Source organism: Luteibacter sp. P1_D3 (assembly GCF_056406135.1).
This window is the reverse complement of record NZ_JBFUAT010000008.1, coordinates 114,603-207,815: the sequence shown is the minus strand read 5'-3', so window position 1 is coordinate 207,815 and position 93,213 is coordinate 114,603. Positions and strand designations below refer to the sequence as shown.

Sequence of the window (93,213 nt, the reverse complement as noted above, 5' to 3'; positions counted from 1 at the left end):
CGATTACCACTCGGAAAACGTACGCGGACACCAGGACGACTGGGCAAAACTGCTTCGCTGGATAAAGCGCAGCACCTGAGCCGGATGGGGAACGCGTTGGTTGCACCACGCCACGTCAGTGGCATTGCGGAGGACGGTACCCATGCACGAACTCATCCTGTTGCGTCACGCCGAAGCCGAGGCCAGTAAGGACGGCAAGGACGACCGCGAGCGAAAGCTCACCGAACACGGCAAGAACGAAGCACGCGCCGCGGGCGAATGGCTCGCCAGCCACGGCATCAAGTACGACCGCATCCTGTGCTCCCCCGCCGAACGCACCAGGGAAACGGCGGCCCTGGCCCTCGGTCAGGTCGAGCCCTCCTATGAAACAAGCATCTACGACGCCACGCCCGGCGATCTGTACGACCTCCTCGACAAGCAGTCGGATGTCGAGCGCGTGGTCCTGGTCGGTCACAATCCCGGCATTGAACAGCTGGTAGCCTTCCTCGTCGAAGGCCGGTCCGAGGATTACCGCGGCATGCCGCCCGGTGGCATGGCCCGCCTCGTCTTCGATGGCCCCCTGGAACCTGGCAAAGCCAAGCTCGAGACGTTCTGGTCTCCTCCAAACTGAGTAGCTTTATGCGTCACCTGTTTGCGGCGATCGTGCTTCTCCTGTCGGCGGCGCCTCTGGCCGCCGCCGACCTGCGAATCGATCCCGTGCGTTCACGCGCCGAGTTCAGTGTCCGGTTGCTTTGGGTCAGCAACGTCTCTGGCGCGTTCGAAGGTATTCGTGGTGACGTTTCCATCGATCACGCCGCACAGACGGCCGTGGTCCGGGCCGACATCGACACCGAAAGTATCCGTATGGAATCGGCCAGGCTCCGGCGCTGGGTGCTCGCGCCGGAGTTCTTCGACGCCGTCCACTACCCCACCATTCATTTCGAATCCCTGCCGACGCCCTTGATGCTGCTGACCCACGGCGGGGACGTCGTCGGCAAGCTCACCCTGCGCGGCATCACCCAACCGGTCACCTTCCACCTGCAGGGCAACCGTTGCCCGACGGAGTCGCTGGCTGGCTGCGTCCTTCAGCTGCAGGGCATGATCGACCGTACCGATTTCGAGATGCGGGGTCGCCGTGGCGCCCTCTCCGATCGCGTGAATCTCGGCATGGCTATCGTCCTCGAAGCGCCCTGACAAGCCCTGCGCCGACCCAAGCTCACCTGGCGTTGTCGCCCGTCGCCTATCATCAGCGGCATGCGCCGCCTCTTACCGATCCTGCTCCTCGCCGCCACGCTCCTTGCCGGCGGCTGCTCGCTGTCGCGCACGCGCATCCGTGAGGCCGACGCCGTGGTCACCCTCACAGTGGACCGCCAGCTCACCTGTCACCAGGCCGACCGATGTGCCACGCCCTCCCCGCTCGTCGATGCGGCGAAGGAAGCCAACACGGCATCGACCGCAGACAAGCCGGTCCATGTGGCCACGCTGCTCGAAGATGGCGAGCAGGCCATGGCGGCGCGGATCAACCTCATCCGTGCCGCCACCCAGACCATCGACGTACAGACCTACATCTGGGAGCAGGACGATGCCGGCAAGCTGGTCCTGGATGAGCTGATCCAGGCCGCGCGCCGCGGCGTGCACGTGCGCATCCTCGCCGACCAGCTGTTTTCCTTCGGCGATCCGGGCCTGCTCGCCACCCTGGCCCGCGCCAGCGACAACCTCGAGGTCCGGCTCTACAACCCCACCTTTCACAGCGCGCGTACACCGCCGCTGGAGTTCGCTGCCGGCATCCTCTGTTGCTTCTACAAGTTCAACCAGCGGATGCATAACAAGCTGATCGTGGTCGACGACCTGATCGGCATCACCGGCGGGCGCAACTATGAAGACCGCTACTTCGACTGGGATGGCAGCTTCGACTACATCGACCGCGACGTGATGGTCGGTGGCCCGGCGGCGAAGACCATGGGCGCCAGCTTCGACCAGTTCTGGACGCACAAGCGCTCGGTGGCCCTGACCCACCTGCATGACGTGAATCGGGAACTCCTCGCCGATACCGACGATCCCCGCCACTGGCTGCCACCGACTTACGATCATCCCGAGCGGGTCGCCCAGATCATCAGCGACGCCGAGGACGCCGACTGGCTCGAGGACCGGATCATGCGGTCGACGCTACGGATGAACCGCATCGAGTACCTGTCGGACCTGCCCGGCAAGACCGACGAGCCCAAGCGCCGCGAGGCAAGGACGCTGACCCGCCACATCATGGGCCTGGTGCGTAATGCGAAGAGCGAGATCGTCCTGCAGACGCCCTACCTCGTCATGAGCAAGCCGGCGCAGAAGATCTTCGATCGCCTGCACGCGCAGCCGACACCGCCGCGCATCGTCGTGTCGACCAACTCGCTGGCCTCGACGGACGCGTTCGCGGTGTACGCACTGTCGTACAAGCACCGCAAACGCTACCTCACGGACTACGGCTTCGAGATCTACGAGCTGAAGCCGCATCCCGCGAATGCCGACATCGACGCGCTCGAGAACCCGTCGACCGCACTGGCCACACCGCCCCTGGCCGCGACCGGCTCGGGTAGCGGGCGCAGCCGGCGGACGTCGGGAGGACGCGCGTCGTATGGCGCCGTGCAGCCGTCGGAGTCATCGGGTTTCCTCAGCGCGGGCAGTCATTCCCGGCGCGGGGCGCGGCATCGTCCTGCGCCACTGAGCACGGAAGGCGTCCGCTTCGGCTTGCACGCCAAATCGATCGTCGTCGACGACACTTTTGCCATGGTCGGCACGCACAACTTCGATCCTCGCTCGGATCACTACAACACCGAGTCCGGCGTGATCATCTACGACAAGCGCTTTTCGGACCGCCTGCGCGATTCGATCATGCAGGACACCCAGCCCGGCAACGCCTGGGTGATCGGCCCGCGTGAAAAAAAGATTCCCGTGCTGTCGTCAGTGAACGAGTTCATCGGCGATGTATCCGAGCGCCTGCCCTTCTTCGACCTGTGGCCGTTCCGTTATGCCACCAGCTATGAACTCAAGCCCGGTTGCATTCCGATGCGCTGGACCGATCCCCGCTTCTTCGAGTGCTACGAACCGGTGGGTGACTTTCCCGAAGTGGACGTCTCGCTGAAGCTGATCTACACGCGCATGATCACCGCGTTCGGCTCATCGGCCGCCGGCATTCTCTAGACCGTCGTTCTCTCAGAGACGCGTGAGTTCGAAGCGAATCGGCAGGTCGGCGGTGTAACGGGACGGCCGGTTGTCCGCCGCCGCGAAGCGCCAGCCGCGGACGGCGTCCGTCGCGGCATGATCCAGGTCCAGATCGCCGCTGCTGCGGCCGACGCTGACGTCGGTCACGTCGCCGTCCTGGGTGACGGTGACATTGAGGATGACCTGACCTTCGCGTTGCGCACGTATCGCCGTCATGGGGTAGCGCGGTGAGGGCATGTACACGGGAACGAGGGGCTCGGGCTTCGGCGCGCTCGCAACACGCGGCGCGGCGACCGGGCGATCGACCGACACATGCGCGCGCGGCCGCCCCGCCGTTTCCGCGGTGGCCGGCGCGGAAGCCAGCGACAACGGCAGCGGATGCGCCTTGACCGGTTTCGGCAGCCGGGTCGGCATCACCACTTCGGCCAGGGGACGCGTGGCAGGCGCGCGCTCGTACGTGAGCGCCGTGAGCCAGCTCGTTCCGGCGATGCCGATGACGAGCCCGAGCGCGCTGAGCGAGGTACTGGTGCGAAGTGCGAGCATGCGGGTGGTGTCGTAGACGTGGATCAGGGACGTTCGAGGATCGCCGTGACGCCCATGCCGCCCGCAGTGCAAATGGAGATCAGGCCACGGCCCGAACCCTTCTGCTCGAGCATCTTYGCCAGCGTGGCGACGATGCGCGCACCGGTCGCCGCGAAGGGGTGACCCGCCGCGAGACTGGAGCCGTAGACGTTGAGCTTCGACGGATCGATCGATCCCAGCGGGCCATCGAGACCCAACCGGTTGCGGCAATAGTCGTCGGATTCCCATGCACGCAGCGTGCACAGCACCTGGGCGGCAAAGGCTTCGTGGATCTCGTAGAAGTCGAAATCCTGCAAGGTCAGGCCGGCCTGCTTCAGCATGCGTGGCACGGCCACGGTCGGCGCCATCAGCAGGCCTTCGCCATGGACGAAGTCGACCGCGGAAATCTGCGCGTGCGTGAGGTAGGCCTGGATCGACAGGCCACGATTGCTCGCCCACTCGTCGCTGGCCAGAAGGACGGCGGCGGCGCCATCGGACAGGCCGGTGGAGTTGCCTGCGGTGAGCGTGCCCTGACCGGTGGTCTTGTCGAACGCCGGCTTCAGCGAGGACAGCTTCTCCAGCGTGGAATCGCCACGCAGGAAGCCGTCGCGCTTGAGACCGCGGAACGGCACGACCAGATCGTCGAAGAAGCCGGTCTCATAAGCGGCGGCCAGCTTCTTGTGGCTGGAGAGCGCGAGCTCATCCTGCTCGAGGCGGCCGACCTTCCATTCCTTCGCCATCAGCTCGCAATGGTCACCCATGGACTTGCCCGTGCGGGGCTCGGCCACGCCAGGGAAGGAAGGCTTCAATTCCTTCAGGGAGAAGCCACGCGTCGCGACGGTGAACTTCTCCTTGAGCGTCTTCGCGCGATTCAGCGCGAGCAGGCGCTTGCGCAGCTTCTGCCCGTAGACGATGGGCACGTCGCTGGTGGTGTCCGACCCGCCGGCGATGCCAGCCTCGATCTGACCGGCGGCGATCTTGTTGGCGATGACGATCGCATTGTCGAGCGAGGTGCCGCAGGCACGCGCCGTGGTGATGCCCGGTGTCGTCGGCGCAAGGCCCGACGAAAGCAGGGCCTCGCGGGCCAGGTTCCAGTCGGAGGAGTGGCGAATGACGGCGCCCATGGCGACCTCACCCAGCTCCGTGCCATGCAGGCCGAATTTCTCGACCAGCGATCCCAGCACCTTGACCGACATACCGAAATTGCCGACATCGGCATAGGCGGTGTTGTTGCGGCAGAAGGGAATGCGGACGCCGCCGACCACACCCACGCGCTTTTGCGTCTTTTCCATGCTCTTAAAAGGACAATCCAGGATCGAATGAGGGTGCCGGGGCGCAAGCCCGTTTGCAGGCGAAGGGATCGCGGACGCCGACGATCGCCGACGAACGCGTATCGGCAAGGCTAACCCGCATCCCCTCCCGGCGAAAGCCCGGGATGCACGGATGGTAGAATCGCGTTCCTTTGCCGTTCGGAAAACCCCCGCCGTGAACGAGTCGCTGATCGCCTGCCCCGCCCTCCTGGCGCTGGAACTGGCCGAGGGCGAGATGCCCGGCCGGCTCGAGCTGACGCGCGACGAAGCGCAGACGCTGGCCGGTCTGGTGGCCGACGACCTGCGCGCACTGCTCCCGGGTGTCGAAGCCTCGCGCTTCGCCCTGGTCGGCGCCCTGTTCGACGGCGTGGAGTTGCTGCGCCCCGGGTTTCCGGTCTTCGCCACCCTCGAGGAACTCGCCCGGCGCGTGCCTCGCGTGACCACGGCCGGTGGCGTGGTCGCCTTCGGCACCCATGAGGGCCACATGCCGGCGCAACCGCTCGTGCCGGATCCGCGCTATGTAGGCGGCCCCATGCGCCTGGTTCCCTGGATGCTGCTGGCCCCGGCCGAGCTCGCCGAGGAACTGACGGCAACGATGGAAGTGGAGCTGGTGGGTCGCGGTGAAGCCGGCGCCGCGACGGCGGATTTTCTCATGCGGACCCTGGGCGTACGCCTCGAACACGCGCGCTACCTCAGCCGCGACGACCTGCTCGCGCTCACCTGCGTGCAGTACGAACACGTGAACCTGGCCCCCCTGTGGACCATGCTCGAGACCGCCCTGCTCACACCCTATAAGGAAGAGACGGCGCTCGGCTCGCGTGGCCTGCCGCTGCGCTACGCCGAAGGCCGCGTGGGCATCCCCGGCATCGCCGGCTGGTTCGCCCGTGCGGGTGCGCAGCGGGACAACCCGGCCCATGAATTCGCCGGCACCATCTTCGAGCTGCGCCAGTACGCCGCCTTGCTCGCTGCGCATCACGTGCCCCTGCATCTCGAAGGCGAGCCCGCGCAGACTGCGGGTTATCTCATCGAAGCCATGGCCGAGGCCGACCCCACCCTGCCGCAGCCGATGCTTTACGCCCACGAAGCCGCCGGTCTCGGCATGGCCGCCGTCACGGTCGCCCAGCCGTCGCCGGGCAAGGCGCGGATCCTCGCCCATGGCTATCCGCTCGCCCCCGATGCGCTTGGCCCGTTGCTGGACACGCTGGCGGAACGCTATGACACGGCCACGGAGGTTCACGCGCTCGGCAAGGTCCTGCTGGATGCCAACGGCGTGCTTTCCGCGCCAGCCCCCTCATTACACTGACGGATTTTCACGAATCCTTCGATATACGCCGCCGCAGGGACGCATTAGAGTTGGGTCATCGTGTCTTCGGCGACCGCATGCGCCTTACCGCACCACCCGCTAACGACTCTCCGACCGACTGGGCGGCCTACTTGCTGGAGCGAGCGCCGGCGATGATGGCTTACGTCGACACGTCGTTACGCTACCGCTTCGCCAGTCCCGCGTATGCCGCCTGGATGGGCATCGAGCGAGACGGACTCGTCGGGCGCCGTCTCGATGAAGTCATCGCGCCAGCCGTGTACGCCCGCATCGAACCCGGTGTGACCGCCGCGCTTGCCGGCGATCCGGTCATCGCCGATCGCGAAGTACGCCGGGACGACGGCAAGTGCTATGCCCAGGCCACGTTCACCCCGGATATCGACGACGACGGCGCGATTCGCGGTGTGTCCATCCTTCTCGCCGACATCTCCGGCCGGCATGTCCTCGAAGCGCGTCTGAAGGAAAGCGAACGGCGCTTCTCGCAGGCCTTCCGCCATGCGGCGATCGGCATGGCCCTTGTCCTGCCCAACGGCCGCTGGCTGCAGGTGAACGAAGCGCTCTGCACCATGCTCGGCTACACCGATCAGGAACTGCTCACCGCCGCCTACCAGGACATCACGCACCCGGACGACCTGGCGACCGATCTCGCGCTCGTGCAGAAGATACTTCAGGGCGAACGCGCCTCGTATCACCTGGAGAAGCGCTATATCCGTCGCGACGGGCAGTTGGTGCATGCACTGCTCACCGTGTCCCTGGTGCGCGACGAAAACGGCGAGCCGCTGTACTTCATCTCGCAGGTCGTGGACATCAGCGAACGCAAGGCCTTCGAGGACGCGCTGTTCCGCGAGCGCGAGCTGGCCGAGGTCACCCTCAAGTCCATCGGCGACGCCGTGATCACGACGGACCCGTACCTCATCGTCACCTCGCTCAACCCCATCGCCGAAGCGATGACCGGCTGGACCAGCCACGAAGCCGTGGGCCGGCCCATGGACGACATCTTCCAGCTGCGCGACCCGCTCACGCGCCGGCCGATCCCGAACCCGCTACTCACCGCCGTGACCAAGAACACGATCATCGGCCTGACCACCGATGCCATCCTCGTGCATCGCAACGGCTTCGACAGCCCGATCGAGGATTCCGCGGCGCCGATCCACGATCACGCCGGCAATGTCGTCGGCGGCGTCGTGGTGTTCCACGACGTGAGCGAGACACGTGCGCTTGCGCTGAAGATGGCGCACCTCGCGCACCACGATACGCTCACCGGCCTGCCCAACCGCGCGCTGCTGCAGTCGCGCATGGAGTTCGCCGTAACCGTCGCGGCACGGCGCAACCAGCGCGCGGCCCTGCTCTTCGTCGACATCGATCACTTCAAGCAGATCAACGACTCCATGGGCCACGCGGCAGGCGATGCCTTGCTGCAGGAAGTGGCGCGACGTATCCGCGCCGCCGTGCGTCCCGACGACACCGTCAGCCGCCTGGGCGGCGACGAGTTCGTCGCCCTGCTGCCCCATGTGGACGGCGCCGCCGATGCGGCCACCGTCGCCGAGCGCGTTCTCGAAGCCTGCAGCGAAGCCGTAGGCGTGGATGCGTCGGCACTCGCCATCAGCTTCAGTATCGGCATCAGCGTGTATCCGGACGATGCCTTCGATGCGGAGTCGCTGCTGCGCAACGCCGACACCGCCATGTACGAAGCGAAGATGCAGGGCCGCAACGGCTATCGCTTCTTCAACCCGAGCATGAACGAACGAAACACCGCGCGCGTCCGCATCGAAGTGGAATTACGCAAGGCGCTCGCACGCAACGAACTCAGCCTGCACTACCAGCCCAAGGTCGACGTGAACCTGGGCACGGTAGTTGGCGCCGAGGCACTGCTGCGCTGGCAAGTGGATGGCGAAGACGTCTACACACCCGAGCAGTTCATCCCCGTGGCCGAGGATTGCGGCCTCATCGTGCCGATCGGCGAATGGGCGCTGCGCGAAGCCTGTCGCCAGGCGGAAATCTGGGCACGTCTTTACCGCCCCTTGTCCGTCTCCGTGAATGTGTCCGCCCTGCAGTTCCAGCACACGCGCTTCTTCGAATCGCTGCGTGCCGTCCTCGCCGAGACCAGCCTGCACCCCACCCTGCTCGAACTGGAACTCACCGAACGCACCGTGATGGAAGGCGGCGACCACATCGCCGACCTGCTGCACCGGATCAAGTCGCTGGGCGTGTCACTCAGCCTGGATGACTTCGGCACCGGCTATTGCAGCCTGTCGTACCTGAAGCACTTTCCCATCGACACCTTGAAGATCGATCGCACCTTCATTCGCGATGTCGCCTGGGACAACGACAGTGCCGCCATCGTCAGCGCCATCATCGCGATGGGCGCCGGCATGAACAAGCAGGTCCTCGCTGAAGGCGTGGAGAGCGTTGAGCAGGCCAACTTCCTCAGCTCCGCCGGCTGCCCGCAAATGCAAGGCTTCCTCTTCGGCAAGGCCGTACCCGCCCGGGAGTTCGAAGAACGCATCGCCGCCGTCGACACCGGCGACCCGCGCGTCCCCCAACTCTAGCCGCAACACGGTAGGAGCCGATTCATCGGCGATCCCGCGGCAGCGGGCCAGGTCTCCGCGGATCAGGCCCCCAACATCGCCTCATACATATAGTAATGACACCGCTCCATCCCGAGCCCCGCATACGTCGCCTGCGCCCGCTCGTTCTCCGTCTCGACATACAAACGCACGCCCACGGCGCCAGCGCCACCGGCCATCGCCTTCACGTGCGCATAGAGCCCGCGAAACACGCCAGCTCGCCGTGCCTCGAGCGCCACATAAACACTCTGCACCCACCAGAAATCGCCGCAGCGCCAGTCGCTCCACTCGTAGGTGACCAGCAGGCAGCCGACCGCGACGCCATTGAGCTCCGCGATCAAATAGAACCCGCGTCGCGGCTCATCGAAGACAGCGCGCACGCCGCGACCGATGGTCGCCGGATCGAGCGCCTTGTTCTCGGTCTCCCAGGCCATGGCGATATTCCAGCCGGCGATCGCGTCGGCGTCGTCAATGCCCGCGCGGCGTATGTAGAGACTCATGCGTTTATCCGTTCGAAGGGCGTCGCTTACGCGAGGCGCCGAGTTTGCGTGTGAGGGTATTGCGGCCGACGCCGAGAGCGGCCGCAGCGTGTTGGCGATGCCCGTCGTTGGCGACGAGTGCCGCCTGCAACAAGGTCTTGTCCAGCGCATCGCGGGCGCGCGCATGCACGTCCACCTCGCCTTGCGCCAGGGCATCCTGCGCCCAGATGCGCAGAGCGTCGGTCCATTCGCTGCTGCGTGTTTCCCGCGCGGGCAAGACACCCAGGTCACCGGCGAGAATCTCCGCGCCGGGCGCAATCACGGCGAGGCGCCTGCACAGGTTCTCGAGTTCGCGCACGTTGCCGGGATAATCGCGCTGTTCGACCAGTTTCATCGCACCGCGCGAGAAACGCTTTGGTGGCAGTTTCAGTTCGGCGGCGGCCTGCGCGAGGAAGTGTCGCGCCAGTACGGGGATATCGCCACGACGCTGGCGCAGCGACGGCAAGGCGATACGCACGACATCGAGGCGATGCTTCAGGTCGGCGCGAAAGAGCCCCGCCGCAACGCGTGCATCCAGATCCTGATGCGTGGCCGCGATGATGCGCACATTCCCGCGCATCAGCTCACGACCGCCGACGCGGTAGAACTCACCGCCGGCGAGCACGCGCAACAGGCGGGTCTGCAAGGCGATCGGCATATCGCCGATTTCGTCGAGGAAGAGCGTGCCACCTTCCGCCTGCTCGAAACGACCGGCGTGGCGTCGCTGCGCACCCGTGAAGGCGCCGGCTTCGTGACCGAACAGTTCGCTTTCGAGCAGTTCGGCGGGGATAGCCGCGGTGTTCAAGGCGACGTACGGCTTGCCGCTGCGCGCGCTTTCTTCATGCAGCGCACGCGCAACCAGCTCCTTACCCGTGCCTGTCTCACCCGTGATCAAGACATTGAGGTCACTCGCCGACACACGGCCGATCAAGCGGAACACCTCGCGCATCGCGGGGCTTTCGCCCAGCAATGAATGCGCATCCACACGACCAACAGGCACGATCACTTCTTCGTGCGCCGCGGCCAGCGTGCGCTCCACCGCTTCCACCGCCATGTCGAGATCGAACGGCTTAGCCAGATAGTCGGCGGCCCCGGCGCGATACGCCGCTGCCGTCGTCGCAACATCGGTATAGGCACTCATGACGATCACCGGACCGATGTTGCGCCGGGTGAGGTCTTCCAGCAGACGCAGTCCATCTTCGCCCGGCATGCGCACATCGGTCACCAGCAGGCCCGGCCGGCCTTCGGCCAGCGCGGCACGCACCGCGTCACCCGCGCTGAATTCGCGCACCGTATGCCCCGCATCGCGCAGGGCTTCGGCGAGCACGAAGCGCACGCCGCGATCGTCGTCGGCGATCCAGATTTCACTCATGGTGCCGCTCCATCGGAAGGTACAGGGAGAACACCGTTTCACCGGGGCGACTGGTAAAGCGCAGGTCACCGCCATGTTCGAGCGCGATCTCCCGCGACAGCGCCAGGCCGAGGCCCGTGCCATCGGGACGGCCCGAAACCAGCGGCTGGAAAAGCGAATCGCGAAGCTCGTCGGGCACACCCGGGCCGTCGTCGATCACGTCGATACGGAGGGCGGCACGCACGGTGCGCTCGCCCAGGCGCGCGCCGTGCTCGACACGAGTGCGCAGCGTGATCGTCGTCGCGCTGGCTTCGCTGGCATTGCGCGTGAGGTTGAGTAGTACCTGGAGCAGGCGATCGGTGTCGCCGACGCTGTCCGGCAGGCTGGGGTCGTAATCGTGGCGGACGCGCAAGGCGTCGGCTTCGGCGCCGACCAGGCCTTCGAGGCGTTCCAGCAGCTCATGGACATTGACCGGCCCCAGGCGGGCGGCGCCGCGATGCCGCAGCAGGCCATCGGCGAGTGCGGCGAGACGATCCGCTTCAGCGATCACCATGCCGGCCAGCTGGCGGAGATCGTTATCGCCGACCCGGCGTTCGAGGAGCTGGGCCGCACCGCGCAGGCCGGCCAGCGGGTTCTTCACCTCATGGGCGAAACCGCGAAGCGTGGCCGAAAGCGGCGTGCCCGTGGCGGCGCTGAGTTCCGGCGCCAGCGGATGCACCTCGACCAGCAGCCGGCCGTCGTCCAGAGGTTGCATGGACAGGTCGGCGGTGATTTCGCGGCCTCGTGCCACGCCGAAGGTGACGCCCCGGAGGTTGAAGGGTCGGCGCTCGAGTAGGCACCGCTCCAACTGCGCGGCCAGTGATGCCTCCCTCATCAGGGCGTGCAGGGGCTGGCCGACGGCTGTCCGGGGGCCTACGTCGAGTACCTCGCCCAGGGCGGGGTTGAGCCAGTTGACGCGTAGGTCTGCGTCGACCACGGCGAGGCCGGTGCCGAGGAGGGTTAGAAGGTCAGCCTGATCTGGTGCGTGCATTGCACCAATGTAGGGAGGTTGGGTGGGGGCTGCAACCGGACAGATTCCGAGGCCGCATGGACGGAGGCAATCTTTGCAGATTGCGCACACTTTGCTAAATGGTGCGAAATCGATGACTTCAGAATGGCGCCGTGGCTGGATCGACCCCAAAAGCCTCCGAATTTTTCCTAGATGGGTTGGCGGATTTCCACCCATCCATTTAGCTAAGTGTGTACAGGCCCGAGGGCAGTTCGTGGAAAGTCGGCAAAATCTGGATTATCTGCCTTTCGCGCTGACCGTGGGCACTGATCCTGAGCTCACACCAGTGCTCCGGCACCGTCGCTCCCTGTTTGTCAACGCAAGTAATTGCTTTGTCCGTGGAACGTACGCTTTACGGACAAGCTCAGCATCGGCTTAGCGCCAATATGTACACGCCGACCAAGCCGCCAGAAGCTGGTGTTTGTTCCTCCGACGCTCACGCCCTTTGGTGGCGCGAGGCGGTACCATTAAGAATAAACCGGTACTCGTACCGAACAGTCAGGCCAAGATCGGGGATCTTTCCAAAACCAGCAGGAAGCTGCTGCAGCACTTCCTGCACTCCATCCATGTCTTTAGGCAGAGCGCCTGAATCGTTGTCGAAGACGAAGTGAGTTATGGGTTCATAGACCGGCGTGAGGTAATCAGCGACATCCTCCCGAATAACAAGCGGGTAGATCTTAAGCCTTTGCTTACTCACTTCAAGCAGCTTGCCTTGCTTGAACCTTCCCTTGCGCCTGCCACTGGGAACGTCGGTGAAGAACACCTCGACCATTTGATTCCCGAACTCGTTGCGCCCCTTTCTTAAAATGAAGTAAGGGCCGCCATCGCTTCGCGGCGGATAGTAGATTGTCGAACGCGTGACCATCCCAGATGCCCCCTAAATCCTTGAAGCCCGGCGGCTTTGTGTAGCCTGACAGATCAGTGTCGCATCCATAATAGCGGGCTACGTCATACTTCGCTTGACGCTGGGTCAAGGCCCAGAAGCAAGGGTTCGCGCATGGAAACCTGTCAGCGGAGCAACAGCGGAACTCTGTTCAATCGGAAATTCATGCCGGCCGCACAGATACTCCAGGCGCGGGCACATTGCGAGCACTCGGACCACAGTCCCTAGTCCTCTTCCGCAGCCGCCTCACGCCCCTGCTGCCGAATCAACGCCTCTTCCCGAGCATCATTAATCGACTGCCGAATGCTATCGAGGTCGACCTCAGACTCATCCGGCTCGAAATGCCCCGTCAGTTCCGTATCGGCACGCAGTTCACCGGCCTGGAACAGCGCCCACATCTCCTCGCCATACCACGTGTCCAGCAACTCAGGTGCTGAACGTCCAAGGTAAGCAGTGAGATTGTTCACGTCACGCAGCAGCATCGTGCGCGCCGCATTGTTTCCCGCCGCACTGACGACCTGCGGAAAATCGATCACGACCGGGCCATCCGGCCCGATAAGAACGTTGTAGGCAGAAAGATCGCCGTGAATCAGTCCCGCACACAGCATCAGCACGACCTGCCGCACGAGAATCGCGTGGTATGCCCGAGCGTCTTCGGGGCTGACATCGACCTCGCCCAGGCGGGGTGCGGAGAGGCCATCGGCGTCCGTGACCAGTTCCATCACCAGCACGCCGTGGAAATAGCCGAACGGCTCTGGCACGCGGACGCCGGCGTCGCGCAGCAGATAGAGCGCGTCGACCTCAGCGTTCTTCCAGGCGACTTCCTGCTGCTTGCGGCCGTACTTGCTGCCCTTGCCGATCGCACGGGCCTCGCGGCTGCTGCCGACCTTGCGGCCTTCCTGGTACTGGACGCGCTGCTGGAAGCTACGGTGCGCCATGTCCTTGTAGACCTTGGCGCAGCGGACATCGCCGCCGCTGCGGACGACGTAGACAGCCGCCTCCTTGCCGCTCTTCAGGGGCCGGAGCACGTCATCGATGATGCCGTCGTCGATCAACGGCTGCAGGCCTTGGGGCGTCTTCAATTGATTCAGGGGGTCAGTGGCATGGCGAGAGTGGCCATCGACCGACAATTTTCACATTTTCCGCGACTTAGCGCCAATTCCACCCTGAACCGGCCGTCTGGCCCTACACAAACCTCTCAAAAATGCTGTCGATCTCGACAGGGATCCCCATTGGCAGGGAGGACACGCCGATCGCACTCCGCGCGGGCAGCAACTCAGCCCCGAAGAGGTCACGAAGCAGGCCACTCGCCCCATCGGCGACCTTGGGGTGGGCGGTGAACGAGGCTTCGGACCGCACATACACCGTCAGGCGAAGGCAGCGCTTGATGTTATCGAGGCCATAGCTCTTCTCGAGACTGGCAAGGATCAGGAGCATCGTCATCCTTGCGGCGTCCTGGGCATCGCTCAGGCTCATGTCGCCGCCGACGAGGCCCGTCACGGGCTCGCCATCCTTGATCGGTCCCAGTCCCGAGACGTACACCTGGTTACCGGACGCCGTGACCACGTTGTACGAGCCAAGCGCAGGGAGTGGCGGGGGGAGTACAAACCCCAGCTGTTTGAGTCGATCCATGCAGCGCATAAACAGATGTCTCCTGAGGTTCCAGCACCGCGACATGGTATGCCGTGGTGCTGGAACCGATCGTTACTTGGCGGCCTGCTCGATCAACGCAGCGACCTCAGCCGGATGCGATACCGGCGAGGCATGGCTGGACGGAATCGTCACCGTCGTCGCCTTCATGCGCTGCGCGAAGAGTGTCTCCGCCTGCGGCGGAATCATCATGTCGTTGCCGGAAATCGCATAGTAGGTCGGCTTGCTGTGCCATGCAGCGATTGAGGCCGGCGTCCCGAAGGCCGTCGCGCTGATCGGCATCTGCGCCTTGGCGAGGGCCGCGCCTTCCGCAGCGGGCACGTCGCCCACGAAGACACGGGGGAACGCAGCGGGATCGATCGAAAGAAAACCCTTTGCGTCCGGATGCACTTCTTTCTGCCCTTCCGTCGGCGGACCGTTACTGGAAAGCGCCTGCACGCTCTCGCCCTTGTCGGGAGCAAACGCGGCGATGTAGACCAGCGCCTTCACCTTCGGATTGTCGCCGGCTTCGCCGATCACCACGCCGCCCCACGAGTGTCCCACCAAGACCGTCGGACCCTTCTGCGATTCCAGCACGTCACGCGTCGCGGCCACATCGGCTTCCAGCGACGTCATCGGGATAGCCACCTCGCTGACCGTGAACCCCTTCTTACGAAGGATCACGGCCACCTTGTCCCAGCTTGAAGGACCGGCGAACGCACCATGCACCAGCACGACATTCTTGGCCGTGGCAGCGCTCGCTGCGACGGGAGCGGCCGGGGCCATGGCGACGGCAAGGGCCGCCGCCGAGTAAAAGAGTTTCATCAAGAGATCCTGTTTGGCGTGATAGTTTTTGCGCGCCGCACAGATATACCTTCCGACGAGAAAGCGAACCATGACAGGGCATCCGAAAGACTTGACGATTCATCCGGACGACGAGGCAGGCACCTCGCCGTCGGCGGATCTGCTCTCTCACGTGCTCGCCCAACTTCGCCTCACCGGAGACAAGGTGACGTCGAAGCCGCTGCCGACACATCATGTCGTCTCTCTGGACCCGGCGATGGCGCACGTCATCGTGATCGAGGAAGGAGAACTCGCGGTCCACGCGGAAGGCGAGGCGACCATGCAGGTGCGCGCGAACGAGCTTCTACTGTTACCCCACGGTCCCGGGGACGTACGTCTCGAGACGATGGGAACGCCGGCGGCGATCATCGACTGCAGCTTCTGGTTCGATCCCGACAGTCGCCATGGCACGGCTCTGGCACTACCGCCCCGGATCCATGTCCGCGAGGAGGACTGCGGGGCGTGGCTCAGGCCCATCGTTGGCTTCATGTTGGCGGAGGCCGCCGACCATCAGGCGGGCGCCGCTTTGATGGTTTCCCGGCTGATCGACCTGGTGGTGATACGCACGCTTCGCAGCTGGGTCCACCAGGGCAACACGACCGGCTGGCTCGGCGGATTGATCGATGCGCGCATCGCCCGTGCGATCAAGGCGATCCACGAGAGCCCACGCGAACGCTGGAGCATCGACGCCCTCGCTGACGTCGCGGGCATGTCGCGATCGAGCTTCTACGAGCGCTTCACCGCGCTGGTCGGGCAGTCACCGCAACGCTATTCGAGCGAGTGGCGCCTGGCGCTCGCCCGGGAGCTGTTGGGCAAGGGCGATGCGCGGGTGGGCCAGGTGGGGCTGAGCGTGGGCTACCGGTCCGAAGCGGCGTTCAGTCGGGCTTACAAAGCTCTTTACGGGCACCCGCCCAGGGTCGAGAAAGGCAAATGACCGACACCCTCCGTGGTGCCGGTCATTTGCATCGCTCAGGGAACCAGCAACCAGCTCACCTGCTGGACACGTGGCGGTGGTGGCAGCCACCCACCCGATGCCGGGTAACCGTATTCATAGGTCACGGTGTCCTGCATGGCGAAGGAGTGCATCGGCTGGGCCTGGCAGACCACATCCCTGACCGGCATGACACCGGAGCTCAGGTATGCAAATTCCGTGCTGCGGGTGCAGGCGTTGTCGTCATACATGACGCCGTGCGTCGTCGCGTTGTTGACCAGCACCATCCGCGACGCGTTACCGCTATCCAACCGATCCTTCAGCGCTTCCGAATACGGCGTGGACGGATCGAACTCGTCCTGCAACATCAGGGCATGCACCGTCGTGCGCGCTTCCAGCACGCGATCGAGCACAGGCTGCCACGGCCAGTTCTCGCAGTTGTCGATCAGCGTCGATGCACCGATGGCCCAGTAGGTACGCACGTCCGCGATCTTCTGGTTGATGCTGCGTGGATCGGTGGAACCGGAGTCGTTGCACTGCAGGGCGAACTGCATCGGATTGAAACTGGGCAGCAAGCGCAGGTCGGCATAGGTGGCCGCCGCCATCTGCTCGGCGGCCGCGATATGCGCCGGATCGCCATCCAGCGCCTGTGACATCGCGCCCAGCGACGGCGAGACGAGCAAGTCCCAGAACACCCACATGCCCGTGCCATCCAGCGCACCGAGTGCCTGGTCCGGCGTGACGCTGCCCATGCGGTGCTGCGAGGTCGCCTGGTAAATCTGCTGGAACGTCGTCAACACCTTCTGCGGCGTCGTGCCCATGTGGAACTGGTCGTCATGGCGCGAGATGAAGGGGATGAAGGCCTGCTGGATATTCAGCTGGTCCATGGCGATGCGCTTCAACGATTGCCGTTCCCAGTCCAGGTGCACCCAGTTCATGTTGCTGTCGAGCACCACGCGATCGAAGGTGTCGGGGAACATGCGGTCGGCATAAGCCATGAGGCTGCTCCCGCTCGAGATGCCCATCAGGTCGGCACGACCAAAGCCCAGCACGGCTCGCACGAGGTTCAGGTCACGAACGTGATTGGGTGTGCTGATGCCTTTCAGGAAGGCGGCATGTTGCTGCAGGCAGGAGTGCATCGACCGGTTCCACCAGGTCTGCTGTGCCCGCAAGCTGGCCGCGGTCGGGTTGCGGCTGTCGCCGTCCATGAAATTCTCGGCGCCGGTGCGCGGCGCGTAATCACAGCTGACCTGGGTGCCGGTGCCGTCGGTGATGCCACGCAGATCGACGCCGACGACGAGGTGATCGACCATGACCTGGGGCTGCAACTGCTCCAGCATCTCGGCCTGCGACGCGCTGGAGTTGTCCGGGCCACCGGCGTTCACCAGCAGCAGGCGGGTATACGGCTGCGGGTTGAGCGGCCTGGAAATTCCGATGGTGATATCGCCCTGGCGCGGGTCGGCCCAGTCGATGGGCACCGTGACCAGAGCGCACTGGATCGTGCTGCCATCGGTGAACAGCGAGGGCGGGCACCCGCCCCAGTTGACCTGCTGGTGGTAGTACCTGGCGTAGGCCGGATCACTGCTGTGATCGTCGATCCCGTGGGCACTCGCCAGTCCCGGACACGCCATGCAACCGATCAGCGCCAGCAGCTTGGGCGCGGTCAACAAAAAGCGCTTCATTTTGATGCATCCTTGGTCAGTTCAGCCTGCGTAGACGCGATGATGTTCAGGGCGAGGAGAGCCGTAAATGACCGGTGGCGAGCTTTTCCGATGTGACCACTTCGGACTGTCACAAGGGACCCGAATGCCGGGACGGGGGAAAGCCGACGATCCGATGTACGTCCAGGTCGCCGAGTCGATCGGAAGGGATATCGATTCGGGACGCTTTCAGGTCGGCGCACGCCTGCCCGGAAGCCGCTCGATGGCCGTGGCCCTGGGCGTTTCCCGCACCGTGGTGCTGATGGCTTACGACCAGTTGGAGAGCGAGGGCTACCTGGACTCGCGCTCGGGCAGCGGCACGTACGTGAGCGCCCGCCCCGCCGCCACGTCGGCACGCGAGGTGCTCGCGGAGCAGCACGGCGAGGTGCCAGGAGAGGTGCGCTTGTCCCGCCTGGCCCGGCGGGCCGACCTGCCTGCCGCGCCCGTGATGGAAACGCCCGTCCCCGACGGCCACGTGATCGATCTCGCGCAACCTCGCGTAGCGTCCGACCCACGCAGCCTCAAGGCATGGGTGCAGAACCTGACGGCATTGCTGCGCCGGCGCCACACACCGGACTTTCCCGAGCTGCAAGGTGCCATCGATCTTCGCCGCGCCGTCGCCGGCTACTTGAGCGTCGAGCGTGCGATCGAGGTGGATCCCGACGATGTCCTCATCGTCAGCGGCGCGCAGCAGGCACGCGACCTCATCGCGCGTGTCCTGCTCGACGAAGGTGACAGCGTCGGCGTGGAAGAACCCTGCCACTGGAGCGTCCGTCATACCTATGAAGCCATGGGAACGCGGATCGTGCCTTGCGAGGTCGGTCCGGACGGCATGGACATCGATCGCCACGCGGCGGCGTTACACGGCGTGCGCCTGATCAACGTCGCCCCCTCGTTTCAGTTCCCGACCGGCGTCGTCATGACCGAGGATCGGCGCCGGGCACTTCTGCAATGGGCCTACGCGAACGACGCGTGCCTGGTGGAGGACGACTTCGATTGCGAGCACCGTTTCGGCGTACGTACGTCACCGTCGTTGTGGTCACTGGATCGCCACGGCCGGGTGATCCACGTCAGCAGCTTTGCGCGCTCCATGTTCCCCGCCTTGCAGCTTGGTTACATGCTGGTGCCGCGCGCGCTGCGCGAACGCTTCCTGGCGGTGAAGTGGCTGGCCGATCGAGGCAGCATATCGATGCAACAGCACGTGCTCGCCGCATGCATCGGCAGCGGCCAGTACTTGCGCGACCTTCGACGTATCGCACACGGCCTCGCTCCACGTCACCGGGTCTTGCATGGCACGCTGCAGAGCCGTCTCGGTGACGCCATGACCGTGACCGGCTCGGTGGCCGGTGGATCGCTCTTCATCCACTTTCACGGCTTGCCGCGTTCTGCCACCGACGCGCTGTTGGCCGAGGCACTGAACCGCGGCGTACGCATCCGTTCCGCCGAACGCTTCCACCGGGCGCCGCCCGATCACGTCACCTTGGTGCTCAGCTACGCCGGGGTATCGGAGGCGAACCTCAAGCGAGCCGGGGTCCGGCTTGCCGAGTCCTATCTGGCGGTTGCCGGTTCCTAGCCCGGGAAGAAAAGGTACACCGCGCTATAAGGCACGCGAACTTCCGCGTCGGCATGACCGGCATCGCAACCCGTCGCAGGTGCCACGCCGCCCTCCGTGCGCGTGCGCACCACGTACGCAACCTTGCTCAGCACGCCACTGCCCGTCGTCGACTTCGCATGAATGACGAGCCAGGGAATGGCGCCAGCATCCGGTGACGGCGACGCGTTCAACGCCTCACCGACGACCGTGCTGCCATCGTTCGCCTGCCAGCTCGGCCCCGCGAAGTGCTTGCCGATGACGTTGCCTTTGACGTCGCTCAACGTCGCCTCGGGTGCTTTCAGCGTCCAGGCGTAATTCGTTGCGACCGCCTTACAGGTGTAGATCTGTACGCCCTTGCCGAAGGCTTCGATGGCGGGCGGCTTCGTCGGAGCGCCCTGGGCGCTGGCGATACTTGCACTGCTCATGACGGCGAGAACGCAAGTCTGCAAGATCGTACGAAAGGCGAGCGATGTTTTCATGGGCGAATCCCGGATTGCGCGAGGCCCCGACTATATCGGGTCTCACTGCATCGACGCAGCCACGGCCTTCCCGATTTCCGCGAACCATGCATCGGCCTGCTTCGGTTTCGCGGGCGAATCGCTCAGGAAGACGGCGACGATCATGCGACGACCATCGGGGGCCGTGACGATACCCATGTCGTTCCATGCGCCCAGGCGGTCGTTGTAAGTTCCGGCAGTGCCCGTCTTGTCGGCCAGTTGGAAGCCGGCGGGCAGACCTGCACGAACGCGGTTCGGAATGACCTGCGCCGTCATCATGCCGAGCAACATGTTTGTCGAGGATGGCGACACCAGTGCGCCGGACTGGAGTTTGTCGAGAAAGGTCGCGGCGCCATCGAGGGTTGTCGAGTCGACCTTGCTGGCGAGCACCGCCTGGAAGCCCTTCTTCACACGCGCGTCGGCTGCCTCGTCGGACTCGCCGGCGACGGGCTTCTCGCCGGGCTTCCGCCCGTTCAACATCAGGCTCAGCTCGCGCTCGCCCATGTCGATGCGCATGCCGTGAACACCCTTGCTCTCGAGGAACCCCGTAGCGGCATGACCGCCGCCAAGCAGTCTGAGCAACGCATCGACGGCGGTGTTGTCGCTCTGGGTCACCGCGGCACGAAGCACTTCTTCAACGGACACATCCAGTGCACCCGCCTCGAGCCGCTTGCCGAGCGACGGCACGGCCGAGCCGGGGACGATGTCCGCCGGGACCAGGTGAACCTTTTGATCGAGTTTCAGTTCGCCGCTATCGACGCGCGCCAGCACCGCGGCGGCGATGGGCGCCTTGAACGCGCTCATCATCAGGTAGCTGCGGTCGTCGTTCACCTTGATCGACTTTCCGGTTGCCGGATCCATGACGACGATGCCGAGGGTGCCCGGGCGCGCTTCGCTGGCAATGCGGTCGAGGGATGCCTGCAACCCCGTATCGACGGGGGCGGCAAAGACCGAGCCGGCCACCAGCGAAAGCGTCACGGCACGAAGCATCTGCATCAACATCGGTAAGCCATTCATAGGAAACGGGCGCTCATCGTTGCAATAAATCGGGGTCGGACAACGACGAGAATGTGGCAATTGAGTGGCGGAGGGTGTCATGAACGCTAACGCTGGTGTGGACATGAAACTAGAGATCGTCGTGATCCCCGTGGCCGACGTCGATCGTGCCAAGCGCTTCTACGGCGATCTGGGATGGCGACTGGATGCCGATTACCCTTCCGACGACGGCTACTTCCGCGTCATCCAGTTCACGCCACCGGGTTCCGCTTGTTCCGTGATCTTCGGCAAGAACGTCACCGCCGCCGCTCCTGGTTCGGCGCAAGGCCTCTACCTGATCGTTTCCGATATCGAAGCGGCTCGTCAGGAGCTGCTCGATCGCGGCGTACCGATCAGCGACGTGTTCCACGATGCCGCTGGCGTATATGCCGGGACTGACGAGCCCTATCTCTTCGGGCGGGTACGGATTGGCGGCATCGATCCGGCACGTAGCAGCTATCGCTCCTTTGCCTCGTTCCAGGATCCGGACGGCAATGGCTGGTTGTTCCAGGAAATCACGCAGCGTGCGCCCGGCCGGGTAGAGGCCGCCACGACGTTCCGTTCATCGCAAGACCTCGCAGCGGCGTTGCGGCGGGCGGGTGCCGCACACGGTGAGCACGAGAAGCGCACGGGCGGCAAACACGACGAGAACTGGCCGGACTGGTACGCGGAGTACATCGTCCGTGAACAGGCCGGCGAGGAACTGCCCCTTTAGCGGACAGTTCCGCCGCCACACCCGCGTTAGGCGCGTGCGAGCACCGCCGCCGTCTCCAGATGCGGCGCCATGAACGTCTCCCGATCGGCGCCGAAGTTGAGCGCCATGGTCCCGTTCACGGTGAGCAGGGTGGCATCCGTCACCCCGAGAAAGCCGAACATGGTCTGCAAATAGGGGCCGACGAAGTTGTATTCGTCCCTCTGCGGGCCACCGGTGCCGACGATGAAGGTGGCCTTCTTGCCCGTGAGCAGGCCTGCCGGCGTCGTGCCGTCGCCGTACGAGAACGTGCGCTGGGCGCGCACTACCTGGTCGATCCAGAGCTTGAAGATCGCGGGTACCCCGAAGTTATGCATCGGCACGGCGAACACGTATTCGTTGGCTTCTTCCAGTTCGGCGATCAGCGCATCCGAGATGCGCCAGCGTCTGGGCCTGCGCGTCCGACCGCTGGTCGGCCGGCGTGCGCACGGCATTGACCCAGGACGCATCGATGGGGGGAATCGCCGTGGCATAGAGATCACGCGTCAACACACGGCCGCCGGGGTTGGCGGCGACCCACTGGTCCACGAACGCCGCGGACAGCTGCCGGGTGACTGAATTTTCGAGCATCGGGCTGGAATCGATGTGCAGTAGCTTGGACATGGCTTGGTTCCTAATAGACAAATGACGTTTACACAGCATATGTCTGCCAACGGTAATAGACAAGTGTCGTTTAGACGTCGGGTGCCTATGCCGGTATCCTTGAGCCCAATGACGCCTTCCGTGCCCGCCAGCCTGCCCGCCGTGCAGAAGATCGACCCGCGCATCCTGCGCAGTCGTCGCATGCTCATCGATGCGCTTGCCCGGTTGTTGACCCAGAAGTCGTTTGAAGAGATCTCGGTCCAGGACATCGCCGACGAGGCGACGCTGAATCGCGCCACGTTCTATCTGCACTATCCGGACAAGAGCAGCCTGCTGCAGGCCATGGCGGCAGCGCGCTTCCGCGACCTGGTCGAGCGGCGCGGACTGTCGTTCAACAGCTGCGAGGGTGGACTCCGGGCTATCGCGCTCGGTGTATGCGACTACCTGGCGGCGTCACCGGGGTGTCCGGGCGGGCTCGGCAAGATGCCGCTGGAAGATTCCATCATTGCGGTGGTGGAAGACATCTTCCGCGAAGGATCCGGCCAGCATCAGGTCGTGCCAGGCGTCGACCCGGAACTGGTGTTCACCACGGCGGCGTGGGCCATCTTCGGCGCGGCCCGCCTCTGGCTGACGATGCGCGATCGCGTATCGGCCGAGGAGATGGCGGACAGGATCGAAGCGATCGTCCTGCCCATGTTGATGCACGCCACCGAGCGATAACGCGTCAGCCGTCGGTCGATCGCGTCAGGCTCTCCCACGTGTCGATATCAGCCTTCATGGCGGCCAGCTTTTCGCGTACGAGAGTCAACGCATCGCTGCCGAGCAGAAGATGCGCCGGCGGCTCGGGCAGGCTGACCAGGGTCAGGATGGCCTCGGCAGCCTTCGCCGGATCACCGAGCTGCTTGCCGTTCTTTTCTTCCCGCGCCTTGCGGATCGGATCGAAGGTGGCGTCGTAGTCGGCGATGCTTCGCGGCGAGCGCTGCATCGACCGGCCCGCCCAGTCCGTGCGGAAGCTGCCGGGTGCGACGGCGGTGACATGCACACCAAACGGTTTCAATTCCTTGCCGAGCACTTCGCTGATGCCTTCGAGAGCGAACTTGCTGCCGCAGTAATACGCGATCCCGGGCATCGTGATGAAGCCGCCCATCGAGGTGATAGTGACGATGTGTCCGCGGCGACGCTCACGGAATCGCGGCACGAAGGCCTGGGTGACCGCCACGGCGCCGAACACGTTCACCTCGAACTGGCGACGCATCTCGTCGAGCGGCGACTCCTCGAAGATGCCTTCGTGACCGTATCCCGCGTTGTTCACGAGCACGTCGACCGGACCGAAGCGCGATTCCGCATCGGCAACCGCGGCGGGAATCGCATCAATCTCGGTGACGTCCAGCAGGATGGCGTGCGCGTGATCGTCGTGCAGCGCCTCGAAGGCACGGCGCGCTTCCTCGTTGCGAACGGTGCCGATCACTCGATGGCCGACGGACAAGGCCTCCCGGGACAATGCCCGGCCGAAGCCACTGCTGACGCCGGTGATGAAAAGGGTCTTGCTGCTAATGGATAGCCTCCTGGTCTGGACAGGTGGCCATCGTAGGCTTCCGGTGCGTTGGGCCCCATGGCCTGTCATATGGCGTGATTGCCTGATCCTATGAGTGGCGCTTGCGGAGACGTGCCTGAAGCCGGAGAGTGGGCGCATGGATACACTCGTCCGCCGTCGCATGATCGGCCTCCTCCGCGCCCTCGCGTCGGCGGAGGGCTACACCCTGACGCCGTTGCCGGACGTGCGCTTACTTCGTGCCGACCGACCGTTGAGTCGTACGCCTGTGCTCTATGAGCCCGGCATCGTCATCGTCGTGCAGGGACGCAAACGCGGCCTCCTGGGCGACGAGGTCTTCGTCTACGACGAGCAGCACTATCTGGTGGTGTCCGTACCTGTCCCCTTCACCATGGAGACAGACGCCACCGCAGCGGAGCCGTTGCTGGCGATCTATTTCCGTCTCGATCATGCGATGGCCGCCGAACTCTGCCTGCAGATCGACGAGCACCACGGCGCATCGGCGGCGGCACCGCGCGGACTGTATGCGTCGCCCATGGAAGACGCGCTGGCGGCATCGGTGCTGCGCCTGCTCGAGGCACTGGCGAGCCCACCGGAAGGCGAACTGCTCGGCGCGGCACTCGTACGAGAGATCTATTACCGGATCCTCTCCGGTGCACAGGGTGGGTCGTTACGCGCGGCGTTGGCACAGCAAGGCAAGTTCGGGATGGTCGCGCGCGCGATCCGGATGATCCATAGCCGCTACGGCGAATCGCTGAGCATCGACGAACTGGCCAGTGAAGCGGCGATGAGCGCACCCACCTTCCACGCGCATTTCCGCGCGATGACCGGCACCTCGCCGATGCGCTACGTGCAATCGACTCGCCTGCACCAGGCGCGATTGATGATGCTTCGCCAGCACACCACCGCCGCCGCGGCAGCCGCTGCCGTCGGCTACGAGAGCGCGTCGCAATTCAGCCGGGAATTCGGGCGTTTGTTCGGAAGACCCCCGGTGGAAGAGGTGGAACGCATGAAGCGGAACTTCGCCATGCCGGCGGCGCTGACGCCCTCGCCGTTCGTTTCGTCGCACTGAAGACGGGGCTATGTCACTGCTTTTATTGCTATTTYCAAGAGGGGCGGGCGGGAGATCGGAGCCGGAGTGAGGCATCCCTCAATACCCGGCCGGCCCAGTTCATCCTGCCGCAAGGAATTGAAAGGCACACTCGATCCAGCAATAACCCCGGCCTCGTGCCTCGTACGGAGATAGACCCATGCGCCATTCCGCCCTGCTGCTGGCCGGTTCCCTCGGCCTGATCCTGGCCTCGAACGCCTTCGCATCCGACCGACCCGACCCGGGCAAGCTGACCACCCGCTGCCTGGATGCCGCGGCGAAGAAGTACGACGTCAAGAACGACTACATCCAACTCCAGCCGATCCAGGCTGCGGACTCAGGCTCCGGTTACTCCATCGCCGGTGTCGCTGACGCAGGCATGGACGGCAAGAAGAACTTCACCTGCCAGTTCGACAAGAAGGGCAAGCTCGCTAACCTCGTTCCCGAAGGTAAGTAAGCGGGGAGATGGGTGGCCGCGCGCAGGGCGCGGTCACCTCCGCCCGGTAACAGGGCCGTACTGTTCATAGCACCGATGAGAACGCGAGAATCGAAGCATTGGCTCACCGCGATACTCAGCAGGAAGCTTCCGTCGATTTGACGAACGCCAGCTGCATTGCAAGAAATTCGGGGAACGGCAGATCGGCCGGTGAAATTCCTGCCTTCTGGCAGCTAACAGGAAGCGCTTTCTGAAAGCGCTGAAGATCGGCAATGATCCGCTTGGGGCCAGGAAGGTCCTGCCCTGTTTCCGTGCGTAGCCAGTTCCGCACTCTCAAAATCATTCGCTCAACGTCGCCATCGTGCGCCTGAAGGTCTTGGCCTGAGATATCCGAAAGGTACTTCTGATAGCTATATTTCTCTCTTTCGAGGATCAGCACCTTGTGCTTCGAGTGGCTGTCACCAGCGGCTCTGATCCCCAAAGTGAGGCCAAGCTCGAAGGGCATGTTAAAGCGCGGAAGGTGATTGGCTGCATCTAGCTCGACGGCAGAAAGATCGTGGATGCTGAGTGGCGATGCCTTGATGAGGCGAGCAATCTTGTCCATGCGAACTTCACCACCATCTCCGCTCTCGAGTGCAGACCTTGGTTGAAATCCGCAGGCCACAACGGCGAAGACCATGGCATCGAAGAGATCGCTATAGTCTTCTGTAAATGGGCAGTTGATGAAGACGTTTGTAAGTGACGTCCCGATCCCTTCATCCATGGCTACGGCTGGTTAGGCGCTTCGGTTATCCGAGGTCTCGGATACTTTTTGGCATCAAGAGGACCCTCAGCAGCGATCAACGCCAATGCCTCCTTCATGGCAGCGGAGCGCTGAGCATCTGTGAGAAGCGCACCAGGGGTGGGGAAGCCCTGAACAGGGTAGTTCTTCTTTTTAGCAGGCATGGTCATTCATCTCGCTTCGTATGTTGGAATACGGTGTACAACAATTGCCCTTGAGTCAGCGTTTCTTGGCTGTCCTGGATGCCACTTTGAGCACCAAGCGGTCCGTAAAACGCCAACCGACGAGCAGGCCCTCGACTGCCATCGACGCCAGCGCCGCATCCATCACAGCCGCGCGCTTAGCTCGTGAAAGCAGGGTCCCGCGGGTGGGATAGGGGATGTTCTCGATGGGATATTTCATTCGCTTTGCCATCCGCAAATGATATCCCTTTCGCTGACGACAACTTCGTCATCAAACGCTTGTACTCGCAGGTTTTGTCGCCCGAATTTTCGTAGGCAATCACTCAACCACTTCGTCCAAAGATGACGCGCAAGAAATACGCGCACCACACCTACAGACAACACGAAGTTGTTTTGCTACGTTCCTAACCGTTGCCCGCGTCGTCGACACAAACGCCTCGCAGACAACCATCGCCTCATGCGGTGAAGAAGCGCGAGCCAGAGGTGCAACGAACACCTCTGACCCGCTGACCAAAACCAACTTACGAGAGTTGATATGGCTGATACCAATCATACGGCACGCGCTCGCCCGCCGAATCCCCCAGGCGGCACACCCACCGGTTACCGAGGCGTCTGCTTTCGTCGCAGACACGGTTGACGAGTCGCGGCGCCAGCCCTTTTTCTAAGAAGTTTCTTGGCCGTCTTACCCGGCGCGTAGCCGCGTGGACCGCTGAAGCACGCTGACGCCGCAATCTACATCGTCAACGCACACCGTCCGTCGCCCGGTCACGGGCCGCCGGTGAACCCGCGAGTCCGTTTGGGCCGCGGCACGTCGTGTACTGCATGGCGTGCCGCACCCGGATTCGCAGCGACTATCGCAAGGAGAGACGCAGTGACTACATCCCGCAGCGACAGCATGGATGGCCGGCTTATGTATCACGTTGACCCGGAGGCGTCGGCACACGAACTGATGAACGCAGCCACGGAGTGGCTTCAATACGCGCGCGGCATCACGGGGCTGCTGGCCGATCTCGTTCATGAAGCCGAGGTGGTCGATTGCCAACGCATGGCTCTCGGTCTGGAAGCCATCGGTGCACTGACGCTGATGGGCGTTCAATGCACGGCACAGGCGCACGTTCGGCTCTGTTGGGAGCAGACGCAAACGCCCCTCACTCCATAAGCGCGGGCCACGAGGGTCGGTGTAACCGGTAGCGCCGTTGTCGCGAACTACCCCGCATGAACCGAACCTCGCTTTCCCGACTCACCACCGCGCCATGGCCCTTACCGGGCGGTTGGCACGCCGTGCCCCTTCGACTGATCGTCGGCCTTGGCTTCCTGGAACACGGCTACGCAAAGCTCGCCCGCGGCCCCGATGCCTTCATCGCGATCCTCCACGCGATGGGGATGCCGTTCGCGGATGTGCTCGGCTGGGCCACGATAGGTATCGAGGTCGTCGGCGGATTGTTGGTCCTGCTGGGCGCGTTCATTCCGGTGGCGGCGTTGCCGATGCTCGTGGTGCTGCTGGTCGCGACGGTGACGGCGCATCTGCCGAACGGCTTCAGCTCCATCAAGTTGCTGTCCTATGACGCGGCGGGAGCGCACTTCGGTCAGCCGGGCTATGAGACGGACTTGCTCTACGCGGCAGGGATACTTGCCTTGTGCCTCGGCGGGGCGGGCCCATGGGCGATCGATACCTACCGGATCGCTCGGCAGGCGAGAACGCGCCCCCAAGACTGAGGCACGGCCCGCGATCACCCACTGGCATCACCCCCGCGGACAAACCCGTTCAGCCGACGGCCGAAGCGCCCGTCGCTTGCGCCAGCTGGGCAGCAAAAGCCCGCTGGTACGCCGGCCGCGCCTCGCCACGTGCAACGTAGGCGGCCAGGTTCGGAAACTCATCCAGAATGCCGGACATCCGCAACCGGAGCAGCACGGACACCATGATCAGGTCGCCTGCGCTGAACTCGCCATCGAGCCACTCCGCATCACCCAAGCGGGCAGAAAGCGGACGAAGTCGCTGGCGGATGCGATCGAAGACCAGGGGCATCCGCTCTTTCGACCAGGGCTTGTCGCCTTCCGCAAACTTGACGACGACGATTTCAAGAATCGATGGCTCGACGGAATTGAGCGCGGCGAACATCCACATGATCGCCCGCGCGCGCGCATTCGCATCGCTCGGCAACAGCCCCGCGTAGTGTTCCGCGATGTGGAAGACGATGGCGCCGCTTTCGAACAGGCACAGATCGCCCTCCTCGTAGGTCGGGATCTGCCCGAAGGGATTCATGCACAGATGCGTGGACTGCTTCAGCGCTTCGAACGAGAGGGGGCGCACGTTGTACGGCTGGCCCACTTCTTCCAGCGCCCAACGCACGCGCGTGTCGCGCGAGAGCCCCTTGCCACCGTCGGGTGAGTGTTCGAATGCGGTGATCGTGATCGTCATGGCGTACGTCTCCTGAATCGGCCTTCGGGCGAGCGGGTTGCCTTGCCTTACCTATCCCGTCGAACGAGCGGCGTGTCGTTCGACATCTCACACATAAGGTGTCCCCGCGAGGGCGGCATCGACGCCTTTGAAACCCTGCGCCATCACTCTCTCAAACGCCGCCACCGGATCCTGCCCCTCCCGAAAGGCACGAAGCGCATCGCCGTAAGCCACCACGAGGGTGGAAACCAGCATGCACGCGGCGAGGCGCGCGTCGGGATCGGTGGGAGGCCTGCCCAGCGCATCGGCAAGCATCGCGGCAAGATCGTCGCCAAGCGTCACCTGCAACTCGCGCGCATAGGTCGTGAGCGAAGGACTCGCCCCGACGGTACGCCAGAACTGAATCGGCCGGGCGGACATCTGAAAGATCGGATGGCCTGTGTCCACGAGGGCCCGCATGGCAGCTTCGAACGCACGAACCGGGGACTTCGCTCCACGGTCCGTGATCGCATCGCGCACCAGGGCTCGAACCTCCTCCTCCCGATCGAAGATCAGATCCTCCTTGCGCAGGAAGTAGTTGAACACCGTCTTCCGGGCCACCCCGGCCTCACGCGCCACCTCGGCCACCGAGACGTTTTCAAAGCCGCGCTCGATGAACAGGCGTGTCGCGACATGGGATATCGCCTGTCGCGTCTCCGCCTTTTTCTTGTTCCGAAGCCCGTCCGGTTTTGACATCTGGCCCTGTGCCCTGTAGAAACTTACACCCAGTGTAACTATTTAGAGGGCGGCGTGCCTGCCGCCCACCTGAGGATATCGCCTTGATCTACGACGTTGTGGTGGCCGGCGCGGGCCCGGTCGGCCTGTTCCTGGCCTGCGAACTGCGCCTGGCTGGGCTGTCGGTACTGGTGCTGGAAGCGCAGGCCGATCCGCGGTCTCCCCTGAAGCGCCTGCCCTTCGGCATGCGCGGCCTTTCCGCGCCCTCGATCGACGGCTTCGACCGTCGCGGCATGCTGGATGAGATCGCGGCACGCCAGCCGGGGCGAGACGGCGTCGGTCCCGGCGCGGCGGGCGCCGCCCATTGGATGGACCAGACTCGACGCCCGGCCGGCCATTTCGCCGGCATCCAGTTCTACGAGGACAAGGTCGATCGCTCAGCCTGGCCTTGGCGCCAGCCGAGTCCGGCCGCCACCAGCATGATGGTCACCATGGAGTCTCTGGAGCTCACGCTCGAGGCGCGGGCCGTGGCGATGGGCGCGGATATCCGGCGCGGTGCTGGCGTCGATGGTCTCGACCAGGACGACGAGGGCGTGCGCGTCACCGCGGCGAATGAAGTGTTTCGCGGCCGTTGGCTCGTCGGTTGCGATGGTGGCCGCAGCACAGTGCGCAAGGCTGGTGGCTTCGACTTCGTCGGCACCGATCCGAAATTCACCGGCTACTCCGTGGATGTCGAGCTGGCCGAGCCGCATGCGCTTCGGCCCGGCCGCCACTACACGCCGACGGGGATGTACACGTACGGCGCACCCGGAACGGTTGCCATGGTCGAGTTCGATGGCGGCGCCTGTCACCGGATGCAGCCGATCTCGCTCGAGCACGTGCAGGGAGTGCTCCGACGCGTCTCGGGAACGGACGTGACGGTGACGGCACTTCGGCTGGCGACGACGTGGACCGATCGCGCCTTCCAGGCGACGTCGTATCGCCGTGGACGCGTGTTGCTCGCCGGCGACGCCGCGCACATTCACTCTCCCTTGGGCGGTCAGGGCCTGAACCTCGGGCTCGGCGATGCCATGAATCTCGGCTGGAAGCTGGCCGCGACCCTTCGGGGCGATGCACCCGAGGGATTGCTGGATACCTACACGACCGAGCGCCATCCGGTCGGTGCCAGCGTGCTCGACTGGTCACGCGCGCAGGTGGCGCTGATGCGGCCCAGCCGGAGTTCGCGTGCACTCGAGGCTATCGTCCGAGACCTGATCGACACGCGTGATGGGGCGACGTATTTCGCGGGGCGCGTCTCGGGTGTGACGCTCCGCTACGACCTGGGATCGGATCATCCGCTGGTGGGGCGTAGCGTCCCCGATTTTGAGCTGGCGGACGGAACACGACTAGGCGAACGCCTCAGAAGCGGCAAGGGTCTTCTGCTCGAATTCGATCCGTGCGCGCCGCTGCAGGACTTTGCAAACTTCGGCGATCGCGTCGAGTACATCGGCGGCAACACGAGCAACGGCAATGATCAACTGGGTTCGCGCGCCCTGCTCGTGCGGCCCGACGGCATCGTCGCGTGGGCGACCGAGGAAGAAGCGGCTCTTAATGACGTGATTTGTAACGTGTCGCGATGGTTCGGCGAGGCATAATCGGCGATTGCAGATAGAAGGGCGTGTGTCATGGCAGTCGAAGATTCGCAGCGTATCGTCATCGCCGGCGGCGGTATCGCCGGCCTCGCCACCTGGCGCGCCTTGAAGCAACGCGACATCGCGTCCCTCGTGGTCGAGCGCCGGCCCGTGGCGGCCGATGGCGGCCTTGCCATCAATCTTCCAGGGAATGCCATCGCGGCACTCGAGCAACTCGGCCTCAGCGCCGACATCGCGCGGCTGGGACACCCGGTGCGCAAGCGTGAGTACCGTTCGCGCGATGATCGCCTGCTTGCCGCGATCGACGAAGACAGCTTCTGGGGCGAGGCGCACCGCCCGCGCGCGGTGCGTCGCGCCGACCTGATGGCGATGCTCGGCAACGGCATGGAGGCTTCCGAACTCCGGTCGGATCGCGCCATCGCCTCCGTCCAGCAAGATCCTTCGACCGTCCATGTCCGCCTGGACAACGATGAGCAACTCGCCACACGCCTGCTGGTCGGCGCCGATGGCGTGCGCTCCACCGTGCGCCAGGCGGTCATGGGGGCGTCGCAGCCGTCCGCCGCGCATATCGCCTCGGCTAGCTGGCGTTTCATGGCGCCCAATCCCGGCGTCGATGGCTGGACGGTGTGGACGGGCGAGCACGGCACGATCCTGCTGCTTCCCATCGACGATGCGACGGTCTATGGCTGGGTCGCGGTGAGTTCCTCGGATGTCGCGGGCGACGACCTGAAGCAGTTGGACCGGGCCTTTCGCGACTTCCCCGAGCGCGTGCGCAAAGCGCTCGCCTGGGCGCTCGCTCATCCGGCGTCGCTCTACCATTCGCCCATCGAGGAAGTGCGCCTGAGCCGCTGGAGCGAAGGTCGGGTCGTCCTTCTCGGTGACGCGGCGCACGCCACGGCACCGGTGTGGGCCGAAGGTGCGGCGCTGGCGATGGAAGATGCGCTCGCACTCGCCGGCATCGTCTCGGACACCGGCGACATGGCCGCGGTCGGCCGGCGTTTCGAGCAGGCGCGCCAGCCTCGCGTGGCGCATGTGCAGGCCATGACGGATCGTCTGTCGAAGTCGGCGCGACTGCCTTATGGGCTGCGCCGTTTCATCATGCCGTTTGTCGTCCCGCGCAGTTATCGGGCCACATACACGTTACTCAAGCAGGCCTGATGCCGGCGCCACGGCCGTGGCGCAAATGACCCCAAAGTTGGCACTCGCGGCGATACCGTCCGCGAGTGCCAGCCGCCAGACTTGTCCTCGTCCCCATCGCGGTGCCTACGAGGCCAGTCCCATGACGCTTTCGCCCGAACTCCACACGCTGGCCCTCGTTTGCGCGGCCACCGCCCTGATGTGGATTCCCTATATGACGGCGCGCATCCTGACGCGCGGCACCGTCAAGGCACTGGCCAATCCCGATCCTTCCTTTACGCCCGATCCTGCGTGGGCGGAACGGGCGCGGCGTGCCCATGCCAACGCGGTCGAGAACCTCGCCGTGTTCGCTCCGCTGGTGATCGTGGCCTCGCTGATGAGCGTCTCCACCCCAGCGACCGTGCTTGCCGCCAAGGTCTATCTCTGGGCCCGTCTCATCCACTATGTCGTTTATTCGGCGGGTATTCCCGTGGTGCGGACGCTTGCCTTCGTGGTGGGGTGCGGCGCAACGCTGGTCATCGCCGCGGCTGTGCTGCTCTGATCGACGATCAGGTCGCCTTTACTTCGCCACCGTCCATCCGGATCGTCGAACCCGTCATCCACTTCGCGCCTGGCGACACGAGGAAAGCCATGAGTTCGGCAATCTCCTCCGGCTCACCGTAGCGGGCGATGCCCGCCTCGCGAGGGAACGCCGTGGTGGCTTCTTCCACCGTCATGCTGTGTGACGGTGCCCAATGCTCGAGATAGGAACGACGGCGGCCCGTCATGACGGGACCCGGCAAGACACTGTTGACCTGCACGCCATCCGCGATCCCACGATCTGAAAAGGCCTTGGCGAGTGCGACGATCGCCGCGTTGATCGTGGCGACGGCTGCATAGGGGGCCTTCGGCGTCTCGGCGGAATTTCCCGAGATGAGGACGACCGAACCGTGAGTCGCCTTCAGCGCCGGCCACGCTTCGATCGTCAGGCGACGCGCCCCGTGGAGCTTGAGCGCCATGCCTGCGTCCCATTGTTCGTCGGTCATCGCGAACAGATCGATCTGCGGTACCGCGCCGGCGATGTTGAGCAGGGCGTCGATGCGACCGAAGGTTGCCAGCGTCTGCTCGACCACGGCTTTCGCCGAGGCTGGTGCACCGAGATCCATGTCGATGACGAGTGCTTCCGCACCCTCCCGACGAATGTCGGAGGCCGTCGACTCCAGGGCTTCCTTGTTGCGCGCGACTAGCACGATCGCGCCGAAATCCCGCGCAAGGCGTAGTGCCGTGGATCGACCGATACCCTGACTTGCTCCCGTGACAATGGCGACTGTCTTTGACATGGCGATGCTCCGGCTCTCAGTGAATGACGCCGCGAACGGCTTCGAGGATCACGCTGACAACGGCATCGGGTGCCGTGACGCTCGGCGTATGGTCGACAGGTAAGGCGTGGACACGAGCACCCATGCGTTCAGCCATGAAGCGCTGGGTTTTCTCGACAATCATGCGGTCCTCCTCGGCCAGCAGGTACCACGCAGGGATGTCCTTCCACAGTGGACGCCCGACCGGCACCGTGATGCACGCAGGCGTGATCGGACGCTGGGTCGCCATCGCTAACGCCTGATCTTCGGGCGAAGCGTCCTGTGCGAATGCCGATGCGAATGCGTCACGCGGCAGCCAGATCAGACCGTGACTGTCGGGCGCGAGCGTCGGCGCAAGAGGATGCGGCTCGTTTCGGTAGAAGACATCCGCGACCGTCTCAGCTTCATCGGGTGCAAGAGCCGCGACATAGACCAGCGCCCGCACCTGGGGATGGCGAGCTTCGCCGATCACCGCACCTGCATACGCGTGGCCTACGAGAACGACCGGCCCAGCGACGCGGTCGAGGGTGCGCTCCAGCGCCTGGACGTCATCGGCCAGGCTCGTCAGCGGGATCGGTGCCGAGACCGCCTCGATGCCGTCGTTTCGGAGAAGGACGATCACCTTCGACCAGCTGGAGCCATCGGCCCAGGCGCCGGGGACAAGGACAACTTGGACGGTCTGCTCGGACATCGCTCGAAGCTCCACTGAGGGAATGTTGGGGAGGCGGCCCGCGCGATCTAGCGAGCACGGCCTAAGTAACCATCCAACGTACGTCAACAAGGTTATTTGCGTCCTTGTAACTTGTCAACTCCGTTTTAGGCGGTTACTTTGTTGTCATCACCTAAGGACGACCATGCCTTCCCCTACCCCCGCCATGTTCATCGCCGACTCGGCCGGCCTCGATTTCCTCAACTCCATCGCGACGCCGGCGAACGTCACGATCGACTGGATCGACAACGGCGATGGGTTGATCGACTGGCTCGGACAGGCCCACCTGGTGCCGGCGGACGTCCTGGTCGCCATGCGTGGCGGCGCCATGCCGGGTGAGCTCGATCGGCTCGCTGAGCAGGTTCGGGATCTGCGGGAGTGGTTCCGGGGATTCGTTCGGGAGCACAAGGGCAAGCCGCTCACATCGGCGAGCCTGCGTGAGCTCGACCCGCTGAATCGCTTGCTCGCGCGCGACGAAGGCTACGGCCGTGTGGTCGCGCTCGACTCGGGCACCATGGGCTTCGAGCGAGTGCGCCGGTGGACGTCACCCGAGTCGCTGCTCCTTCCGGTCGCCGAAGCCATGGCGACGCTGGTCGCCGAGGAAGACTTCTCTTACGTAAAGGCCTGCGAAGGTCCGACCTGCACCCTGTTGTTCGCCGATCACACGCGCGGTCACGTCCGTCGCTGGTGCAGCATGTCCGCCTGTGGCAACCGGGCGAAGCAGCTTGCGCATCGACAGCGAGTCGGTGCACGACCTTGAGGCCTCACCGCACGCCGGCCACCACAAGATACAAACCGACGATCACGCCTGTAGCAAGACTATTGGCGACCACCGCAGTGCCCATGGCTCGCCACCACGAAAGTTTCAGGAGCCGCGCGTAGATCGCAATCTGCGCCCACGCGTACCAGAGGCAGCTGAGGATCAGCAACGCTGCGCCCACGAGTATCCAGTCGCCCTTCGCGAAGCTGATGATGGTCGACGCTATCGCCAGTCCGAGCGCGAACGGGGCGAGCAGGTAGCAGTGGATGTAGAACGGATGGCGCAGCGACTCCCTGTTCGTCGGCTGTCGCTGGAGCCTTAGCATGGCCATCGCACCGAACAAGCCAAAGAAGCAGAAAACGACACTGCGCGTCGCGATGACCATCTGTTCGGAAGAGAACAGCTCCCTGCCCAGGACGGTGTCGATCGTTGGCGTGCCGTGACGCGTACCCAACTCGATAAGATGCGCCAGCACGATCGTCAGGATCAGCATCAGCGGCGGGCTGACCATCTCGGTGAACTGCTCCTCGCGCGACTGCTTCAGTTGCTCGCCCGTGTAGACGGCGACGGCCACCGGATGCCAGAGCGTTCTCCATAGGGCCCGGGGGTAAAACACCAACCAGCCCATGATCTCGTAGAGGAACTCTTCGAGCGACTGCAGGATACGCATGAAGTCCATCGAGCATCCTCACCTGGCTGGTCGGAGCGACAGCTCGGACTGTACTGCCACGCGCGTTGACTCCCAACCCGGCGTCCGTCACGTGGAGGATGGTGCTCGGCAAGCCCGTTCCGATATAGAGTCCGCACAGACGGCCCGGGCGCTGGCTATCGCGCCTGTGGGGTGCGAACGATCGGATCGTCAGCCAGCGCGGCTGGGATGATCCAAGCTACGGCACGCCGAACGTCCTGACCTGCGAAGTGCCCGATGCCGGCCACTTCCCGTGGATCGAAAACCCGCGTGTCGTCGGTGAGGCATTCCGCGAGCTGTCACGGCGGCTCCTGGCGAGGTAGTCGCGGCGATTGTTGCCGCGATGGAACCATTCCCGTGCCGTCGCCGGACCTACTGCCCACCTTTACGCGTCCGTAGCATCAAGCCGCATGCCGGCTTCTTCGGCATCCGCCCGATGCGAACGCGAGGTAGGTATGAATATCCTGGTCATGGGTGGCCACGGCCTCGTCGGCCGGAACGTCGTGGCGCGGCTTCGGGCAGCGGGGCACGAGACCACGGCCGCCTCTCGGTCAACAGGCGTCGATGTCACGACCGGCAAGGGGCTGAGGCAGGCACTGGTCGGCATCGACGTGGTGGTCGACGTCAGCAACTCGCCTTCGTTCGACGACGTCTCCGCCTTCGAGTTCTTCAAGGCCGCGAGCGAACACCTCCTAGCGGCCGAGACCGAAGCCGGCGTTCGTCACCACGTTTCGCTTTCGGTCGTCGGCACCGGCCTGCTCGACGATAGCCACTACCTCCGGGGCAAGGCCTTGCAGGAAGTCCTCATCCGTCACTCGGGCATCCCGTTTACGGTGGTGCACGCGACGCAGTTCTATGAGTTCCTCGTCGACATTGTCAGCTCGGCCGTACGCGACCAGACGGTGCGGCTGTCATCGGCCTTCATCCAGCCCGTCGCCTCCGACGATGTCGCGGCAGTGGTCGCCGAGGCGGCGGTATCGATGCCGGTCAACGGCTCGATCCAGGTTGCCGGGCCAACGCGCGAGCGCCTGTTCGACATCGTCCAGCGCTTCCTGATCGACATCGAAGCGCCCTGCGACGTCATCCTCGACGCCGACGCACTGTACTTCGGCGCCATTCTGGACGAGGACGTTCTGCTGCCCCGTGCGGACGCAACGCTTGGCGCGCGGGGGTTCCAGGAGTGGCTGGAGCAGTCGGAGTACGCGCGCGTCGGGTGGTAGAGCGGCTCGCAGGGAGGAAGCTGCCTGGAACGTGATCTTCGACAGCAGCAAGCCGACGGATTAAGCTTAATCGGTGGACGTTTATTGCTAAACGGGTGACCGACATGGTCGAGCCAATCAAGCTTGAGAATCTGCGCGACCTGATCTCGATGGGTGCCGTGAAGACGGCGACCATCCGTGGTCAGAAAGGTGGGTTCGCTGTCCTGGCTAAGGCCGGCGTGACGGAGCGCATCCTCGCCAACAAGGTTGGCCAGGTGAGGATGTTCGCGACGACGGACACCGCGGTGAAGGAGCTTGCGAGACTTGGCCTGTCTTTGTTCGTCGTCGACATTTCCCAGTACGAGAAGGGGCTGCTCCGCGCGCCACGAACCGACGTGACCGAACGCGCCCGGCGGGCGGCCGCCGCACTGGAACACGAGCAATGGTTCCGTGCTCAGGTCGATGAAGCCCTACAGCAGGAAGAATCCGGCGTTGCTACCGTGCACGATCACGACGACGTGTGGGCGGAAGTGAAGAAGGCGACTGCGGCTGCACTCGCCAGGAAGAACCTAGAGCCAGCGCCCTCAACTACGGCCACACCGGCGCGGGAGCGAAAGAAAAGATCGTAAGCGTGGCGTTGATTTATCTCGGCTTGGCCGTGAAGGATCTGATTGGAATCGCAGGAAACTAGGCCTTGGCGCCGAGCTCCGCCACGATGAAGTCTACAAAGGTCCGCGCTGCCATACGCGTGGCACGTCCCAGTGGAAAGTACGCGTGCACGGGAAGGTCCGCCATCTTCCACTCCGGTATGAGCTGGACGAGCGCACCGCTTTCGAACTCCCGGCGACATGCCCACGACGTGGTCGAAGTGAGGCCAAGGCCGGCAACCGCTGCCGCCAATGCCCCTTCCGTATCGTTGGTGGACACGTTCGGCTGGACATCGATCGATGTCGACTCGCCATCGCGCTCGAACTGCCATGAGGTCGCGGTCATCCCTGCAGGGCCGCGGACGATGCGATGACCGACGAGGTCCTCTGGTCGCAGCGGTGTGCCACAACGGTCGAGGTATCCAGGCGAGGCGACAACGACGCGGTGCATCTTGCCGATCAGACGGGCCGTGCCGCCCGAGTCCGGCAGGGGCCCGACCCGAATGCCGACATCGACCGCCTCGCGGACCATGTCCTGGCGTTTGTCGTCGAGCAACAGTTCGACCTGGAGCGAAGGATGGCGCTCGGTGAAGGTCGACAGCCGGGGGATCACCACGCGGATCGCCAGGGTGGACGGCATGCCGACGCGAAGCACACCGCGGAGCTCGCCCGTCTCCCGCACGCTGTTCTCGGCGTCTTCGATAGCCGCGAGGATCGGCTCCATGCGCGCAAGAAATTCCAGCCCCGCTTCCGTCGGCAGCACGGCGCGTGTGGTCCGCGACAGCAACCGCGCGCCAAGGCTGGCTTCCAGCTCGGCCACCATGCGCGACACCTGGGACTGCGCCAGGCCGCTCTCGCGGGCGGCCGCGGAAAAGCTGCCGAGACGCGCGACGCGGGTGTAGAGCCGGAACGTAAGAATGTCCTTCAACTTCCCCCCGGCATTTATGCGTAGCCAGCATGGATGCTAGCTCGGTGGTGTGGATGGCGCCACACGCTGCCCTCGCAAACATGCAATTTCGGCAAGTAGACCTGCGGCAGGATGGCCATAAACGATGGACGCCCGAGCGTGCTTCCGTCGCGGAACTTCGCCTACTATCACGCGATGAACACACCTCTCGTAGCGCCTCCCAAAAACACGCGCCAGGGCAGCATCGCCATCGTCGGCATGGGCATGACCCTGGGCTCCCACCTGACCCCGCTGTCACGCAGCCATATCGAACAGGCTGACGTGATCTTTGCCGGGCTTTCCGACAACATCGTCGAGCAGTGGCTCCAGCGCATGAACGCCGATGTGCGCAGCCTTCAGCCTTATTACAAGGAAGGCAAGTCGCGCCGGAAGACGTATGAGGAATGGGTCGAACTGATGATGATCGAGGTCCGGGCGGGCAAGCGCGTCTGCGGCGTCTTCTACGGCCACCCGGGCATCTTCGCCTGGTCGCCGCACAAGGTCATCGAGGTGGCCCGTGCCGAGGGCTTTCAGGCCCACATGGAGCCCGGCGTCTCCGCCGAGGACTGCCTTTACGCGGACCTGGGTATCGATCCAGGCAACGTCGGCTGCCAGCACTACGAAGCCGGCCAGCTTCTTTTCTACGAGCGCCGCATCGATCCCAGCAGCTACCTCATCCTGTGGCAGGTCGGCCTGGTCGGCGATCGCTCTCTCGCCCGCTTCACCACCGGCGGCGCATACCGTCAGGTGCTGGTCGACGTACTGGCCAAGGACTACCCGCTAGACCACGAGATCATCATCTACCGCGCCGTGACCCTGCCGATCCAGAAGCCGCGCATCCGCCGTATCGCCTTGCGCGACCTGCCGTTCGTCGACGTGCCCACGGAGGAGACCGTCGTCATACCGCCTGCCGTTGCGCTCAAGCCCAACCACGAGATCCGTGAGCGCCTCGCCGCGCTGGACAAGCTGGAGCAGGAAGCCTCGCTTGCCTGAGGACGTGATTTACATGCCATCGAGCCAGATCGCCCTGTCGAATGCGTTACAGCACAAATAAAGAGGGAGTCACTATGGACACGATCGAAATACTGGAAACCATCGGACGCGATGCGTCGCTTCGTCATGCCTCGCAGCACGATCTCAGCGTGGCCCTTGAACGCGTGCACGCCTCAGCAGCCCTGACCGCCGCTGTCGCCACGGGCGATAGCTCCCGGTTGGGGGTTGAGCTTGGATATAAGCTCATGCACGTGCCACAGGTCTCGCAGTTCTTCTTCGGGCCCGCTGCCTAAGGCCCGGTTTAACGGCATACTGCCACGCGCAGGCCGGATATCGACAAGCGGACACATCGCCCCGTCTGGGTTGCACCGGGCGGCCGAGGTGCTGCCTTGGACGTCTCAAGAAATCCGACAAGCTGCCGTCATCATGCTTCATGCAACCACGCAAACAGGGGACCACATGTCAGACACGATTGAATTACTCGAAGCTATCGGCCGCGACGCATCGCTGCGCCACGCTTCTTCGGACGAACTGACTCGCGTCCTTCAGGATGCGAAAGCGTCCGACGTCCTGAGGACCGCCGTATCGCTGGGTGACAGCACAGTGTTGGCTGCCGAGTTTGGCCAGAACACCAACCAGCAGCCCCAGGCGAGCCAGACCCCGGGCTATGACGAAGACAAGCCGGATCAGGAAGAGAGCGACACATCGGACGCGCCCTCGAAATCCGACAGCGGAAAGTCGCCGGCTGACCAGCCGACCAAGTAAGGATGGCAGAACTGCCGAGCCGGACGAGGTCATGGGTCGCCACGGTGGCCCTGGCCTTTTGCGTGCTCGCGCAGTCGCCCTACGTCATGGCGGGCGACGACCAGGCACAATTCCTCGCCGACACCGAGAACCTGCGGACCAAAGACCACCCTCAGTTCGTCCAGCGCCTCGCCGAGATCCGCCGTGAGACAAGCAACCTGACCAAAGCTGAGGAGTGGCATTTACGCTATCTCGATGCATGGGAATCGTTGTTCGAAGGCTCGTATACGAGATCCGAGGCGCAGCTCACGGACGTTATCGAGCATTCCGGCGATGCCACGCTCGTAACAAAGGCGTCGGCGCTCCTGCTGAGCAACCTGGCGTTCAATCGACGCTACGAAGAAGCGTTTGCCTTGGCTAATCGCCTTGCGACTACGCTGCCTACAGTATCGGACCCGCTGGCGAGGTCCATGCTCATCTCGAATTTATCGCAGATGATGACGTTTGCGGGCCAGTCCGACCTTGCGATCAAGTATGCCGACATGGCTGAGAGCACGGTCCCTGCGGGCGAAAGCGGGTGCCAAGCGGCTTGGCAGAAAGCGGTGGCGCTCTACGGCGGAAAGCGCCTGACCTCATCCAGTCCCGAGCTGAAGCGAGCGGTCGACGCGTGCGTTGCCGCTCGGGAGAAAGTGGTCGCCAATAGTGCGCTCCTTCTCACGGGGAGCGTGTACCTCGACGAAAATCAGCCATTGAAAGTGCTTGCGCTCCTCGAGCGCATCGGCGCCAGCGTTCGCATCAACAAGTACTTCCCCCATGAGGAACTGGCGCAACTTCAATGGGCCGAGGCGTACCTGAAGCTGGGTCGCGACGATGAAGCCAGGACAGCGGCTCTGGCCGTCATTTCCATGAATAGCCCGGATGCTATCAGCGACTGGGTGAGGGAAGCCTACGAAGTCCTCTACCGAGTCGAGAAACGCAAGGGAAATGCAGCTGGCGCCCTCGCCTACTACGAGAAGTTCGTGGTCCAGGACAAGGGCTATCTCAACGATCTGGGGGTTAGAAGCCTCGCCTACCAAGTAAGCCAGCAACACCAAATGGTAGAAACGTTATCGACAGACGGCTTGAGCAAGCAGAATCGCATTCTGCTTTTGCAGCAGTCGCTGGACGCCAATACCGTAGCTACCGGCCGGCTGTACATCACGCTCCTCCTGGTCGTCGTGGCATCCATCGCCCTCCTGCTGTTCCGCGTGAAGCGCTCCCAGCTCCGCTTCAAACGCATGTCCACGCTCGATGGTCTCACGGGCATCCTCAACCACCAGCATTTCATGAGCGAGGCCGAGCGGATCCTGCGCATCCAGGAAAAGAAGCTCGGTAGCGCATGCCTTGTCTCCATCGACATCGATCATTTCAAGCAGGTCAACGACACCCACGGCCACGCCATGGGCGACATCGTTCTCCAGCACACGGTTGCGGTCTTACAGGAAGATCTCCGGCCGATCGATCTCTTCGCCCGCCTTGGTGGTGAGGAGTTCGGCATCCTGCTCGTGGGCTGCACGAGCAGCCAGGCGATGGCAACAGCACAGCGACTCCGCATCGCTATTGAGTCAGCGCCGGTCGAAGACAACGGGCGGGTGATTTCGCTATCGGTAAGCGTCGGCGTCGCGTCGACGGATCGTTGCGGTTACCAGCTCTCGCGCCTGTTCCGGGAATCCGATGCCGCCCTCTACCGAGCCAAGCGCGCCGGCCGCAACCGCGTGATGGCCGACTTCGAGAACGACAGCCTCAGCGCCGCCTGAATCGCGCTACAGCACCATCCGCCAAAAACGCGTCGAACCCTGCTATCCGGGCCCCTGCCCGCATCTGACACTCAGGCTGCCGTTGCATCCTCGCCACGGCCCGCAGTGGGGGAAAAGCAACATGCCTGGCATACGACTGATCTATCCGGTGGCCTGCGCCCTGCTCCTGGCCGCCTGCAGCGGACACGGTGCCGCGCCCGCGGCGGGCCCGGCCGAGGTCGACGTGGCCACGGTGGTCTACAAGCCGGTCACCGACTGGCAGAGCTACTCCGGCCGCCTACAGGCGATCGATCATGTGGACATTCGCGCCCAGGTGCCGGGCACGATCATGGCCGTCTATTTCAAGGACGGCCAGATGGTGAAAAAGGGCGACCCGCTCTTCCTGATCGACCCACGTACCTATGCAGCAGCCGTGGACCGCGCCGCCGCGCAGCTCGCCGCCGCACACGCGCATGAGAAGTTCACCTCGGCCGATTCCCAACGCGCGCAGAAACTCCTGCAGGGCAACGCGATCTCCCGCCGCGACTTCGACGACCGTTCCAACGCCGCCCTGGTGGCGACCGCGGACGTCAAGGCCGCCGAGGCCGCGCTCGAGGACGCCAGGGTCAATCTCGGCTACACGAAGATCGTCGCACCGGTCGACGGACGCATGTCGCGTGCCGAGCAGACCGTCGGCAACATCGTCGCGGCAGGCTTCAGCTCGCCGGCACTGACCACCCTCGTTTCGATGAATCCCATCTACGCCGGCTTCGACGTAGACGAACAGACCTACCTCAAGTACCTGAGCCAGGCTGCGAATCACGACGTTGCCGTGAGACTCGGCCTCGCCAACGAAGCCGGGTTCTCGCGTACAGGCAAGATCGCCTCGGTCGACAACCAGCTCAACAGCACCACCGGCACGATCCGCGTACGCGCCTCCTTCGACAACGCCGATGGCGTGCTGCTACCCGGCATGTTCGCCCGCGTCGCCGTGGGCGGCGGCACGGCGCATCCGGCCGTCCTGATCGACGACCGGGCAATCTCCACGGACCAGGCGAAGAAGTACGTCCTGGTGCTCGACGACAAGGACCATGCGCAGTACCGCGAGGTCTTTCCCGGGCTGATGGTCGATGGATTACGCGTGGTCGATTCCGGGCTCAAGCCCGGCGAGCGCATCGTGGTGAACGGCCTCCAGCGCGTGCATCCGGGTGACCCGGTACACGCCAAGGTCGTCCCGATGGCCGGCGAGGACACCGTGGCGAGTAGCCCCTGATGAATATCTCCCGCTTCTTCATCGACCGGCCCATCTTTGCCGGGGTGCTATCGACGCTGATCCTCCTGGCCGGCGTGATCGCCATGTTCCAGCTGCCGATTTCCGAGTATCCGGAAGTGGTGCCGCCGTCGGTCGTCGTTTACGCGTCGTACCCAGGCGCCAACCCCAAGGTCATCGCCGATACCGTCGCCGCGCCGCTGGAAGAACAGATCAACGGCGTGGAGGGCATGCTCTACATGCAGTCCCAGGCCAGCAGCGACGGCAACATGGCGCTGACGGTCACCTTCCGCCTCGGCATCGATCCGGACAAGGCCCAGCAGCTGGTGCAGAACCGCGTGTCGCAGGCGCTCCCGCGCCTGCCGCCGGATGTGCAGCTGCTCGGCGTGACCACGATCAAGTCCTCGCCCACGCTGACCCTCGTGGTGCATCTGATCTCGCCCGACGCGCGCTACGACCAGACCTACCTGCGCAACTACGCCCTGATCAACGTAAAGGAGCGCCTGGAGCGTCTGAGCGGTATCGGCCAGGTGGTGCTCAAGGGATCGGGCGACTACGCCATGCGCATCTGGCTGGACCCGAAGAAGCTCGCCGAACGAAGTCTCACCGCCTCCGACGTCGTCGCCGCGATTCGGGAACAGAACGTGCAGGTCGCCGCCGGTGTCATCGGTGGATCGCCCATGGTCGGTGCCGTACCGCTGCAACTGAGCATCAACGCCAAGGGACGCCTGCAGACCGAGCAGGAGTTCGGTGACATCGTGCTCAAGAGTGCAAACGGTGCGCTGACCCATATACGCGATGTGGCGCGCGTGGAGCTCGGCGCGGCGGAGTTCGGCTCGCGCGCCCTGCTCGACAACAAGCAAGCCGTGGCGATGTGGATCTTCCAGCTGCCCGGCGCGAACTCGCTGCAGTTGTCCGAGGACGTGCGCGCGGCGATGAAGGACCTGCAGAAGGACATGCCGCCGGGCGTCGAGCACAGCATCGTCTACGATCCGACCACCTTCGTCCGTTCCAGTATCGAGGCGGTGATCCACACGCTGATCGAAGCGATCTGCCTTGTCGTGCTGGTGGTGATCCTGTTCCTGCAAACATGGCGTGCGTCGCTCATTCCCCTGCTCGCCGTACCTGTCTCGATCGTCGGCACGTTTTCGCTGCTGTTGTTATTGGGTTACTCGATCAACGCCTTGTCCCTGTTCGGCATGGTGCTGGCGATCGGTATCGTGGTCGACGATGCGATCGTCGTGGTGGAGAACGTCGAACGAAACATCGAGTCCGGCTTGTCGGCACGCGAGGCGACCTACCAGGCGATGAGCGAGGTGAGTGGACCGATCATCGCGATCGCCCTCACCCTGGTCGCCGTGTTCGTGCCACTGGCCTTCATGTCCGGCCTCACCGGTCAGTTCTACAAGCAGTTCGCGATGACCATCGCGATCTCGACGGTGATCTCGGCATTCAATTCGCTGACGCTTTCGCCGGCGCTGGCGGCCCTGCTGCTGAAAGGTCACGACGAGCCGAAGGACTGGCTGGCTCGCGTGATGGATCGCGGGCTGGGCGGCTTCTTCCGCGTGTTCAACAAGGGCTTCCACCGCGCGTCGGAGGGTTACGGTCACGGCGTAACCCGGGTTATCGCGCACAAGGGCAGCATGCTCATTCTTTACGTGGTGCTGCTCGGTGGCGCGGTGTTGATGGGTCGCATCGTGCCCGGCGGCTTCGTGCCGGCACAGGACAAGGAATACGTCATCGCCATCGCGCAGCTGCCCAACGGTGCCTCGCTGGATCGTTCCGAAGCGATCACTCGCCAGATGGGCGAGATCGGCATGAAGCAGCCCGGCGTGGACCACGCGGTCCAGCATCCCGGCTTGTCGATCAACGGTTTCGTGAACTCGTCCAGCTCGGTGGTGATGTTCCTCGCCCTGAAGCCCTTTGCCGATCGCCATGGTTCCGGTGAATCCGCGGGGGCCATCGCCATGGCCTTGAACCAGAAGTACGCCGCCATCAAGGGCGCGTACATCGCGGTGTTCCCACCGCCGCCCGTGCTCGGTCTCGGCACGCTGGGCGGCTTCAAGTTCCAGATCGAGGATCGTGGCGCGCAAGGCTATACAGCGCTCAACGATGCGGTGAAGGCCTTCCTGGCGAAGGCGGCGAAGGCGCCGGAGCTCGGGCCCACCTTCACCAATTACCAGATCGACGTGCCGCAGCTGAAGGTGGACCTGGATCGCGATAACGCCAAGCAACTCGGCGTCGCAGTGACCGACGTCTTCAACACCATGCAGGTCTTCCTCGGCTCGCAGTACGTCAACGACTTCAACCGTTTCGGTCGTGTGTTCCAGGTGCGTGTGCAGGCCGATGCACCGTTCCGTGCCCATCCCGACGATATCGGTCTGCTGAAGACACGCAACGCGGATGGCCAGATGATTCCGCTGGCGTCGCTGGTCAAGGTCTCGACGACGTTCGGCCCCGAGTCCGTGGTGCGTTACAACGGCTACACGGCGGCCGATATCAATGGCGGCCCTGCTCCGGGATTCTCGTCGGGTCAGGCCCAGGCCGCCGTCGAGCGCGTCGCTGCCGAGACGCTGCCGCGTGGCTTCAAGCTTGAGTGGACGGACCTCACCTACCAGCAGATCATCGCCGGCAATGCGTCGTTGGTGGTTTTCCCAGTGAGCCTGTTACTGGTCTACCTCACGCTGGCCGCGCTCTACGAGAGTCTGACGCTGCCGCTGGCGGTGATCCTGATCGTACCCATGAGCCTGCTCTGCGCGCTCATCGGTGTGTGGCTGGATAGCGGCGACAACAACATCTTTACCCAGGTAGGCCTGATGGTGCTGGTTGGCCTGGCGTCGAAGAATGCGATCCTGATCGTGGAGTTTGCCCGCGAGCTGGAAATACAGGGCCGATCGATCGTCGATGCCGCCATCGAGGCGAGTCGCCTGCGTCTACGCCCGATCCTGATGACGTCCATCGCTTTCATCATGGGCGTGCTGCCACTGGTGCTGTCGTCGGGTGCGGGCTCGGAGATGCGTCATGCCATGGGTATCGCCGTGTTCTTCGGCATGCTCGGCGTGACGTTGTTCGGCCTGATGCTGACGCCGGTGTTCTACGTGATCCTGCGCCATCTCTCGGGCGGTCATCGTCTCGAAGACAAGCATGGCAAGAACGGGCGCGTCATCGGCATCGAAGACGCCGGCCCGGGGAGTCCGACATGAAAACCATGCCAGGGTGGGTTTATTGCAGCCTGTTGGTCGTCGGTGTGAGCGGGTGCTCGCTTGCGCCCAAGTACAACGTACCGCCCGCCGCGGAATCAGCCGCCTTCAAAGAAACGCTGAGTCCCGCCGAGGCAGGGACCTGGCAGCCCGCCGTGCCCGCCGAGGATGCGGCGCGCGGGGAGTGGTGGAAGGTGTTCAAGGACAGCCAGCTGGATGACCTGGAGAACCAGGCACTGGCGGCCAACCAGAACCTTGCCGCGGCCGCGGCGCGTGTGCAGGAGGCGCGTGCGATCGAAGGTGTCACCGGTGCCGCACGCTTCCCGAACCTGTCCGCCGGTTTCGGTCCTTCGCGCCAGCAGAATTCCGCCGACTCGCTCGGCGTGCCTCCCGGTGGCCCACGCCCCGACGCGCAGACGGTGTGGCGGGCGCAGGCCAATATCTCCTACGAGGTGGACCTGTTCGGACGTGTCGCCTCGTCGGTCCACGCGGCCCATGCGGATACGCAGCAGAGCGAAGCCTTGTTCCGCTCCGTGCAGCTGGCCTTGCAGGCCGATGTCGCGCAGAACTATTTCAATTTTCGCGAGCTCGATGCCGAGCTCGCCGTCTACCACCGCGCCGTCGAGCTGCGTACCGAAGCCTTGACCTTCGTGCAGCACCGCGCGGACGCCGGTGAAGTGAGCGATCTCGAACTGGCCCAGGCTAAGGCGGAGCTGGCCTCGGCCACGTCGGATGCGATGACCGTGGAGCGCCAGCGTGCCGCGTCCGAACATGCCCTGGCCGTCCTGCTAGGCAAAGCGCCATCGGAGTTCTCGGTGGCGCCACGCCCGCTCGACCCGGTGGTGATCCACATTCCACCGGGCATGCCTTCCTCGCTGTTGGAGCGCCGGCCCGATATCGCTGCCGCCGAACGCGCCATGGCCGCCGAGAATGCACGCATCGGTATCGCGCGCGCGGCGTACTTTCCGTCGATCGTGCTCACCGGTACCGGTGGTTACGAGTCGTCCGCCTTCAGCGACTTGTTCAAGTGGTCGAGCCGTAGCTTCCTGCTCGGTCCGCTGGTCGGCACGGCGGCGACCCTGCCGATCTTCGACGGCGGCGTGCGCAAGGGCAACCTGGCCAACGCCAAGGCGCGCTACGAGGAGAACGTGGCGAAGTATCGCCAGCAAGTCCTCGTGGCTTTCCAGGAAGTCGAAGACAACCTGGCCAACCTGCGCATTCTCGAGAACCAGACGCGCGTACAGGGTGACGAGGTGGCCGCTTCGTCGCGCGCCGCCGAGCTGTCTAAGGTGCAGTACGAGGATGGCTCCGTGGCCTATCTCAACGTCATCGATACGGAGCGTGTGGTGCTCCAGGCGCGCCTGACCGCCGTCAGGTTGTGTGGCGTCCAGGCTACCTCGACCGTCAACTTGATTCGCGCCCTGGGCGGCGGCTGGGGTGACACCCCGGCAACCGCATCGCCCGCGACGGAATGATGCGACGCGGCATGCCGTTCACACCAATGACGTCCGTCCTATAATCAGGGCATCCGCTTCAGGAGACCGCGACCATGGCTGCAACGACGTTGGGTGCGATGCTTCGAATCACCGAGAGGTGCGCCAAGGCTGACTGCCTGCGCGATCTCGAGCAACAGGCGAACCTGCAGGGCCCGTGTGCAGAAAAGGACCTGCGCCTCGTGCAGGAATTCCTCGACATGGCGAAGACGCAGTTCACCACGCGCATCCTCGCCGGCGCCGAGGTGACGCCAGTACAGTTGGGCGCCGGCCAGAACACCACGGTGGCGTTGATCCTGCAGACCTTCCGCTGGGCACCGGACTACGACATCCGCAATCCCGCGCATCCGTACAACGCGGCGTGGAAGCCTTTCGTCACCTGGTGCGAAGAAAACGACCTCGAGCCCGTGCTGCGCAAGTATCACGACGCCAAGGGCAAGGAACACTGGTACACGCTCAGCGTGCGCTCTGCCCCAGAACACGTGGAACAGCAGGCATCGGCCGCCGCGTCCTGACGAGCCGCCTTTCGTTTCCGAAAAAACCGTGGGATTTCGAAAGGCATCCGTACGGCCGCCGGCCACCATGAGATGCACGGCGATCCGTCGGCGTTTCAGGGGGAACACCACCGATGTATGCGATCGTCGTCTCGCTGGTCGTGCTCGTGCTTGCCTGTGGCAGCCTTTACCTGGGTGGCTGGATATCCCGACGCATGCCGGAGGACCACCTCGTTTACGAGGCGCAGAAGGCGGCGCAGTTCGGCATCAGTATGATGGCGACGCTCGCGGCCCTGGTGCTGGGTTTCATGGTCACCTCGGCGCGGGCGACATTCGACCGCGCCAATGACGACATCGTCGGCGTCTCCACCTCGATCCTCCTGCTCGATCGCGCGCTGTCCGGCTACGGCCCGGAGACGGCGCAGATTCGTACGGACGTGCGCGCCTTCCTCGCCCATGCCACGGAACGTGTCTCCCCAAGCGGAGAGATGGAGAAGGTGGTGTTCCGCCTGCCGCATACGAGCTTGAGCCTGATCACTCAGTTGCAGGCCTCGATCCTCACCCTGAACCCGGACACGGAGGCGAAGTGGTGGTTCCAGCGGCGCGCCCTCGACATCACCGCCGATCTCGGCAAGGAACGCATCCTGACCTCCGAGCACGAGCGATCGTCGGAGCCCACCTTCCTGCTTATCGTGGTCACGGCGTGGATCGTGCTGATCTTCATCGGGATGGGTACGTTCGCCATGCACAACGCGTCCGTTCGCCTCGTGCTTTTCTGCGCTGCGCTGGCGTTTTCCGGCTCGATCTTCCTGATCATGGAAATGGAGGCGCCCTATACCGGTGTACTGCGCGTATCCGGCGAACCCCTGCTGCAGGCTGCCACGGAGCTCGCCCTGCCATGAAAGCCCTCTTGTCCGCCGCCTTCCTGCTCGTCGCGACAGGTGCCGCCTCGGATTCGTTCACCGTTCCACACGTGAAGTTCGGACCGCCTGTCGTGGCGACGTATCGTTGTCCCGCCGGCAAGCCGTTCACCGTGACCTACTGGAACGGCGACAACGGGCAGAGCTTCGCCCTGATGCCGATTGCCGGCAAGCCGACGTTACTGGTGAACACGCTATCCGCCGATGGCGTGCGTTATGCCGCAGGGTCGATCGTGTGGTGGACGAAGGGGAGTAGTGCGGATCTTTACGATGTTCGGGTGGATCAGGAGAAGCCGATGTTGGCGGGGTGTCGGTCGCGGTGAGGGACGGTTCCCGTGGGGGACTGGGGCTAGGACCCTATCGCCGCTGAAGCGGCTCCCACATTCACAGTGAGAGCTGGCTTTACTGTGGGAGCCGCTTCAGCGGCGATGCTTTACTCTTGGGTGATGAACATCACCCTCGACGAAATCCAGAACTTCATCGCCGTCGTCGATACCGGGTCGATCACCAAGGCGGCGCAGCAACTGGACCAGACCGTGTCCGCGGCGAGCCGCACGCTAGGCCGGCTGGAAGAGAAGCTGCAGACCACCCTCCTCCGCCGCACCACCCGGCGCATCGAGCTGACGGATGAGGGCGAGGCCTTCCTCGAACGTGCGCGCGATATCGTCGCCGCCGTCGAGAACGCCGAGGAGCAGATGGCCACGCGGCGCAGCCGGCCCGCCGGTCGCCTTCGCGTCGACGCCGCATCACCCTTCATGTTGCACGTAGTCGTCCCCCTGATCGCCGGCTACCGCGAACGCTTTCCCGACGTGGACCTCGAGCTACACAGCAGCGAGGGTTACATCGACCTGCTCGAACGGCGAACGGATGTCGCGCTACGCATCGGCCGGCTCAAGGATTCCACGCTCCACGCGCGTCCGATCGGCAGCAGTCGCCTCCGCTGCCTTGCCAGTCCCGCTTACCTGGAAGCACGCGGCACGCCTCGCAAAGTGGCCGAGCTGTCGAAGCATTCGCTGCTCGGTTTCACCGAGCCCGATACGCTCAACGACTGGCCGCTGATCGACGAGAAGAAGCAGCCCGTGCATATCAAGCCGACGATCGGCGCCTCCAGCGGTGAAACGCTGCGTCAACTGGCGTTGGAAGGTAACGGCATCGTTTGCCTGTCCGACTTCATGACGCGCGAGGATCGCGAGACAGGGCGACTGGTGCAGGTACTGCCCCGCCACACAGTCGAGTTCCGTCAGCCGATCAATGCCGTTTACTACCGCAACACGGCGATCTCCGCGCGCATCGCCTCACTGGTGACTTATCTGGTGGAAGCGATCGGTGAGAACGGCTTCGATCACTAAGTCGGTGCGTCGGCACCGCCACGCCGACGCATTGTCGGCGAACGACCGGTCACCCGCTTGAACGCGTGGCTGAAGGCACTTTCGGAGGCATAGCCCAGGGACTCGGCCAGTCTCGCCAGAGGAACGCGACCTTCGGCCAACGTGCGCTGGGCCAGGCGCATGCGCCACTCGGTGAGGTAGCGCATCGGCGCAATGCCCGCGACCTTGCTGAAATAAGCGGCGAAGCCCGCCCGCGACATGGACGAGGCCGATGCCAGTTCGTTGAGCGTCCACGCACGCGCGGGATCGGCGTGCATCATCCGCAGCACCGGTGCCAGTCGCGCATCGTTCAACGCGCGCAACCAGCCCGCCGGCATGCCTTCGGCGCTCGCCATGTATACGCGCAATACGTGCACGAACATCAGCTGGATCAGTTGCGCGGAGGCCGCCGACTGCCCTGGCCGTTGGTTTTCCCGCTCCTGGAGCAACTGCCCGAGCAGCCAGCGGATCGGTTCTGCCTCCGGTGAGTCACCACGCACATGCACGAAAGGGGGCAGCACGTCACGCAACAGCCGTTCGCTCTCCTGACCCAGTTCGACCATGCCACCAATGAGGAAGAAGTCGTCGCCCTCGCCGACGTGGGTCACTGCATCGCTGTTGGCGGCACGGACGTCAGCGAGCCAGACAGGTGGAACATCGACGTCGCTGCACAGGCGCGCGGGTCGCGGCGCGATACGTAACAGCACGTCGCCCTGCACGAGACGAAACGGCGCGGTGTCCTCATCGCTGACATGCCAACAGCTGCCACGCACGACGCCCCAGAACTTGATCTGTTCGGCACCGGGAAAGGCCACGGCCCAATCGCCGCCCGCCACCAGGCCGCCAGCGACGACAGCGCGAGCGTCAAGCAACTGGAGGAAATCGGAGAGAGGGTCGATGGTCACGCCTGGATTTTCACGCATGAATGATGGACCGACAAGCATTCATCGTCTTCGAATGTCGGATTAGTCTGGTCACCTACCTCACCGAGACCTCCACCATGCCCCAGCGCAACTGGCTTATCACCGGCGCCAACAGCGGCTTCGGCCGCCTCATGACCGAACAGCTTCTGGCGCAAGGCGACCGGATCGCCTGCACCGTGCGCGACCCCGCCAGCATGACCGAGCTGAAAGCGCGGCATGGCGACCACCTGTCGGTCCACCGTCTCGACCTCACCGACTTCGCAGCCATCCGGCCCGTTGTGGATGCCGCGTTCGCCGCGCTGGGACGCATCGACGTCGTCGTCAGTAACGCCGGCTACGGTCTGCTCGGCGCGGCGGAAGAAGCCACCGATGACCAGGTCATCCACCAATTGCAGACCAACCTCACCGGCTCGATCCAGCTGATTCGCAGCGCGCTTCCGCACCTGCGCAGGCAGCACGGCGGGCGCATTCTCCAGCTGTCCACCGTCGGAGGCCAGGCGGCGTTCCCGGGCGGCTCGATGTATCACGCAGGCAAGTGGGGCATCGAAGGTTTCGTCGATGCCGTGGCGCAGGAAGTCGCCGTGTTCGGCATTGGTTGCACGCTGGTCGAGCCGGGCGGCGCGAGGACCAACTTTCGCTATGTGAGCTCGCGCGTCGGACCGAAGATCGATGCCTACGATGCTTCGCCGTCGCGCCACGTCAATCGCATGCTCGAAGAGGGCACCGCAGTGGCGATCGGTGATCCCGCGAAGATGGTCGCGTGCATGATCGCGTCCGTCGACCAGGATCCGGCGCCTAAGCGCCTCGCCCTGGGTTCCGACGCGTATACGGTGATGCACAAACAGCTCAGCGAACGCCTTGCTTCCCTGGAAGCCCAACGGGACCTGGCGTTCTCGACAGACGGCTGATTCAAACCCCGGGCGGATTCGAATCGATCACCTGCACCTTGCCGCCCGTGGTCTCCGGTTGCACGCTTTCGTCGGTCGCCAACAGCACCGAACCCGGCGCCAGCAACGGCACGATCTTTTCCATGAACTCGCGCGGCACCGAGACGCGGTCGACCAGGGCTTCGTCCACGACTTTCCCGGCCTCGTCGCCGTGCCCGGGGATGCCGATGGTGATCCAGTTCGGCATTTGCAGACCGGCGCGTTGCGGCGCGTCGGGCATGTATCCGGAAGCGACGATGAAGGCGTGCGTGCCGACCAGCGGGTCCTTGACTTCTACACGACTGCGACCGATTTCGATGCCGTTGCGGAACACGATCACGCGGCTATCGGCGACGCTGAGCACCATCGAGATGGGCCCGGTGGGTGAAGCGTCCGGGTTCCAGCGATAGGGAACGCCATCGGCCAGCGGCGCAAGCGGCAGATCGCTGCCGTTGCGCGGATCGATCGGGATAACGGCGCTGGGATGGACGACGGTGACCGGCGCCGTCCCTTCTTCGGCGACGACCACGGTCATGCCCATGTTCGTCGCATCGAACAGCAGCCGTGCGAACTCGGTCGGCATGTGCACGCAGCCGTGCGATTCCGGATAGCCCGGCAGGCCGCCCGCATGCAGGGCCACGCCATCCCAGGTCAGGCGCTCCTGATAGGGCATCGGCGCATCGTCGTACTTCTTGGAGTGGTGGTCCTTGTCCTTTTGCAGGATGGTGAACACACCGGTCGGGGTCTCATGGCCCTTCTTCCCCGTGCTGACCGTGGTCACCCCGATGAGGATGCCGTTGCGATACGCATAGGCGCGCTGCTCGGTGATGCTGACGATCACCGCCATCGGGCCGGGTGAGGCGCCGCGACCACCCCATATCCACTGTCCGGGCTTCAGGTCGCCCGGGCGGGTGTCCGCGGGACTGGAGGTCTTCGCGCCCCAGACCGGAATGGGATTGGCGGCGAACGACGCCGTGGAGAGCGACACGAACAGTACGACGGCAGCGGCAACGCGTTTCATCCGGATCTCCGATGTTCCCCTTCGCGTAGAGCGTAAACCGGGAGCCGCCGCACGCGCGAGTATGGCGTTTGCGCATCCTACGGAGCGGGCAGCTCCTCCGCTTGCACGTCTTCGCCTTGCGGCTTGCGCCGGTGGCCCGCTTCGCCGGTGAGGATGCTCAGCATCGGTCCACGCGCGCCGGGTACTTTGCCCAGCGGCCCGAAGAACACATCGCGACACCAGCCGAGCAGGCTGCGATCTGACTGGAACAGGGGCGTCAGCCAACGGCTCATGCGCTGGTAGATGCGCACATGGTTGTGCCGTTCGCGCCGGTACGCCGCGAGGGCGTCGTCGAGTGCGTCGTGCTCGTCCAGGGCATCGGCGAGCGCAGCAGCGTCGAGCAGGGCCATGTTCACGCCCTGCCCCAGCTGAGGGCTCATGGCGTGGGCCGCGTCACCGATCACGACGAGTCGATCGTGATGCGGCTGGCGCAGCACGACGTCGCGATAACGTGCGCGATTGAGCTGCTCGGAATGTTCGAGATGGGCGATGTGCGGGGCCAGCTCCGGCCAGATGCCCGCCACCGTCGTCTTGATCGCCGCAACGGCGCAGTCGTCGAAGGTCTCGACTGCTTCGCCCGGCAGGCTGAAGTAGAACGTCACCCAGCGGCCTTCGTGGCCGGGCCGGGTGCCGACCGGCAGCATGCCGATCATGGCCCGCGTGCCCGCGTAACGCTGCAGCAGATGCGTGGGCGCGGCCCAGTCGTCGATGCGCAGCAGGCACCACACCGCGCCCCAGGGGTAGAGTTTTTCCCGGCTGACCTGGTTCTCGCAGCGGGAGCGCAACACCGAGTGCGCGCCGTCGGCGGCGATGGTCAGGTCGAACGGACCATGCGACGTGCCGTCGTGGTCGACGACCGAGCGGGTCGCCGCGTCGTAACCGGCGATGTACACGCCCGTGCGGACCTGCGCAGCGTCGTGGTGCGCCTCGCGCAGCAGCTCGAACAGGGCGCCACGGGTCATGCCCAGCCCGAAGCAATCGGCGCGGCGGTCGCCGTAACGCATGGCCATGACGGGTCGGCCACGGGGTGTCGCGCCGTGCAGCTCGTCGATCCGTTGGCCCAGGGCCAGGGCGCGCCCGGCAAGGCCAAGACGCTCCAGCACGGCGATGCCGGTGGGTTGCAACAGGAAACCCGCTCCGACCGGGCCCAGCGTCGGGCTTTTCTCGAAAACGGTAACGTCGTGTCCCTGTGCAGATAGCAGGATGGCACTTGCCTGTCCCGCCGTTCCGTAGCCTACGATGGCGACTTTCATCCGTGATCCTCCTCGTTGATGGAGGATAGCAAGACCGATCCAGCGGCGGCGTCCGCCGCGTGTCGAAATGCCCGCTTCCCGTTCGACGTCAAGAAGAAGCCCGTCTTCACGTTACCGATCGAGGTGCATGCGATGCCATTGAAGTTCTATGCCCATCCGTTCTCGTCGTACTGCCAGAAGGCCCTCATGGCCCTCTACGAAAACGGCACGCCCTTCGAGTGGAAGATGCTTTCGCCGGAGCAGCCGGAAAATTACGTCGAGTTCGCCGATCTCTGGCCGCTGCGACGGTTTCCCATCCTGGTCGACGGCGGGCGTACGATTACCGAGGCCAGCACCATCATCGAGTATCTCGGCCTCTACCACCCGGGCCCCGCCCCCATGCTGCCGGACGACCGCAAGGCAGCGCTGGAGGTACGCGCCATGGACCGTTTCTTCGACAACTACATCTCGACGCCCCAGCAACGGATCGTCTTCGATGTCATCCGGCCAGGCGGGCAACGCGACCCCTGCGGCGTGACCGAGTGCCGGCAGATGCTCGATACGGCGTACGCGTGGCTGGACAAGGTCATGGCGGACCGCGAATGGGCCGCCGGCGAGGACTTCAGCCTGGCCGATTGTGGCGCCGCCCCGTTCCTGTTCTACGCCGACTGGACCCACCCGATCCCCGATACGTTCACCCATGTGCACGCGTACCGGCGACGCCTGCTTGCGCGCCCCTCGTTCGCCCGCGCCGTCGACGAGGCTCGCCCCTACCGTTCGTTGTTTCCTCTCGGCGCACCCGACCGCGACTGATCCAGGAGAGCATGCATGAGCAGCCAACCGCTTACCCCCGCCAGCGAACTGGCGAGCCGTAACCCCGTCCGCATGCCGAACGAGAGCGCCGAGTACCGCTGCGCACGCAACGCGCTACTCGCCGAGGAGATCGAGCTGCGCCGGCATATCGAGCGTGTCGCCGCGTTGCGCCGTGCGCTGCCACCGGGCGGCGAAGTGCGTGGCGATTACCGCTTCGAAGGCGTCAACGGCTCGGTCGATCTCGCCGGCCTTTTCGGCGACAAGCAGACCTTGGTCGTCTACAGCTACATGTTTGGGCCGCAGCGCGAACGTCCCTGCCCGATGTGCACCTCGTTGCTCAGCGCATGGGACGGTGAGGCGCGCGATATCGAACAGAACGTGGCCCTCGCCGTGGTGGCGCGTTCGCCGCTGGCGAAGCTGCTGGCCTTCAAGAAGGAGCGCGGCTGGCAACACCTCTCGCTCTACACGGATCTCAACGGGAACTTCAGCCGCGATTACCACGCCATTGCCGACGACGGCAGCGACATTCCGGCGTTCAACGTGTTTACGCGCCGCGACGGAACGATCCGGTTGTTCTGGGCAGGCGAAATGGGCGGCGAGTCGGCGGATCCGGGACAGGATCCGCGGGGTGCTCCGGACCTGATGCCATTGTGGACCGTACTGGATTCCACACCGGAAGGGCGGAGAGCGAAGTGGTATCCGAGTCTGGATTACGCGAGGTGATCACTTGACCTGAAAGGTCGTCCAATCGGGTGCTATGACGTCACCGACCGTGTGCTTGATCAGTTCCAGCTCGTAGACGCGTCCATGGACAACGAACAGCGCCACGTCCATCGCCGCGCCGTCCGCATCTCTCACCAGGCCTTCCACAGGAAACCGATCCTTTCCGCGAAACGTCTCTTGCCCATGGTGCGGAGGGCGTTGGTAGCCATCGATGTGGAATCGCAGGATCGAGCCGTCCGGGTTAGCGCTCTCGACGAAACAGTGCTCGATATCCAGAAGCAGCTGCTGGCGCTCTTCGTCGGGGCCTACCTCCTCCGCCAGAGCCAGGAGGGCGGCGTACTCGCCTTGCGTTGGCCTTTTCATCCGATCGCGACGGAGTGCCTTCCCGATCATAGTCGTCATCATGATGGCGCATCCCACTGCCACGGTGGACGCGTAAGACACGTGGATCGGAATGGCGTGGCATATCAGCACCACCGCAACGGAGGTGACGACGGTTATCAGGACCCTGATCCCGGCACCCGGTGATCGCCCCCTGCGATCTACCCATCGATCGATCAGTCTCGAAACAGCCCAGCCCACGCACCCGAAGCCGACGAACGTTCCCGCCACGACAAAGGCGTCCGAGAGTGTAAAGGGCGGGCTCTGCGTCGCCACCACACGGAAGTGCACACCCTTCCCGCCCACGGGCAAGAGCAAAGGGAAAATGACCGCGACGCAAATGGACAGCGCGACGATGCCCACCATCCACGCCGCCCATTTCATCATGTCGAATCTCGAAACACCGTCCCTGCTCATGACATCCCCTATCGAAGGCCTGACCGACCTCGCGGACGGAACGATGCTCGACTCGCGGTGCCCTTGCAAGGGCACGCCGACAACAAGTCCATTCTGGACAATCCGTATCTCGACCGGGATGATCGGCTCATGGCCGACCTCCTTGCCCCCTACCTCCCCGTCGCCGATGCGATTGCCACCGTATTCAAGCCGCATGCCGAGGTCGTGATCCACGATCTCGGTACGGGCACGATCCGGCATATCGCCAATCGCCTCTCGCCACGGAAAGCCGGTGACGACTCGCTGGCTGATCTGAACGATCTGGGCTCGCTCGACGATGCCGTCATCGGCCCTTATCCGAAGACTAACGCGGACGGCCGCTCGCTCAAGTCCATCACGGCCGTCCTGCGCGATGGCCGTCGCAAGCCTATCGGCCTGCTTTGCATCAATGTCGACGTGAGCATGTTCGAAGCGATGCAGGCGATGTCGAAGGACTTCCTGCGTTTCGCCGACAACGCACCGCGCCCCGCCGCGTTGTTCCGCAACGACTGGCGCGAGGAGGTGAACGATATCGTCGGCCAGTTCCTCGGCGACCGCGGCACGACGCTCGCCAGCATGGGCGTCGTCGATCGCGAAGCGCTTGTCACCCTGCTCGAAGAACGCGGCCTGTTCGATGTACGCCATGCGGCGACCTACATCACGCAGCTACTCGGCCTCTCGCGCGCGACCTTGTACAAGACGCTCAAGGCCGTGCGCGAGGCGGGCTAGCCGCCCCGTCAGGCGGCCTCACCCTCCAACACGAAATACGCCATTTCCTGTCGCAGGATTTCCGCGCTCTCGCGCATCGCACGGCTGGCCGAGGCCGCCTGTTCCACCAGCACGGCGTTCTCCCGCGTGGTCTCGTCGATGCCGTGGATGGCGCCGTTGACGCGCGCGATGCCATCACTCTGGCCACGGGTGGCCTCCATCACCGAGCCGACCAGACCGGACAACTCATTCACCTGCTCGCCGATACCGGTGAGCACGACACCGGCGCGATCGACGGACGCGGCGCCCGCCTCCACGGCTTCATCGCTATCGGCGATCAGGCCGCGGATGTCCTTGGCCGCCGCCGCACAACGTTTGGCCAGCTCGCGCACTTCCGAGGCGACGACCGCGAAGCCACGACCATGCTCGCCGGCACGTGCGGCTTCGACCGCCGCGTTGAGGGCAAGCAGGTTGGTCTGGAAGGCGAACTGGTCGACGGTGTCGAGCACTTCGGTCATACGCTCGGTGTGACGGCGGATCTCGCGCATGTTGCCGATGGCGTCCATGGCGACGCGGTGCCCTTCGTCAGTCATCAAACGGGTCTGCGCCACGGCACGGTGGGCCGCGCTCGCATGGCTCAGGCCACCGGCGACAGCACCCGTCATGTCCTCCATCGAGGCCGAGGTGGCACGCAGGTGCTCCGATTGGGTGCGTGTGCGGTCGTTCAGGGCATCGTTGCCGTGTTCGATGCCGCTAGCAGCATGGGCCACGTGATCGGCGCGATCGCGCACCTGCACGACGACGTTGCCGAGCTGCGCGTCCATGGCAGCCAGGGAGGTCAGCAGGGCGCCGATCTCGTCGCTTCTTCCGCTGTCGATGCGGGCACCCAACGTCCCGCGCGCGATGTTTGCCGCCACCTCGGCGGCCTGGCGAAGGCGACGACCCAGTGAGCGGATGATCGTGAGGTCGACCACACTGGCCAGGAGCAAGGCGATAGCGAGCAGGATGGCCGAGGCGATGCCGCCACGACGAATGTCGACGTGTTGCGCTTCGGCTTCGGCCTTGCCGCCGTCCAGCGCGAGCGTGAACAGATTGGCGAAGTCGCTCTTCAGCGGCACCACGGCGGACTGCACATCGTTCGAGAGCTGCAGCTGGGCGAGATCGTATTGCTCGGCCTTGAGCAACTCGATGACGTCGTCCACGGCTTTATCCGCCGCCTTGCGGTGTTCAGCGGCGAGGGCGACGCCCTTGCTCTGCGCCTTGCCCAGTCCGCTGGCGGTAAGCGCCTTCCATTGCTTGTCGATGTCGTGGCGATCGCTGCCGATGGCGGTGACGGCATCGTCGACCGAGGACGGCAGGCGGGTCAGGGTGGCATGCACGAGTGCGTCGAGGAGGTCGTTGTAGTCGTTCTGGATGCGGCCGACATTGGCGACGGGGGCCAGGGTTTCGTCGACCACGGATTGCAGCCGCTGGTCGGCGGTGCGTAGTTGCAGGCCGCCGACGATCCAGAGGGCGAGGAGAAGAAAGATAGTGGCACCCATGCGCAGCAGTAAACGAACGCGCAGGGTCAGCACGGGCAACTCGATTCGGGGAAATCGCATGACGTACTCAGGGGGCGGGGATGCCTCCCTGTCGGCCGCATATTCGGCAACTTTAGCGTTATTTTTTGCGGATTATGCTTTTATTTCAGTGGCTTGAATTTATCGTTACACGACAGCCGGATGTTGCGCTTCGTAAGTCACCGTATGCAGGCCGCTGCCTGTGTTCTTGGCCACGCGCTTGGCCGACGCGGCTAGGCTCGCCACGGTCTCCGGATCGACCGGGTAGGCATCGACGAAGCACGCCACGCCGACGGCCACCGTGGTGATGGGGAAGAAGCGCTGGTGCCCGTGGCGATCCTCGCTGTCGATGCCACCGCGGGCACGGTCGATCTCGTCGAACAGGTTCCCGCTCATCGCGTTGAAACGCAGCCGCATGCCTTCGCAGCGCGCAGCCCAGTCGTCGCCCTGGAAGATGACGAGAAAGTCGTCGCCCCCGATATGACCGACGAAGTCGGCGTCCTGACGCAGATCCCCGGTAAGCGTGCTGGCCAGCAGGCGGATCATTTCATCACCGCGGAAGTAGCCGTACTGGTCGTTGAAGGGCTTGAAGTTGTCGAGGTCGAAGTACGCCGCGGCAAACGGACGACCGGTCTGCAGCAAGCGCACGATGTGTTCGGTGACAGGCAGGTTGCCCGGAAGGAAGGTGAGCGGATTGGCATAGCGTGCCGCTTCCACCCGAATCTCGGTCACCCGGCGCACCAGTGCTTCGCCCGTGCCGAGCCCGAGGTAACGACCATGCGAGGTGATGATGAAGCCGTCACTGAGGTAGCGTTGGTCTTCGCCGCGCAGGATATCGGCCATGCTTTGCAGCGACATCTCTTCGTCGCAGAGCAGTGGTTCGGGATGCATGAAACTGGTACACGGCTTCCGTCCGAACAGCTCGCGTGCGAAGGGCTGCGCCATTCGCTCGGTGAACGTGCGTCGATTGACGATACCGATGGGCAGGCCCTGCTCGACGACGGCGATCGCGTGCAAACGCGGCTGGCCGGCGAACAGGTCCACCACGTCTTCATTCGATTGCGTCGGCGAAACGCAGGGTGCGTCGATCAGCATGTGGCCCGCCGTGAACGGCCGCGCCGATACCGGCCCACGTGGTCGCGGGGGCACCGGCACCTGGGTGACGGACAACGCGGCGATGACATTCGCGGGCGCCTCGATCGTCGAGCCCGCGGAGGGCCGCGCGACCAGGAAGCCCTGGGCGTAAGGGATACCGAGCTCACGAAGCATGAGCAGGTCCGCTTCTTCCTCGACGCCTTCACCGACCAGCTCGGCGCCCAGCGTTTCCGCCACCGAGATCAGCGCGCGCACGATCGCCAGACGCTCCGCGCTGTGCGCCAGGCCATTGATGAGGTAACGGTCGATCTTGACGATCTCCGGATGCACTTCGTTCCACATCTCGAAGTTCGAGTGGCCGTTGCCGAAGTCGTCCAGCGCCACGCGGATGCCTCTCGCCCGGAGGAAGCCGAGCGAGTGCGCCAGCCGTGCAGGATTCTCGACGATGTCGCGCTCGGTGATTTCGATGGTCACCCGACCGAGATCGAAGCCGGGAATGGAGAGGGCATCGAGAACGTCCTCGGCACGCACGCCGTCCTGCATGATCGCCTGCGCACTGAGATTTACCAGCAGCCGCCCGGTGAGCGCACGCGCGGCAAAATGGGTGGCGACGCAATGCGCCGCGGCGAGCTCGAATTCGCCAAGACGTCCACGCGCCCGCGCCAGATCGAGCAAGTCGGGCGGCGTCAGGTTGAAGTGCGGCAAGGACGAACGAATCAGCCCCTCATGCGCCACCACTTCGCCGGTATCCACGCGAATCACCGGCTGGAAGACCGCCGTCAACGAGTCTCCCGCGAGGGCCTGCTCGATCAACGACGGTTCGCGACCGCCGGTAGGAGTGTTCATGGGCATCGTCATCGGAGGGCCGGGGAACTGCGAGGGGTAACGGCCGAGCGCAACGATACTTTAGAAAATCCTTTTGCAATCAGTTATTTCTGTTTTGTTACACCAAACGTTACGCGTCGTCGTCGGCGGCGTAAGCGACGTCACGTTGCGCGCGGAGCTCATCCAGTCGCGCGCTGAGGCCCGCATCGACATGCGCGTAAGCATCGCCGCCCAGAGTCAGGCGACGCGGCATGACGGTCGCGTCGATCGTTTCGATCATCGAGTCGACCATCTTCGCCGGATTGCCGCGCAGCGTGAACGCGCCGGAGTCGATGCCGCGACGCAGTTCCCCGGCCGGCGTGTCGTCGTAGATCGCCATGGGTTCGGGGCGGACAAGACCCTTGCCGAAGTCCGTTTTCGACGGGCCCGGCTCGACGATGAGGAACTCGATGCCGAAGGACGTCACTTCCTGCAGCACGGATTCGACGAAGCCCTCGATACCCCACTTCGACGCGTGATAGAGGCTGAAGTTGGGATAGGCGATCTGGCCGCCTTCCGAGGATACCTGCACGATGCGACCGCCACCTTGGTCGCGCAACTTCGGGATGGCGGCGCGAATGACCTGGATAGAACCGATCAGGTTGGTCTTGAGCAGGTGACGGATCTGCTCGTCGGTGACCTCTTCCGCCGTGCCGAACAGGCCGTAGCCGGCGTTGTTGACGACGACATCGATGCGCCCCAGGGCGGCGAACGCGGCATCGACGCTGCGCCGGATGGATGCCGTATCGGTCAGGTCCATCGTCGTGATCCACAGGCGATCGCCGTGGGTCGCCTTGAGATCGTCGAGGGCGCCGGGTTGGCGCAGCGTGGCCGCGACGCGATCACCGCGAGCGAGCAGCTTCTCGGTCAGGAGACGGCCGAAGCCGGAGGACGTGCCAGTGATAAACCAGGTGGTGTTCATGCGCTGCCTCATGGAGTTCGCCACGAAACGCGGCGGGTCACGAGGAAAGCTAGGGCCGAAGGCGCGACAAGACTATCCGCCAGATCGCGGATGAATCGATGCACGAGACAGGACAATCCCGGGACGGCAGGATCAGGCTTCGACGAGCACCTGACTGTCGAGGTTCCAGCGGTCGACCACATAGGCGCCACCGGCCACCATGAGCGGCGTGTACGCGCAGTTGCCGTGGCGATAGCTGGCGTAGTCGCCGCCGTCGCGCAGGGCGCCAAGCAGGGCCGTGAGGCAATGGCCATGGGTGATGACGGCGACGCTTCGGTACGGCAGCGCGCAAACGGCCTCGAGCGCGGGAAGAGCGCGCTGTGCGACCTCGTGCAAGGATTCGCTGCCGCCGGCCGCGGCGAGCGGATCGTGACCACGAACGACCGCGGCCCATTGGGGATCCTCGACGAGGGCCTCGGCAACGAAGCGTCCTTCCAGTTCGCCGAAGGCCCTTTCGACGAAGCGTTCGTCGACACTCACTGCGCAGCCGATGATCTCCGCGACCACCTGGGCGGTGTGCATGGCGCGACCGAGCGTCGATGAGACGACATGCTCGACGCCGCGTGCGGCGAGCGTGCGGCCGAGGGCGCGTGCCTGCTCGATGCCGGCCGCCGTGAGCGGGCTATCGGCACGGCCCTGCGCGCGGCCCGCGATGTTCCATTCCGTCTCGCCGTGGCGGGCGAGGATCAGGTGTTCGAGCATCGCGTGGGGTCCGTGCAGGGGTGGGGAGCTGCGTAGTTTAGTCCCTTCAACGGAGCTGGCTGTCCTTGCTGCCACGGCGGTTGTATCCGCTGAAGCTGGCTTCCTCGCGATCGGCCTCTTCCTGGCAGGGCACGCACAGGCGCACGCCAGGCACGGCGTTGCGGCGTGCTTCGGGAATCGGCTTGTCGCACGCCTCGCAGCGCTCGAGGCTCGGCCCCTTGGGCAGGTGGCTGCGTGCCCGCTTCACCGCGTCGTCGATGGTCGCGTCGATCTGGTCCTGCACGGCGGTATCGCCCGCCCATCCGGTTGCCATGGATCACCTCCCGGTGGCTTGCCTCAAGCTCCCGACATGGTGGCAAGTCCTTGGTTTTAAAGGGCGTGCCGTGCTCGGTAGGAGCCGATTCATCGGCGATGCTCTCGTCAGCCCGGAGACGCCCGCACAAAGTCCACGAACGCCTTGAGCACCGCAGGCAACTGTCGCCGCCCCGGGTAATAGAGAAACAACCCCGGGTGATACTGACACCAGTCTTCGAGAACGCGCACCAGACGTCCCGCCGCGATATCGTCTTCCACGGCTTTCTCGAACACGAAAGCGAGGCCGGCGCCATCCAGCGCCGCCTGCGCACAAAGGCTCATCTCGCGCAGGATCAGCGGGCCGTCCACGTGGATCTCCAGCTCGATGCCGCCGCGTTCGAAATCCCAGTGGTACATCGCGCCGCTGGGAAAGCGTTGTCAGATGCACGGCAGGCCACGCAGGTCCTCGGGCGTGACGGGTTTGCCGTACCTCGCGAATACCTCGGGCGTCGCCACCACGGCCGAGCGCATGCGCGGCACCAATGGCACGGCGATCATGTCGCCTTCGATGCGTTCGCCRAAACGCACGCCCACGTCGAAGCCCTCCGACACCACATCGATCAGCGCGTCGTCACTGACGATCTCCACTTCGACGTCCGGGTGGGCGGCGATGAAGCGGGTCACCAGGGGCATGACCGCGAGCCGCGCAGCGATAAGGCCGACGCTGATGCGCAGCTTGCCGGCCACCCGACCCTGCGAAGCATTGAGGTCGTCGAGGGCGTCGTCGATGTCGCGAAACGCCGGACCGATCCTGCCGACGAGGCGCTCGCCAGCCTCGGTCAGGGCCACGCTGCGCGTGGTGCGATTGAGCAGCCGGACGCCGAGGCGTTCTTCGATACCGCGAATGGTGTGGCTCAGCGCCGAGGGCGAGACGCCGAGGTCCACAGCCGCCCGGCTGAAGCTGAGTTGCCGTGCCACGGCGAGAAAGCTCATGAGGTCGGCTGGCTTGATGCCACGCATTATTGAATGCTCCTCATAAACCCATGCGATTCTTTTGGGATTATCACATGAAAGCCGTCGGCCCAGACTCTCTCCACGCACTCACCCCACCCGCTAGGAGAAGTCATCATGCGTACCTGGTTCATTACCGGCGCCGGCCGTGGTTTTGGCGCCCTGATTGTTGAAGAAGCCCTTTCGCGCGGTGACAACGTCGTCGCTACCACCCGCGATCCCTCCGAGCTGATCGCACGCTATGCGGATCAGCCTCGCCTGCTGGCCCTGCCGCTCGACGTGACGGACGAACAACAGGCCCACGCGGCCGCCGCCGAGGCCGTGCGCCGCTTCGGCCGGATCGATGTGCTGGTCAACAACGCCGGCTATGGCCTGCTCTCCGCCGTGGAAGAAGCCAGCGCCGAGGAGATCGTCAATCAGTACCGGACCAACGTCTTCGGTGTGTTGGCGGTGACCCGGGCCGTCCTTCCGCACATGCGTCGTCAGCGCGCCGGCCATGTGATGAACATCTCGTCCATCGGCGGTTACAGCGCCTACCAGGGCTGGGGTGTTTATGGTTCGACCAAGTTCGCCATCGAAGGCATCACCGAAGCGATGGCCATGGAGCTGAAACCGCTCGGCATCCACGCGACGGTGGTGGAGCCGGGCTTCTTCCGCACCGACTTCCTCGACGAGCGCTCGCTGCATCGCTCGGCGAACGTGATCGAGGATTACGATGAAACCGTGGGTGCGATGCGCCGCCTCGCGACCGATGTGAACCACGCACAGCCGGGCAATCCCGCGATGTTGGCCAAGGCGCTGATGGTGCTGGCCGATGCCGAGCAGCCGCCGGTCAGGCTGCCGCTGGGAAGCGATACGGTGGCGCGTATCGAGGCGAAGAATCGCCTGGTCGCCGAGGAGTTGGCGCAGTGGAGGGAGCTGGCGTTGTCGACCGATTTTTGATTCGTCGAGAGCGATCGCCGATGAATCGGCTCCTACCGAGCGGGGTGCGCCTTGCCTGGTAGGAGCCGATTTATCGGCGATGCCGGCGTCAGCCGGCGCGGGGTTCGTCGTAGATACCGAACTCGGTAATGCCCGGTTGCTTACCGACAACGCTCAAGCGCACGCGACTCGCCGTGGTCCGCGGCACTTCATGAAACTGATAGTGCGCGGGCTTCACACCGGCAACGACCTCCACCCATGCGCCGTCGCGCTCCACCTCCACCTTGTAGCTCGCGATACGGCTCGTCTCGCTGTACTCCTCGGCGCCGAGCGGCTCGACGATCGACAGTGTGTTGAACGACACCGGCTGTTCGAAGCGCACCTCGATCCAGGCGTCGGTCTTGCCACGATCGGCCAGCCAGTAACTGCGGAAGTTGTCGTCGAAGGCCTGGTCCGGACCGACGGCCTCATCGCTGGCGCTGGCCCACGCGGGCTTGCCGGCGGCGAGGTCCGGCGTGGTGATGGTCACCGAGCGTCCGATCGTCGGTGCGGGTCCGCTATTCTTCCACAGCGTGCCGATCTCGGCGAGACGGGCTACCGCGTTGTCGTCGAAACGGCCGTCGCGGTTCGGCGCCACGTTGAGGATCAGGTTGCAGTGGTTGTCGTTGAACGGTCGCAGCCAGTCGTCGACGATGGTTCGTGCCGACGCCAGTTCCGAGGTCGGATACGCCTTCTTCCAGAACCAGTCGCTCTGCAAGGTCGTGCCCGATTGCGAAGGCACGGGACTGTTCGGCGGGATCTTCTGGCCCGCGTGCTGCTCGTACTGCTTGATGTCGGTGTAGTAGAGCGCCGTGCCCGGGTAGCTGCCGGCATTGTGGTCGGTGACCAGGCAGTCGGGCTGCAAGGTCTTCACCAGGTCGTAGATCTCGCGGTACGGAAGCTCGGCATAGGAGATGCGCGACCAGGCCGCATTCCAGCCGTCGAGGATCAGCGCGGTTAGCGGACCGTACTGAGTCAGGATCTCGGTGAGCTGCGCCTTGATCAGCGCGATCTTCTCCGGCGTGACCGTGCGCGCGCGGATATCGGCGCGCAGGTCGAGAATGGAGAAGTACAGGCAGACCTTCAGGCCCGCCTTGCGGAACGAATCGACGTAACGCCGAACCACGTCATGCGGATACGACGACTGCATGATGTTGGCACTGCCGGTTTTTGTCGGCCAGAGGCAGAAGCCGTCGTGATGCTTGGTGGTAAAGCACGCGTAGCCCATGTTCGCCGACTTCGCCGCCCTCGCCCACTGGTCCGTGTCGAGATGCTTCGGATCGAAGAGCTTCGGTGACAGCGTTGGGTCGCCCCATTCGCGTTCTTCGAAGGTGGCCATGTTCAAGTGGATGAACATACCGAAGCGAAGGTCGAGAAAGGCTTGTTGCAAGGCCTGGAGCCGTTGCGGATCGACCGCGACATGCCCGCCCGCAGGCTTGGGCGATGGCTTTGGCGCCGCCGGGCCCGATGCGGCCAAGGCCTGCGTGGCGGACCACGTTCCACTTCCGATGACGCTGGCTATCGCCAGCGTCTTGGCAAATTCACGTCGATTCAACGGCCGCACTCCGCATGGGATGACGACCGACTTTCGCTGGCATCGCCGTGGCTGTCAAACGGCAACGGGATATTCCGTGACGTTCAGCGGAATAATTGCACCGCGATCAGGACCAGGAAAAAGATCAGGACCAGAAGCACCGCGTACAGCACCCAGAAGATGCCCTTGGGCGCGTCTTCGATGACGCCGGTGCGCTGCCAGTTGGCGATGCGGGTCAGCTGCCCCTGCAGATACCAGGTCGTGAAGAAGAACAGCGTCACCCCGCCGATATCCATGGGCAGGCCGCGTTCGATGCCGAAACGCTTCAGCGACGAGGACATCGAGAAGTAGCCCGCGTAGATGAATACGATGTCGACCAGTTGCAAGCCATAACCCAGCGCCGTGTAGCGATTGCCGAGTCCCGCGGCAAAGCCACACGCGATTCCGATGATGAAGTACGTCGTCGCACTGCTACGCGGGTCGATCTTCTTCACCCACGTCGACTGCACGAACAGCCAGACAAGAACGAAGATGCCCAGCGTCAGCACGCTGAGCAAGGCGACCCAACCCCAGTGCAGCGAGGGTGCGACAGGCACATCATCACGCGGGGCGACGGCGACCGGTGCGCGCGGCGTCAGCCCCGGCGGCGGCGCTTCGAACGACGGTGGCTCACCGACCGTGTCGGCCACCGGGTTCTCACGCAGGAAGGTTTCCAGCGGCAGCCACTCCATCATGCCTTCGCGCCAGCAGAGCGTGCCGCTGTCGAGGATGCCCTGCTGCTGCCAGCGTTTGACGGTTGCGCCGGTGTACGGCCCGAACCGTTGGCCGTTCAGGCCAAGCCAGATCTGTGCGTCTTCCAATCGCCTGCCCCTGTTTCCGTGTGGTGGTCACCGCGCGGCCATCATACATAGCGACGGCTACCGCGTCAGAGGGTGTCGAAATGCGCGGGCGATGCGTCACGGAAGTGGTCGACGAGCATGCCGACAAAGGCCGAGACCTTGCCCGCCACGTGCCGTTGCGGTGGATACAGCGCCCATACTTCGATGGACCGGCCCTCCACCTCGCCCCAGGAGGTCAATGCGCCGCTGGCGATGTCGTCGCGAATCAGCGAGGCCGGCATCATGGCCGCGCCGACGCCTTCGCGCACGGCGTCATACACCAGGGCCATCGACGAAAGGCGGACGATCTCCTGCGGCAGCATCGTCTTCGTCCGCCCTTCGGCAACGAGCCGCCATGCCGACAGCTGGCTGCCACCCAGCATGATGGCCGGGAAGGCTCCGCCGTCCGCGGGCTGTGGCAGCGACGGGGCCGCGGCGACGACGAGGCGGTCACGCAGGAAGCAACGACCGGCGAGGTCCGTCGAGGGCGCGGGGTTCGCGCGGATCACGACATCGAAGCCCTCCTTGAGCGGGTCGACGAAGCGATCGTCGACGACCACCTCGAGATGCACGGCCGGGTAATTCATCGCGAACCGGGCCGCGAGCCGCCCGAGGCCGCGGTGCGCGAAYAGCACCGGCGCACTGACGCGAAGCGCGCCGCGCGGCGCGCCCGCCCGGGCCACCAGACCCTCGGCGACGTCTTCGATGCGACCGAGCATGGCGTGGGCCTCGGCGTGCAACGTGGCGCCCTCCTCGGTCAGCCGGAATGGCCGGGCACCGCGTTCGATCAGCCGGACGCCGAGCGCGTCTTCCAGCTCCCGGACCCGTCGGGACAGCGTCGCCTTGGGCCGCCCCGTGGCGCGGGTGGCCGCGCCGAAGCCGCCGTGGAGCGCCACGACATCGAAATCGGCCAGGGCGAGCAAATCCATACGTGTTCCATGAGTGAGACGACGCGTCCCGATTCTGCGGCTTTCGTCCTCGAGATGGAACGCCCACTCTTGGATTCATCCACCACCCAGGAGTTGATCATGAGCATTCTCGTTACTGGCGCCACGGGCAACATCGGTTCTGCCGTCACCGCGCGACTGGCCGAGGCCGGCGCCGAGGTGCGCGCCCTCACCCGCAACCCGGACAGCCTGAAGGCGCCGAAGGGCGTTCGCGCCGTGGCAGGCGACCTCACGGATGTCGCCTCCGTCCGTGCCGCGCTCGAAGGCGTCGACACCCTCTTCCTGCTCAATGCCGTCACGCCCGACGAGCTGACGCAGGGGCTGGCCACGCTCGGCCTGGCCCGCGATGCCGGCATTCGCCGCATCGTCTATCTCTCGGTATTCAATGGCGATCGCTTTGCCGACGTACCCCATTTCACCGTCAAGTACGCCATCGAGCGTGCGATCGAACAGTTCGACCTGCCCGCGACGGTGCTGCGCCCCTCGTACTTCATGCAGAACGACGCGAGCCTGCAGGTGCCGCTCACCGAGCACGGGGTGTACCCGATGGCGCTCGGCAAGGTCGGCGTGTCGATGGTGGATATCCGCGACATCGCGGATATCGCCGCCGCCGCGTTGCTCCGTCGCGAGCGTGCTTCCGGCGCGCTACCGCGCGAAGTGATCGAACTGGCGGGGCCCGACGCACTCACCGGTGAATCGGCCGCGCAACTCTGGAGCGAGATACTCGCCCGCCCCGTCGCCTACGGCGGTGACGACCTCGATGCCGCCGAGGCGGCGATCGCGCGCAACGCGCCGTCGTGGGCGGCGTACGACCTGCGCCTGATGCTCGCCCGTTTCCAGTCGGACGGCATGCTGGCCAAGACGTCCGCGACGGACATCATGACCTCGCTGCTCGGCCGCGCACCGCGCAACTACCGCGATTTCGCACGCGAAACCGCGGCCGCCTGGAAGCAGGCGTAGCACGAAGAGCTCAGGCCGCCGCCTTCATCGCCGCGATGTCGATCTTCTTCATCTGCATGAGGGCGGCGACCGAGCCAGGGTGCTGCACCAGGGCCTCGATGTCGTCCGGCACGATCTGCCAGGACAGGCCGTATTTGTCCTTGAGCCAGCCACAGGCTTGTGCCTGCGGATCGCCACCGGCGGAAAGCTTGTCCCAGTAGTGGTCGATCTCCGCCTGGTCGTGGCAGCGCACGACCAGCGAGAGCGCCTCGGTAAACGTGAAGATCGGGCCGCCGTTGAGCGCGGTCAGTTGCTGGCCGTCGAGCTCAAAAGCGGCCGTCATGACCGAGTCCACCGGACGGCCGGACGCTTGCGCGGATTCCCTTGTATAGCGGGTAACGCTGGTGATCCGCGAGTTCGGGAAAATCGAGACGTAGTGGTTCGCGGCCTCTTCGGCCTGGGTATCGAACCAGAGGAAAGGCGTGATGCGCTGAAAACGACCTGACATGGGAGGCTCCTCCAGGGCCGCGATATGGGCCCTCATGGAAACGTCGAATAGGCCACAGGCGGATCGACAGGACTTAAGGCAGGGGCCGGCACGCCCCGCCATCGCCTAGGATGCTCCGGGCAAAGGAGCATGGCGATGACAACGGAACAATGGCTCGCGCAGGGCATCGACACCGCCTGGCGGGTCCTGCTGGTGTGGTGGCTATGGAGCGCCTGGGGTAACAAGACCGCCGCGCGCGGCGAGCCGTGGCTGACCCGGCTGGCCCTTTATTGGTTGCCGCTGGCCGTCGCTTTCGTCCTTCTCGGACCCGGCGAATGGTACGGCCACACCTGGCTTCGCGAGGGCATCGTGCCGCACACGGTGCCTTTTTTCGCCATCGCTTTCGTGCTCGTCGTGACGGGTGTCGCGCTGGCGATCTGGTCTCGCGTGGTGCTGGGACGTAACTGGAGCAGCGTGGTGCAGATCAAGCGCGACCATGAGCTGATCGAGACAGGCGCGTACCGTTACGTTCGCCACCCCATTTACACCGGCATCCTGCTCGCCTTCATCGGCACGGCCGTGAAGGTAGGGGACGTGCGCGGCATCTTCGCGGTGCTGATCGTGTTCGCTTCGTTCTGGCGCAAGCTGCGCATGGAGGAGCGCATGCTCGGCGAGACGTTCGGCGAGGTGTACTCGGCATATAGACGCCGGACCAGGGCACTGATACCCGGTCTCCTCTAAAACGCCTTGGCCCCGGTGCCACGCTCAGGCTGTCGGGTCGGGCTTGTGTTGAGGATCGCCGGAGCCGGTGTTGACGGGCTCGACAGGCTTGGGACCGTCGCCGTGCGTGGGATCGCCGGAGCCGGTGGTCGGTTCATCGTAGGTGTCCCGCTCTTTCATGGCAGCCTCCGCGTTGCGAATCTCAAGCAGATCACTAGCGCTGTCAACGTCATGTCCAAGGCGGCCGGACCCTTGTCACGCTAGGCTGTAGCGATGAGCAACCCCGATACGCCTCCTTGCGACGACCCGACCGGCAGCGACGCGGTCCCCTGTAGCGAATCCGCGCGTCGCTGGACCCTGGTCGCCGCCGTGGTCGGCTCGGGCATGGCCTTCGTCGACGGCACCATCGTGAACGTCGCGCTGCCCGCCATCCAGCGCGCCATGAACGCGACCACCGCCGACGCGCAGTGGGTGATGGAAAGTTATGTCCTGCTGGTGTCCGCCCTGTTACTGGTGGGCGGTGTCCTCGGCGATCACTACGGGCGACGGCGCGTCTTCGTCATCGGCGCGGTCGTGTTTACCCTCGCGTCGTTGGGCTGCGCCGCGTCGGTGAGCGTGGCATGGCTGATCGGCATGCGTGCCCTGCAGGGTTTCGGCGCGGCGCTGCTCATTCCCGGCAGCCTCGCGTTGCTCAGCTCGGCCTACCCGAAGGAACGACGTGGCGCCGCCATCGGGACGTGGTCGGCGTTCAGCGGCATCACCGCCGCCATCGGTCCCGTCCTCGGTGGCTTCCTCGTTGAACACGCGTCGTGGCACTGGGCGTTCCTGGTCAATCTCCCGCTCGGCATCCTGCTGGTCGTCGTCTGTTTCTGGCGGGTGCCGGAAAGCAAGGGGATGAATAGCGGGCACATCGATATCGCCGGTGCCGTCCTCGCGACGATCGGCCTGGCGGGCGTCGTTTACGCTTTCATCGAGGCGCCGTTGCAGGGATGGTTTTCCGCAGGCGTGATGACCTCAGTGATCGTCGGAATCGTCGGACTGGTGGCCTTCGTCATCGTCGAGATGCGCATCGCCGCACCGATGCTGCCCCTTGGACTGTTTCGCGATCGCGACTTCGCTGGCGCCAACCTGCTCACCCTGCTGCTCTACGCGTCGCTCGGCGGCAGCATGTTTTTCGTTCCGCTGAACCTGATCCAGGTACAGGGTTACGGCGCAACAGCCGCGGGCGCCTCGCTGCTGCCCTTCATCGCCATCATGTTCCTGCTCTCGCGCTGGACCGGGCGGCTCGTCGATGTCGTCGGCGCACGCCTGCCGCTGATCGTCGGTCCGACCACCGCCGCCGCTGGCTTTGCGCTCTACGCCCTGCCCGGCGTCGGTGGTTCCTATTGGACGACGTTCTTCCCGGCGGCCTGCGTGCTCGGCCTGGGCATGAGCATCACCATCGCGCCGCTGACGACCACCGTCATGAACGCGCTCGATCCCGCGCTGGCCGGCACGGCCTCGGGTGTGAACAACGCCGTCTCTCGCGTGGCTGGCCTGCTTGCTATCGCGGTGTTCGGGATCGTGCTGACGCAGGGTTTCGATGCGGCGCTGCAGGCGGGGTTGTCAGGCATTCCCGCGGATGTCGTGCAGAGCGTGATGGCGCAGAAGGCGAAGCTCGCGGGCATTCAGGTGACGAACGACGCGGCGCGGCAGGTGATCGACGCCGCGTTCGTTGCGGGGTTCAGGCGGGTGATGCTGCTGTCGGCCGGGCTGGCCGTGCTCTCCGCCATCGCAGCCGGCCTCATGATCCGCCCCGTCAAGAAAATATAGGGGCGGATTCATCGGCAAATGTGGGAGCCGCTTCAGCGGCGATGGGTGCTCGCGGAAAATCTGGCCCGCTGCCGCGGGATCGCCGCTGAAGCGGCTCCCACAGGGTAATCGCGAGCACCCTATCGCCGATGAATCGGCTCCTACAGAGAGAGGTTCGCTTAGAAGCCTTTCTGGATCTGCACCCAGGCGCGTGTGTCGTGCGACTCGCCGGCCAGTTCGGGGCGCACGCCGATCGGGTGCGACACGTCCGCGCTCAGCGACCACTGGTCGTCACCCTGCCAGCGCATGCCTAGGCCGATGTCTTGCATATGCGCGCTGTTGGTACCCGGTGCGAACCGGTCCTTGTAGATCGTCACGTGGCCGGCGTCGGCGAAAACCAGCGCCGTCAGGCTACCGGGCAGGCCGAGGTGCAGGCTGCGACGGAACTCGAGGTTGACCATCTGTCCCTGCGTACCCGCCAGCACGCCGGTGTCGTAGCCGCGGACATTGTTGGCGCCACCGAGGTAGAACTGCTCGGCAGTGTCTAGGTTCTTGTTCGCCCACTGGCCCTGGACGCCGAGATACACCGCATTGTTCTCGGAGAGCTGCTGCAGACGGCTGATCGAAGCGGTGTACTTAAGGTAGTGCCCTCTCGTCTGCGCGCTGATCGCATCGATGAACTGCGCGAAGGCATCGTCGAATCCGAGCAAACCATAGGTCGCCGCCACATTGAAGTTGGTGACGCCATGCGCATCGCGCTGATCGCCAGCGAGGGTGCCGGTCCAGCCGTACGTGTGGCGCAGCGTGCGCAAGCCGACGATATCGATCGAATCGTTGAGATGACGACGATCGTAGCCAAGCTGGCCGTAGAGATTTCCATCAGTGGACCGAATGAACGGATGGCTGACGAACAGGCTGGCCACCTGTGCCGTGCCGTGCGCATCGAGGACACGCAGATCGCCCTTGAGCTTGTAATCGAGCGAGGAGACGGAGGCACCAAGCACCGTGCCTTCGCCGTTGAGGAGATAGCGGTAACCGAGACGACCGTAATTCATGTTCGAGCCCGCGGACAGCGCGGTGGCATCGAGCAGGTCGCCCTGGTGGAACAGGCCGTTGACGTTGAACGTGCCGGTGAGCCGCGCACGGCCGGTGTACTGGTTGCCGTAGTCGTCGAGCGCGACCAGACCGGTGTAGCGCGGACGGTCGTCAGCGCGAACGGCGAGGTCCGAGGTGCCCGGCTCGTCACCGGGACGGAGTGCCGAGGTCTCCATCACTCCGGGGATGTCACCGAGCAGGAGCAGGCTGCGATCGAAACCATGCGAGCTGATCGGTGCACCACTGGTGAGTGGATCGAGTGTCGCCTTCAAGGGACCGTCGTGCGTGGCGCTATGGTTCTCGAACACCACCTTGCCCAGACGCGCCTCCTGCACGGCGATGCGCACGGTGCCACCGCTGAGCGTCTGTGCGGGGACATAGGCCAGCGTGAGCGGGTAACCCTTCGCGCGGTATTCGGCGGTGATGCGGTCGGCCAGCGCATTGAGCTCGCGCAGCGTGATGTCCTTGCCTTCGCCCGACGCGACCAGCGCATGCAACTGGTCCACAGGGATCAGGGTGGCCCCGGTGATCTCGATGGTCGTCACGTGGAAGGGCGCGCTGTCGCCCTGGTCGGCTCTGGCCTGGGGTGTCAGCTTGAGACCGGTGTCGTCGGACTTCGACGGCGGCGGGGTCACGGGCACCTGCCGCAACAGATCGCCGCTCTGCGGCGGACGGACCTGCGCGCCAGCCGTGGAAGCGAGCCCGAGGAGGATGCATGCACCGAGAACGTTCGCGGCGCGCTTGGAGAGAATGGCCATGGTCATCAGGAGTTCGATACGAAAGAGGGAATGAAGGCGTGCGGCGCGGAGCGAGGCATCACTGCATCGCGTCCGCCGGAAGCCGCACGCCGCCATCGACGACCTGCAACGACAGGCCCGGGACAAAGTCGGCGCGTTGCACGTTCTTCTCGAGCGGCTGGCGGGTCTTCTTGTGGTTTCCGGAGAACGGGCCGACCGTGACATTCGACGCGACACCGTAAGGGGTCGCGATCTGGTCCGGGCCGAGCACCGAATCGAGCTGCACCAGGGTGATCGCCGAAGCGCCCTGCGAGGAGCTCTGATTGATGCTGGCCGTGGTCTCCGCCGTGGTGTTGAACGCGTAGTTACCCGCGTCCGGACCCGTCGCATAAATGCCGGAGACCGACACCGCCTTGCCGACGCCGACCGTCGAGTCGCCGAACAAGGCACTGACGGCACCGAAGGCGATCACGTCACCCGGCAGGATGCCCTGGCTCGAGAGCACGGCGCGATCCGACGTGTTGCCATCGAAGAACTTGTCCGTGCCCTGCGCCCCGACGACAACCGGCCGCTTGGTGATGCTCGCCGTGGTGGTCGGATTGACGATGAGCATGTAGTTACCGGCGTCGCCACCCGAGATGGTGCCGCCGACATTCACGGTCTTGCCGTTGCCTGCGTTCTTGTCGACGAAAGCACCGTTGGTCGCCAGGCTCACTTGGTCGCTGCCGAGCACGCCGCTCAACACACCGTGCGTGACTGCCGCCGTATTGCCGTCGTACACCTTGTCGTCCGCAGTGATACCGGCGTGGATGCCGAGCGGGGTGACGGTAGCGATATGGTTACCGCCGACGAGCGTGTAATTGGAGGCCAGGCCCGCGCCGTCGTCGTTCAGCGCCAGCGAGCCGAGCGCCGCCAGCGCCAGGTCGGTTGCCACATTCTTGCTGCCGAGCACACCCTGCCCACTGAGAATCAGGCTCTCACCGGCCACACCAGCGATCACGCCCGCGCTGCCGAACATGCCAGCCGAGGCGACGGTGCCGCCGTCGTAGACGCGGGTACCATCGAGGTTGAGCACGACCTTGTAGATGTCGGCCGTCGTCGTGGCGTTCGTGGTCAGCGTGTAGTTACCCGCATCCACACCCGTGAGCACGCCGGCCACGTTCACGCCCTTGCCATTGCCGGCGTTCTTGTCGGTAAAGGTTCCCGTGCTGCTCACGCCCAACTGGTCGCCGGCAACCATCCCGGTGACCGTGCCGCTGGTCTGCGCCGTGGTGTTGCCGTCGTACGTCTTGTTGCCGGCAACGATCGTGCCGGTGATGGCGAGCGGTGTGATGTTGGCCGTGGTCTGCGCGACGTGATTGAACGTGTAGTTGCCTGCGTCCGTGCCGCCGCTGACGATGCCAGCCACGGTCACGGTCTTGCCGTTGGCCACATTCTTGTCACTGAACGTGGCAGGATTTCCGCTGAAGGTCACCACGTCGGTGCCCAGGATGCCGCCGCTACCGAGCGTGGCGGTCGCGCTGTTGTTACCGTCGTAGACCTTGTCGCTGGCGGTGGCACCGACCACGATGCTGAGCGGGGTGATGTTCGCCGTCGTCTTGGCCGTTGTGTTGAACAGGTAGTTACCGGCATCGGCACCCGAGGCGGTGATACCCGCCACGTCCACTTCCTTGCCATCGGCAACGTTCTTGTCGAGGAAGCTGGCCGAGCCCGCGGTGAAGGACACCGCGTCGCCGGTGATCACATCGCCGCTGCCCACGAGGGCATGGGCGGACGTGTTGGCGTCGTAGACCTTGTTGTCCGCCGTGGCACCGACCGTGATCGTCAACGGGGTGATGTCGAGCGTGGACGTGCCGATGATGTAGTTGCTGGCCAGGCCGCTGTCGTTGCCCAGCGTCATGTCATGGGCGCCGTCGAATACCTTGCCGTTCTGGACGTTCTTGTCGGCGACGTTGGAGCTGCCGTTGAGCGTGAGCGTCTCGCCGTTCGTGCCGTTGACCACGCCATTGCCGAACAGCAACGAGCTGACGTCGGTGCGACCGTTATAGACCCGTGTGCTGTGCAGGTTGATGATGAACGGCGTAATGTCGGCCGTCGTGGTCGTCCTCGTATTCAGCAGGTTGTAGTTGCCTGCGTCGCCGCCGCTCACGGTGATACCGTCGACCTGGATCGTCTTGCCGGTGCCCACGTTCTTGTCGTCGAACGCGACCGAACCGTCGCCAAGCACGATGTTGTCGCCGGCCACGGCATTGCTGCTGAGAAGGAGGCCGGGATCGGCCGTCGTGCCGTCGTATACCTTGTTGTGGCCCAACGCGCTTACCGTCAGGTCGAGCTTGCCGATGTTGGCCAGCGCGGTGCCGTTGGTAAACGTGTAGTTACCTGCATCGCCACCGGTGATGCCCATGCTGCCGGTGACGGTCTTGCCGTTGCCGACATTCTTGGTATCGAAGGTGCCCGCGTTCGCATTGGTCAGCGACACGTCATCGCCGGTGATCTTTCCGCTGGTGAGCGAACCATTCGCCATCACGAGCCCGGCGTTCATCAGGGCAGCGAGGGTGGTGCCATCGTAGGTCTTGCTGATGGCATCGAACGTCGCGGTCAGCGGCCGCGCCTTGATGGTGAGCCTGTCCGTACCGCCGACCAACGTGTAGTTGCTGGAAAGACCACCATTGGTGCCATCGGCGATGTTGAGGGTACCAAGACTGAAGCCCTTGTTCGTGCCTACATTCTTGTCGGCCGTCGCGCCCGTGCCCGCAAGGACCAGTGTCTCGCCCGCCAGGCCGGTCGACAGGACGCCGCCCGGAGCGAGCGTATTGGCGTCCGCATCGAGTGTGCCGTCGTAGAGGCGCGTTCCGCTGAGGTTGAGCACGCGCTGCGTGATGTTCGCCGTCGTCGTCACCGTGGTGTTGTCGACCACGTAGTTCCCGGCGTCGGTTCCCGCACCATTTACGCCGGTGACCGTCACAACCTTATTGGTACCGACATTCTTGTCGTCGAACGTTGCCGATCCGAAGGTGAAGTTGACCGAATCGCCACCGATCACGCCGGCACTCTGCACCTTCGTACCCGGGTCGGCCGTAGTGGCGTCGTATTGACGGTCCTTGCCCGTGGCGGTGACAGTGATGTGCAGCGCGCTGATCGATGCCGTCGTCGTGCCCTGGGTGAACGTGTAATTGCCGATATCGTTGCCGGTGATCGACATGTCACCGGTGACCGTCTTGCCGGTGCCGACGTTCTTGTCCGAGAAGTGCGCACTGTTCGGATTGACCAGGGTGATGTCGTCGCCGCTGACCAGGCCATCGAGCGTCGCCGGCGCTTTCAACCCGGCGATCGCGTTGGCGTTGTAGATCTTGTCGAAGGCCAGGAAATCGGCAGTCAACGCCTTCGGCGTGATCGTCACCCAGTCGACACCACCGACGAGCGTGTAGTTGCTCGCAAGGCCCCCGTTGCCGCCGTTGGTCAGCGCGAGATTGCCCAGGTTATCGAAGGACTTCTCGTCGCCGACGTTCTTGTCGACGAGGGTGCCACTGCCGCTGACGCCGAGGGTTTCCCCGTTCACGCCCTGCAGTACGCCGAACAGCGAACTGTCGGCCGTGGCGGTGCCGTCGTAGACGCGCGTGCCGGTCAGGTCGATCACCTTCGACTGGATCACGCCCCTGTTGCCCGCACCGGCGGTCGGAAGGATGTAGTTCGAAAGATTGGTACCGGCGTCCGCAATGAAGTCGGAGGTGACCAGGGTCGAGACGACACCAAGACCGGTGCCGACATTCTTGGTCACGTAGTTCGCCGTGGCGGACTGTGGCACGGATGCGCCCTGCCCGCCGACGAAGCCGTCCAGCTCGTAATCGGCGGCGGTCAGCGTCGCCGAGTCCGTGCCGTCATACACCTTGGTCGGGCTACCGATGATCACGGCGGTCAGCTGCTTGGGATTGATCGTCGCCGTCAGCCCCGCGGGCTGCTGCAACTGGTAATTGTTCGAGCTACCGCCACTCAGGATGAAACCACCCACGGAGACACCCAGGTTGGTGCCGGCATTTGCCGTGGCGAACTGACCGGACGCGCCCGTGCCGTCAAAACCGACCGTGTCGCCGCCGAACACACCGTGCAACGCGGCGTTACCCGCGATGGTGAGCGTCGCACCCGTCGTGTTGTCATACGTCTTGTCGTTGGCCGTCACGCCGCTCAGCGTCAGGATGGCGCGCGTGATGTTGGCGGCCAGGCCAGTGACTGGCTGCAGGATGTAGTTCGCCGCCGCGCTGCCGGTGATGCCGAAACCGGTCGCCGTCACGCCCAGGCCGGTGCCGACGTTGGCCTGGCTGAAGTTGGCCGAGACACCGGACAGGTCGAGCGCGAGCTTGCTGGCATTGCCGGCGTCGGTGCTGACCAGACCGGCGAGGCCGGCCCGGGCCAGGTTGAGCGTGTCGGTCGTCGTGGTGTCGTAGCTCTTGTTCGTCGCGAAGACACCGGTGACGAACAGCGGTGCCTGGTTGATCGTGCCGGTGCCGGTCGCCGTGAGATCCACGTTGTAGTTCGACAGCAGCGTGCCGTTGCCGAGGACGTAGTTGCCCGGCGTCAGCGTCGCGGTGACGGTCCGGCCATTCGTGGCGCTCGCGTTCGCGCTGTCGTAGCTGGCCGTTGCGCTGGGATTGATCGTACCGCTCTCGCCGTTTACCCAGCCGCCCACGAGGAAGTTGCCCGACGAGAGCGCTGCATCGGTGCTGCCGTTGTACGTCTTCGTCGGGTTGTTCGTGATGGTGACCGTGAGCTGCGCCGGTGTGATGTTGCCGATACCCAGGACGGGCGCATTGATCGCGTAGTTCGCCAGGTTGGTGCTGCCGCTCGGTGTCAGGTCGGAGGTCGCCAACTGGGCCGACAAGGCCAGGTTCGTGCCCACGTTCTTCTGGCCGAACGTCCCGTTGATCGTGTGCGCGACGACTGCGTTGTCGCTGCCGATCCAGCCGCTCAGGGTAAAGTTGCTCGGCAGCAGACCGATGTTGAACGTGCCGTCGTAGATCTTGCTGGCGTTGACGATGCCGACATCGAGGACGGTGAAGTTTCCGGTCAACGGCGCGGGAATGATCGAGCCCGAGCCCTGGTAGCCGGTGGGCAGGAGGTAGTTGCTCAGCAACGTGCCGCTTCCCGCGGTGAAATCCGCACCGGGAAGGCTACCCGCACTGACGCCACGCGCGCCGGCATTGGGGTTGTCGTACGTGCCAGCCACCGTGCCGCCAAAGCTCGCACTGATGCTCTGACCCGAAAGCAACCCGACCAACTGAAGATTCGACGAAGCCAACGCGGCGTTGGTGGTGCCGTCGTACACCTTGGTCGGATTACCGACGATCTGACCGGACAGCTGCAGCGGATTGATCACGCCCAGGCCGAGGCCTGTCACCGTCGGCGCGAACGTGTAGTTGGACATCGATGTGCCACTGCCCGGTACAAAGTCGGACGGCTGCAGATTGGCGGTGACGTCGATGCCGGTACCCGCGTTGGCGGTGGCGTACGTGGCCGAGCTCTGACCCACGCTCGCACTCTGGCCAGTGACGAAACCACTGATATTGAAGTTGCCGCTGCCCAGCGAGACGGCATTCGTGCCGTCATACGTCTTGGTCGGGCTTCCGGTCATGCCGATGGTCAGCAGTTTCGGTGTGATGTTCGCCGTCAACGCGGGCGCGGCCAGGATGTAATTGCCTGCCGCCGCGCCGACGAGGGCGAAGCCACTCGCGGTCACGTCGAGGCCCGTGCCCACGTCGGTCTGACCGAACATGGCGGTCGCGCCGCCCACGTTGAGCGTCACGTCGTCACTACCTACCTTGCCATTGAGTGCGTTGGTGGTATTGCCGATGGAAAGCGTGGCGTTCTTCGTGTTGTCGTAGACCTTGTCGTTGGCCGAAACCACGGTCGGATCGATGGTGAGTGTCTTCGGCGTGATGTTGGCGGTGAGGCCCGTGGGCGCCACCAGCACGTAGTTGTTCGCCTTGTCGCCGGTCAACCCATAACCACTGACCGCCACGCCGATGCCGTTGGCGACGTTCGCGTCGGCAAAGAGGCCGACGATGCCACTGGTGACGAGCTGCACCTGGCCGCTGTCGGGCTGGATCACACCGAACAGCTTGGCGCCGCCGGTGATGATCGAATCACTGGTGTTGCCGTCATAGATCTTGTTGCTGGCCAGCAGGCCGCTGATCAAGAGCGGCGCCCGATTGATCGTGCCCATGCCGGTGGCGGCAGTCGGCAGGATGTAGTTGGCGAGGTTGGTGCCTGCGTTCGCCGTGAAATTCGTCACGGAGAACGTCGCGTTGAGCGCCACCGTGCCTGCGTCGGAACCGGCATAGGCGATCGAGCTCGGTTGCTTCACCGTGGCGCCCTGGGAGCCGATGAAGCCGTCGATCTGGTAGTTGCCCGAACTCAGCGTCGCGGTGGTGGTGCCGTCATAGACCTTGGTTGGGTTGTTGACGATCTGGGCGGTGAGCGGCGCGGGTGTGATCCGGCCGACCTTCGCCGTGACCTGCGAGCCACCCAGGGCATAACCGTACACAGGAATCGTGCCTGAACTGTCGGTGATGATGAAGTTGCCGATCGCGCCCGGCGAGGTCACCGAGAGGTTCGACGCGGCATTGACGGTGGCGTAGCTGCCACCGGTGGCGCTGGCGATCTTGTTGCCATCGGCCAGACCGGTGGCGGTGAAGTTGGCCCCCGTGAAGCTCGCCGCATCGGTGTTGTCGTACACCTTGCTGACCGTACCGTTCAATCCGGTGATCGCCAGCGTCGGCGCCAACCGGTACAGAAATCCATTGCCCGTACCGAGCGGCGCGGCGCCCGCGCCAGCGGCGTACTGGATGAATTGCGGTGCGAGCCCGCCACGCGTATCCAGCGAGGGGTCGGAGGAATAGACCAGCCACCTGCCCGACGCCGAACTCAGCGCCGCTGCACCGGCGTTGTTGATGAAGTTGTTCGCCGCGGTCAAGGTGACGCCCGCGCCGCCAGCGATCGTGGCGCCACTTGCCAGGGTGATGTTGCCACCCGTGCCTGCGGTGCCATTGGCCTTGAGCACGACGCCACCCGTACCGGAGATCGGGGCATTGACGTTGATGCCGCGGTACGCGTCGAGCGTCAGGGTCGCGGCCGCGTTGTTCCAGGTGATCGCCGAGTTGACGTTGATGTCGCCGACGCCGGATGCATTCTTCACGCCGTCGCCCGAGGCGCCCGTCGCGGTCGTCGTCTCGGTGACATTGGTACCGCCGTTGAGCGCCGCCGAGATCGTGCCCGCGGCCGCGCCATCGATCGTCAGGTCATACGGGTCGACCAGCCACGTACCGGCTTTGCCTTTCGGTGCGCTCGCATTGATCGATGCGGCACCGATGTGTGCGAATGCCGCCGAGGTTTCGATGCTGCCGCCGTTACCACCGTTCGGCGCGCTGGCGTCCAGCGTGCCTTCGACATTCACATGGCCGGCCTGCATGCCGCCGAGCAGCACGATCTGGCCGTTGTGGTTTTCCACCGTCTGCGCGCGAACGACACCGGTGTTGTTCACCGTGCTGGCAAGCAACGAATCCGCCGCGCCGGCGGTCATCAGGACGCGGCCACCATCGGCCTGCACCAGCTGGCGGTTCTCGACGAGGTTGTCCAGCGTGCTGCGATCGACCTGCAGATGAAGCAGCTGGCTACCATCGAAGGTCAGCGTGACCGCGCTGCCGCCACCCATGGCGACGGTGCCGAGCTGCGCACTGATCGTGCCCTGGTTCGACACCGTGTTGCCGAGCAGGGCGACGTAGCCGCCGTTGGCCGCGCGGATCGATCCCTTGTTGACGATGCTGCCCTTGCCGTCGCCGCTGAAGCTGCGGGTGTTCGACGAGAGCGAGCTGTCCGACGTATCCAGCGTGGAGGCGACCAGGCCGCCGACATTCACTTGCGAGCCCTGGCCAAACAGCACGCCATTCGGATTGATCAGCCAGACCTGGCCGTTCGCATTGAGGTGTCCGTAGATCTCCGACGCGCTGTTGCCGAGGATGCGGTTGACCGCGATCGCATCGCGACCCGGCTGGACGAAGTTGACCGTTTCGTTCGGCGCGATGTCGAAGCGCTGCCAGTTCAGCGACAGCTGCTGGCTGTTCTGGTTGATCGTGGTGATCGCGCCGTTCTGGTTGATCGCGCCACTGCCGGAGACGATCTGTCCACCGGTCTGGCCGGCATGCGCGGTACCTGCGGCGCCAAGCGCCAGCGCGATACACGTTGCGATCGACGCGATGCGAGGGCCACTTGAGGCGGACGTGGTGCGTGCCGCAGGACGGCTGTTGCGAGCGAGTTCACTGGCAGCAACCCACTGCGAGGTAGCGGCATTCCAGCACAGGCGATAGATACGATTCATTTCGAGCAACCTTCGGTCGTGAGCGCATGCGACGTGCAGAGGCGTACCCAGCGTTGGCCGAGTCGAGATGGTTGCTATTGGGCCCCCCTGCGGGCGGCACCGGATCGTTTCGACCCCGGCGCGTTTTCGGCATGTTAGCCGATAAGTGTGATTGGCATCACATTTAGGTTGTGAAGACGATCGCACTCGTGGCATTTGACCCGGGTAAATCCCGTTAACTTGCCCGGCGCCCCTCAGTGCGGGGAAGCCAGCTCCACGCAGAAGTCGACGAAGGCGCGGACCTTCGGCGGGGCGTTCTTCCGGGAGGGATAAAACGCGTACAACGGGAAGCTTTCCTCGGCCCAGTCCGGGAACAGTTCGACCAGCCGGCCGTCGGCGAGCGCATCCTGCACGCTCACCGCCAGCACCTGTGCGATGCCAGCACCGGCGATGCACACGGCGAACATGATCCCGGAGTCGGTGACCAGCAGGGGGCCCGTCGTTTCGACCGGAACCACCTTGCCCTTCCGATGGAATTCCCAATCGAACGGTCGCCGCGTGACCGGGTCGCGGAACTGGATGCAGCGATGCCGGGCGAGGTCCTTCGGCGTCGCCGGGCGACCATGCGCCGCGAGGTAGGCCGGTGCCGCGACAGTGAGGACCCGGGTCTCGAGTAGCTTGCGGCCGATCAGCGAAGAGGACGGCGGCACGCCGAAGCGAACGGCCACATCGATACCGTCGGCGACGAGATCGCCCAGCTCGTCACGGGTGACGATCTCGAGCTCCAGCGCCGGATATCGCTCGAGGAAGGCCGCGAGCTGCGGCGCAATGACCTGGCGGGCGAACATGGCATCGAGGCTGACCCGAAGCCGGCCACGTACCGCCTGCGAATCGCCGGCGGCGGCCAGCGCCGCATCTTCGATGCCCGACAGCAGGGGACCCACCTGAGCGTAGAGGCGCTCCCCTTCGTCGGTCAGGGTGACCGACCGCGTGGTCCGGTGAAGCAGGCGCACGCCCAGCCGTTCTTCCAGCCGACTCACCGCACGGCTCACACCCGATGGCGAAAGACCCAGCGCGTCGGCCGCACGGGCGAAATTGCCCGTCTCGACGACGGACACCAGGACGCTGAGGTTGCCGAGCAGGCGGCCATCGGAGGACATGAAGGGCGACTCGTGATCATGAGTCACGAAAGATCTTCCTCCACGGACATTCCGTCAATAGAGCGTGGCGCCTATGCTGGGCCCCTTCCCTTCTCCCGGAGCCTTCCCATGACCACCTCACGCCCACGTACCGCACTCATCCTCGGCGCCAGCCGTGGCCTCGGGCTCGCCCTCGTCGAGGAATACCTGCGCCGCGACTGGCATGTGGTCGCCACCGTGCGTGGGGAGACGCCGGCCGCGCTGTCCGGTCTTGCCGCCACATCGGAGGGACGCCTCCGCGTCGAGCACGCCGATATCGCCCATGGCAGTGATATCGACGCACTGCGCCGAACCCTCGACGGCATCGCCTTCGACCTCGTCTTCGTCAACGCAGGCGTGATGACCCAGGCGCGCGACGCGAACGGGGCAACGATTTCCGACGAAGAGTTCGCCCATGTCATGGCGACCAATGTCCTTGGTCCCATGCGCGTGCTCGAAGCCTTCGAGTCGCTGGTACCGCGTTCCGGCACCCTGGGCGTGATGTCGTCCGGGCTGGGCAGCATCGAGAACAACGTCGACGGGGCCTGGACCGTGTATCGCGCCAGCAAGTCGGCCCTGAACCAGATGCTCCGCAGCTTCGCCAATGTGCGCAAGGGCGACCCGCGGGCCGTGCTGGCCATCGCACCCGGCTGGGTTCGCACCGACATGGGGGGTGCGGACGCCGCCCTGTCCATCGAGGAAAGCATTCCGCACGTCGTCGACGTGATCGAGGCGCATCGCGGCAAGGCAGGCGCGCACTACGTCAATTACCAGGGCCAGATCCTGCCCTGGTAAGACCTCAAAGCCAGATACGGATGCCGGCAACCCAGCGACGGTCGGTGATACGACGACCGTCGCTGCGCGCGAGGTCCGCGGTGCCGCCGGTGAGATGCTCCCACGACACGCCGATGTACGGCGCGATGGTGCGGCGGATCTCGTAGCGCAGGCGCAGGCTGCCTTCCACGCTCGATACGCCGGCGCGCAACTGCCGCTGGACGTCATCCTTCCCGTACGCGTTGACCTCGATCTCCGGCTGAAGGATCAGGCGTTGCGTAAACAGGAGTTCGTACTCCGCGCGCACGCGTGCGGCGGTACGGCCGCCCTCCCCCGCATAGCCTGTCGCTTCCAGCTCGAACCAGTACGGCGCCAGTCCCTGCACGCCGAAGGCCGCCCAGTTGCGTGTCGGGCCTTCGCCGAAATCATGCCGGGCACCGAGCTGGGTATCCCAGTACGTCGCGACGGCGTGGCTCCAGAACGCTTCGACATCGCCGTCGCGCGGCCGGTTGCCTTCGCGTTCGCCTTCGCTGCGCAACCAGAGCTTGTCGCTGTCGTTGCCGTACCAGGCATCGGCTTCCCAGGACTGACCGTGCCCGCCCTGCCCCGCGAACGATTCCAGGCGATCCACCAGCAACATGCCGACGGGCGCCGTGTCGTCCATGTCCTTCATCGCCATGCCATGCATGGCACTCGACGGCACCCCGTCGGACCAGTCGGGACTGCGCGCGTCGGCGGGTGCCATGCCGCCCTGCATGGCGCCCATCTTCATAGGGGCCATGGGCGCCATACCCGGCATGGACGACATGTCCTGCATCGACGACATGTCGTGCGGCGGTGTCTCGGCAGGCGGCGGCGCGGCGGCGTGCTGCATGCCGGGCATGTCCTTCATGTCGCTCATGCCTTGCATGTCTTGCATGCCCCGCGCAGGCTGCGACCCTTGCGCGTCCTGGGCAAGAACCGGCGCGATCGAGGCAAGCGCAACCAGCGCAACGACGAGGCGCCTCACGACACCACCACTTCGCGGAACATGCCCGCTTCCATGTGGTAGAGCATGTGGCAGTGGAAGGCCCACCGCCCCGGGTTATCGGCGTTCACCGCGTAAGTCACCTGCTGGGCCGGTTGCACGTTCACCGTGTGCTTGCGCACCTGGAAGTGACCGTCCGGCGATTCCACTTCGCTCCACATGCCATGCAGATGGATCGGGTGATTCATCATGGTGTCGTTGACCAGGCGCACGCGCAGACGCTCGCCGCGACGGAAGTGCACCGGCGTCGCGGCGGAGTACTTCACGCCATCGAACGACCACGCGAAACGCTCCATGTTGCCGGTGAGGTGAAGTTCGATCGTGCGGCCGGGTTCGCGTGTATCGAGCGCACCGCCCACCGTGTGGAGGTCGGCGTAGGTGAGCACGCGGCGGCTGCGCTCGCGCAAGCCGGCGCCAGGATCGTCCAGATTGGTGCGTGGCATGTCCACGCGCATGTCGACGCCGGGGCCGTATTCGGTGCTCGCATGATGGGCCATCACCATCTCGCCACCCTTGCCGCCCTCCGCTCCCATCGAACCCATCATGTCGCTCATCGCCAGGTGGGTTCGTGGATCGAGCGACGGGACCTCGGCCTGCATGCCTTCGCGCGGTGCGAGCGTGGCGCGTGCGAAACCGGAGCGATCGATCGACTGGGCGAAGATGGTGTAGGCGCGATCATCGCGCGGCTCGACGATCACGTCGTACGTTTCGGCCGCGGCGATCCGCAACTCATCCACCAGCACCGGTTCCACATCCTGGCCATCGGCCGCCACGACGCTGAGGCGCAGCCCGGGAATACGCAGGTCGAAGATTGAATTGGACGAACCGTTGATCAGGCGCAGGCGCACCCGCTCGCCCGGCCGGAACAGACCGGTCCAGTTACCGGCGGGAGCGCTGCCATTCACGAGGTAGGTATACGTCGCGCCGGACACGTCAGCCAGGTCGCCCGGGTTCATGCGCATGCGGTTCCACATGCGACGCATGGCCAGGGCGTCGCCGATACCCTTGGAGCGCGCATCGCGTACGAAGTCGGCAACGGTCGGTTGGGCGTAGTTGTAGAAATCACTGCGCGAACGCAGCCTGGCGTAAACGCGCTCGGGGTCTTCGTCGGTCCAGTCGCTGATCAGGATCACGTGCTCGCGATCGACCGCATGACGTTCGCCATCCTTCGGCGCAATGACGATGGCGCCATAAAGTCCGCTCTGCTCCTGGAAACGACTGTGCGCGTGATACCAATACGTGCCCGACTGCTTGAGCGGGAAGCGATAGGTGAACTCGCTGCGTGCCGGTATGCCATCGAAACTCAGGCCCGGCACGCCGTCCTGATCGTAGGGAACCACCAGGCCATGCCAGTGAATCGACGAAACGGTGTCGAGCTGGTTACGCACATGCAGGATGGCGGTCTCGCCTTCGCGCCACCGCAGCGTCGGTCCCGGCACACCACCGTTCACGGTTACCGCCGTGCGTGCGCGACCGGTGAAGTCGACGGCGGCCTGACGAATGTCCAGCGTCATCTCGGGGCCGCTCAGCTCACCCGCCGGTCGCATCGCGTCGGTCGCGCAGGCGGGACGGACGACGCCGAAGCCCAGGCCGACGCCAGCTACCGCCAGGCCCTGGACGAAGCGGCGGCGGGGCAGGTGGATGGTGGATTCGCCGTGGTCGCGCATACCGTTGTCTTGACCCGCAACACTGTGAGAAAGCCGAGCGTAGCGAGCATGGATGGGGTGCGACAACTCTGGAGCAGGCTCCTTGCGGGTTAGCGGTAGCTCACATTGACCACGATGGACGCGTTGGCCTCTCCGGGTGCCACCGAGGGACCGACACGGCGGTAACGCGCACGAAATCCGTAACTGCGTCCTTCGTGTACCGCCGGCAGGATCAGCGGCGACGTGCTGTTGGGAATGGCCTGGGCATCCGGATCGTCGCTGCGCAGTTCCACGGCGACACCCGTGGCGGGGCGCGCGCCGGTTACCTTGAACAACGAGGCGTCCTGCTCGTCCGCGAGGGCGGTGAAGCTCATGAGGATCTGGGTGGCGTTCCGGCAACCGGTCGAGACCAGCGTCTGCATCACCCAGGGGCTGCTGCCTGTCGCCTGAAGGTCGCGGCCATCGACCTTGTTCATGGCGAAGGTCAATCCATGCGAGGTGAACGCGCAGGTCGGTCGCTCGGGCTGCACCTGCGTGTCGGTCAGATCGACCCAGGCCTGGGCCTGATCGTCCCAGCCGCCCCGCGCCAGCGTGCCCGAGGTGAGTGCGCCGCCGGCATCCACGATGTCGGTCTTGATGAGCTGGACGCGAAAGTGGGCGTCGTTGAGCACGGCATCGAAGATGAAGGGAATGGACGTGCGCTCTGGAACGAGTAGTTCGCCATGCTGGGAGTTGTGGAAGTAAGTGCGGATACCGACACCCGGGATGTTGGTGGCGTAAACCCCGCCCCCCACCGGGCTGGGCGTGGTGAAGATCCCGAGGCTGGCCGTACGCGTCGGGTAGAGGCACTTGAACCGGGACGATGTCCAGCCGGCGCTGCGTTTTTCGGCGAGCACGCTGCCGACGGGCGCGTCGACGGGGACGTTCACGGTGCCGAAAGAAAGGATCTGCGGACTGCCCTGGGAAGGATGTTTCAGGCAGCCCGCGTGCGCCGGCGCCATGACGACGGCGACAAGCAGGCAGGTGAGGCGAACGCGGCGGGCGCTGGGCATGGCGATGACTTCATGGAAAGAGACAGTGTCGAGTCTGCTCAGGCAGCTACGCCGTGCCCATCAAAGGATTCTGAAATCGCACTGACAGCGAAGTACCCAGGATGCACGGCCTGTTCACCGCAACGCGCCAATCATCCGGCCATGAGCCTGCAGGAATATCGCCGCAAGCGGAACTTCACCAAGACACGCGAGCCCTCTCCGGAAGGCTCCTCGCGCGGCAAAGGGCGGGCGATCTTCGTGGTTCAGCTGCACCACGCGTCGCGGCGGCATTTCGACTTTCGCCTGCAGGTCGGCGATGTCCTGCGCAGCTGGGCCGTCCCCAAGGGCCCGAGCTACGACCCGAAGGTGAAGCGCCTCGCCGTCGAAGTCGAGGACCATCCCGTGTCGTATGCCGGGTTCGAAGGCGAGATCGAGGAAGGCTATGGCAAGGGACACGTCGACACGTTCGACCGTGGCGTCTGGTCCACCGCCGGGGATGCCGAGGCGCAGCTGCTCAAAGGTCATCTCACCTTCGAGCTCTTCGGTGAACGCCTGAAGGGGAGCTGGCATCTGGTGCGCAGCGGAAAGAAGGAGCGTCAGCCGTCATGGTTCCTGATCAAGGCGGAGGACGCCTACGCAAGCGATATCGAGGCCGACGATCTGCTCGACGCAAACATGCAGGAAAGCACCCGTCGCGCACAGAAGTCTCCGGTAGCCAGGGCGTCGGCACGGAAGAAGACGCCGGCCACCAAGGCGACGTCGAAGACCCGTCGCGTGCCTGTCGCGACGCTGACCACGGCGGCCGGCGCACTGGAAGGCGCACGCAAGGCCAAGGCTTCCACTGACTTCTTTGCGCCACAGCTCGCACGCTTGCGCGAAACGCCACCGCAAGGCGACGCCTGGTTGCACGAAGTGAAGTGGGACGGGTATCGCATCCTGGCCAGCGTCGCCAAGGGCAAGGTGATGCTGTGGTCGCGCAATGCCCTGCCCTGGAACGATCGCCTGCCGGAGATCGTCGCCGCCGTTGAAGGCCTGGGCCTGGACAGCGCGCGCCTCGATGGTGAACTCATCGCGCTGGATGCGCAGGGTCGCAGCGACTTCAATGCCCTCCAGCGCACCCTGTCCGGCGAGATGCAGGCGCCGCTCGCGTACATGCTTTTCGACATGCCCTATCTGCAGGGTTACGACCTCGGCAAGGTCACGCTCGAGACACGAAAGGCCTTGCTCGAACGTTTGCTTTCGCATGCACCGCGCCTGCTTTCGTACAGCGGGCACCATCTCGGTGGCGGCGACGAGGTGTTCGCCATGGCCATGGAGCAGAAACTCGAAGGCATCATCTCCAAGCGTGCCGACGGCGGCTATCACCCGGGACGCAACGACGACTGGCTGAAGATCAAGCGCCTGGAGAGCGACGAGTTCGCGGTGGTCGGTTACACACCGGCCAAGGGCTCGCGGCTGACGTTCGGTTCGCTGCTGCTGGCCAGGCCCGATGCGGATGGCGGCTGGACCTATGTGGGGCGGGTCGGCACGGGCTTCAGCGACGACATGCTGCGTGAGTTGGGCAAGACGCTGGCCAAGGGTGGATCGAAGAAGCCGACCGTGCGCATCGACGCCGTCGACCCGACGCTGCGCGGTGCACTCTGGGTGCCGCCGACGGCGGTGGCCGAGGTTTATTACCGCGGCATCGGCAACAAGCATCTCCTGCGCCAGCCCAGCCTGAAGGCGCTACGGGTGGACAAGGCGCCCGGCGACCTGCGCGACTCCGATCGGAAGCCTGCGCCCAAGCGAGGCGCCAAAGCCGCCGCCGCAAGCAAGTCCGCAGCCGCCGTCGCCTCGCCGGTCGTCATTACCCACCCCGACCGCGTCGTCTTTCCTGACGACGGGATTACCAAGCAGCAAGTGGTCGATTACTACCGCGCCGTCATGCCCTGGCTCCTGCCCGCCATCGCCGACCGGCCGACCTCGACCATTCGTTGCCCGGGCGGCATCGGCTCGCCATGCTTCTTCCAGAAGCATGTGATGGCAGGCCTCGAACACGTCGGCACCGCCAAACTGAAAGAGGAGACCGGCGCGCAGGCGGTATACCTGTATCCGCGGGACGCCGCCGGGGTGATCGAGCTGGTCCAGTTTGGCGCCGTGGAATTCCACCCCTGGGGCTCGCACATCGGATCGCCCGACATCGCCGATCGCGTCGTCTTCGATCTCGATCCCGGCGAGGATGTCGAGTGGCGCCGCGTGATCGCAGCGGCGCGCATGGTCCGCGGCTTTCTCGAGGAGCTGGGGCTGGTGTCATTCGTGCGGACGACGGGAGGCAAGGGGCTGCACGTCGTCGTTCCCCTGAATCCCGGAGCCGACTGGGTGACGGTGAAGAGCTTCGCCCGCGGCTTCGCCGATACGCTGGCACAGCTGCATCCGCTGGAATTCGTCGCCACGGCGAGCAAACGATTCCGGCGCGGCAAGATCTATGTGGACTATCTGCGCAACGGGCGCGGCGCGACCGCGGTCGCCTCCTATTCCCTGCGTTCCAGGCCGGGTGCCCCCGTCGCCGTGCCGCTGCGCTGGGAGGAACTGGGCAAGCTCAAATCCGGCAACGCCTTCGACCTGCTCACCGTCCCGAAGCGCCTGGCGCGCCTCAGGAAAGACCCGTGGGAAGGCATCAACGCGCTAAAACAGGACCTCGAAGCGGTCAACGAGGCGCTCGCGGCACGCTAGCGGGACGATCCAAGTAAACTGCGGCCTCATTCTTCCGTGACGACCCTATGTTCGTTTCGCTCCCCCGATTCCTGCGCATCCCCCTCGCCTGCCTGCTGCTGTTCACCAGCACCGTGCTGCACGTGGGGCCGCTCCTGCTGCTGACGGCGGTCCGCCTGCTCATTCCGCTGCGCTCGATGCGCAACGCGTTTGCGCCGGTCCTGGTGCTGATCGCGGAGAGCTGGCTGAGCGTCAATGGCTGGCTGTTCGGCGCCTTCACGCGCACACAGTGGCAGGTGGAGGGCCTGGACGGCCTGAGCACGCGTGAGAACTACCTGGTCGTCTGCAACCACCAGAGCTGGGTGGATATCCCGGCGTTGCAGCGGATCTTCAACCGACGCATTCCCTTCATGCGGTTCTTCCTGAAGAGCCAACTGATCTGGGTGCCGCTGCTCGGGCCGGCCTGGTGGGCGCTGGACTTCCCTTTCATGAAGCGTCATTCGAAGCAGGAACTGGAAGCGAAGCCGGAGCTGCGCGGCAAGGATCGTGAAGCCACGCGCCGCGCCTGCGAGAAGTTCAGCCACGTACCGGTGTCGGTGATGAACTTCACCGAAGGCACGCGCTTCACCAAGGCCAAGCACGACGCGCAGAAGTCACCTTATACGCACCTGCTGCGCCCGAAGGCCGGCGGCGTCGCTTTCGTGATCGATGCCATGGGCGATGCGATCCGCCAGATGCTCGACGTCACCATCGTCTATCCGGCCGGGCCAGGCACGATGATGGACTTGATCGCCGGCCGCATCCGCGAGGTACGCATCCATATACGCCGCCTGGCCATCGATCCGTCGATGCGCGGCGACTACGAGAACGATGCGGTGTATCGCGAACGCTTCCAGAACTGGGTGAATCAGCTCTGGGCCGAAAAGGACGCGCGTATCACGGCGATGCTCGCCCGCTAGAGAGCGAGCCATGGCAGGAACAGGGTCATCGACGATTGTGGGAGCCGATTCATCGGCGATGGGGTGCTTGCCGAAACCTGGCCCGCTGCCGCGGGATCGCCGATGAATCGGCTCCCACAATGAATCGGCTTCCACAATGAATCGGCTCCTACCGGTAGAGCGACGGGTTATTTCGCGGCTTCTTTTGCCAGGACGTCGTCGAGTCGTTCGCGGCCGGCGTCCGCATAGGTCTTGCAGGTCTTGCCTTCGCCCTGCTCGGGATGCGGCGTGATCAGCAGGTCGCAGGGCAGTGCGGCGACGCGGTCGAAGGTCTTCCGGTACTCGGCGACATAGGCCGGGTGATCGCTGAAGCGATAGCCGTCCGCCGCGAACGCGTACAGGCTGTCGGCAAAGGCGATGTTCTTGCACGATGCACCTTCGCACGACTGCCAGGTCCATGCCGTACCTCCTGGCGTATGGCCCGGCGTGATGTGTGCGGTGAGCGTCAGCGGCCCCACCCGCACCACACTGCCGTCGACGATGTCGCCAATGGCATCGACCTTCGGATAGGGCTTGTCGGTCGGGTCGTACTGGGGATCCTCGGGATACCGTCCGCCGACCCGCATTGCCGCGGCAGCCTTCGCCGTCGCGCGCACGGGTGCGCCGCTGTCCTTCGACAACTGGGCGATCGCTCCCGCGTGGTCGTGGTGCGGGTGGGTGTTGAGGATCAGCTTGATGTCTTCGACGCGGAAGCCGAGCGCACGGATGTTCGCTTCGATGAGTTTCGCGTTCGAGACATAGGGCGCATCGATCAACACATGCCCTTGTGGCGAGGTGATCAGGATGGCCGACAGGCCCTTCGTCCCGACGAAGTAGGTATTGCCGTAGACCACGTGTGGCGCGACGGGCTGGGTCCATGCCGGATTGGCGCCGATGACCACCGGCGCGGCGTCATGAGCGAAAGCGGGCAGGGCGAGGCAGCAGGCTAGGGCGAGAAGGGTGCGGCGCATATCGGTAGTCCCTGGGGAAAGCGGAG

At 64.7% G+C, this 93,213-nt stretch carries 85 protein-coding genes and 1 pseudogene; 41 read left to right on the top strand and 45 right to left on the bottom strand.

The window, feature by feature from the left end; genetic code table 11:
* Nucleotides 1-142 precede the first annotated feature (142 nt).
* Genes AC1DYM_RS08145 through AC1DYM_RS08135 form a run of 3 tightly spaced genes read left to right on the top strand, consistent with a single transcriptional unit; the run spans nt 143 to nt 3,165 of the window.
* On the top strand, nt 143-610 hold the full coding sequence (locus tag AC1DYM_RS08145) for a SixA phosphatase family protein (RefSeq protein ID WP_046969420.1): 468 nt from the start codon (nt 143-145) through the stop codon (nt 608-610).
* 8 nt (nt 611-618) lie between these two features.
* Nucleotides 619-1,173 (top strand): YceI family protein, encoded by a 555-nt coding sequence (locus tag AC1DYM_RS08140; RefSeq protein WP_477337469.1) that lies wholly within the window; start codon nt 619-621, stop codon nt 1,171-1,173.
* 60 nt (nt 1,174-1,233) lie between these two features.
* Nucleotides 1,234-3,165 carry a phospholipase D family protein gene (locus AC1DYM_RS08135; protein WP_477337468.1) on the top strand — a complete coding sequence of 644 codons (1,932 nt, stop codon included), beginning with the start codon at nt 1,234-1,236 and terminating at the stop codon, nt 3,163-3,165.
* A gap of 12 nt (nt 3,166-3,177) precedes the next feature.
* Here AC1DYM_RS08135 and AC1DYM_RS08130 read toward each other — a convergent pair whose 3' ends face one another.
* Together AC1DYM_RS08130 and AC1DYM_RS08125 are read right to left on the bottom strand one after the other, a co-directional pair.
* Entirely contained in the window at nt 3,178-3,729 is a 552-nt protein-coding gene (locus AC1DYM_RS08130) for an energy transducer TonB (RefSeq protein ID WP_477337467.1), read from the bottom strand.
* Between the two features lie 23 nt (nt 3,730-3,752).
* Nucleotides 3,753-5,039: an acetyl-CoA C-acetyltransferase gene (locus AC1DYM_RS08125; RefSeq protein ID WP_046969417.1), complete on the bottom strand. Its 1,287-nt coding sequence runs from the start codon at nt 5,037-5,039 to the stop codon at nt 3,753-3,755.
* Nucleotides 5,040-5,232: 193 nt separating this feature from the next.
* Here AC1DYM_RS08125 and AC1DYM_RS08120 point away from each other — a divergent pair, with 193 nt between their 5' ends.
* Both AC1DYM_RS08120 and AC1DYM_RS08115 read left to right on the top strand, forming a co-directional pair.
* Complete coding sequence (locus AC1DYM_RS08120; protein ID WP_477337466.1) at nt 5,233-6,360, top strand: hypothetical protein; 1,128 nt, start codon at nt 5,233-5,235, stop codon at nt 6,358-6,360.
* A gap of 77 nt (nt 6,361-6,437) precedes the next feature.
* Nucleotides 6,438-8,927 carry a sensor domain-containing protein gene (locus tag AC1DYM_RS08115; protein WP_477337465.1) on the top strand — a complete coding sequence of 830 codons (2,490 nt, stop codon included), beginning with the start codon at nt 6,438-6,440 and terminating at the stop codon, nt 8,925-8,927.
* Nucleotides 8,928-8,989: 62 nt separating this feature from the next.
* Here the strand turns inward: AC1DYM_RS08115 and AC1DYM_RS08110 are convergent, their stop codons facing one another.
* From AC1DYM_RS08110 to AC1DYM_RS08080, 7 genes are all read right to left on the bottom strand, one after another.
* The gene (locus tag AC1DYM_RS08110) at nt 8,990-9,445 is read right to left on the bottom strand and encodes an N-acetyltransferase family protein (RefSeq protein ID WP_477337464.1); all 456 of its coding nucleotides are present in this window, start codon (nt 9,443-9,445) and stop codon (nt 8,990-8,992) included.
* Nucleotides 9,446-9,449: 4 nt separating this feature from the next.
* Nucleotides 9,450-10,835, bottom strand: a complete 1,386-nt coding sequence (ntrC, locus tag AC1DYM_RS08105; RefSeq protein ID WP_477337463.1) for a nitrogen regulation protein NR(I) — start codon at nt 10,833-10,835, stop codon at nt 9,450-9,452.
* Nucleotides 10,828-11,844 carry a nitrogen regulation protein NR(II) gene (gene glnL / locus AC1DYM_RS08100; RefSeq protein ID WP_477337462.1) on the bottom strand — a complete coding sequence of 339 codons (1,017 nt, stop codon included), beginning with the start codon at nt 11,842-11,844 and terminating at the stop codon, nt 10,828-10,830. Before glnL ends, ntrC begins: the two co-directional genes overlap by 8 nt.
* A gap of 454 nt (nt 11,845-12,298) precedes the next feature.
* Nucleotides 12,299-12,727 (bottom strand): hypothetical protein, encoded by a 429-nt coding sequence (locus AC1DYM_RS08095; protein WP_477337461.1) that lies wholly within the window; start codon nt 12,725-12,727, stop codon nt 12,299-12,301.
* A 242-nt stretch (nt 12,728-12,969) separates the two neighbouring features.
* Nucleotides 12,970-13,827, bottom strand: coding sequence for a PA4780 family RIO1-like protein kinase (locus tag AC1DYM_RS08090; protein WP_477337476.1), 858 nt, complete (start codon nt 13,825-13,827; stop codon nt 12,970-12,972).
* Nucleotides 13,828-13,930: 103 nt separating this feature from the next.
* A complete protein-coding gene (locus AC1DYM_RS08085; RefSeq protein WP_477337460.1) occupies nt 13,931-14,377 on the bottom strand; it encodes a RidA family protein in 447 nt (148 codons plus the stop codon).
* A gap of 72 nt (nt 14,378-14,449) precedes the next feature.
* On the bottom strand, nt 14,450-15,199 hold the full coding sequence (locus AC1DYM_RS08080) for an alpha/beta fold hydrolase (protein WP_477337459.1): 750 nt from the start codon (nt 15,197-15,199) through the stop codon (nt 14,450-14,452).
* A 28-nt stretch (nt 15,200-15,227) separates the two neighbouring features.
* Between AC1DYM_RS08080 and AC1DYM_RS08075 the strand changes: the two genes are divergently transcribed.
* Nucleotides 15,228-16,151 (top strand): AraC family transcriptional regulator, encoded by a 924-nt coding sequence (locus AC1DYM_RS08075; protein ID WP_477337458.1) that lies wholly within the window; start codon nt 15,228-15,230, stop codon nt 16,149-16,151.
* 35 nt (nt 16,152-16,186) lie between these two features.
* Here AC1DYM_RS08075 and AC1DYM_RS08070 read toward each other — a convergent pair whose 3' ends face one another.
* Nucleotides 16,187-17,830 (bottom strand): alpha/beta fold hydrolase, encoded by a 1,644-nt coding sequence (locus AC1DYM_RS08070; RefSeq protein ID WP_477337457.1) that lies wholly within the window; start codon nt 17,828-17,830, stop codon nt 16,187-16,189.
* A gap of 154 nt (nt 17,831-17,984) precedes the next feature.
* Between AC1DYM_RS08070 and pdxR the strand changes: the two genes are divergently transcribed.
* Nucleotides 17,985-19,421 carry a MocR-like pyridoxine biosynthesis transcription factor PdxR gene (gene pdxR, locus AC1DYM_RS08065; RefSeq protein WP_477337456.1) on the top strand — a complete coding sequence of 479 codons (1,437 nt, stop codon included), beginning with the start codon at nt 17,985-17,987 and terminating at the stop codon, nt 19,419-19,421.
* On the opposite strand, the gene AC1DYM_RS08060 is transcribed toward pdxR, so the two are convergent.
* Both AC1DYM_RS08060 and bla (AC1DYM_RS08055) read right to left on the bottom strand, forming a co-directional pair.
* On the bottom strand, nt 19,418-19,921 hold the full coding sequence (locus AC1DYM_RS08060) for a DUF3455 domain-containing protein (protein WP_477337455.1): 504 nt from the start codon (nt 19,919-19,921) through the stop codon (nt 19,418-19,420). The genes pdxR and AC1DYM_RS08060 overlap by 4 nt on opposite strands.
* Before the next feature lie 42 nt (nt 19,922-19,963).
* The gene (bla, locus tag AC1DYM_RS08055) at nt 19,964-20,935 is read right to left on the bottom strand and encodes a class A beta-lactamase (RefSeq protein WP_477337454.1); all 972 of its coding nucleotides are present in this window, start codon (nt 20,933-20,935) and stop codon (nt 19,964-19,966) included.
* Between the two features lie 100 nt (nt 20,936-21,035).
* Between bla (AC1DYM_RS08055) and AC1DYM_RS08050 the strand changes: the two genes are divergently transcribed.
* Nucleotides 21,036-21,689, top strand: a complete 654-nt coding sequence (locus tag AC1DYM_RS08050; RefSeq protein ID WP_477337453.1) for a VOC family protein — start codon at nt 21,036-21,038, stop codon at nt 21,687-21,689.
* A gap of 26 nt (nt 21,690-21,715) precedes the next feature.
* Here the strand turns inward: AC1DYM_RS08050 and AC1DYM_RS08045 are convergent, their stop codons facing one another.
* Together AC1DYM_RS08045 and AC1DYM_RS08040 are read right to left on the bottom strand one after the other, a co-directional pair.
* On the bottom strand, nt 21,716-22,057 hold the full coding sequence (locus AC1DYM_RS08045) for an NAD(P)H-dependent oxidoreductase (RefSeq protein WP_477337452.1): 342 nt from the start codon (nt 22,055-22,057) through the stop codon (nt 21,716-21,718).
* Nucleotides 22,035-22,328, bottom strand: a complete 294-nt coding sequence (locus AC1DYM_RS08040; protein WP_477337451.1) for an NAD(P)H-dependent oxidoreductase — start codon at nt 22,326-22,328, stop codon at nt 22,035-22,037. The genes AC1DYM_RS08045 and AC1DYM_RS08040 overlap by 23 nt, the downstream gene beginning before the upstream one ends.
* A gap of 120 nt (nt 22,329-22,448) precedes the next feature.
* Between AC1DYM_RS08040 and AC1DYM_RS08035 the strand changes: the two genes are divergently transcribed.
* A complete protein-coding gene (locus AC1DYM_RS08035) occupies nt 22,449-23,027 on the top strand; it encodes a TetR/AcrR family transcriptional regulator (protein ID WP_477337450.1) in 579 nt (192 codons plus the stop codon).
* A 4-nt stretch (nt 23,028-23,031) separates the two neighbouring features.
* Here AC1DYM_RS08035 and AC1DYM_RS08030 read toward each other — a convergent pair whose 3' ends face one another.
* Entirely contained in the window at nt 23,032-23,862 is an 831-nt protein-coding gene (locus AC1DYM_RS08030) for an oxidoreductase (RefSeq protein WP_477337475.1), read from the bottom strand.
* Nucleotides 23,863-23,998: 136 nt separating this feature from the next.
* On the opposite strand from AC1DYM_RS08030, the gene AC1DYM_RS08025 reads away from it, so the two are divergent.
* Both AC1DYM_RS08025 and AC1DYM_RS08020 read left to right on the top strand, forming a co-directional pair.
* Entirely contained in the window at nt 23,999-24,931 is a 933-nt protein-coding gene (locus AC1DYM_RS08025; protein WP_477337449.1) for an AraC family transcriptional regulator, read from the top strand.
* Nucleotides 24,932-25,109: 178 nt separating this feature from the next.
* Nucleotides 25,110-25,406, top strand: a complete 297-nt coding sequence (locus tag AC1DYM_RS08020; RefSeq protein ID WP_477337448.1) for a hypothetical protein — start codon at nt 25,110-25,112, stop codon at nt 25,404-25,406.
* A 115-nt stretch (nt 25,407-25,521) separates the two neighbouring features.
* On the opposite strand, the gene AC1DYM_RS08015 is transcribed toward AC1DYM_RS08020, so the two are convergent.
* Entirely contained in the window at nt 25,522-26,148 is a 627-nt protein-coding gene (locus AC1DYM_RS08015; RefSeq protein WP_477337447.1) for a hypothetical protein, read from the bottom strand.
* Nucleotides 26,149-26,385: 237 nt separating this feature from the next.
* Entirely contained in the window at nt 26,386-26,568 is a 183-nt protein-coding gene (locus tag AC1DYM_RS08010; protein ID WP_477337446.1) for a hypothetical protein, read from the bottom strand.
* 651 nt (nt 26,569-27,219) lie between these two features.
* On the opposite strand from AC1DYM_RS08010, the gene AC1DYM_RS08005 reads away from it, so the two are divergent.
* Together AC1DYM_RS08005 and AC1DYM_RS08000 are read left to right on the top strand one after the other, a co-directional pair.
* Nucleotides 27,220-27,507 (top strand): hypothetical protein, encoded by a 288-nt coding sequence (locus tag AC1DYM_RS08005; RefSeq protein WP_477337445.1) that lies wholly within the window; start codon nt 27,220-27,222, stop codon nt 27,505-27,507.
* A 56-nt stretch (nt 27,508-27,563) separates the two neighbouring features.
* Entirely contained in the window at nt 27,564-28,064 is a 501-nt protein-coding gene (locus AC1DYM_RS08000) for a DoxX family protein (protein WP_477337444.1), read from the top strand.
* 49 nt (nt 28,065-28,113) lie between these two features.
* Here AC1DYM_RS08000 and AC1DYM_RS07995 read toward each other — a convergent pair whose 3' ends face one another.
* Nucleotides 28,114-28,767 (bottom strand): glutathione S-transferase family protein, encoded by a 654-nt coding sequence (locus AC1DYM_RS07995; protein ID WP_477337443.1) that lies wholly within the window; start codon nt 28,765-28,767, stop codon nt 28,114-28,116.
* Nucleotides 28,768-28,854: 87 nt separating this feature from the next.
* Nucleotides 28,855-29,481: a TetR/AcrR family transcriptional regulator gene (locus tag AC1DYM_RS07990; RefSeq protein ID WP_477337442.1), complete on the bottom strand. Its 627-nt coding sequence runs from the start codon at nt 29,479-29,481 to the stop codon at nt 28,855-28,857.
* Between the two features lie 83 nt (nt 29,482-29,564).
* Here AC1DYM_RS07990 and AC1DYM_RS07985 point away from each other — a divergent pair, with 83 nt between their 5' ends.
* The 3 genes from AC1DYM_RS07985 to AC1DYM_RS07975 all read left to right on the top strand — a co-directional run bounded on the left by AC1DYM_RS07985 (nt 29,565) and on the right by AC1DYM_RS07975 (nt 32,769).
* Nucleotides 29,565-31,094 (top strand): FAD-dependent monooxygenase, encoded by a 1,530-nt coding sequence (locus tag AC1DYM_RS07985; RefSeq protein ID WP_477337441.1) that lies wholly within the window; start codon nt 29,565-29,567, stop codon nt 31,092-31,094.
* A 30-nt stretch (nt 31,095-31,124) separates the two neighbouring features.
* Complete coding sequence (locus AC1DYM_RS07980; RefSeq protein WP_477337440.1) at nt 31,125-32,249, top strand: FAD-dependent oxidoreductase; 1,125 nt, start codon at nt 31,125-31,127, stop codon at nt 32,247-32,249.
* Nucleotides 32,250-32,370: 121 nt separating this feature from the next.
* Nucleotides 32,371-32,769, top strand: a complete 399-nt coding sequence (locus AC1DYM_RS07975) for an MAPEG family protein (protein ID WP_477337439.1) — start codon at nt 32,371-32,373, stop codon at nt 32,767-32,769.
* A 7-nt stretch (nt 32,770-32,776) separates the two neighbouring features.
* Here AC1DYM_RS07975 and AC1DYM_RS07970 read toward each other — a convergent pair whose 3' ends face one another.
* Nucleotides 32,777-33,547: an SDR family oxidoreductase gene (locus AC1DYM_RS07970; RefSeq protein WP_477337438.1), complete on the bottom strand. Its 771-nt coding sequence runs from the start codon at nt 33,545-33,547 to the stop codon at nt 32,777-32,779.
* Between the two features lie 16 nt (nt 33,548-33,563).
* A complete protein-coding gene (locus AC1DYM_RS07965) occupies nt 33,564-34,256 on the bottom strand; it encodes an alpha/beta hydrolase (RefSeq protein ID WP_477337437.1) in 693 nt (230 codons plus the stop codon).
* A gap of 163 nt (nt 34,257-34,419) precedes the next feature.
* On the opposite strand from AC1DYM_RS07965, the gene AC1DYM_RS07960 reads away from it, so the two are divergent.
* Nucleotides 34,420-35,034 (top strand): CGNR zinc finger domain-containing protein, encoded by a 615-nt coding sequence (locus AC1DYM_RS07960; RefSeq protein ID WP_477337436.1) that lies wholly within the window; start codon nt 34,420-34,422, stop codon nt 35,032-35,034.
* Between the two features lie 4 nt (nt 35,035-35,038).
* Here the strand turns inward: AC1DYM_RS07960 and AC1DYM_RS07955 are convergent, their stop codons facing one another.
* Nucleotides 35,039-35,713 carry a hypothetical protein gene (locus tag AC1DYM_RS07955; RefSeq protein WP_477337435.1) on the bottom strand — a complete coding sequence of 225 codons (675 nt, stop codon included), beginning with the start codon at nt 35,711-35,713 and terminating at the stop codon, nt 35,039-35,041.
* 464 nt (nt 35,714-36,177) lie between these two features.
* Here AC1DYM_RS07955 and AC1DYM_RS07950 point away from each other — a divergent pair, with 464 nt between their 5' ends.
* Nucleotides 36,178-36,942: an SDR family oxidoreductase gene (locus AC1DYM_RS07950; RefSeq protein WP_477337434.1), complete on the top strand. Its 765-nt coding sequence runs from the start codon at nt 36,178-36,180 to the stop codon at nt 36,940-36,942.
* A gap of 95 nt (nt 36,943-37,037) precedes the next feature.
* Nucleotides 37,038-37,550 (top strand): hypothetical protein, encoded by a 513-nt coding sequence (locus AC1DYM_RS07945; RefSeq protein WP_477337433.1) that lies wholly within the window; start codon nt 37,038-37,040, stop codon nt 37,548-37,550.
* A gap of 58 nt (nt 37,551-37,608) precedes the next feature.
* Here the strand turns inward: AC1DYM_RS07945 and AC1DYM_RS07940 are convergent, their stop codons facing one another.
* Complete coding sequence (locus tag AC1DYM_RS07940) at nt 37,609-38,496, bottom strand: LysR substrate-binding domain-containing protein (RefSeq protein WP_477337432.1); 888 nt, start codon at nt 38,494-38,496, stop codon at nt 37,609-37,611.
* 174 nt (nt 38,497-38,670) lie between these two features.
* Between AC1DYM_RS07940 and AC1DYM_RS07935 the strand changes: the two genes are divergently transcribed.
* From AC1DYM_RS07935 to AC1DYM_RS07885, 11 genes are all read left to right on the top strand, one after another.
* Nucleotides 38,671-39,507 (top strand): SAM-dependent methyltransferase, encoded by an 837-nt coding sequence (locus tag AC1DYM_RS07935; protein WP_477337431.1) that lies wholly within the window; start codon nt 38,671-38,673, stop codon nt 39,505-39,507.
* A gap of 74 nt (nt 39,508-39,581) precedes the next feature.
* On the top strand, nt 39,582-39,800 hold the full coding sequence (locus AC1DYM_RS07930) for a hypothetical protein (RefSeq protein WP_477337430.1): 219 nt from the start codon (nt 39,582-39,584) through the stop codon (nt 39,798-39,800).
* A 166-nt stretch (nt 39,801-39,966) separates the two neighbouring features.
* Nucleotides 39,967-40,272: a hypothetical protein gene (locus tag AC1DYM_RS07925; protein ID WP_477337429.1), complete on the top strand. Its 306-nt coding sequence runs from the start codon at nt 39,967-39,969 to the stop codon at nt 40,270-40,272.
* Between the two features lie 2 nt (nt 40,273-40,274).
* Nucleotides 40,275-42,047 (top strand): tetratricopeptide repeat-containing diguanylate cyclase, encoded by a 1,773-nt coding sequence (locus tag AC1DYM_RS07920; protein WP_477337428.1) that lies wholly within the window; start codon nt 40,275-40,277, stop codon nt 42,045-42,047.
* A gap of 121 nt (nt 42,048-42,168) precedes the next feature.
* Nucleotides 42,169-43,299, top strand: a complete 1,131-nt coding sequence (locus tag AC1DYM_RS07915) for an efflux RND transporter periplasmic adaptor subunit (RefSeq protein WP_477337427.1) — start codon at nt 42,169-42,171, stop codon at nt 43,297-43,299.
* The gene (locus tag AC1DYM_RS07910; protein ID WP_477337426.1) at nt 43,299-46,499 is read left to right on the top strand and encodes an efflux RND transporter permease subunit; all 3,201 of its coding nucleotides are present in this window, start codon (nt 43,299-43,301) and stop codon (nt 46,497-46,499) included. Before AC1DYM_RS07915 ends, AC1DYM_RS07910 begins: the two co-directional genes overlap by 1 nt.
* Entirely contained in the window at nt 46,496-47,971 is a 1,476-nt protein-coding gene (locus AC1DYM_RS07905; RefSeq protein WP_477337425.1) for an efflux transporter outer membrane subunit, read from the top strand. Before AC1DYM_RS07910 ends, AC1DYM_RS07905 begins: the two co-directional genes overlap by 4 nt.
* A 74-nt stretch (nt 47,972-48,045) precedes the next feature.
* Nucleotides 48,046-48,504, top strand: a complete 459-nt coding sequence (locus AC1DYM_RS07900; RefSeq protein WP_477337424.1) for a hypothetical protein — start codon at nt 48,046-48,048, stop codon at nt 48,502-48,504.
* Nucleotides 48,505-48,617: 113 nt separating this feature from the next.
* Nucleotides 48,618-49,385: a bestrophin-like domain gene (locus tag AC1DYM_RS07895; RefSeq protein WP_477337423.1), complete on the top strand. Its 768-nt coding sequence runs from the start codon at nt 48,618-48,620 to the stop codon at nt 49,383-49,385.
* A complete protein-coding gene (locus tag AC1DYM_RS07890; RefSeq protein ID WP_477337422.1) occupies nt 49,382-49,726 on the top strand; it encodes an MliC family protein in 345 nt (114 codons plus the stop codon). The genes AC1DYM_RS07895 and AC1DYM_RS07890 overlap by 4 nt, the downstream gene beginning before the upstream one ends.
* 123 nt (nt 49,727-49,849) lie before the next feature.
* On the top strand, nt 49,850-50,752 hold the full coding sequence (locus tag AC1DYM_RS07885; RefSeq protein WP_477337474.1) for a LysR substrate-binding domain-containing protein: 903 nt from the start codon (nt 49,850-49,852) through the stop codon (nt 50,750-50,752).
* Here the strand turns inward: AC1DYM_RS07885 and AC1DYM_RS07880 are convergent.
* Entirely contained in the window at nt 50,749-51,675 is a 927-nt protein-coding gene (locus AC1DYM_RS07880) for an AraC family transcriptional regulator (RefSeq protein WP_477337421.1), read from the bottom strand. The genes AC1DYM_RS07885 and AC1DYM_RS07880 overlap by 4 nt on opposite strands.
* 95 nt (nt 51,676-51,770) lie before the next feature.
* Between AC1DYM_RS07880 and AC1DYM_RS07875 the strand changes: the two genes are divergently transcribed.
* Nucleotides 51,771-52,601 (top strand): SDR family oxidoreductase, encoded by an 831-nt coding sequence (locus AC1DYM_RS07875; RefSeq protein WP_477337473.1) that lies wholly within the window; start codon nt 51,771-51,773, stop codon nt 52,599-52,601.
* Between the two features lies 1 nt (nt 52,602).
* On the opposite strand, the gene AC1DYM_RS07870 is transcribed toward AC1DYM_RS07875, so the two are convergent.
* Together AC1DYM_RS07870 and AC1DYM_RS07865 are read right to left on the bottom strand one after the other, a co-directional pair.
* Nucleotides 52,603-53,640 carry a L,D-transpeptidase gene (locus tag AC1DYM_RS07870; RefSeq protein ID WP_477337420.1) on the bottom strand — a complete coding sequence of 346 codons (1,038 nt, stop codon included), beginning with the start codon at nt 53,638-53,640 and terminating at the stop codon, nt 52,603-52,605.
* Between the two features lie 77 nt (nt 53,641-53,717).
* Complete coding sequence (locus tag AC1DYM_RS07865) at nt 53,718-54,932, bottom strand: FAD-dependent oxidoreductase (protein WP_477337419.1); 1,215 nt, start codon at nt 54,930-54,932, stop codon at nt 53,718-53,720.
* A gap of 18 nt (nt 54,933-54,950) precedes the next feature.
* Here AC1DYM_RS07865 and AC1DYM_RS07860 point away from each other — a divergent pair, with 18 nt between their 5' ends.
* The gene (locus AC1DYM_RS07860; RefSeq protein WP_477337418.1) at nt 54,951-55,724 is read left to right on the top strand and encodes a glutathione S-transferase family protein; all 774 of its coding nucleotides are present in this window, start codon (nt 54,951-54,953) and stop codon (nt 55,722-55,724) included.
* 15 nt (nt 55,725-55,739) lie between these two features.
* Nucleotides 55,740-56,447: a DUF899 family protein gene (locus tag AC1DYM_RS07855; RefSeq protein ID WP_477337417.1), complete on the top strand. Its 708-nt coding sequence runs from the start codon at nt 55,740-55,742 to the stop codon at nt 56,445-56,447.
* Here AC1DYM_RS07855 and AC1DYM_RS07850 read toward each other — a convergent pair whose 3' ends face one another.
* Nucleotides 56,448-57,245, bottom strand: a complete 798-nt coding sequence (locus AC1DYM_RS07850) for a hypothetical protein (RefSeq protein ID WP_477337416.1) — start codon at nt 57,243-57,245, stop codon at nt 56,448-56,450.
* A gap of 129 nt (nt 57,246-57,374) precedes the next feature.
* Between AC1DYM_RS07850 and AC1DYM_RS07845 the strand changes: the two genes are divergently transcribed.
* Complete coding sequence (locus AC1DYM_RS07845) at nt 57,375-57,992, top strand: helix-turn-helix transcriptional regulator (protein WP_477337415.1); 618 nt, start codon at nt 57,375-57,377, stop codon at nt 57,990-57,992.
* Nucleotides 57,993-58,000: 8 nt separating this feature from the next.
* On the opposite strand, the gene AC1DYM_RS07840 is transcribed toward AC1DYM_RS07845, so the two are convergent.
* From AC1DYM_RS07840 to AC1DYM_RS07815, 6 genes and pseudogenes are all read right to left on the bottom strand, one after another.
* On the bottom strand, nt 58,001-59,572 hold the full coding sequence (locus tag AC1DYM_RS07840; protein ID WP_477337414.1) for a methyl-accepting chemotaxis protein: 1,572 nt from the start codon (nt 59,570-59,572) through the stop codon (nt 58,001-58,003).
* A gap of 105 nt (nt 59,573-59,677) precedes the next feature.
* On the bottom strand, nt 59,678-61,471 hold the full coding sequence (locus AC1DYM_RS07835; protein WP_477337413.1) for a GGDEF domain-containing protein: 1,794 nt from the start codon (nt 61,469-61,471) through the stop codon (nt 59,678-59,680).
* Between the two features lie 109 nt (nt 61,472-61,580).
* Nucleotides 61,581-62,411, bottom strand: coding sequence for an SDR family oxidoreductase (locus AC1DYM_RS07830; protein ID WP_477337412.1), 831 nt, complete (start codon nt 62,409-62,411; stop codon nt 61,581-61,583).
* Between the two features lie 132 nt (nt 62,412-62,543).
* Nucleotides 62,544-63,152 (bottom strand): histidine phosphatase family protein, encoded by a 609-nt coding sequence (locus AC1DYM_RS07825; protein WP_477337411.1) that lies wholly within the window; start codon nt 63,150-63,152, stop codon nt 62,544-62,546.
* A 46-nt stretch (nt 63,153-63,198) separates the two neighbouring features.
* Nucleotides 63,199-63,465, bottom strand: a complete 267-nt coding sequence (locus tag AC1DYM_RS07820; protein WP_477337410.1) for a DksA/TraR family C4-type zinc finger protein — start codon at nt 63,463-63,465, stop codon at nt 63,199-63,201.
* A 107-nt stretch (nt 63,466-63,572) separates the two neighbouring features.
* A pseudogene (locus AC1DYM_RS07815) lies at nt 63,573-64,439 on the bottom strand (LysR family transcriptional regulator).
* A gap of 135 nt (nt 64,440-64,574) precedes the next feature.
* Between AC1DYM_RS07815 and AC1DYM_RS07810 the strand changes: the two are divergent.
* Nucleotides 64,575-65,399 carry an oxidoreductase gene (locus AC1DYM_RS07810; RefSeq protein WP_477337409.1) on the top strand — a complete coding sequence of 275 codons (825 nt, stop codon included), beginning with the start codon at nt 64,575-64,577 and terminating at the stop codon, nt 65,397-65,399.
* Nucleotides 65,400-65,487: 88 nt separating this feature from the next.
* On the opposite strand, the gene AC1DYM_RS07805 is transcribed toward AC1DYM_RS07810, so the two are convergent.
* The 3 genes from AC1DYM_RS07805 to AC1DYM_RS07795 form a co-directional block, all read right to left on the bottom strand.
* Complete coding sequence (locus tag AC1DYM_RS07805) at nt 65,488-66,972, bottom strand: alpha-L-fucosidase (protein ID WP_477337408.1); 1,485 nt, start codon at nt 66,970-66,972, stop codon at nt 65,488-65,490.
* Nucleotides 66,973-67,055: 83 nt separating this feature from the next.
* Nucleotides 67,056-67,811: a DUF4339 domain-containing protein gene (locus AC1DYM_RS07800; protein WP_477337407.1), complete on the bottom strand. Its 756-nt coding sequence runs from the start codon at nt 67,809-67,811 to the stop codon at nt 67,056-67,058.
* Nucleotides 67,812-67,876: 65 nt separating this feature from the next.
* Nucleotides 67,877-68,758, bottom strand: coding sequence for a LysR family transcriptional regulator (locus tag AC1DYM_RS07795; protein WP_477337406.1), 882 nt, complete (start codon nt 68,756-68,758; stop codon nt 67,877-67,879).
* A gap of 99 nt (nt 68,759-68,857) precedes the next feature.
* On the opposite strand from AC1DYM_RS07795, the gene AC1DYM_RS07790 reads away from it, so the two are divergent.
* Complete coding sequence (locus tag AC1DYM_RS07790; RefSeq protein WP_477337405.1) at nt 68,858-69,736, top strand: SDR family NAD(P)-dependent oxidoreductase; 879 nt, start codon at nt 68,858-68,860, stop codon at nt 69,734-69,736.
* A gap of 10 nt (nt 69,737-69,746) precedes the next feature.
* Here the strand turns inward: AC1DYM_RS07790 and AC1DYM_RS07785 are convergent, their stop codons facing one another.
* Nucleotides 69,747-70,223, bottom strand: coding sequence for a VOC family protein (locus tag AC1DYM_RS07785; RefSeq protein WP_477337404.1), 477 nt, complete (start codon nt 70,221-70,223; stop codon nt 69,747-69,749).
* Nucleotides 70,224-70,358: 135 nt separating this feature from the next.
* Between AC1DYM_RS07785 and AC1DYM_RS07780 the strand changes: the two genes are divergently transcribed.
* Complete coding sequence (locus tag AC1DYM_RS07780) at nt 70,359-70,943, top strand: methyltransferase family protein (RefSeq protein WP_477337403.1); 585 nt, start codon at nt 70,359-70,361, stop codon at nt 70,941-70,943.
* A 24-nt stretch (nt 70,944-70,967) separates the two neighbouring features.
* Here the strand turns inward: AC1DYM_RS07780 and AC1DYM_RS07775 are convergent, their stop codons facing one another.
* A complete protein-coding gene (locus tag AC1DYM_RS07775; RefSeq protein ID WP_477337402.1) occupies nt 70,968-71,102 on the bottom strand; it encodes a hypothetical protein in 135 nt (44 codons plus the stop codon).
* Between the two features lie 93 nt (nt 71,103-71,195).
* Here AC1DYM_RS07775 and AC1DYM_RS07770 point away from each other — a divergent pair, with 93 nt between their 5' ends.
* Nucleotides 71,196-72,734, top strand: a complete 1,539-nt coding sequence (locus AC1DYM_RS07770) for a DHA2 family efflux MFS transporter permease subunit (RefSeq protein ID WP_477337401.1) — start codon at nt 71,196-71,198, stop codon at nt 72,732-72,734.
* A gap of 158 nt (nt 72,735-72,892) precedes the next feature.
* Here AC1DYM_RS07770 and AC1DYM_RS07765 read toward each other — a convergent pair whose 3' ends face one another.
* The 3 genes from AC1DYM_RS07765 to AC1DYM_RS07755 all read right to left on the bottom strand — a co-directional run bounded on the left by AC1DYM_RS07765 (nt 72,893) and on the right by AC1DYM_RS07755 (nt 84,079).
* A complete protein-coding gene (locus AC1DYM_RS07765; RefSeq protein WP_477337400.1) occupies nt 72,893-74,572 on the bottom strand; it encodes a ShlB/FhaC/HecB family hemolysin secretion/activation protein in 1,680 nt (559 codons plus the stop codon).
* Between the two features lie 52 nt (nt 74,573-74,624).
* Nucleotides 74,625-82,913, bottom strand: coding sequence for a YDG domain-containing protein (locus AC1DYM_RS07760; RefSeq protein ID WP_477337399.1), 8,289 nt, complete (start codon nt 82,911-82,913; stop codon nt 74,625-74,627).
* A 233-nt stretch (nt 82,914-83,146) separates the two neighbouring features.
* Nucleotides 83,147-84,079, bottom strand: coding sequence for a LysR family transcriptional regulator (locus AC1DYM_RS07755; protein WP_477337398.1), 933 nt, complete (start codon nt 84,077-84,079; stop codon nt 83,147-83,149).
* Between the two features lie 81 nt (nt 84,080-84,160).
* On the opposite strand from AC1DYM_RS07755, the gene AC1DYM_RS07750 reads away from it, so the two are divergent.
* On the top strand, nt 84,161-84,865 hold the full coding sequence (locus AC1DYM_RS07750; RefSeq protein ID WP_477337397.1) for an SDR family NAD(P)-dependent oxidoreductase: 705 nt from the start codon (nt 84,161-84,163) through the stop codon (nt 84,863-84,865).
* A gap of 4 nt (nt 84,866-84,869) precedes the next feature.
* On the opposite strand, the gene AC1DYM_RS07745 is transcribed toward AC1DYM_RS07750, so the two are convergent.
* From AC1DYM_RS07745 to AC1DYM_RS07735, 3 genes are all read right to left on the bottom strand, one after another.
* Entirely contained in the window at nt 84,870-85,853 is a 984-nt protein-coding gene (locus AC1DYM_RS07745; RefSeq protein WP_477337396.1) for a copper resistance protein B, read from the bottom strand.
* Nucleotides 85,850-87,538, bottom strand: coding sequence for a copper resistance system multicopper oxidase (locus AC1DYM_RS07740; RefSeq protein WP_477337395.1), 1,689 nt, complete (start codon nt 87,536-87,538; stop codon nt 85,850-85,852). Before AC1DYM_RS07740 ends, AC1DYM_RS07745 begins: the two co-directional genes overlap by 4 nt.
* A gap of 89 nt (nt 87,539-87,627) precedes the next feature.
* Entirely contained in the window at nt 87,628-88,569 is a 942-nt protein-coding gene (locus tag AC1DYM_RS07735) for a fimbrial protein (protein ID WP_477337394.1), read from the bottom strand.
* 141 nt (nt 88,570-88,710) lie between these two features.
* Between AC1DYM_RS07735 and ligD the strand changes: the two genes are divergently transcribed.
* Together ligD and AC1DYM_RS07725 are read left to right on the top strand one after the other, a co-directional pair.
* Nucleotides 88,711-91,260, top strand: a complete 2,550-nt coding sequence (gene ligD, locus AC1DYM_RS07730; RefSeq protein ID WP_477337393.1) for a DNA ligase D — start codon at nt 88,711-88,713, stop codon at nt 91,258-91,260.
* 47 nt (nt 91,261-91,307) lie between these two features.
* Nucleotides 91,308-92,198 carry an acyltransferase gene (locus tag AC1DYM_RS07725; protein WP_477337392.1) on the top strand — a complete coding sequence of 297 codons (891 nt, stop codon included), beginning with the start codon at nt 91,308-91,310 and terminating at the stop codon, nt 92,196-92,198.
* 167 nt (nt 92,199-92,365) lie between these two features.
* Here the strand turns inward: AC1DYM_RS07725 and bla (AC1DYM_RS07720) are convergent, their stop codons facing one another.
* Nucleotides 92,366-93,187 carry a subclass B3 metallo-beta-lactamase gene (bla, locus tag AC1DYM_RS07720; RefSeq protein WP_477337391.1) on the bottom strand — a complete coding sequence of 274 codons (822 nt, stop codon included), beginning with the start codon at nt 93,185-93,187 and terminating at the stop codon, nt 92,366-92,368.
* Between the last annotated feature and the right edge of the window lie 26 nt (nt 93,188-93,213).

What these genes read in the sequence shown, in the direction of transcription:
- AC1DYM_RS08145 (WP_046969420.1), top strand. Translation starts at nt 143, where the DNA reads ATGCACGAACTCATCCTGTTGCGTCACGCCGAAGCCGAGGCCAGTAAG.
- AC1DYM_RS08140 (WP_477337469.1), top strand. Translation starts at nt 619, where the DNA reads ATGCGTCACCTGTTTGCGGCGATCGTGCTTCTCCTGTCGGCGGCGCCT.
- AC1DYM_RS08135 (WP_477337468.1), top strand. Translation starts at nt 1,234, where the DNA reads ATGCGCCGCCTCTTACCGATCCTGCTCCTCGCCGCCACGCTCCTTGCC.
- AC1DYM_RS08130 (WP_477337467.1), bottom strand. Translation starts at nt 3,729, where the DNA reads ATGCTCGCACTTCGCACCAGTACCTCGCTCAGCGCGCTCGGGCTCGTC.
- AC1DYM_RS08115 (WP_477337465.1), top strand. Translation starts at nt 6,438, where the DNA reads ATGCGCCTTACCGCACCACCCGCTAACGACTCTCCGACCGACTGGGCG.
- AC1DYM_RS08110 (WP_477337464.1), bottom strand. Translation starts at nt 9,445, where the DNA reads ATGAGTCTCTACATACGCCGCGCGGGCATTGACGACGCCGACGCGATC.
- ntrC (WP_477337463.1), bottom strand. Translation starts at nt 10,835, where the DNA reads ATGAGTGAAATCTGGATCGCCGACGACGATCGCGGCGTGCGCTTCGTG.
- glnL (WP_477337462.1), bottom strand. Translation starts at nt 11,844, where the DNA reads ATGCACGCACCAGATCAGGCTGACCTTCTAACCCTCCTCGGCACCGGC.
- AC1DYM_RS08095 (WP_477337461.1), bottom strand. Translation starts at nt 12,727, where the DNA reads ATGGTCACGCGTTCGACAATCTACTATCCGCCGCGAAGCGATGGCGGC.
- AC1DYM_RS08085 (WP_477337460.1), bottom strand. Translation starts at nt 14,377, where the DNA reads ATGGATCGACTCAAACAGCTGGGGTTTGTACTCCCCCCGCCACTCCCT.
- AC1DYM_RS08080 (WP_477337459.1), bottom strand. Translation starts at nt 15,199, where the DNA reads ATGAAACTCTTTTACTCGGCGGCGGCCCTTGCCGTCGCCATGGCCCCG.
- AC1DYM_RS08070 (WP_477337457.1), bottom strand. Translation starts at nt 17,830, where the DNA reads ATGAAGCGCTTTTTGTTGACCGCGCCCAAGCTGCTGGCGCTGATCGGT.
- pdxR (WP_477337456.1), top strand. Translation starts at nt 17,985, where the DNA reads ATGTACGTCCAGGTCGCCGAGTCGATCGGAAGGGATATCGATTCGGGA.
- AC1DYM_RS08060 (WP_477337455.1), bottom strand. Translation starts at nt 19,921, where the DNA reads ATGAAAACATCGCTCGCCTTTCGTACGATCTTGCAGACTTGCGTTCTC.
- bla (WP_477337454.1), bottom strand. Translation starts at nt 20,935, where the DNA reads ATGCAGATGCTTCGTGCCGTGACGCTTTCGCTGGTGGCCGGCTCGGTC.
- AC1DYM_RS08050 (WP_477337453.1), top strand. Translation starts at nt 21,036, where the DNA reads ATGAACGCTAACGCTGGTGTGGACATGAAACTAGAGATCGTCGTGATC.
- AC1DYM_RS08040 (WP_477337451.1), bottom strand. Translation starts at nt 22,328, where the DNA reads ATGTCCAAGCTACTGCACATCGATTCCAGCCCGATGCTCGAAAATTCA.
- AC1DYM_RS08025 (WP_477337449.1), top strand. Translation starts at nt 23,999, where the DNA reads ATGGATACACTCGTCCGCCGTCGCATGATCGGCCTCCTCCGCGCCCTC.
- AC1DYM_RS08020 (WP_477337448.1), top strand. Translation starts at nt 25,110, where the DNA reads ATGCGCCATTCCGCCCTGCTGCTGGCCGGTTCCCTCGGCCTGATCCTG.
- AC1DYM_RS08015 (WP_477337447.1), bottom strand. Translation starts at nt 26,148, where the DNA reads ATGGATGAAGGGATCGGGACGTCACTTACAAACGTCTTCATCAACTGC.
- AC1DYM_RS08010 (WP_477337446.1), bottom strand. Translation starts at nt 26,568, where the DNA reads ATGAAATATCCCATCGAGAACATCCCCTATCCCACCCGCGGGACCCTG.
- AC1DYM_RS08000 (WP_477337444.1), top strand. Translation starts at nt 27,564, where the DNA reads ATGAACCGAACCTCGCTTTCCCGACTCACCACCGCGCCATGGCCCTTA.
- AC1DYM_RS07995 (WP_477337443.1), bottom strand. Translation starts at nt 28,767, where the DNA reads ATGACGATCACGATCACCGCATTCGAACACTCACCCGACGGTGGCAAG.
- AC1DYM_RS07990 (WP_477337442.1), bottom strand. Translation starts at nt 29,481, where the DNA reads ATGTCAAAACCGGACGGGCTTCGGAACAAGAAAAAGGCGGAGACGCGA.
- AC1DYM_RS07980 (WP_477337440.1), top strand. Translation starts at nt 31,125, where the DNA reads ATGGCAGTCGAAGATTCGCAGCGTATCGTCATCGCCGGCGGCGGTATC.
- AC1DYM_RS07975 (WP_477337439.1), top strand. Translation starts at nt 32,371, where the DNA reads ATGACGCTTTCGCCCGAACTCCACACGCTGGCCCTCGTTTGCGCGGCC.
- AC1DYM_RS07970 (WP_477337438.1), bottom strand. Translation starts at nt 33,547, where the DNA reads ATGTCAAAGACAGTCGCCATTGTCACGGGAGCAAGTCAGGGTATCGGT.
- AC1DYM_RS07965 (WP_477337437.1), bottom strand. Translation starts at nt 34,256, where the DNA reads ATGTCCGAGCAGACCGTCCAAGTTGTCCTTGTCCCCGGCGCCTGGGCC.
- AC1DYM_RS07960 (WP_477337436.1), top strand. Translation starts at nt 34,420, where the DNA reads ATGCCTTCCCCTACCCCCGCCATGTTCATCGCCGACTCGGCCGGCCTC.
- AC1DYM_RS07955 (WP_477337435.1), bottom strand. Translation starts at nt 35,713, where the DNA reads ATGGACTTCATGCGTATCCTGCAGTCGCTCGAAGAGTTCCTCTACGAG.
- AC1DYM_RS07950 (WP_477337434.1), top strand. Translation starts at nt 36,178, where the DNA reads ATGAATATCCTGGTCATGGGTGGCCACGGCCTCGTCGGCCGGAACGTC.
- AC1DYM_RS07935 (WP_477337431.1), top strand. Translation starts at nt 38,671, where the DNA reads ATGAACACACCTCTCGTAGCGCCTCCCAAAAACACGCGCCAGGGCAGC.
- AC1DYM_RS07930 (WP_477337430.1), top strand. Translation starts at nt 39,582, where the DNA reads ATGGACACGATCGAAATACTGGAAACCATCGGACGCGATGCGTCGCTT.
- AC1DYM_RS07925 (WP_477337429.1), top strand. Translation starts at nt 39,967, where the DNA reads ATGTCAGACACGATTGAATTACTCGAAGCTATCGGCCGCGACGCATCG.
- AC1DYM_RS07920 (WP_477337428.1), top strand. Translation starts at nt 40,275, where the DNA reads ATGGCAGAACTGCCGAGCCGGACGAGGTCATGGGTCGCCACGGTGGCC.
- AC1DYM_RS07915 (WP_477337427.1), top strand. Translation starts at nt 42,169, where the DNA reads ATGCCTGGCATACGACTGATCTATCCGGTGGCCTGCGCCCTGCTCCTG.
- AC1DYM_RS07910 (WP_477337426.1), top strand. Translation starts at nt 43,299, where the DNA reads ATGAATATCTCCCGCTTCTTCATCGACCGGCCCATCTTTGCCGGGGTG.
- AC1DYM_RS07905 (WP_477337425.1), top strand. Translation starts at nt 46,496, where the DNA reads ATGAAAACCATGCCAGGGTGGGTTTATTGCAGCCTGTTGGTCGTCGGT.
- AC1DYM_RS07900 (WP_477337424.1), top strand. Translation starts at nt 48,046, where the DNA reads ATGGCTGCAACGACGTTGGGTGCGATGCTTCGAATCACCGAGAGGTGC.
- AC1DYM_RS07895 (WP_477337423.1), top strand. Translation starts at nt 48,618, where the DNA reads ATGTATGCGATCGTCGTCTCGCTGGTCGTGCTCGTGCTTGCCTGTGGC.
- AC1DYM_RS07890 (WP_477337422.1), top strand. Translation starts at nt 49,382, where the DNA reads ATGAAAGCCCTCTTGTCCGCCGCCTTCCTGCTCGTCGCGACAGGTGCC.
- AC1DYM_RS07885 (WP_477337474.1), top strand. Translation starts at nt 49,850, where the DNA reads ATGAACATCACCCTCGACGAAATCCAGAACTTCATCGCCGTCGTCGAT.
- AC1DYM_RS07875 (WP_477337473.1), top strand. Translation starts at nt 51,771, where the DNA reads ATGCCCCAGCGCAACTGGCTTATCACCGGCGCCAACAGCGGCTTCGGC.
- AC1DYM_RS07870 (WP_477337420.1), bottom strand. Translation starts at nt 53,640, where the DNA reads ATGAAACGCGTTGCCGCTGCCGTCGTACTGTTCGTGTCGCTCTCCACG.
- AC1DYM_RS07865 (WP_477337419.1), bottom strand. Translation starts at nt 54,932, where the DNA reads ATGAAAGTCGCCATCGTAGGCTACGGAACGGCGGGACAGGCAAGTGCC.
- AC1DYM_RS07860 (WP_477337418.1), top strand. Translation starts at nt 54,951, where the DNA reads ATGGAGGATAGCAAGACCGATCCAGCGGCGGCGTCCGCCGCGTGTCGA.
- AC1DYM_RS07855 (WP_477337417.1), top strand. Translation starts at nt 55,740, where the DNA reads ATGAGCAGCCAACCGCTTACCCCCGCCAGCGAACTGGCGAGCCGTAAC.
- AC1DYM_RS07850 (WP_477337416.1), bottom strand. Translation starts at nt 57,245, where the DNA reads ATGAGCAGGGACGGTGTTTCGAGATTCGACATGATGAAATGGGCGGCG.
- AC1DYM_RS07845 (WP_477337415.1), top strand. Translation starts at nt 57,375, where the DNA reads ATGGCCGACCTCCTTGCCCCCTACCTCCCCGTCGCCGATGCGATTGCC.
- AC1DYM_RS07840 (WP_477337414.1), bottom strand. Translation starts at nt 59,572, where the DNA reads ATGCGATTTCCCCGAATCGAGTTGCCCGTGCTGACCCTGCGCGTTCGT.
- AC1DYM_RS07835 (WP_477337413.1), bottom strand. Translation starts at nt 61,471, where the DNA reads ATGAACACTCCTACCGGCGGTCGCGAACCGTCGTTGATCGAGCAGGCC.
- AC1DYM_RS07830 (WP_477337412.1), bottom strand. Translation starts at nt 62,411, where the DNA reads ATGAACACCACCTGGTTTATCACTGGCACGTCCTCCGGCTTCGGCCGT.
- AC1DYM_RS07825 (WP_477337411.1), bottom strand. Translation starts at nt 63,152, where the DNA reads ATGCTCGAACACCTGATCCTCGCCCGCCACGGCGAGACGGAATGGAAC.
- AC1DYM_RS07820 (WP_477337410.1), bottom strand. Translation starts at nt 63,465, where the DNA reads ATGGCAACCGGATGGGCGGGCGATACCGCCGTGCAGGACCAGATCGAC.
- AC1DYM_RS07810 (WP_477337409.1), top strand. Translation starts at nt 64,575, where the DNA reads ATGCGTACCTGGTTCATTACCGGCGCCGGCCGTGGTTTTGGCGCCCTG.
- AC1DYM_RS07790 (WP_477337405.1), top strand. Translation starts at nt 68,858, where the DNA reads ATGAGCATTCTCGTTACTGGCGCCACGGGCAACATCGGTTCTGCCGTC.
- AC1DYM_RS07785 (WP_477337404.1), bottom strand. Translation starts at nt 70,223, where the DNA reads ATGTCAGGTCGTTTTCAGCGCATCACGCCTTTCCTCTGGTTCGATACC.
- AC1DYM_RS07780 (WP_477337403.1), top strand. Translation starts at nt 70,359, where the DNA reads ATGACAACGGAACAATGGCTCGCGCAGGGCATCGACACCGCCTGGCGG.
- AC1DYM_RS07775 (WP_477337402.1), bottom strand. Translation starts at nt 71,102, where the DNA reads ATGAAAGAGCGGGACACCTACGATGAACCGACCACCGGCTCCGGCGAT.
- AC1DYM_RS07770 (WP_477337401.1), top strand. Translation starts at nt 71,196, where the DNA reads ATGAGCAACCCCGATACGCCTCCTTGCGACGACCCGACCGGCAGCGAC.
- AC1DYM_RS07765 (WP_477337400.1), bottom strand. Translation starts at nt 74,572, where the DNA reads ATGACCATGGCCATTCTCTCCAAGCGCGCCGCGAACGTTCTCGGTGCA.
- AC1DYM_RS07760 (WP_477337399.1), bottom strand. Translation starts at nt 82,913, where the DNA reads ATGAATCGTATCTATCGCCTGTGCTGGAATGCCGCTACCTCGCAGTGG.
- AC1DYM_RS07750 (WP_477337397.1), top strand. Translation starts at nt 84,161, where the DNA reads ATGACCACCTCACGCCCACGTACCGCACTCATCCTCGGCGCCAGCCGT.
- AC1DYM_RS07740 (WP_477337395.1), bottom strand. Translation starts at nt 87,538, where the DNA reads ATGCGCGACCACGGCGAATCCACCATCCACCTGCCCCGCCGCCGCTTC.
- AC1DYM_RS07735 (WP_477337394.1), bottom strand. Translation starts at nt 88,569, where the DNA reads ATGCCCAGCGCCCGCCGCGTTCGCCTCACCTGCCTGCTTGTCGCCGTC.
- ligD (WP_477337393.1), top strand. Translation starts at nt 88,711, where the DNA reads ATGAGCCTGCAGGAATATCGCCGCAAGCGGAACTTCACCAAGACACGC.
- AC1DYM_RS07725 (WP_477337392.1), top strand. Translation starts at nt 91,308, where the DNA reads ATGTTCGTTTCGCTCCCCCGATTCCTGCGCATCCCCCTCGCCTGCCTG.
- bla (WP_477337391.1), bottom strand. Translation starts at nt 93,187, where the DNA reads ATGCGCCGCACCCTTCTCGCCCTAGCCTGCTGCCTCGCCCTGCCCGCT.